At 64.9% G+C, this 113703-nt stretch carries 105 protein-coding genes and 2 tRNA genes (2 of these 107 cut by a window edge); 63 read left to right on the plus strand and 44 right to left on the minus strand.

The features are described 5' to 3' along the window. From AXYL_RS11060 to AXYL_RS11090, 7 genes are all read right to left on the minus strand, one after another. Positions 1 to 3488, minus strand: the 5' portion of a protein-coding gene (locus AXYL_RS11060) for a retention module-containing protein (protein ID WP_013392876.1). The gene continues 703 nt to the left of window position 1, outside the view; only the first 3488 of its 4191 coding nucleotides appear in the window; it begins with the start codon at positions 3486 to 3488; its stop codon lies off the left edge, out of view. A gap of 162 nt (positions 3489 to 3650) precedes the next feature. Next, a complete protein-coding gene (locus tag AXYL_RS11065) occupies positions 3651 to 9836 on the minus strand; it encodes a retention module-containing protein (protein WP_013392877.1) in 6186 nt (2061 codons plus the stop codon). 84 nt (positions 9837 to 9920) lie between these two features. Beyond that, positions 9921 to 10577, minus strand: coding sequence for a helix-turn-helix transcriptional regulator (locus tag AXYL_RS11070; protein WP_013392878.1), 657 nt, complete (start codon positions 10575 to 10577; stop codon positions 9921 to 9923). A gap of 19 nt (positions 10578 to 10596) precedes the next feature. Then, positions 10597 to 12018 carry an HlyD family type I secretion periplasmic adaptor subunit gene (locus tag AXYL_RS11075; protein WP_013392879.1) on the minus strand — a complete coding sequence of 474 codons (1422 nt, stop codon included), beginning with the start codon at positions 12016 to 12018 and terminating at the stop codon, positions 10597 to 10599. Between the two features lie 7 nt (positions 12019 to 12025). Further along, complete coding sequence (locus AXYL_RS11080) at positions 12026 to 14191, minus strand: type I secretion system permease/ATPase (RefSeq protein WP_013392880.1); 2166 nt, start codon at positions 14189 to 14191, stop codon at positions 12026 to 12028. Beyond that, complete coding sequence (locus AXYL_RS11085; protein WP_013392881.1) at positions 14175 to 14387, minus strand: hypothetical protein; 213 nt, start codon at positions 14385 to 14387, stop codon at positions 14175 to 14177. The genes AXYL_RS11080 and AXYL_RS11085 overlap by 17 nt, the downstream gene beginning before the upstream one ends. A 24-nt stretch (positions 14388 to 14411) precedes the next feature. Further along, the gene (locus AXYL_RS11090; protein ID WP_013392882.1) at positions 14412 to 15905 is read right to left on the minus strand and encodes a TolC family outer membrane protein; all 1494 of its coding nucleotides are present in this window, start codon (positions 15903 to 15905) and stop codon (positions 14412 to 14414) included. A gap of 525 nt (positions 15906 to 16430) precedes the next feature. Between AXYL_RS11090 and leuC the strand changes: the two genes are divergently transcribed. From leuC to AXYL_RS11140, 10 genes are all read left to right on the plus strand, one after another. Further along, positions 16431 to 17834, plus strand: coding sequence for a 3-isopropylmalate dehydratase large subunit (leuC, locus tag AXYL_RS11095; RefSeq protein WP_013392883.1), 1404 nt, complete (start codon positions 16431 to 16433; stop codon positions 17832 to 17834). Between the two features lie 25 nt (positions 17835 to 17859). After that, positions 17860 to 18510, plus strand: a complete 651-nt coding sequence (gene leuD, locus AXYL_RS11100; RefSeq protein ID WP_013392884.1) for a 3-isopropylmalate dehydratase small subunit — start codon at positions 17860 to 17862, stop codon at positions 18508 to 18510. 35 nt (positions 18511 to 18545) lie between these two features. Continuing rightward, positions 18546 to 19622, plus strand: coding sequence for a 3-isopropylmalate dehydrogenase (gene leuB / locus AXYL_RS11105; protein ID WP_013392885.1), 1077 nt, complete (start codon positions 18546 to 18548; stop codon positions 19620 to 19622). A gap of 237 nt (positions 19623 to 19859) precedes the next feature. Beyond that, a complete protein-coding gene (asd, locus tag AXYL_RS11110; protein WP_013392886.1) occupies positions 19860 to 20990 on the plus strand; it encodes an aspartate-semialdehyde dehydrogenase in 1131 nt (376 codons plus the stop codon). 342 nt (positions 20991 to 21332) lie between these two features. Next, on the plus strand, positions 21333 to 23087 hold the full coding sequence (locus tag AXYL_RS11115) for a FimV family protein (protein WP_237709995.1): 1755 nt from the start codon (positions 21333 to 21335) through the stop codon (positions 23085 to 23087). 3 nt (positions 23088 to 23090) lie between these two features. Further along, entirely contained in the window at positions 23091 to 23900 is an 810-nt protein-coding gene (gene truA / locus AXYL_RS11120; RefSeq protein WP_013392888.1) for a tRNA pseudouridine(38-40) synthase TruA, read from the plus strand. 52 nt (positions 23901 to 23952) lie between these two features. Beyond that, positions 23953 to 25164 (plus strand): TRAP transporter substrate-binding protein, encoded by a 1212-nt coding sequence (locus AXYL_RS11125; protein ID WP_013392889.1) that lies wholly within the window; start codon positions 23953 to 23955, stop codon positions 25162 to 25164. Between the two features lie 68 nt (positions 25165 to 25232). Continuing rightward, positions 25233 to 25895, plus strand: a complete 663-nt coding sequence (locus AXYL_RS11130; protein WP_013392890.1) for a phosphoribosylanthranilate isomerase — start codon at positions 25233 to 25235, stop codon at positions 25893 to 25895. 202 nt (positions 25896 to 26097) lie between these two features. Continuing rightward, positions 26098 to 26174, plus strand: a tRNA-Val gene (locus tag AXYL_RS11135). Between the two features lie 421 nt (positions 26175 to 26595). Continuing rightward, positions 26596 to 28191, plus strand: a complete 1596-nt coding sequence (locus tag AXYL_RS11140; protein ID WP_013392891.1) for a sensor domain-containing diguanylate cyclase — start codon at positions 26596 to 26598, stop codon at positions 28189 to 28191. 135 nt (positions 28192 to 28326) lie between these two features. On the opposite strand, the gene AXYL_RS11145 is transcribed toward AXYL_RS11140, so the two are convergent. Continuing rightward, the gene (locus tag AXYL_RS11145; RefSeq protein ID WP_041653246.1) at positions 28327 to 28965 is read right to left on the minus strand and encodes a LysE family translocator; all 639 of its coding nucleotides are present in this window, start codon (positions 28963 to 28965) and stop codon (positions 28327 to 28329) included. Between the two features lie 109 nt (positions 28966 to 29074). Further along, positions 29075 to 30571, minus strand: coding sequence for a methyl-accepting chemotaxis protein (locus AXYL_RS11150; protein ID WP_013392893.1), 1497 nt, complete (start codon positions 30569 to 30571; stop codon positions 29075 to 29077). Between the two features lie 208 nt (positions 30572 to 30779). Between AXYL_RS11150 and AXYL_RS11155 the strand changes: the two genes are divergently transcribed. After that, on the plus strand, positions 30780 to 31175 hold the full coding sequence (locus AXYL_RS11155) for a YbaN family protein (RefSeq protein ID WP_013392894.1): 396 nt from the start codon (positions 30780 to 30782) through the stop codon (positions 31173 to 31175). A gap of 9 nt (positions 31176 to 31184) precedes the next feature. On the opposite strand, the gene AXYL_RS11160 is transcribed toward AXYL_RS11155, so the two are convergent. Genes AXYL_RS11160 through AXYL_RS11175 form a run of 4 tightly spaced genes read right to left on the minus strand, consistent with a single transcriptional unit; the run spans position 31185 to position 35928 of the window. Next, positions 31185 to 32966 (minus strand): IlvD/Edd family dehydratase, encoded by a 1782-nt coding sequence (locus tag AXYL_RS11160; protein ID WP_013392895.1) that lies wholly within the window; start codon positions 32964 to 32966, stop codon positions 31185 to 31187. Positions 32967 to 33023: 57 nt separating this feature from the next. After that, on the minus strand, positions 33024 to 34040 hold the full coding sequence (locus tag AXYL_RS11165; protein ID WP_013392896.1) for a TRAP transporter substrate-binding protein: 1017 nt from the start codon (positions 34038 to 34040) through the stop codon (positions 33024 to 33026). Positions 34041 to 34062: 22 nt separating this feature from the next. Beyond that, positions 34063 to 35343, minus strand: a complete 1281-nt coding sequence (locus tag AXYL_RS11170) for a TRAP transporter large permease (protein WP_013392897.1) — start codon at positions 35341 to 35343, stop codon at positions 34063 to 34065. 42 nt (positions 35344 to 35385) lie between these two features. Next, positions 35386 to 35928: a TRAP transporter small permease gene (locus tag AXYL_RS11175; protein WP_013392898.1), complete on the minus strand. Its 543-nt coding sequence runs from the start codon at positions 35926 to 35928 to the stop codon at positions 35386 to 35388. Positions 35929 to 36060: 132 nt separating this feature from the next. On the opposite strand from AXYL_RS11175, the gene AXYL_RS11180 reads away from it, so the two are divergent. Then, complete coding sequence (locus tag AXYL_RS11180; protein ID WP_013392899.1) at positions 36061 to 37086, plus strand: LacI family DNA-binding transcriptional regulator; 1026 nt, start codon at positions 36061 to 36063, stop codon at positions 37084 to 37086. Between the two features lie 146 nt (positions 37087 to 37232). Here the strand turns inward: AXYL_RS11180 and AXYL_RS11185 are convergent, their stop codons facing one another. The 6 genes from AXYL_RS11185 to AXYL_RS11210 form a co-directional block, all read right to left on the minus strand. After that, positions 37233 to 37523, minus strand: a complete 291-nt coding sequence (locus AXYL_RS11185; RefSeq protein WP_013392900.1) for a cupin domain-containing protein — start codon at positions 37521 to 37523, stop codon at positions 37233 to 37235. 39 nt (positions 37524 to 37562) lie between these two features. Beyond that, positions 37563 to 39194: an ABC transporter ATP-binding protein gene (locus tag AXYL_RS11190; RefSeq protein ID WP_013392901.1), complete on the minus strand. Its 1632-nt coding sequence runs from the start codon at positions 39192 to 39194 to the stop codon at positions 37563 to 37565. 9 nt (positions 39195 to 39203) lie between these two features. Continuing rightward, the gene (locus tag AXYL_RS11195; protein ID WP_013392902.1) at positions 39204 to 40043 is read right to left on the minus strand and encodes an ABC transporter permease; all 840 of its coding nucleotides are present in this window, start codon (positions 40041 to 40043) and stop codon (positions 39204 to 39206) included. Further along, positions 40040 to 41047, minus strand: a complete 1008-nt coding sequence (locus tag AXYL_RS11200) for an ABC transporter permease (RefSeq protein ID WP_013392903.1) — start codon at positions 41045 to 41047, stop codon at positions 40040 to 40042. The genes AXYL_RS11195 and AXYL_RS11200 overlap by 4 nt, the downstream gene beginning before the upstream one ends. Positions 41048 to 41149: 102 nt before the next feature. Then, positions 41150 to 42724, minus strand: a complete 1575-nt coding sequence (locus AXYL_RS11205) for an ABC transporter substrate-binding protein (protein ID WP_013392904.1) — start codon at positions 42722 to 42724, stop codon at positions 41150 to 41152. Positions 42725 to 42864: 140 nt separating this feature from the next. Next, positions 42865 to 43602 (minus strand): FadR/GntR family transcriptional regulator, encoded by a 738-nt coding sequence (locus tag AXYL_RS11210; RefSeq protein WP_013392905.1) that lies wholly within the window; start codon positions 43600 to 43602, stop codon positions 42865 to 42867. Between the two features lie 287 nt (positions 43603 to 43889). Here AXYL_RS11210 and AXYL_RS11215 point away from each other — a divergent pair, with 287 nt between their 5' ends. Beyond that, entirely contained in the window at positions 43890 to 45377 is a 1488-nt protein-coding gene (locus tag AXYL_RS11215) for a glycosyltransferase family 39 protein (protein ID WP_013392906.1), read from the plus strand. Positions 45378 to 45383: 6 nt separating this feature from the next. Here the strand turns inward: AXYL_RS11215 and AXYL_RS11220 are convergent, their stop codons facing one another. Continuing rightward, complete coding sequence (locus AXYL_RS11220; protein WP_041653252.1) at positions 45384 to 45650, minus strand: hypothetical protein; 267 nt, start codon at positions 45648 to 45650, stop codon at positions 45384 to 45386. Positions 45651 to 45818: 168 nt separating this feature from the next. Between AXYL_RS11220 and hemN the strand changes: the two genes are divergently transcribed. Further along, positions 45819 to 47249 (plus strand): oxygen-independent coproporphyrinogen III oxidase, encoded by a 1431-nt coding sequence (gene hemN, locus AXYL_RS11225; protein ID WP_013392908.1) that lies wholly within the window; start codon positions 45819 to 45821, stop codon positions 47247 to 47249. Positions 47250 to 47286: 37 nt separating this feature from the next. Here hemN and AXYL_RS11230 read toward each other — a convergent pair whose 3' ends face one another. Beyond that, positions 47287 to 48027, minus strand: a complete 741-nt coding sequence (locus AXYL_RS11230; RefSeq protein ID WP_041653256.1) for a response regulator transcription factor — start codon at positions 48025 to 48027, stop codon at positions 47287 to 47289. 603 nt (positions 48028 to 48630) lie between these two features. On the opposite strand from AXYL_RS11230, the gene thrS reads away from it, so the two are divergent. The 6 genes from thrS to ptsP all read left to right on the plus strand — a co-directional run bounded on the left by thrS (position 48631) and on the right by ptsP (position 54896). Beyond that, positions 48631 to 50583, plus strand: coding sequence for a threonine--tRNA ligase (thrS, locus tag AXYL_RS11235; protein WP_013392910.1), 1953 nt, complete (start codon positions 48631 to 48633; stop codon positions 50581 to 50583). Positions 50584 to 50603: 20 nt separating this feature from the next. Beyond that, complete coding sequence (gene infC, locus AXYL_RS11240) at positions 50604 to 51155, plus strand: translation initiation factor IF-3 (RefSeq protein WP_080551054.1); 552 nt, start codon at positions 50604 to 50606, stop codon at positions 51153 to 51155. A gap of 154 nt (positions 51156 to 51309) precedes the next feature. Continuing rightward, positions 51310 to 52281, plus strand: a complete 972-nt coding sequence (gshB, locus tag AXYL_RS11245) for a glutathione synthase (RefSeq protein WP_013392911.1) — start codon at positions 51310 to 51312, stop codon at positions 52279 to 52281. Positions 52282 to 52299: 18 nt separating this feature from the next. Further along, a complete protein-coding gene (locus AXYL_RS11250) occupies positions 52300 to 52701 on the plus strand; it encodes a PTS sugar transporter subunit IIA (protein WP_013392912.1) in 402 nt (133 codons plus the stop codon). A gap of 109 nt (positions 52702 to 52810) precedes the next feature. After that, positions 52811 to 53080 (plus strand): HPr family phosphocarrier protein, encoded by a 270-nt coding sequence (locus AXYL_RS11255; protein ID WP_013392913.1) that lies wholly within the window; start codon positions 52811 to 52813, stop codon positions 53078 to 53080. A 157-nt stretch (positions 53081 to 53237) separates the two neighbouring features. Next, complete coding sequence (gene ptsP, locus AXYL_RS11260) at positions 53238 to 54896, plus strand: phosphoenolpyruvate--protein phosphotransferase (protein ID WP_237710023.1); 1659 nt, start codon at positions 53238 to 53240, stop codon at positions 54894 to 54896. 102 nt (positions 54897 to 54998) lie between these two features. Here the strand turns inward: ptsP and amt are convergent, their stop codons facing one another. Both amt and AXYL_RS11270 read right to left on the minus strand, forming a co-directional pair. Further along, complete coding sequence (amt, locus tag AXYL_RS11265) at positions 54999 to 56237, minus strand: ammonium transporter (RefSeq protein ID WP_013392915.1); 1239 nt, start codon at positions 56235 to 56237, stop codon at positions 54999 to 55001. 28 nt (positions 56238 to 56265) lie between these two features. Continuing rightward, positions 56266 to 56604, minus strand: a complete 339-nt coding sequence (locus AXYL_RS11270) for a P-II family nitrogen regulator (protein WP_006218735.1) — start codon at positions 56602 to 56604, stop codon at positions 56266 to 56268. A gap of 250 nt (positions 56605 to 56854) precedes the next feature. Between AXYL_RS11270 and AXYL_RS35295 the strand changes: the two genes are divergently transcribed. The 10 genes from AXYL_RS35295 to AXYL_RS11320 all read left to right on the plus strand — a co-directional run bounded on the left by AXYL_RS35295 (position 56855) and on the right by AXYL_RS11320 (position 65234). Further along, the gene (locus AXYL_RS35295) at positions 56855 to 57556 is read left to right on the plus strand and encodes a DUF5339 family protein (protein ID WP_237709996.1); all 702 of its coding nucleotides are present in this window, start codon (positions 56855 to 56857) and stop codon (positions 57554 to 57556) included. Between the two features lie 180 nt (positions 57557 to 57736). Then, entirely contained in the window at positions 57737 to 57988 is a 252-nt protein-coding gene (locus AXYL_RS11280; RefSeq protein ID WP_013392917.1) for an accessory factor UbiK family protein, read from the plus strand. A gap of 182 nt (positions 57989 to 58170) precedes the next feature. Further along, on the plus strand, positions 58171 to 59700 hold the full coding sequence (locus tag AXYL_RS11285; protein WP_013392918.1) for a YifB family Mg chelatase-like AAA ATPase: 1530 nt from the start codon (positions 58171 to 58173) through the stop codon (positions 59698 to 59700). Positions 59701 to 59990: 290 nt separating this feature from the next. After that, positions 59991 to 60188 (plus strand): 50S ribosomal protein L35, encoded by a 198-nt coding sequence (gene rpmI, locus AXYL_RS11290; RefSeq protein WP_006218740.1) that lies wholly within the window; start codon positions 59991 to 59993, stop codon positions 60186 to 60188. 17 nt (positions 60189 to 60205) lie between these two features. Beyond that, complete coding sequence (rplT, locus tag AXYL_RS11295) at positions 60206 to 60565, plus strand: 50S ribosomal protein L20 (RefSeq protein WP_006218741.1); 360 nt, start codon at positions 60206 to 60208, stop codon at positions 60563 to 60565. A 75-nt stretch (positions 60566 to 60640) separates the two neighbouring features. Beyond that, positions 60641 to 61663 (plus strand): phenylalanine--tRNA ligase subunit alpha, encoded by a 1023-nt coding sequence (pheS, locus tag AXYL_RS11300; RefSeq protein WP_013392919.1) that lies wholly within the window; start codon positions 60641 to 60643, stop codon positions 61661 to 61663. A gap of 13 nt (positions 61664 to 61676) precedes the next feature. Then, the gene (pheT, locus tag AXYL_RS11305; RefSeq protein WP_013392920.1) at positions 61677 to 64094 is read left to right on the plus strand and encodes a phenylalanine--tRNA ligase subunit beta; all 2418 of its coding nucleotides are present in this window, start codon (positions 61677 to 61679) and stop codon (positions 64092 to 64094) included. 3 nt (positions 64095 to 64097) lie between these two features. Then, complete coding sequence (locus tag AXYL_RS11310) at positions 64098 to 64448, plus strand: integration host factor subunit alpha (protein ID WP_041653270.1); 351 nt, start codon at positions 64098 to 64100, stop codon at positions 64446 to 64448. 57 nt (positions 64449 to 64505) lie between these two features. Then, a complete protein-coding gene (locus AXYL_RS11315; RefSeq protein ID WP_013392922.1) occupies positions 64506 to 64937 on the plus strand; it encodes a MerR family transcriptional regulator in 432 nt (143 codons plus the stop codon). A 220-nt stretch (positions 64938 to 65157) separates the two neighbouring features. Then, positions 65158 to 65234, plus strand: a tRNA-Pro gene (locus tag AXYL_RS11320). 144 nt (positions 65235 to 65378) lie between these two features. On the opposite strand, the gene AXYL_RS11325 is transcribed toward AXYL_RS11320, so the two are convergent. Then, positions 65379 to 65816: an acetyltransferase gene (locus AXYL_RS11325; protein ID WP_013392923.1), complete on the minus strand. Its 438-nt coding sequence runs from the start codon at positions 65814 to 65816 to the stop codon at positions 65379 to 65381. Positions 65817 to 65906: 90 nt separating this feature from the next. Between AXYL_RS11325 and AXYL_RS11330 the strand changes: the two genes are divergently transcribed. The 5 genes from AXYL_RS11330 to AXYL_RS11350 all read left to right on the plus strand — a co-directional run bounded on the left by AXYL_RS11330 (position 65907) and on the right by AXYL_RS11350 (position 69346). Further along, positions 65907 to 66344: a hypothetical protein gene (locus tag AXYL_RS11330; protein WP_013392924.1), complete on the plus strand. Its 438-nt coding sequence runs from the start codon at positions 65907 to 65909 to the stop codon at positions 66342 to 66344. Between the two features lie 36 nt (positions 66345 to 66380). Beyond that, the gene (locus AXYL_RS11335) at positions 66381 to 66569 is read left to right on the plus strand and encodes a hypothetical protein (RefSeq protein ID WP_013392925.1); all 189 of its coding nucleotides are present in this window, start codon (positions 66381 to 66383) and stop codon (positions 66567 to 66569) included. Between the two features lie 102 nt (positions 66570 to 66671). Then, positions 66672 to 67118, plus strand: a complete 447-nt coding sequence (locus AXYL_RS11340; protein ID WP_041653276.1) for a hypothetical protein — start codon at positions 66672 to 66674, stop codon at positions 67116 to 67118. Positions 67119 to 67278: 160 nt separating this feature from the next. Continuing rightward, positions 67279 to 68496: a rhomboid family intramembrane serine protease gene (locus tag AXYL_RS34040; RefSeq protein ID WP_158307664.1), complete on the plus strand. Its 1218-nt coding sequence runs from the start codon at positions 67279 to 67281 to the stop codon at positions 68494 to 68496. 97 nt (positions 68497 to 68593) lie between these two features. Next, positions 68594 to 69346, plus strand: a complete 753-nt coding sequence (locus AXYL_RS11350; RefSeq protein WP_013392928.1) for an SDR family oxidoreductase — start codon at positions 68594 to 68596, stop codon at positions 69344 to 69346. A gap of 39 nt (positions 69347 to 69385) precedes the next feature. Here the strand turns inward: AXYL_RS11350 and AXYL_RS11355 are convergent, their stop codons facing one another. Next, positions 69386 to 70252 carry a spermidine synthase gene (locus AXYL_RS11355; protein ID WP_013392929.1) on the minus strand — a complete coding sequence of 289 codons (867 nt, stop codon included), beginning with the start codon at positions 70250 to 70252 and terminating at the stop codon, positions 69386 to 69388. A 242-nt stretch (positions 70253 to 70494) separates the two neighbouring features. On the opposite strand from AXYL_RS11355, the gene AXYL_RS11360 reads away from it, so the two are divergent. The 4 genes from AXYL_RS11360 (at position 70495) to AXYL_RS11375 (ending at position 75665) form a co-directional block, all read left to right on the plus strand. After that, positions 70495 to 71427: an SMP-30/gluconolactonase/LRE family protein gene (locus tag AXYL_RS11360; RefSeq protein ID WP_013392930.1), complete on the plus strand. Its 933-nt coding sequence runs from the start codon at positions 70495 to 70497 to the stop codon at positions 71425 to 71427. Between the two features lie 36 nt (positions 71428 to 71463). Next, entirely contained in the window at positions 71464 to 72390 is a 927-nt protein-coding gene (locus tag AXYL_RS11365) for a 3-hydroxyacyl-CoA dehydrogenase family protein (RefSeq protein ID WP_013392931.1), read from the plus strand. A gap of 507 nt (positions 72391 to 72897) precedes the next feature. Then, positions 72898 to 73908: a Bug family tripartite tricarboxylate transporter substrate binding protein gene (locus AXYL_RS11370; protein WP_013392932.1), complete on the plus strand. Its 1011-nt coding sequence runs from the start codon at positions 72898 to 72900 to the stop codon at positions 73906 to 73908. Between the two features lie 20 nt (positions 73909 to 73928). Then, entirely contained in the window at positions 73929 to 75665 is a 1737-nt protein-coding gene (locus AXYL_RS11375; RefSeq protein WP_013392933.1) for an IlvD/Edd family dehydratase, read from the plus strand. Between the two features lie 2 nt (positions 75666 to 75667). On the opposite strand, the gene AXYL_RS11380 is transcribed toward AXYL_RS11375, so the two are convergent. After that, positions 75668 to 76561: a LysR family transcriptional regulator gene (locus tag AXYL_RS11380; protein WP_013392934.1), complete on the minus strand. Its 894-nt coding sequence runs from the start codon at positions 76559 to 76561 to the stop codon at positions 75668 to 75670. Positions 76562 to 76694: 133 nt separating this feature from the next. On the opposite strand from AXYL_RS11380, the gene AXYL_RS11385 reads away from it, so the two are divergent. Next, complete coding sequence (locus AXYL_RS11385; RefSeq protein ID WP_013392935.1) at positions 76695 to 77684, plus strand: 2-hydroxyacid dehydrogenase; 990 nt, start codon at positions 76695 to 76697, stop codon at positions 77682 to 77684. Here the strand turns inward: AXYL_RS11385 and AXYL_RS11390 are convergent. Next, on the minus strand, positions 77668 to 78096 hold the full coding sequence (locus AXYL_RS11390) for a DoxX family protein (RefSeq protein WP_013392936.1): 429 nt from the start codon (positions 78094 to 78096) through the stop codon (positions 77668 to 77670). The two genes, AXYL_RS11385 and AXYL_RS11390, sit on opposite strands and share 17 nt — an antisense overlap. Before the next feature lie 95 nt (positions 78097 to 78191). On the opposite strand from AXYL_RS11390, the gene AXYL_RS11395 reads away from it, so the two are divergent. Next, positions 78192 to 78599, plus strand: coding sequence for a winged helix-turn-helix transcriptional regulator (locus AXYL_RS11395; protein WP_013392937.1), 408 nt, complete (start codon positions 78192 to 78194; stop codon positions 78597 to 78599). A gap of 27 nt (positions 78600 to 78626) precedes the next feature. On the opposite strand, the gene AXYL_RS11400 is transcribed toward AXYL_RS11395, so the two are convergent. Then, on the minus strand, positions 78627 to 79265 hold the full coding sequence (locus tag AXYL_RS11400; protein WP_013392938.1) for a hypothetical protein: 639 nt from the start codon (positions 79263 to 79265) through the stop codon (positions 78627 to 78629). 87 nt (positions 79266 to 79352) lie between these two features. Continuing rightward, the gene (locus AXYL_RS11405) at positions 79353 to 79724 is read right to left on the minus strand and encodes a hypothetical protein (RefSeq protein ID WP_013392939.1); all 372 of its coding nucleotides are present in this window, start codon (positions 79722 to 79724) and stop codon (positions 79353 to 79355) included. Between the two features lie 208 nt (positions 79725 to 79932). Here AXYL_RS11405 and AXYL_RS11410 point away from each other — a divergent pair, with 208 nt between their 5' ends. Continuing rightward, positions 79933 to 80847 carry a PhzF family phenazine biosynthesis protein gene (locus AXYL_RS11410; protein ID WP_013392940.1) on the plus strand — a complete coding sequence of 305 codons (915 nt, stop codon included), beginning with the start codon at positions 79933 to 79935 and terminating at the stop codon, positions 80845 to 80847. 250 nt (positions 80848 to 81097) lie between these two features. Then, a complete protein-coding gene (locus tag AXYL_RS11415) occupies positions 81098 to 81532 on the plus strand; it encodes a GNAT family acetyltransferase (RefSeq protein WP_013392941.1) in 435 nt (144 codons plus the stop codon). Positions 81533 to 81563: 31 nt separating this feature from the next. Here AXYL_RS11415 and AXYL_RS11420 read toward each other — a convergent pair whose 3' ends face one another. Together AXYL_RS11420 and AXYL_RS11425 are read right to left on the minus strand one after the other, a co-directional pair. Continuing rightward, a complete protein-coding gene (locus AXYL_RS11420; RefSeq protein ID WP_013392942.1) occupies positions 81564 to 82517 on the minus strand; it encodes a succinylglutamate desuccinylase/aspartoacylase family protein in 954 nt (317 codons plus the stop codon). 11 nt (positions 82518 to 82528) lie between these two features. Further along, complete coding sequence (locus AXYL_RS11425) at positions 82529 to 83527, minus strand: Bug family tripartite tricarboxylate transporter substrate binding protein (RefSeq protein WP_013392943.1); 999 nt, start codon at positions 83525 to 83527, stop codon at positions 82529 to 82531. 117 nt (positions 83528 to 83644) lie between these two features. On the opposite strand from AXYL_RS11425, the gene AXYL_RS11430 reads away from it, so the two are divergent. From AXYL_RS11430 to AXYL_RS11440, 3 genes are all read left to right on the plus strand, one after another. Next, positions 83645 to 84508: a MurR/RpiR family transcriptional regulator gene (locus tag AXYL_RS11430; protein ID WP_013392944.1), complete on the plus strand. Its 864-nt coding sequence runs from the start codon at positions 83645 to 83647 to the stop codon at positions 84506 to 84508. 195 nt (positions 84509 to 84703) lie between these two features. Further along, entirely contained in the window at positions 84704 to 84958 is a 255-nt protein-coding gene (locus tag AXYL_RS11435) for a hypothetical protein (RefSeq protein WP_013392945.1), read from the plus strand. Positions 84959 to 85070: 112 nt separating this feature from the next. Next, positions 85071 to 85664 (plus strand): YSC84-related protein, encoded by a 594-nt coding sequence (locus AXYL_RS11440; protein WP_013392946.1) that lies wholly within the window; start codon positions 85071 to 85073, stop codon positions 85662 to 85664. Between the two features lie 69 nt (positions 85665 to 85733). Here the strand turns inward: AXYL_RS11440 and AXYL_RS11445 are convergent, their stop codons facing one another. Further along, on the minus strand, positions 85734 to 85967 hold the full coding sequence (locus tag AXYL_RS11445) for a hypothetical protein (RefSeq protein WP_013392947.1): 234 nt from the start codon (positions 85965 to 85967) through the stop codon (positions 85734 to 85736). 108 nt (positions 85968 to 86075) lie between these two features. Further along, positions 86076 to 86546: an Lrp/AsnC family transcriptional regulator gene (locus tag AXYL_RS11450; RefSeq protein WP_006226939.1), complete on the minus strand. Its 471-nt coding sequence runs from the start codon at positions 86544 to 86546 to the stop codon at positions 86076 to 86078. A gap of 160 nt (positions 86547 to 86706) precedes the next feature. Here AXYL_RS11450 and AXYL_RS11455 point away from each other — a divergent pair, with 160 nt between their 5' ends. From AXYL_RS11455 to AXYL_RS11480, 6 genes are all read left to right on the plus strand, one after another. Then, complete coding sequence (locus tag AXYL_RS11455; RefSeq protein ID WP_013392948.1) at positions 86707 to 87618, plus strand: DMT family transporter; 912 nt, start codon at positions 86707 to 86709, stop codon at positions 87616 to 87618. 106 nt (positions 87619 to 87724) lie between these two features. Continuing rightward, a complete protein-coding gene (locus AXYL_RS11460) occupies positions 87725 to 88471 on the plus strand; it encodes a sulfite exporter TauE/SafE family protein (protein WP_013392949.1) in 747 nt (248 codons plus the stop codon). Positions 88472 to 88541: 70 nt separating this feature from the next. Beyond that, entirely contained in the window at positions 88542 to 88766 is a 225-nt protein-coding gene (locus tag AXYL_RS11465; protein ID WP_013392950.1) for a hypothetical protein, read from the plus strand. A gap of 349 nt (positions 88767 to 89115) precedes the next feature. Beyond that, positions 89116 to 89328 carry a hypothetical protein gene (locus AXYL_RS11470; RefSeq protein ID WP_008159938.1) on the plus strand — a complete coding sequence of 71 codons (213 nt, stop codon included), beginning with the start codon at positions 89116 to 89118 and terminating at the stop codon, positions 89326 to 89328. Positions 89329 to 89476: 148 nt separating this feature from the next. Next, the gene (locus AXYL_RS11475; RefSeq protein ID WP_041655410.1) at positions 89477 to 90583 is read left to right on the plus strand and encodes an AGE family epimerase/isomerase; all 1107 of its coding nucleotides are present in this window, start codon (positions 89477 to 89479) and stop codon (positions 90581 to 90583) included. A gap of 103 nt (positions 90584 to 90686) precedes the next feature. Next, positions 90687 to 90902 carry a hypothetical protein gene (locus AXYL_RS11480; RefSeq protein ID WP_013392952.1) on the plus strand — a complete coding sequence of 72 codons (216 nt, stop codon included), beginning with the start codon at positions 90687 to 90689 and terminating at the stop codon, positions 90900 to 90902. Positions 90903 to 91008: 106 nt separating this feature from the next. On the opposite strand, the gene AXYL_RS11485 is transcribed toward AXYL_RS11480, so the two are convergent. Further along, positions 91009 to 91941: a LysR substrate-binding domain-containing protein gene (locus AXYL_RS11485; protein ID WP_013392953.1), complete on the minus strand. Its 933-nt coding sequence runs from the start codon at positions 91939 to 91941 to the stop codon at positions 91009 to 91011. A gap of 112 nt (positions 91942 to 92053) precedes the next feature. On the opposite strand from AXYL_RS11485, the gene AXYL_RS11490 reads away from it, so the two are divergent. From AXYL_RS11490 to AXYL_RS11520, 7 genes are all read left to right on the plus strand, one after another. Next, positions 92054 to 93043: a Bug family tripartite tricarboxylate transporter substrate binding protein gene (locus AXYL_RS11490; protein WP_013392954.1), complete on the plus strand. Its 990-nt coding sequence runs from the start codon at positions 92054 to 92056 to the stop codon at positions 93041 to 93043. A gap of 2 nt (positions 93044 to 93045) precedes the next feature. Further along, complete coding sequence (locus AXYL_RS11495) at positions 93046 to 93915, plus strand: N-formylglutamate amidohydrolase (RefSeq protein WP_013392955.1); 870 nt, start codon at positions 93046 to 93048, stop codon at positions 93913 to 93915. A 72-nt stretch (positions 93916 to 93987) separates the two neighbouring features. Continuing rightward, complete coding sequence (locus AXYL_RS11500; protein ID WP_013392956.1) at positions 93988 to 94329, plus strand: hypothetical protein; 342 nt, start codon at positions 93988 to 93990, stop codon at positions 94327 to 94329. Between the two features lie 130 nt (positions 94330 to 94459). Next, positions 94460 to 95491, plus strand: a complete 1032-nt coding sequence (locus AXYL_RS11505; protein ID WP_013392957.1) for an ABC transporter substrate-binding protein — start codon at positions 94460 to 94462, stop codon at positions 95489 to 95491. Further along, positions 95478 to 96494, plus strand: a complete 1017-nt coding sequence (locus AXYL_RS11510) for an ABC transporter permease (protein ID WP_013392958.1) — start codon at positions 95478 to 95480, stop codon at positions 96492 to 96494. The genes AXYL_RS11505 and AXYL_RS11510 overlap by 14 nt, the downstream gene beginning before the upstream one ends. Continuing rightward, entirely contained in the window at positions 96488 to 97279 is a 792-nt protein-coding gene (locus AXYL_RS11515; RefSeq protein WP_013392959.1) for an ABC transporter ATP-binding protein, read from the plus strand. Before AXYL_RS11510 ends, AXYL_RS11515 begins: the two co-directional genes overlap by 7 nt. Before the next feature lie 62 nt (positions 97280 to 97341). After that, positions 97342 to 98439 (plus strand): c-type cytochrome, encoded by a 1098-nt coding sequence (locus AXYL_RS11520; protein ID WP_013392960.1) that lies wholly within the window; start codon positions 97342 to 97344, stop codon positions 98437 to 98439. A 10-nt stretch (positions 98440 to 98449) separates the two neighbouring features. Here AXYL_RS11520 and AXYL_RS11525 read toward each other — a convergent pair whose 3' ends face one another. Continuing rightward, a complete protein-coding gene (locus tag AXYL_RS11525; RefSeq protein ID WP_013392961.1) occupies positions 98450 to 99292 on the minus strand; it encodes a LysR family transcriptional regulator in 843 nt (280 codons plus the stop codon). A gap of 108 nt (positions 99293 to 99400) precedes the next feature. Here AXYL_RS11525 and AXYL_RS11530 point away from each other — a divergent pair, with 108 nt between their 5' ends. Next, positions 99401 to 100384, plus strand: a complete 984-nt coding sequence (locus AXYL_RS11530) for a bile acid:sodium symporter family protein (protein ID WP_013392962.1) — start codon at positions 99401 to 99403, stop codon at positions 100382 to 100384. Positions 100385 to 100418: 34 nt separating this feature from the next. Here AXYL_RS11530 and AXYL_RS11535 read toward each other — a convergent pair whose 3' ends face one another. Together AXYL_RS11535 and AXYL_RS11540 are read right to left on the minus strand one after the other, a co-directional pair. After that, positions 100419 to 100808: a Rieske (2Fe-2S) protein gene (locus AXYL_RS11535; RefSeq protein WP_013392963.1), complete on the minus strand. Its 390-nt coding sequence runs from the start codon at positions 100806 to 100808 to the stop codon at positions 100419 to 100421. A gap of 52 nt (positions 100809 to 100860) precedes the next feature. Beyond that, positions 100861 to 102666: an ABCB family ABC transporter ATP-binding protein/permease gene (locus AXYL_RS11540; protein ID WP_013392964.1), complete on the minus strand. Its 1806-nt coding sequence runs from the start codon at positions 102664 to 102666 to the stop codon at positions 100861 to 100863. A 342-nt stretch (positions 102667 to 103008) separates the two neighbouring features. Here AXYL_RS11540 and AXYL_RS11545 point away from each other — a divergent pair, with 342 nt between their 5' ends. Further along, positions 103009 to 103836 carry an aldo/keto reductase gene (locus AXYL_RS11545; RefSeq protein WP_013392965.1) on the plus strand — a complete coding sequence of 276 codons (828 nt, stop codon included), beginning with the start codon at positions 103009 to 103011 and terminating at the stop codon, positions 103834 to 103836. 39 nt (positions 103837 to 103875) lie between these two features. On the opposite strand, the gene AXYL_RS11550 is transcribed toward AXYL_RS11545, so the two are convergent. Beyond that, positions 103876 to 104061 (minus strand): hypothetical protein, encoded by a 186-nt coding sequence (locus tag AXYL_RS11550; RefSeq protein ID WP_013392966.1) that lies wholly within the window; start codon positions 104059 to 104061, stop codon positions 103876 to 103878. After that, complete coding sequence (locus AXYL_RS11555) at positions 104058 to 105233, minus strand: PepSY-associated TM helix domain-containing protein (RefSeq protein ID WP_013392967.1); 1176 nt, start codon at positions 105231 to 105233, stop codon at positions 104058 to 104060. Before AXYL_RS11555 ends, AXYL_RS11550 begins: the two co-directional genes overlap by 4 nt. A gap of 173 nt (positions 105234 to 105406) precedes the next feature. On the opposite strand from AXYL_RS11555, the gene AXYL_RS11560 reads away from it, so the two are divergent. Then, a complete protein-coding gene (locus AXYL_RS11560; protein WP_013392968.1) occupies positions 105407 to 106120 on the plus strand; it encodes a metallophosphoesterase in 714 nt (237 codons plus the stop codon). Positions 106121 to 106156: 36 nt separating this feature from the next. On the opposite strand, the gene AXYL_RS11565 is transcribed toward AXYL_RS11560, so the two are convergent. Together AXYL_RS11565 and AXYL_RS11570 are read right to left on the minus strand one after the other, a co-directional pair. After that, positions 106157 to 108748: a penicillin-binding protein 1A gene (locus tag AXYL_RS11565; RefSeq protein WP_013392969.1), complete on the minus strand. Its 2592-nt coding sequence runs from the start codon at positions 108746 to 108748 to the stop codon at positions 106157 to 106159. A 247-nt stretch (positions 108749 to 108995) separates the two neighbouring features. Next, on the minus strand, positions 108996 to 109796 hold the full coding sequence (locus AXYL_RS11570; RefSeq protein WP_013392970.1) for an AraC family transcriptional regulator: 801 nt from the start codon (positions 109794 to 109796) through the stop codon (positions 108996 to 108998). A 170-nt stretch (positions 109797 to 109966) separates the two neighbouring features. On the opposite strand from AXYL_RS11570, the gene AXYL_RS11575 reads away from it, so the two are divergent. After that, positions 109967 to 111211 carry an MFS transporter gene (locus AXYL_RS11575; protein ID WP_013392971.1) on the plus strand — a complete coding sequence of 415 codons (1245 nt, stop codon included), beginning with the start codon at positions 109967 to 109969 and terminating at the stop codon, positions 111209 to 111211. 120 nt (positions 111212 to 111331) lie between these two features. Here AXYL_RS11575 and pgaD read toward each other — a convergent pair whose 3' ends face one another. The 3 genes in view from pgaD to pgaB are tightly spaced (each overlapping or abutting the next) and all read right to left on the minus strand, a layout consistent with a single transcriptional unit that may run on beyond the window. Continuing rightward, positions 111332 to 111778, minus strand: a complete 447-nt coding sequence (gene pgaD / locus AXYL_RS11580) for a poly-beta-1,6-N-acetyl-D-glucosamine biosynthesis protein PgaD (protein ID WP_013392972.1) — start codon at positions 111776 to 111778, stop codon at positions 111332 to 111334. Continuing rightward, complete coding sequence (gene pgaC / locus AXYL_RS11585; protein ID WP_013392973.1) at positions 111775 to 113115, minus strand: poly-beta-1,6-N-acetyl-D-glucosamine synthase; 1341 nt, start codon at positions 113113 to 113115, stop codon at positions 111775 to 111777. Before pgaC ends, pgaD begins: the two co-directional genes overlap by 4 nt. After that, positions 113112 to 113703, minus strand: partial view of a poly-beta-1,6-N-acetyl-D-glucosamine N-deacetylase PgaB gene (gene pgaB / locus AXYL_RS11590; protein ID WP_013392974.1) — the 3' portion only. The gene runs 1442 nt beyond the window's last position; only the last 592 of its 2034 coding nucleotides appear in the window; the start codon falls outside the window, past its right edge; its stop codon occupies positions 113112 to 113114. The genes pgaC and pgaB overlap by 4 nt, the downstream gene beginning before the upstream one ends.

A 113703-nucleotide genomic window follows, 5' to 3' on the forward strand; every position in this document is an offset into this window, starting at 1 on the left:
GCGGGGGCGCCATCGAGACCCCAGGGCAAACGATCCGTATTGATCGAATCGCCAAACAGGATGTCCGAACCGTCACCGGCATGGATCTTGTCGTCACCGACCGAGGCGGCTTCATTGCTCGACTGGTTGCCGGTTAGCGTTGCCGTGAGCTCTGCAGGATCCCGCACAATCTGTGAGCCGCCTCTGCGGTTCTCCGTGGATGTATAAATGCCTCCGATTTGTGCGTGGAGTTGATCGTCGGTTGGGCTATTGTCATTGAGCACAAATTGGAAGAGGTAATCGCCCGGCCCATAGTAGCTATCGGTCTGAGTGGCTGCCTCGGTGCCCGATTCAACCGCTACCCATTCAGAACCGCTCCATTTCAGCAGGATCCATTTGAACGTATCTACCGGACCCTTGTTGTAAAGCCACAAGTCAAATCTGAACGAGGCGCCGGTCGGATTGGTTATCGTAATTTTGTCGGCCACATTCATGGTTACGGTGAACGATTGGCCGTCCGCTGTTGTATCCGTGAGGGCCATCTTGCCTGATGTGAAGTGGCCCCAGCTGCCTCTGGAAGTGTAGGTCGGACGCTCGACAGTGCCATCGCCTTCACGCTGCCATCTGGTGGGGTCGTCGGCGCCCTCGACCCAGTCGCCGTCGAAGTTGATCTGCTTGATATGCCCGGAGCTATTCGTGAACCAACCGCCGGTGTTGTCGAAATTGTCGAGTCTGCCTTGAAAAATCCGCGAGCCGACGCCAATAGCATGCACGTCGCTGATTTCGGCAAGCTTGTTGAACTCGGCGTCGGCATCATAGTTCTTCTCGGGGGTTGGCTCGCCATCCGTCAGGAAGTAGGTGAGATTCTTGTACGGATTGCCGTGGTCATCCACCGTGGGCTGGCCATCAAACCATTTTTTGGTTTCATGCAGGGCGGCGCCATATGGCGTGTTTGGCCCGGTCTCCAGATGCAGAAGACTGCTCACTATTTCGTCGACATTGTCTGGTGTCAGGTCCGAGATCGACTTCTGTACCCTGATATCCTCGTCATTGAACGTGATCAGCGACACGTTGATGGTTCCCTCATGCGTCGCCAACTGACTTTCCAGCAAGTGCTTGAGCGCCTTCTTGGCGGCATCGAGCGCCGTATCCCCATCCGGGTTGGCACTATTCGCCCAGCCCATTGAGTACGACAGGTCCAGCAATAGTGCGATGTTGTAGCTGGTACCTGCAATCACGTTCTTCGCCATACCACCTTGATCGCCCAGCAGCACGTCGTTACCTGAGCCGCCAGATACCGTGTCGTTGCCGTTGTAGCTATCCAAAAATTGGTCGACGTGTACTTTGAATGTTTGTCGATCAGATCTGTCTTCTCCTCCATCGGTGCTGCCGCCGTTGTCCTTGACACGGAACTCGAGGGATGCGCCGGCGCTTGCGCCGGTATTGGATGTGTCGGGCTCGAACACCAGCTTCCCGCCGGCCAGATCCTCTGCGCTGATCTCCTGTCCCTGTACCACCGGCTTCCCGTCCAGGGACAGCGTGCCGCCGGTGGGCAGGGAGTCGATGATCACGGATAACATCGAATGGCCTTCCCCTGGGTCGGAGAACGGAAAGTCATTCATGCCAAACACGTAGCTATTGCCAGCCGCGACGTTGCCGGAACCGTCTAGCGTGACAGGTGCGTCGTTGACGGGCAGCACATGGATATCCAAGGTGGATGAGATCGTCGTTGTTCCGTCTGTCGCGGTGTAGGTGACCTGCGGGACATCTCCGTTCCAGTTCGAATCTGGCGTAAAGGTATAGCTGCCATCTGCGTTGACGAAAACCGAACCCATGCCAGCGAGGTATGCGGTATTGCCGGCGGCGTACGTTGAGCCGTTGATGGTGAATGTTGTGACGGTCAGCGCGTCGTTGTCGGCATCGACCGCGCCGGCGAGTACGTTGCCGAATGCTGTGTGGTCCTCCAATACCTGGTTGCTCTGCGTCCGGAGCGTCGGTGCGTCGTTGGTGCCGGTGATTTCAACAGTGAGGGTGGCCGTGGCCGTGCCACCCTCGCCATCGGAGACGGAATAGGTGATAGAGCTGTAGGCCTTTTCTCCGGCGGCGAGATGTTGGAAGGAAGAGCCAGGGTTGAAGGTGTAGGAGCCGTCGGCATTAAGCGTGAACATGCCGCCCTGAGTCCCGGCGATTGCCGCGCCCACACCGGCTGCGCTGCCGTTGACTTGCGAGACAGTCAGGGTGTCGCCGTCCGGATCGCTGTCGTTGGCCAGCACGCCATACCGGGTGCCGACGGTGAGGGGGGTGTCCTCATCCGTGGCGCCGGCATCGCCGGCTGCGGCAGGCGTCGCATTGGCGACGTTCCAGTGGAGTTCCTGGGAAGTCGTGGCGCCGGACGCGTCGGTTGCCGTGACAGTTGCGGTGTAACGCCCTTGGATACCGCCCTGCGAAGCAGAATGGCTGATATCGCCGCTGATGATCCCCGTGATTGGGTCGATGCTTAGCCCCGGCGGCAGGCCGGCCGCGGTGTATGTAAGCTGGTCACTGGCGTCTGGATCCGAGAAGTGGCCAGAGACGTCATAGCTTATGTCCGTCTGCGCATCCACGCTGGAGATGCTGGAAATGGCGGTGGATACCGGACCGTCGTTGGTGCCGGCGATCGTCACGACGACGGTTGCCGTGGAGGTGGCGCCGCCGGGATCGGCGATGGTGTATGACACGGTGCTGGTAGCGGCTTCACCCGCGGCCAGATGTTCATATTCATCACCAGGCTCGTAGACGTAGCTGCCGTCAGCCAGGACGGTGAATGTGCCGCCATTGCTTCCCGCCACCACAACGCCGTCCGAGGTCATGGACCGGCCGCCGACCGACGTTATCGCGAGCGGATCGCCGTCTGGGTCCGCGTCGTTGGCGAGCAGGTTGCCGCGTACCTGGCTGTTCTGATCGCCTAGACCCGCGTCATCCCGCGCGCCGGGCGCGGTGTTGACGCTGACTGGCGTGGGCGGTTCGTCGTCGTCGTTGCTGATGGTGCTAGCGCCGGACATGCGGGGCAAGACCACATCACTGCGGCTGGGATTCGAATAGGTCAGATCGAGCGGGCTGGTGGTTTCAAGAAGGCGAGCCAGGCGTACGAAGCTGCTGCCGCCGTCGCCACCGCCGCCAGCCAAGGCGGCGGCGGTGGGATCGAGTTCATCGAACAGGTCGCGGCTGTCGAGCAGGACAGCCAACAGACGATCGGAGTCGGTGCCCGAGGGCGGCGCCAATGCGGCTTCGGACGGGTCGTCCAATGTGGCGGTCATCTCGTTGGTCAACGCGACCACGCGGTCTTCGCCGATGACGATCGGCATGCCGTTTTCAACCTGAAGGGAAACCGTGGCGCCCGAGGCGGTGACGACGTCGCTGCCGGCGGGGACTTTGCTGCCTAGATGCAGTTCGGTCAGAGATCCATCGCCATGGCGCAACCACGCGCGACCGGAGATTTCGTTGACGATTGCGGGAGATGTATCGGCCATGTTGGTTCCCTTTCCAGGGTGTTATCCAAGATGGCCAGATACTAGATGGCGTTGCCAGAGCTCGATACTGGCAACACTGACAGTGCCAAGCAGCAACGTTGCTGCTTGGGATAAATCTGCCAAGCCGGGAAGGCCGTTGCGGGCCTTCCCGGGGCTTGCTGCTTAGTTGTGGTCGACGTTCAGCTTACCCTTCTGCAGCAGGTCGGTGATGATGGCCTGGTTGTCCATCTGACCATTGTGCGTCAGGTCGACGTTCTCCAGCACGATCTTCTGATCCGCGCCCTGGGTGCCAAGCTTGCCCTGAGTGTTGATCTCGACGAGGGTGTTGTTGGAGTTGGCCGGATCCTGCTTGAAGTTCAAGTACTGCGACAGGTTGCCGTCCTTCTCGCCCACGAGCAGGTCCTTCAGGTCCAGGATGTCGCCGCCATTGGCGATCGTGGCATCCGAGAAGTCCTTGATCGTATCCACGGCCGGAGCGCCTACCGTGCCCTGATCATTGAGTTCCCACTTGAACGTGTCGCTGCCCGCGCCGCCAACCAGGGTGTCATTGCCCTTGCCGCCGATCAGAACATCGTTGCCATTGCCGCCGTACAGCGTGTCGTTGCCTGTGCCACCGTACAGGATGTCGTTGCCGTCATCCCCGTACAAGGTGTCGTTTCCGCCCTGGCCATAGATGATGTCGTTGCCATTGCCGCCATGCAACTCGTCATTGCCGCCGCGTGTATCGCCCTGCACGTCGAACATCCCGTGGTTATCCGAGATGAACTTGTGCAGGTCGGCGTCCGTGGGTTGTACGCCGTTCTTCAGGAGCAGGAACTGCTTGAGTCCGTCCAGGCCGGACCCATCCAGGTAATCAGCGGGTTTGGCGGGATTGCCATTGACACCCCACGGCAACTGGTCCGTGTTGATCGTATCCCCGAACAGGACGTCATTGCCGTCGCCTCCGAAGATCTTGTCGTTGCCGACAGGTGCCAGCACGTTGCTCGAGCTGCCGCTGACCAGGGCAGATTCCAGTTCCGACGGGTCTTGCACGACCTGGGACGCACCCGTGCGGCCGGTCGTATAGGTCCGAATATCGTCGATATCAACGCGGAATTGCGAACCGCTGCTGGATCCAGAGCTGTTGTCGTTCACCACAAAAGCAAAGCGGTACTCACCTGGGCCGTAGATCTGGGTTGTGGTATCAGCCTGAGTACCCTTTTCGACAATCTTCCATTGGCCGTCGATCTTTTGCAACAGGCGCCATTCGAAGGTATCGCCCGCGTTCTGGTTCGCCAAAGTGGCCTTGAACGAGAATGATGCGCTCGTTCCCGTAGCGAGGACCATTTTGTGCGCTTCTTGCATGGTCACGGTGACGGGCTGGCCGTCCACACTGGTGTCGGTGATGCGCATCTTGTTGCTGCTATTCGTCACGGAGCCCGTGCCGGTCTTCAGCCAAGTCGTGGCATCGTTCGCGCCAGTGTTGCCACTAAAGTTGTACAGCACGGTACCGCCGCCGGAGAAGGTCGAGCCCGTGTTGTCGTACTTGTCCAACGTGGACACGGACACCCCGTCGCCGATACCGATGCCGTGCACGTCGCTGACGCCGGCCAGCTTGGAGAACTCTGTGTCCCGGTTGTACCAATACTCGCTGCTAGGCTCACCGTCCGTCAAGAAGAACGTCAGGTTCTTGTATGCGTTACCGTTAGCGTCCTCCGTGGGCTGGCCATCGAACCAGCTCTTGGTTTCATTGAAAGCCGCACCGTACGGAGTACCTCCCCCAGCCTTCAGGCCCAAGAGGATGTTGACCATGTCGTCGACATTGTCCGGCGTCAGACCCGAGATCGCCTTTTGCAGCTTGGAACTGCTGTCCGCAAACGTGATCAGCGATACGTTGATGGTGCCGTCATGGGTCGCCAGCTGGTTTTCCAGCAGAGACTTCAGGGCCTTCTTCGCGGTTTCAAGGCGCGTTTCCTGGTTGGAACCACTACCCCAGTAATAGTCCATCGAGCCGGACAGGTCCAGCACCAAAGCGATGTTGTAGCTAGCGCCCGGCGTCACGTTCTTCAGCATGCCGCCCTGGTCGCCCAACAGCACATCGTCGCCGGAGCCGCCCTTCACAGTTTCGTCTCCATTGTTGCCGGTCGTGAACTGGTCCACGTGCAGCGTGAATGTCTGCTCGCTGGACGTGTCCTGGCCGCCGTTGGTAGTGCCGCCGGTGTCCTTGACCTGGAACTGGAAGGACGCGCCGGCGTTTTCGCCGACGTTCGATGCGTTCGGCGTGTACACCAGCTTGCCACCCACCAAATCCGCTGCGCTGATCTCCTGGCCCTGCGTCACTTCCTGGCCGTTGAGGTACAGCTTGCCGCCGGAAGGCAGGGAGTCGATGATCACCGACTTCATCGAATGGCCCTCCACCGGATCGGAGAACGCGAAGTCCTTCGTGCCGAACACGTAGTTCTTGCCTTCGGTCACGTGACCGAAGCCATCCTGCGACACCGGAGCGTCGTTGACGGGCAGGACATTGATGTTCAGCGTTGAAGAAGTCTGGGCCGTGCCGTCCGACACGGTGTACGTGATTTCCGGGACCACGCCGTTCCAGTTGGCGTTTGGCGTAAAGACATAGCTGCCGTCGGCTTTGATGAAGATCGCGCCGATGCCAATGATGTTGGCCGTGGAGCCTGCCGTGTACTTCGTGCCGTTGATCGTGAATTCAGCGACGGTCAGCGTGTCGCCGTCCTTATCGGTCGCGCCGACAAGCACGTTACCGGATACCGACTGGTCTTCCAGGCCCTGGATGGTGTGAGCCTGGATCACCGGCAGGTCGTTGGTGCCGGTGATCGTGATGGTCAGCACTGCGTCGCTGGAATCGCCATCTGCGTCCGTAACGGTGTAGTGGATGGTTTCGGTCAGCAACTGGCCGGCCTTCAAGCCTTGAACCGCAGGCAGGCTGTTGTTGAGCTGATAGGACCAAGTGCCGTCGCCATTGTCCACGAGCGTGCCGTACTTGGCGTCGGCGGTTTTGATGACGGTTGTGACCGCGTCGGCGCCGAGCGTGTCGTTGGTCAGGACATTGCCGTTGATCGGAGCGATCGTGTCTTCGGTGATGCCAGCCGCGTCGTCCTCGGCCTTGGGGGCCGTGTCGATGATCTGGATGTCCAGGTTGTTGCTGGTGGACACGCCGGCCACGTCGGTGACGGTGACTTGGAAGAGGTCGCGGACCGAGTCGTCGCCGTTGGAGTGGTCGTCGGCGCCGCCGGTCTCCTGGTAGGAGTAGGTGATCTTGCCGGTGGCGGCATCGTAGCCGGTGACGGTCAGGATGCCCTTGTCGGTGGTGATGACGACCGGGGTGGTGCTGGCCTTGGTGACGTCCTGGCCGGCCACGGTGACGCCGGCGATGCCGGCCTCGGCGGAGACGGTGACGGAACCGGTGACGGTGGCGCCGCTGCCTTCGAGCACGCTGTTGTGTGCGTCGGTGACGTTGCCGTCGCCGTCTTCAGGCGTGACCACGGGCGGCGTGTCGGTCTGGCCATGGATGGTGATGGTCAGTTCGGCTTCGCTGGTGTCGCCATCGGCGTCGGTGATGGTGTAGCGGATGGTCTCGGTCAGGCTCTGGCCGTTGTTGAGGGCCTGGACAGCCGGCAGGCTGTTGTTGAGCTGATAGGACCAGGTGCCGTCGCCGTTGTCCACGAGCTTGCCGTACTTGGCATCGGCGGTGTTGATGACGGTCGTGACCGCATCGGCGCCGAGCGTGTCGTTGGTCAGCACGCTGCCGGTGACCGGGGCGGTCGCGTCTTCGGTGACGGAAGCGCTGTCGTCCTTGGCATCAGGCGCGGTGTCGATGATCTGGATGTCCAGATCGTTGCGCTGGGTCTGGCCAGCAAAGTCGGTGACGGCAACTTCGAAGAGGTCGCGGACCGAGTCGTCGCCGTTGGAGTGGTCGTCGGCGCCGCCGGTCTCCTGGTAGGAGTAGGTGATCTTGCCAGTGGCGGCGTCGTAACCCGTGATGGTCAAGACGCCCTTGTCGGTGGTGATGACAACCGGGGTGGTGCTGGCCTTGGTGACGTCTTGGCCGGCCACGGTGACGCCAGCGATGCCGGCTTCGGCAGAGACAGTCACGGAACCTGTGACGGTGTCGCCAGAGGCTTCGACCACGCTGTTATGGCCCGCAGTGACATCGCCGTCGCTATTCTCAGGCGTGATCACCGGAGGAGCGTCGGTCTGGCCGGTTACCGTAATGGTCAGGGTGGCCGTGCTGGTCGCGCCTTGCGCGTCGGACACGGTGTACGTGATCGACGTGGTCGCCGTCTGGCCGTCATTCAAGTACTGGAACGCGGTGCCGGGATTGAACGTGTACGTGCCGTCGGCGTTCAGTGTGAACGTGCCGCCATTCGAGCCGACGACAGGCTTGCCGACGTCGGCGTCGACGCCGTTGACCTGCGAGACGTGGATCTTGTCGCCGTCCGGATCGCTGTCGTTGCCCAGCACGCCTTCGGTGACGTGGTCAACGACCAGGGGCTTATCTTCACCGGTGGTGCCTTCGTCATTGGTCGCGACCGGGACGGGGTTGCCCACGGTCCAGACGAAGGTCTGGGAGACGGTCGCACCCGACTTGTCGGTGGCGGTCACGGTGATGAGGTACTCGCCCTTGACGCCCGTGTTGGTGTGGTCGGACGCCCAGTTGGCGAACTGGCCGGTAAAAGTGCCGGTGGTGGGGTCGAACTTCAGGCCGCCGGGGATATGGTCCACCGAGTAGACCAGGGAATCGCCGTCGTCGAGGTCGCTGAAGAAGCCGGACAGGTTGTAGTTGACGACATCACCATCCATGTTGTCCTGGTTCTGCAGGGCAACTGCGGTCGGCGCGTCGTTGGTGCCGGTGATTTCGACCGTCAGTGTGGCGGAGCTGGTGCCGCCTTGGCCGTCCGTGACGGTATAGGTGATCGAGCTGGTCGCCGTCTGGCCAACCGCCAGATGCTGGAAGGCGTTGCCGGGGTTGAACGAGTACGAGCCGTCGGGGTTCAGGGTGAACGTGCCGCCGTTGGAGCCGGCCGTCGGCGTGCCGACGTTGCCGGTAGCGCCGTTGACTTGCGAGACGGTCAGGGTATCGCCATCCGGATCAACGTCGTTGGCCAGGACGCCGTTTTGGGCGTCGACGTTGAGCGTGGTGTCCTCATCCGTGGTGCCGTTGTCGTTGGCTGCCGTCGGTGCGGGATTGGTGACGTCCCAGTTGAAGTCCTGGGAAGTCGTGGCGCCGGACGGGTCGGTGGCGGTCACCGTTACCGTGTAGACGCCGTTGTTGCCGCCTTGCGAGGCGGAGTGGTCGATGGTGCCGGTGATGATGCCGGTGTTCGGATCAATGGTGAGGCCGGGCGGCAGGCCGGTGGCCGTAAAGGTGAGCTTGTCGCTGGTGTCCGGGTCCGAGAAATGGCTGGAGACGTTGTAGCTCACACCCGTCTGGGCGTCGATGCCCGACGTGTCGGCAATGGCGGTGGAGACCGGGCCATCGTTGGTGCCGGTGATCGTCACGACGACGGTCGCCGTGGAGGTGGCGCCGCTGGGATCCGTGATGGTGTACGAAATGGTGCTGGTGGCAGTTTCGCCCACGGCCAGATGGCCGTACTCGTTACCCGGGGTGAAGACGTAGCTGCCGTCGGGCAGGACCGTGAAGGTGCCGCCGTTGCTGCCGTTGACCGTGATGCCGGCCGGGGACATGGGGCGGCCGCTGACCGAGACGATCGCCAGCGGGTCGCCGTCGGGGTCCGAGTCGTTCAGCAGCAGGTTGCCGCGCACCAGGCTGTTCTGGTCTCCGCTGGCAGCGTCGTTCAGCGCGTTGGGGGGAGTATTGACGGTGGCTGGGGTTGCATCATCGTCACCGCCGGCGCCGGCGCCGGTACCGGACAGGCGGGGCAGGATTTCCTGGCCGCGGCTGGGGTTCGGGTAAGCCAGGTCGAGCGGCGTGGTCGTTTCCAGAATGCGGGCCAAGCGCACGAAGCTGCTGCCGCCGTCAGGGCCGCCGCCGGTCAAAACGGCTGCGGTGGGATCCAGTTCGTCGAACGGATCGCGGCCGTCGCGCAGGGCGGCCAGGAGACGGTCGGAATCGGTGCCGGAGGGCGGGGCCACCGCCGCTTCGGACGGGTCGGCCAGCGGGCCGGTCATGTCGCCGGTTACCGCGACCTCGCGGCCTTCGCCGATGACGATAGGCATGCCGTTTTCAACCTGAAGCGAAACCGTGGCGCCCGAGGCAGTGACGACGTCGCTGCCGGCGGGGACCTTGCTGCCTTGATGCAGTTCGGTCAGAGAACCGTCGCTATTGCGTATCCACGCGCGACCGGAGATTTCGTTGACGACTGCGGGGGAGGTGTTGGCCATGTTGGTTCCGTTTCAGGGAGTTATCCAAGATGGCCAGATACTAGATTGCGCCGCCGGCGCGGGATATTGTCCTCAAGGACAGTATCAGGAAGTAATTTTGATTTTGACGTCGGCGGGGGCTGAAATGCCGTGAACGAGCAGGGCGAGCTGCAGGCGGTCGGTTACGCCCAGCTTTTCGAAAACGGCTGACAGGTGGGCCTTGACCGTGCGTTCGGTAATGCCCAGGGCTTCGGCGATCTGCGCATTGGCCTGGCCGCTGGAGGCATAGCGGGCGACGGTGATTTCACGTTCGGTCAGCACGCCGCCGTCCCAGGAGTGCGCATCCTGGGCGCGTTCGGCGACCAGTTTGAGCAGCCGCGACACCAGGGAACGGCCCATCCAGATGCCGCCGGAGGCGACGACTTCCAGCGCCTGGGACAGCGAAGCTGCCGACGCATAGCCGTGGCAGTAACCGTGGGCGCCTGCGCCCAGGACCCGGGTGCCTTGCTCGTCGTTCGGACTGGGGCTGGCGACAACCACGTGCATGTCTGCCAGGGTCGTGGCCCAGACGGGGTCCTGCCAGGACGGCAGGCGGGGCAGGTCCGCATCCAGGACCGCCAGCGTGCGGCCCTGTTCGCGCCAGCGCTGCAGGTCGGCCAGGCCGCGCCCGCGGGCCGTCAGCCAGCGGGCCGGGTTCAGGCCGCGCCAATGCTGCCACAACAGGTCGTCGTGCGTAATCAACAGAACAGGAACGGGTTTCATAAAGCCTTGCAGCCCTCCTTTAACGTTCGGTAAAGGCATTCGCCTTGGCGCGCAGTATGGGCTTGAGCAGGTACTGCAGCACCGTGCGCTTGCCAGTCAGGATATGAACCTCCGCCACCATCCCGGGGATGATGGGCAACAGTTTGTCGCCTACCGTGCTGCGGTCCGTGCGGACCCGCACTACATAGTAGGAATTGCCTTTCTCATCGGTCACGGTGTCCGCGCCGATCTGTTCCACCTTGCCTTCCAGGCCGCCGTAGATGGCGAAGTCGTACGCCGTGAATTTCACTTCCGCCTTCTGGTCGGCATGCAGGAAGCCGATGTCGCGCGGTTGGATGCGGACTTCGAGCAGCAGCGTGTCGTCCTTGGGCACGATTTCGATGATGTCCTTGCCGGGCTGGACCACGCCGCCGACCGTGTTGTTGAACAACGTCTTGACCGTGCCGCGCACCGGTGCGCGGACTTCGGCCAGTTTCACGCGGTCAGCCAGCGCCAGTTTGCCCTGGCGCAGGGTGGCCAGCTTGGTGTTGGTTTCAGACAGTTCGCTGCGGGCCTGGTTGCGGATGTTCAGCTCGGCTTCCTGCAGCTTGCTTTCCGCTTCCTTGATGGAAGCCTGGAAGCGGTCGATCTGGGCTTCGGCGCCTTTCTGTTCGCCGCAATAGCGGGCCACGTCGCGTTGCAGGCGCAGCAGATCCACTTCGGATACGGCCCCGCTCTTGAGCAGGGGACGGGTCACCTGCAGCTCGCGCGAGGTCAGGCTGCAGCTGGCTGCGGCCTGGTCACGCTTGGCGATGGTTTCGCGCAGGTCTTCCTGGCGCTGCTTGAGTTGCTCGCGGGCGACGTTGACCGTGGCGTTCAGCTCCGTGGTGCGGGCTTGCCAGACATTACGCTCCATTTCCACCAGTCCAGGCGCCTGTGTCAGTACTTCCTCGGGGGCCACGAAGGGCTCGCCGGTGGCCAGGGCCTGCAGTCGGGCGGCCTTGGCGAGCAGGGACATGTATTCCGCGTTATTTTCGCCCAGGGACGAAGCGAACCGGGTGGAGTCGATCTTCAGCAGGACTTCCCCAGCCTCGACTTCTTGCCCGGGACGCACCAGGATTTCCTCGACGATACCGCCGTCCAGGCTCTGGATGATCTGGACCTGGCGCGACGGCACGACCTTGCCTTCGCCCCGGACGACTTCGTCGATACTGCCGGTACCCGCCCACAGCAGCAGTCCGCCGGTGGCTAGCAGGCTGACCCACAGCAGGATGCGCGAGCCGCGCGCCTGGGATTCATGGATGACCCATTCCGCGTTGCCGACGTAGTCGGAGCGTTGTTGGGGTTTGCCTTTTTCGGCTCCGTCCAGCAGGCGGTCGAAGAAGAACACGAAGACGCCGCGCAGCATGCGCCACAAGCTTCCAAACAGGCCGTGCCGGGTTTCGCCGGGATTGTTCAGCATGGTTTCCTCAGCTTCCGCGTCCGACGCGTCCTTGACGCAGTGCTTCGACAACCTGTTCCTTGGGACCGTCGGCCACGATGTGACCGTTGTCGATCACGATCAGGCGGTCGACCAGGTCCAGCAGGGCAGTGCGGTGCGTGACCAGCAGGATCGTCTTGGTGGCGCTGGCTTCGCCCAGGCGCTTGCGCAGTTGCGCTTCGCTCTGGTGGTCCATGTTGCTGCTAGGCTCGTCCAGCAGCAGGATGGGCGGATCGTTGATCAGGGCACGTGCCACCGCCACCGACTGGCGCTGGCCGCCGGAGAGGGACTCGCCGCGTTCGCCGATGACCATGTCGAAGCCGTCGGGATGCAGGTTGGCGAAATCGGTGACGCCGGCCATATTGGCGGCCGCCAGGATGCTGGCGTCGTCGGCGTAGGGCGCGCCCATCGCGAGGTTGTGTTTCAGGCTGCCATAGAACAGCAGCGGGTCCTGCGGCACGTGGCCGATGGCGCGGCGCACGTCGGCGGGATCGATCTGGCGCACGTCTACGCCGTCCAGCAGCACGGCGCCCTCGGTGGGCTGATACAGCGCCAGCGCCAGTTTTTCCAGCGTGGTCTTGCCAGAACCGATGCGGCCGATGATGCCGACTTTTTCACCCGGCTGCAGTTTGAAGGACACCTTCTTCAGCACCGGCTGCTTGCTGCCGGGATAGCTGAAGGTAACGTCGCGGAATTCAATGCCGCCGTGGAAGACCGGACGATGCAGGAATTCGGCTTCTGCCGGACGTTCAATCGGCAGCTTCATATAGTTGTCGATCGAGCCGAGCGAGGTGCGCGCGTTCTGGTACTGCATGAGCAGCCCGGCGACCTGGCCGAGCGGGGCCAGGCAGCGGCCGGCGATCATGGAAGCGGCGATGATGCCGCCCATTGAGATGGCGGATTCCTGCGCCTGGTAGACACCGATAATGACGACGGAGATCGATACCAGTTGCTGGACGGCCTGTACGAAGCCGACCGTCGAAGACGAAATCAGCTTCAGCTTGCCGCCAGTCAGGGCGATAAATTCGGTGGCGCGTTCCCAGTTGCGCTGGATCGAGCCCTGGGCATTGAGAGCCTTGACAGACTCCAGGCCGGTCAGGGCCTCGACCAGGGTTGCATTGCGTTGCGACGAGGCCTGGAACGATGCCATGGTCAGCGATTCCATGCGGGCCTGCGCGGCCAGCGATACCAGCAGGATCAGCACGATCGCGACCAGGGGCGGAAGAATCATCCAGGGCGAGATCCAGGCCAGCGCCAACAGGAACAGCAGAATGAAGGGCAGGTCGACCAGGGTGGTGATGGTGGCCGACGCGATGAAGTCGCGGATGGATTCGAATGAACGCAGGTTGGCGGCGAAGGAACCCACCGATACCGGCCGGCCTTCCATGCGCAGGTCCAGCACCCGTTCCATGATCTGCGCCGACAGGCGCACATCGACCCGCTTGCTGGCGCTGTCCACCACATGGGAGCGGGCGGTGCTCAGGATCATGTTGAAGATCACGACCAGGGTGATGCCAATAGCCAGCACCCAGAGTGTCTCGACGGCGTTGTTTGGCACGACGCGGTCATACACGTTCATGGTGAACAGCGGCATCGCCATTGCGAAGATATTGATCAGCAGGGCGGCGATCAGCGCATCGCGGTACATGCGCCGGTTTTCCATGATGGCAGCCCAGAACCAATGGCGCTCGCGTACCTTGGCGACTTCGGGCGCGCGCGCGTCGAAGCGGAACTGCGGACGCACAAAGCACACCAGCCCGGTGTATTGCGCAGACAGTTCCGCAGCGCTCATTTCCATCGAGCTGCCACCTAATTCGGGGTGGCTGACAACATACTTATCGCCGTCCCTTTTCAGCAACAGGCAGGCGCGCTCGCCGTTGAGCAGCAGGATCGCGGGCAACAGGTCCTGCGAGATGCTGTCCAGCGTGCGTTTGACCACGCGGGCGGCGAGCTGCGCGCGCGCGGCAGCGCGCGGCAGCAATGCGGGAGTCAGCTTGTGTTCTTCCAGAGGCAGGCCCGCGGACAAAGCCTGTCCCGTCGCCGTCACGCCATGCAGCCGGGTGATTTCCACCAGGCAGTCCAGCAGAGGGTCGTCGTGCGCCGCGCGCGCGTCAGCGCGCCATTCCCGGGCCGCCGTTTCAGATAACTTGTCCATCTTCGTCATCCAGCAGGTCGAGGTGTTCGGAGAGGCGCGCGCGCTGTTGCTTGCGCTGGGTCAGCTTTTGTTGAGCCTGCACAGGCAGGTCGGTCATACGCAAGGTGCCATTGGCTATCAGCGCGTCGATCAGGTCTTCCAGGACGCGGACAAAATCCGCGTCCAGTTGTGAGAAGTCGTTGCCCTGTTTCTGCATATGGTCTCCTTGCGCTTGCTTCGCCTAGGGTTTGGCCTTGGGCGAGTTTACCGGGATGAACGTGGGCGGCAGATTGCCCTCGTTGTATTGCACGCGCACGGGCGCCAGGCGGGCCGAGTCGGGGATCGTCGAGTTGCAGAGCTTGATCACGTCGTCGGAGACTTCCAGCTTGCCGTTCTCCTCGGGCATTTCGTTGCGCGCGGGCTGCAGCGACAGCGCCGGCAGCAGCGCGTGCGACAGCGCCAGCCAGCGGTACTGCGCGATCTGCAGGTCGTACAGGGCGTTGGTCAGGGCGCGGCGCGATTCGAACAGTTCGTTTTCGGTGTCCAGCAAGTCCAGCAGCGAACGCTGGCCGATCTGGAACTGCTGGCGGTAGGCTTCGCGTACTTTCGTGGTGGCGACTTCGTGGTCGCGCAGGAAGGGCAGCTTCTGGTTCAGGCTGGCCACGTTGTTCCAGGCCACGGCCAGGTCCTGCTGCACGTTGCGGCAGGTGTAGTCGCGGATGTCGCGCGCGGCGTAGGACTGCGCGGAGGTCTGGCGCACGCGGGCGGAATCGGCGCCGCCGCGATACAGGTTGTAGCTCATGACAACCTGGACGCTGGAGTTCTGGATGTCGCGGTTTTGCGGCGTCGGGTCGTTCTGGTCGCGGCCGGTCGCTGCCACGAACTCGAACTTGGGCGAGAAGGCGCCCTTGGACGAGGCGACGCCGGCTTGCGCGGCCTGCAGCCCGGCCTGCTTGGACAGGAAGCTGGGGTTGCGGCGCAAGGACTCGTTGAAGTCGGCCGGCTTGACCGGCAGCTTGCCGCTGATGTCGGGCGTAGGTTGCAGCGAGTCAGGGGGCAGGGCGCCGGTAACACGCTGGAAGCGCTGCTGCACGTCCAGCAGGTTGGCGGTCTCGGTCATCAGGTTGGTCTGGGCCAGCGCCAGGCGCCCGCCGGCCTGTTCCAGGTCGACGCGGCGGCCCACGCCGGAGTCAGCGCGTTCGCCGATCTGCTTGAGCGTTTCTTCATGCAGGGTGTAGTTCTGGCGGGCCAGCAGTTCCATGTCGCGGTAGCGCTGCAAGTCGACGTAGGCCTGCACCGCGCTGAAGGCGGTGTTGTCGCTGGTGGCCAGCAGGTCATAGAAACGCGCCAGCTTGTCGAAGCCAGCTTGCTTGACGTCGTTGCTCGTGCGGAAGCCGTCGAAAATCAACTGGCGCAGTTCCACGCTGTAGCCGGGACGGTTCCAGCTTTGCGACCCGACTCCGGGCACGTTGTTGCGGTACTCGCGGCCTACATAGCCTTGCGCATTGATCTGCGGAAAGAAGGCGCCGCGAGCGACGGCCTGGCCCTCCAGCGAAGCCTGGAAGTCATGGTATTTAGCCTGGATTTCCGGGTTGCTGAGCAGGGTCTGTTCGACCACCTGGTTCAGCGTGACCCCAGCTTGCCCGGAGGCGGGAGCCGATGACTGTGCAAATGCCGCAGGAACGAATGCCAGGGCAAGGACCGAAGTCGTGCTTTTGAGCAAAAACGAAGCCATAGTGATTATTCGCGAGTCGAGTTAGGAATTAATGGCCGCCATATTGTGTGGAAATGTCAGTTTTGACGAGTCAATATTTGTTAATTCTTGACGAAGTTTTCCGGTCGGCAGTTTGAGTTTCTTCGCGCATCATCTCTTAATTAGCTTGAATTTTCACTAATTTCGCTATATTCCGGATTTGTGGTCCAGTTTAATGCAGGATAAATGCGGTTTATTGCGCTTTGTTTCGCAGTTTAGGCGTCCGCGCTGAACAACGATTATATCGGTTTGATAATTTTGTATCTGTTTTAAATACCCGAATTTGTATCTGTAACTGTTTGGTTGCGGAGCGGTTGGGGCATGGAAATAGGACAAAGTGACCCCCGTCATTTCCTAGCATGGTAGTGTTGATACTGGTATATAAGGTGCAATTGTACTAGGTTGAGACCCTGTGCATAATTCGTTCATGCCGCAGTGGCCGGCGCGCGGAGGTCGTTTTCAACCGCGTGCGGCACGAGCCGGACTGTCTACTTGCAGAGCGCATCCATGGCCCAAACTCTTTACGACAAACTCTGGGACGCCCACGTCGTCCACCAGGAATCAGACGGCACCTGTCTGCTCTATATCGACCGCCACCTGGTGCATGAAGTCACCAGCCCCCAGGCGTTCGAGGGCCTGGCGATGGCCGGCCGCAAGCCGTGGCGCACGGGCGCCAATCTGGCGGTCGCGGACCACAACGTGCCCACCTTGAATCGAGCCCAGGGTATCGACGACCCGATTTCCCGCTTGCAGGTGGATACGCTGGACGCCAACTGCGACAAGTACGGCATCACCGAATTCCGCATGAATGACCTGCGCCAGGGCATCGTGCACGTGATCGGCCCGGAACAGGGCGCGACCCTGCCCGGCATGACCGTGGTCTGCGGCGATTCGCACACCAGCACGCACGGCGCGGTGGGCGCGCTTGCCTTCGGCATCGGCACCTCCGAGGTCGAGCACGTCCTGGCGACCCAGACGCTGCTCATGAAGAAAGCCAAGAGCATGCTGATCAAGGTCGATGGCGAGCTGCCCTTCGGCTGTACGGCCAAGGACGTGGTCCTGCACATCATCGGCATCATCGGCACCGCGGGCGGCACCGGCTACGCGATCGAATTTGCCGGCAGCACGATGCGCGCCCTGTCCGTCGAAGGCCGCATGACCGTCTGCAACATGGCCATCGAAGCCGGCGCCCGTTCCGGCATGGTGGCGGTGGACGACAAGACCGTCGAGTATTTCCGCGGCCGTCCCTTTGCGCCCACCGGCGTGCTGTGGGACCAGGCGGTGGGTTACTGGCGCACTCTGCATACCGATGAGGGCGCCAAGTTCGACGCCGTGGTGGAAATCAACGCCCGCGACATCAAGCCGCAAGTCACCTGGGGCACGTCTCCTGAAATGGTGTTGCCGGTGGATTCCCGCGTGCCGGACCCCGACCGCGAAAAAGACGACGTGCGCCGCAGCGGCATGGAGCGCGCCCTGCAGTACATGGGCCTGAAGCCCAACACGCCGCTGACCGATATCCGTGTGGATCGCGTGTTCATCGGCTCGTGCACCAACTCGCGCATCGAAGACCTGCGCGCAGCCGCCGCTGTCGCGCGCGGCAAGCATGTGGCGTCCAATGTGCGTCAGGCCATGGTGGTGCCGGGTTCGGGCCTGGTCAAGCAACAAGCCGAGCGCGAAGGGCTGGACAAGATCTTCATCGAAGCCGGTTTTGAATGGCGCGAGCCGGGCTGCTCCATGTGCCTGGCCATGAACGCCGACCGTCTCGAACCTGGCGAACGTTGCGCTTCCACCTCGAACCGCAACTTCGAGGGCCGGCAAGGGCAGGGCGGACGCACCCATCTGGTCAGCCCCGCCATGGCCGCCGCCGCTGCCGTCGCCGGTCATTTCGTCGACGTCCGCACTTTCCGTTAAGCGTCAAGCACCGAGTACCGACATCATGCAAGCATTTACTACTCACGAAGGCCTGGTGGCTCCGCTCGATCGCGAAAACGTCGACACGGACCTCATCATCCCCAAGCAGTTCCTCAAGTCGATCAAGCGCACCGGCTTCGGCCCGAACCTGTTCGACGAGCTGCGCTATCTGGACCACGGCGAGCCCGGCATGGACAACAGCAAGCGTCCGTTGAATCCGGATTTCGTGCTGAACCAGCCGCGCTACCAGGGCGCCTCGGTGCTGCTGGCGCGCAAGAACTTCGGCTGCGGCTCCAGCCGCGAGCACGCGCCCTGGGCGCTGACGCAGTTCGGTTTCCGCGCCATCATCGCGCCGTCCTATGCCGATATTTTCTTTAACAACAGCTTCAAGAACGGCCTGCTGCCGATCATCCTCTCCGAATTGGAAGTCGCGCGCCTGTTCGACGAAGTGAAGGCCTTCCCGGGCTACAAGCTGCGTGTCGATCTTGAACGCCAGGTCGTGGTGGCGGCGGACGGGCGGGAGATGGGCTTCGATATTGAGCCCTTCCGCAAGTACTGTCTGTTCAATGGCTTCGACGATATCGGGCTGACCCTGCGCCAGTCGGACAAGATCCGCGCCTTCGAGGCCGAGCGCTTGGCCCGTCATCCGTGGCTGGAAAGCCGCCCGATCGCCTGACGCCACTCTTATTCTGATTACAGGATTGTTTTCGTATGACTCACAACATCGCAGTCTTGCCGGGTGACGGCATCGGCCCGGAAATCGTCGAGCAGGCCGTGCGCGTCCTGAAGGCGCTGGACGTTTCCTTTGAGATCAAGCAAGCGCCGGTGGGCGGCGCCGCCTTCGATGCGTTCGAGCATCCGCTGCCGCCGGCCACGCTGAACCTGGCCAAGGAATCGGACGCCGTGCTGTTCGGCGCCGTGGGCGACTGGAAGTACGACAGCCTGCCGCGCGAGTTCCGCCCCGAGCAGGCCATCCTGGGCCTGCGCAAGGCGCTCGGCCTGTTCGCCAACCTGCGTCCGGCCATTCTGTATCCGGAACTGGCCAGCGCGTCGTCGCTCAAGCCCGAGATCGTGTCCGGCCTGGACATCCTGATCATCCGCGAACTGACTGGCGACATCTATTTCGGCACGCCGCGCGGCGTGCGTTCGTCGCCCGACGGCGCCTTCACGGGCGAGCGCGAAGGCTACGACACCATGCGCTACGCGGAATCCGAAGTGCGCCGGATCGCGCGCATCGGCTTCGAATCGGCCCGCAAGCGCGGCAAGAAGCTGTGCAGCGTGGACAAGGCCAACGTGCTGGAGACCTCGCAGTTCTGGCGCGACATCGTCATCGAGATCGCGCGCGAGTATCCCGACGTGGAACTGTCGCACATGTATGTCGACAACGCCGCCATGCAGCTGGTGCGCAACCCGCGTCAGTTCGACGTCATCGTGACCGGCAACCTGTTCGGCGACATCCTGTCGGACGAAGCGGCCATGCTGACCGGCTCGATTGGCATGCTGCCCTCGGCTTCGCTGAACGCTGGCGGCCAAGGCTTGTACGAACCCAGCCACGGCTCCGCGCCCGATATCGCCGGCCAGGGCATCGCCAATCCGCTGGCGACCATCCTGTCCGCCGCCATGCTGCTGCGCTATTCGCTGAACCTGGCGCCGCAGGCCGACCGCATCGAGGCCGCCGTGCGCCGCGTGCTGGCCGAGGGCCTGCGCACGGCCGACATCTTCGAGCCGGGCACCACCAAGGTCGGCACGGCGCAGATGGGCGACGCGGTGTTGAAGGCGCTGGCCTGATCCTGCCGCCGGACGCCCGCGTCCGGCGACCGGGGCGGTACAAGACAAGGGGCGGTCCCGTCAGGCCGCCCCTTGTTTTGCTGTTGTGGCATCGCCTCGAAAGCACCTTGCATCCATTGCGGCCCCTATTTTTTATGGTTGCGCCGCAACATCAGGCCGTGCATTCTGATAAATTGTTGAATTGCACGGCTTTTTCCCCCTGGACCCTAGTCTCCACACCTTTAAAGAGCGATTGAAATGAATCAAGCAGTAGGCCTTGTCGGCTGGCGCGGTATGGTCGGCTCGGTGCTCATGCAACGCATGCGCGACGAGAACGACTTCGCACTGATCGAACCGGTGTTTTTCTCCACCAGCAACGCTGGCGGCGCCGCGCCCACTTGGGCCACTGGCGCAGGTCCGCTGCAAGACGCCTACAACATTGACGCTCTGAAAAAACTGCCGATCATCGTGACGGCGCAAGGCGGCGACTACACCTCCGAGGTCTACCCGAAGCTGCGCGGCGCGGGTTGGAACGGCATCTGGATCGATGCCGCCAGCACCCTGCGCATGGCTGAAGACGCCATCATCGTGCTGGATCCGGTCAACCGTCCGGTCATCGACGCGGCGCTCAAGCGCGGTGTGCGCAACTTCATCGGCGGCAATTGCACCGTCAGCTGCATGCTGATGGGCCTGGCCGGCCTGTTCAACAACGACCTGGTCGAGTGGATGACCTCCATGACCTACCAGGCCGCTTCCGGCGGCGGCGCGCAGCACATGCGCGAACTGCTGACCCAGTTCGGCGAAATCAACCAGTCGGTCAAGTCGCTGCTGGACGATCCGGCGTCGGCCATCCTGGAAATCGACCGCGGCGTGCTGGCCAAGCAAAAGGATCCGGCGCTGCCCCACGAGCACTTCGGCGTGCCGCTGGGCGGCAACCTGATTCCCTGGATCGACAAGGATCTGGGCGACGGCATGTCCAAGGAAGAGTGGAAGGGCGAAGTCGAGACCAATAAGATCCTGGGGCGCGGCGCCGCTTTCGGCACGCCCGCCACGCCGATCGACGGCCTGTGCGTGCGCATCGGCGCAATGCGCTGCCACAGCCAGGCGCTGACCATCAAGCTCAAGCGCGATGTGCCGCTGGACGAGATCGAGGCGCTGATCGCCGAAGGCACCCAATGGGCCAAGGTCGTGCCCAACACCAAGGAAGCCACGGTTTCCGCGCTGACCCCGGTTGCCGTCACCGGTACCCTGGATATTCCGGTGGGCCGTCTGCGCAAGCTGTCGATGGGCTCGCAGTATTTGGGCGCCTTCACCGTGGGCGACCAGTTGCTGTGGGGCGCCGCCGAGCCGCTGCGCCGCATGCTGCGTATCGCGCTGGCTGAAGCCTGATGCCCTTGCAGGCGGCGTTTGGCGCCACCTGATCAAGTACGCAAGGCAAGCAAGGGCACCTCAGGGTGCCCTTGTCGTTCGCGCGGCGTCTGCGTTGCGGCGCCAGACGGGCTCGCCAACAAATGCAGCCGGGCCTTTCAGGTTTGTGAAATGCGCATGATCCATTACACTTTTCCCGTGAATTGATGCCTGTTCTCACCTATATGGCGTGAGCCGGCTCCAGCCCGCAAGTCGACTACAAGAACGGAATTCCAGCTTATGACCCAGCGTTCGCGCCAAGTGAAGCATGCCCGCCGTTTAAAAGCCCTGCAGTGGGCGATTGCGCTGGCGATTGGCTCAAGCGTGTGTAGTACCGCCATGGCCATGCGCGTGGGGCATTCGCGGGTGGTTTCGGTGCCGGGCGCGCCGTTGCAGGCAGTGGTGGGATTGCAGGAACTGACGCCTGACGAGATCGCCTCGCTCAAAGTGTCGGTGGCGGACGAGGCCGCATGGCAACGTGCGGGTCTGAAGCCGCCGGTTCCGCTGGCAAGCATGGTGGTCCGGGTCGAAGACGGACTGGACGCGACACGCAAGAATCTCCGTGTGCGGGCCTCGCAGCCGCCGACTAGCGGCGCGGTGGACCTGCTGTTGGATATCAGCTCCAGTTCGGGGCAGCGCCAGGTGCAAGTCAGCATCCTGGTGCCTCTGCGCGGCACCAGCGCGGATGTGACGCCGGCAGCGGTGGGCACGCCGAGCCGCGCGGCCGGGTCGCGTTCGGTCAATGTGAAGTCGGGCGACAATCTTTTCGCCATCGCCCAACGCAATGCCGTGCCCAACGCATCGGTCTATCAGATGCTGGTGGCCTTGTGGCGCGCCAATCCCGAGGCGTTCATCCAGAGCAATATGAATCTGGTGAAGGCCGGTCAAAGACTGACGATTCCCGATGCGGCGACCGTGCGTGCCGTGGATCCGGCCGAGGCGCGCCGCATCTTCAACGAACATGCCGAGGCGTTCGCGAAGTATCGCGCGCGCATTGGCGCGGCTGCGGGCGCGAACCCGTCCGTGGTTCAGGGGCAGGGCGCGGCTTCGGGCAGCGTCGCTCCTCCCGCCGATGCCGGGGTGGCGAGCGCCTCGCAGCCGCAGGATCGCGTGCGCCTGTCCTCCGGACAGGCGCAAGACAGCGCGCCGGCGCAAGCCGAGGCGCAGGCCGACGCCCGGACGTCGACCGAGCGCGCCATGGCCGATGTCCAGGGGCGCGTGAGCCAGCTGCAAAGCAACGTCGATGATTTGAACAAGGCGGTGGGACAGCAGGGCGCTGCAGGCGGAGCGTCTGGCGCGGCGGGATCCCCGGGCGCGGCTGGAGCGCCAGGTGCGGCAGGCGCTTCGGGTGCGGCAGGCGCTTCGGGTGCGGCAGGGACTTCGGGTGCGGCAGGGACTTCGGGTGCGGCAGGGACTTCGGGTGCGGCAGGGACTTCGGGCCCGGCAGGCGCTTCGGGTGCAGCAGGCGCTTCGGGTGCAGCAGGCGCTTCGGGTGCGGCAGGCACTCCGGGCGCGGCAGGCACTCCGGGCGCGGCAGGCGCTTCGGGTGCAGCAGGCGCTTCGGGAGCGGCAGGGACTTCGGGCCCGGCAGGCGCTTCGGGCCCGGCAGGCGCTTCGGGCCCGGCAGGCGCTTCGGGTGCAGCAGGCGCTTCGGGTGCAGCAGGCACTCCGGGTGCGGCAGGCACTCCGGGCGCGGCAGGCACTCCGGGCGCGGCAGGCGCCGCGCCTGCCTCCGGCGCCGCCGGCACGCCTTCCGCCGCAGGCGCGTCGAGCGCGCCCTCGTCGGAGCAGGCCGCCGGCAAGCCGGCAGATAAGGATCTCACTTCGGACATGCCCGCGTGGCTGGCCGATAATCTGCTCGTCATTGTCACTGCGGTGCTGGCGCTGATCGCATTCGCCATCGCGTGGCTCTTGCGCCGGGCCGGCGCGCGGCGCGGGGACGATGACGAGGAAACCTATGAATTCAACGAGCCAGCGCTGGATACGGCGGCGCTGAACCGCAAGCTCGGCAGCATCAATCTCGACCTGGACGAACCGCCCACGGACGAACCGCACCGTGTCGGCGGGCCACGGGTTTGATACATGTCTAGAGTTGCATTGGGGCTGGCGTATGACGGCTCCGCCTGGCAGGGTTGGCAGACACAGCCGCACCGGCAAACGGTGCAGGACACGCTGGAGGCCGCCCTCGGCAGTTTTTGCGGTGTGAAAGGGCCGGTGGCGACGATCTGCGCCGGCCGCACGGATACCGGGGTGCACGGCGCGATGCAGGTGGTCCATCTGGACACCGAACTCGACCGGCGGATGGAATCCTGGGTGCGGGGGGTGAACGCCTTCCTGCCGTCCAGCATTTCTGTGCAGTGGGCGCAGCCGGTGTCTGACGAATTCCACGCACGGTTTTCCGCACGTGCCCGCACTTACGTCTATTTGCTGTGGCGCGGCCGGGTTCGGCCCGCGTTGTGGGCGGGCCGGGCGGGCTGGTGTTTCCAGCCGCTGGACGTCGATGCGATGCGGACCGCGGCGAACGCCTTGCTGGGAGAGCACGACTTTTCCAGCTTCCGTTCTTCGCAGTGTCAGGCCAAGCATCCCGTGCGCCATCTGTACCGGCTGGACATCGATGAGCGCGGGCCGTTCCTGGTGTTCACGCTGAAGGCCAATGCTTTCCTGCATCATATGGTGCGCAACATCATGGGCGCGCTGTTGCAGATCGGCCAGGGGCGCGAGCCGGTGGACTGGATGGCGCAATTGCTGTCCTGGCGCGACCGCAAGCTGGGCGCGCCGACATTCGCGCCCGATGGGCTGTACCTGTCCGCCATCGATTATCCGGAAGAGTTCGGACTGGATGAACTCGACGGGGGATCGCAGTTGCTGTCGCCGTTTACTCAAACCTATTAGGGATGCCGCCGGCAACGGCGACGCCTGCCCAAGTCCGATGGAGGCCTTTGCCATGCAACGCCGCGCGTTTTTGAAGCAGACCGCCCTGGGCGGCGCCGCTCTGGTCGCTCCGGCGTTCGCGCAGGAAGTCCCGCTGGCCGAGGAAAACGCCAGCCCAAACCCGCCAGTAACGCCAGCGGAAGTGCAAGAGGCTCCGGTCACCGCGCCGCAAGTCCCGGCCGCCGCGCCCGAAGCGCCGGCGGTGGTGGCCGCCCCTCCCAAAGTTGCATGGCGGCTGGCCTCCAGCTTTCCCAATGAGTCGCCGACCCTGTTCGCCGGCGCCGAGGATGTGGCGCGCTATGTGAGCGAGGTGACGGACGGGCGCTTCAGCATCGAGATTTTTCCGGCAGGCGACCTGGTGCAACCCGGCCAAGTGCTGGAAGCCGTGCAGCACCGTGTCGTCGATTGCGGCCATACCGCGTCGACCCGTTACTTCGATATCGACCCGGCGCTGTGCTTTGACGCCGGTGTGCCGTTCGGCCTGAATACGCGGCAGATGAACGCCTGGATGACGCAGGGCGAAGGACTGGCGCTTACGCGCGTGCTGTTCGACAAGTACAACATCCTGAACTTTCCCTGCGGCTATACCGGCGCGCAGATGGGGGGCTGGTTTCGCGGGGAAATCAAGACCGTGGACGATCTGCGCGGGTTGAAGGTGAAGGCTGGCGGCTTCGCGCGCCATGTGCTGGCGCGCATGGGCGCCACGCCCGTCGAGGTGCCGGTGGCCGAAACCTATGCTGCCCTGGAGCAGGGTGTCGTGGACGCCGTCGCCTGGATCGGTCCTTATGACGATGAAAACCTGGCGCTCTACAAGGTGGCCCGGAACTACTATTTCCCGGGCTGGTGGGCAGGCACGCTGCAATTGTCCCTGTATGTGAACCAGGACGCCTACGATGAATTGCCCAAGCAGTACCAGTCCGCCCTGGCGCTGGCATGCCGCATGGCCACGGGCAACATGATCGCCAAGTACGACGCCGGCAACCCGGACGCGCTGCGCCGCCTGGTGTCGCGCGGCGCGCAGTTGAAGGCGTTTCCCAAGCCGGTCCTGCAGGCGAGCTACGAGGCCTCGCTTGCCGCCTACCAGGAAATGAGCGCCAAGGACGCCATGTTCAAGAAGCTCTATGAAAGCATGACGGCGTTCCGCGACAAGGAGACCCCGTGGTTCCGCCTGGCCGAGGGCAGCTTCGACAATCTCGTGGCCACCTTGGGCCAGCCCGCCGGGTAGGCCGGTCTGCACGCCGGATATACTGACTTGATCGGCCGCGCAGGGCGGCCAGGCAAGCGAAGAGTTTCATGCGCACACGCATCAAGATCTGTGGATTGACCCGCGAACAGGACATCGACGCCGCCGTCTCGGCAGGCGTCGATGCGATCGGCTTTGTGTTCTACGCCAAGAGCAAGCGTTGCCTGACGCCGACCCGCGCGGCGCAGTTGCGGCGCATGGTGCCGGCCTTTGTCGACGTGGTGGCCTTGTTCGTGAATCCAGAAGAGGCCGAGGTGCAGGCTGTGCTGGACCAGGTCAAACCGGAGCTGCTGCAATTCCATGGCGATGAAACGCCGCAGGACTGCGCCCGCTATGGCCACCGTTTTCTACGCGCATTCCGCGCCGGCGCGCCCGGCCTGGATACCGCGGAAAACCTGGCCTCCACGTGCCGTGCCTACGGCGAGGCCGCGGGCTGGCTGTTCGACAGCTACAGCGCGGGCTACGGCGGCAGCGGCCACGGCTTCGACTACGCCTTGCTCGACGAGGTAAGGGCTGATCCGGTGTCCCGGCCTCTGATCCTGTCCGGCGGCTTGAATGCGGAAAACGTCGGCGAGGCGGTGCAATTGATCCGGCCTTGGGCAGTCGATGTGAGCAGCGGCGTGGAGCTTGAGCAAGGGATCAAAAGTTCTGATAGAATCTCGTTCTTCGTTGCTGCAGCGCAAGCCGCAGACGCGAAGCTGAAGGGAAATTAGTAGTGCAGTGCAGGCGGTTTGAAGCAGTGCGGCAAAGCTGAAAAGCTGCGCCACGGAGCTCTTCAAAATGCGTTGCGTGAGAAGTCTGAAGGCATATGCAAAAGCAAACGCCGCAAACTTCGAAACGCAATAAATAGTGCAAAAAATCTTCCGAGACGATTTGCATAGTTTAAAAAAGCACTATATAATTCTTCTTCTTTGCAGGCGGTTAGCTCAGCTGGTTAGAGCGCCACGTTGACATCGTGGAGGTCGTTGGTTCGATTCCAATACCGCCTACCAAATTCCTGCAAAGTGCTGTCAAGCACGGCAAAAGAAAAAGCCGCCAAGTCGATGACTTGGCGGCTTTTTTGTTTTCTGTTCCAAGCGTGGCTTGTTGCAAGCAACTTATCGTGTAGTGCTTGTGCACAGTACCCGAGGCAGGAAAAAACACTGATGCCTTGGCGGGAGCCGTCATCGGATGATGAGAAAGGATGCCGGGCCGTACCCAGTTTGGCGGCTCGAAAGCTGGAATCGGCAAAGTCCGTGCGTCTAGCGACCATACCTATGTTGAAATAGGCCGCACAGAATGGAAAGATAGCGGTTCACTCGGCGTGGCTGGCATTTGTTCAGCCACCTTCCGTTAACCAGCCCGATCGCCTCAAAAAGATAATAGACCAGGCTGATAATTGCCAAAGGAAGCTGATTTGGATCAGGTGACGGTGTGAGCGCGGAATCGCCATGGCAATATGGACGCGGACGACAAGGGCACTCCATCGTGCGCCGCGTGACGCTTGGGTTCGTTGTGGCGTGGGTTGTGTCGGTGGCGGTTCTTGCGCGCTGGATGTCTCAGGAGATCGAGACATCGCGGCTCGACAGCCTGACTGCCAGCGCTGAATACGAGTCCAGAATTACCGCGCGCGTCATGGGCCGGTTGTTCACTGAGATGGTAAGCGTGGCCAATATGGTTGCGCGCCAGGGCCAAGTGATCGAACTGGCTATTCGATACCGCACGGATCCTCCCGGCGTGGCCGAGCTGACCCGAGAGCAGCGAGCCGCCGTGTTTACGCGCGATCCGCTGGTGCGCAGAGTGGGGGACTTCATGAATGCGCTGGCTGGCGATCTGCAATACGCGCGCATTTACATGAACAATATGTCGGACGATACGGTGACCGCGAGCAACTGGGCGGAACCGGACAGCATTGTCGGCATGATTTACGCGGGCCGGGCTTATCTTGCCGATGCATTACGCGACGGCACCGGGAGTTATTTCGGTATTGCGCGACTAAACAAGAGTCCATCCTACTTCGTCGCGAGCCGTATCGAGGATACGAATGACGTGCCGCAGGGCTCGGTGACCGTAAAGTTCGACGCGCCCGACGTAGCGCTTTACCTGGCTGGCAGGCATATTGCGCTGATCGTGAATCGCCAGGGCCGGGTAACCACGGCTTCGTCCGCGCCATTCATGCTGCGTAACGTTGCCGCGCTATTGCCCCCTGGTTTGGTATTGCCTTCCGACGGCGATGAAGATCTGGGCGAACCCATGGAGATAAAGGCAATTGCCGGTACGCGCCATGCAGACCAGTGGCTCATTGACGGCAGGCCGTACCTGGCGCGGTTTCAGCCATTGCCGAATACCCAATACCAATTGATTACGCTGGCATCGCTCGATTATTTGGCGCCCATGCGTAAACAGCACGTATGGGCGGCAGTGGCGGTGGCAGTGCTCGGCCTGACCCTGATTCTTCTTTTTGGCCGAGTGGTCGGGCAAATGGTGAGACGACGCCAAGATGAACGGCATGCCGCCAACCATGACGCGCTGACCGGCTTGCCGAACCGGCGGGCCGTCATGGCCGAACTGGAGCGGTATTTCTCTTTGGCAAAACGGACGCAGCAATCCGTGCTGGTGGCATTTATCGATCTGGATGGATTCAAGACGATCAACGACACTTATGGCCACGACATCGGCGACAAATTCCTGGTCGAGGTAGGTCGACGCCTGTCGGCAGGTCTGCTCGTGGGAGACACCCTAGGTCGTTGGGGAGGCGATGAGTTCGTCGTGGTCGGATTGGGCGCGAGGTCGGGATCCGACACGGAAAACATCGTTGAATCGATGCGGATGCGGCTCGCCCCGCTGCTCAGCGGCACCTATACCTTCGAGGGATGCAGTTTCCACTATACAGGCGCCAGCTTTGGCATCGTGAGCGCAGATCCATCGGTCAGCGTTCTACAAGCCGTACTCAAGGAAGCAGACCAATTGATGTACGCGGACAAACAGGTGCGGCGCGAGATGCAGATGGCAAGCGCCCTGTCGGCCTGAGCGCGTTGCCCTATTTTTGCAGGCCAGTAGCGCCGCAATGCTCTGGTCACGGAACGGGCCGGCTTCGCGAATGCGTCGCGACCTATTGCGGCGCCATTTAACAGCGCAATCTGGTTGATACCGTGCCAGCTGTATTCAAAGTCCGCTCTTGGGCGCATTGAGAATAAGCCGCAAGCCTAGCGCCGCAATTACGCCAGCCGCGGCCCGGTCTATCCATTTCTTCGCCCGCAAATAGATCTCGCGGGGGCCCTTGGTGGAAAAACAGAGCGCCACGATTGCATACCAACCGAATTCGATCAGAAATACCAGGGGCGGCAGCGTGAAATAGGTCCATGCCGGCGGATGCTGGGGCAGCAGGGCGGCGAAGATGCTGCCATACCAGATGGCCGTCTTGGGGTTGCTCAACTGGGTCGTGAGACCGATCCAGAAGGAACGGCGTCCATTGCGCGAAGCCGGCGCGCCGCTGCCGGGCATGGCAAAAGGCTGCCTGGCGCTGCGCCAGATACCGACAGCCACGTAAAGCAGATAGGCGCCGCCGGCGATTTTCAACGCGATGTACAGCCATTCCACGCTTTGCAGCACCGAATACAAACCCGCCAGCGCCAGGCCGGCGAACAGCATGCCACCCACACCCATGCCGAAGGCCGAGGCCAGGCCGTCCCACCGGGACTGGCCGATGGCCTTGCGCGCGACGATGATGAAACTGGGCCCCGGCAGCATGGCGCCGAGCCACAGCGCACCAAGGATAGCGAGTATGGATGCAAAGGGAGTCATGGTTGTTGGGGGCGGGGCCATGGAAGGCTTTGATTCTTCCATGAAAAACTGGCCCTGCAAAGGACGGTGAAGCGCCCGCCGGCGGCAGGCGTTTCGCGCAGTTCCGGTCTCAGCCGCCCGCCAGCGCCAGCGGCGCGGCGCGCCTTGGAGCGACCACATTTGAGGCGGACTGGGTTTCCGGTTGCCGTTCATCCTGCAGGCGGAATACGCCCACGGCTTGCAGCAGTTCGGCCGCCTGCGTTTGCAAGGCCGTCGACGCGCCCGCGGCTTGCGCTACCCGGGCCGCATTCTGGCGGGTCAATTCGTCCATCTGGGTCACCGCCTGGTTGACCTCGTCGATGTCCGTGGCCTGCGCCCGCCCCGCATCGCCGATCTGGCTGACGAGGCCGGCCACGCGTTCGATGCTGGCCACCACGTCGCGGATCACGTTGGCGGCATGGTCGGCCTGGCGGAAGCCGTCGTCGGTTTTTTCCAGCGAACCGTCGATCAGGCCGCGGATTTCGCGCGCGGCGCTGGCGCTGCGTTGCGCCAGCGCGCGGACCTCGGTGGCCACGACCGCGAAGCCGCGTCCGCTTTCGCCGGCCCGGGCCGCTTCCACCGCGGCGTTCAATGCAAGGATGTTGGTCTGGAAGGCGATGCTGTCGATCAAGCCGGTGATCTCGGAGATCTTTCTGGACTCCTGCTGGATTTCTCCCATTACGGCGGCGACGCCTGCCACCGCCGTGCTGCCTGTATCCACGATGCGCCGCGTTTCGTCAGCCAGTTCCTGGGCGCGCAGCGCGTTGGTGGCGTTGTCGTGGACGTTTGCGGCCAGGTCGCGCATCGATGTGACTGTCCGCTCCAGCGAATCGGCCTGAGTCCGGGTGCGCTCCTCCAGTTGCTGGTTGTCCTGCATGATGTCGCGCGTTGCGGCCGACAGGGCGGTGGCCGTGGTCCGGACCCCGCTCATGGTCCGGTGCACGGCGTCCATCGTGGCCTTGAAGCTGCGGCCCAGGCTGCTGTCCAGGTCCAGGCCGGCAAAGCGCAGGTCGAACACGCCGGGCTCGCGGCCGATATGCGCGCTGAGCCGGGCCAGTTCCTCGGCCGCCACTGCGGCCCGTTCCATTTTCCAGGCCAGCCAGCCCAGGGCGGCAGCCTGCACCACGACATAGGCCGCATGCAGCAGCACCATGGGCAAGCTGGGCTCCGTGAAGCAAATCGTGCCGTAGCCCCATTGCTGCAGGAAATTGAAGGAGAGGTGATGCAGCGCGATGACTACGGCCGCGCACAGGATGGTGCGCCAGTCTCGATAAGCCAGCAGCAGTGAGAGCAGAACGAAGATGCCGAAATGGATTTCGGCCATGCCGGACATCAGATGGATATGGAGCGCGGCCAGCACCATCAGGCCACAGGCCACGGTCAGGCGGGTGCTCAGCCGGCCAGGCCGCCAGAGGATCAGTAGCGAGGGTATGCCTGCGCCGGCCAGGCCGACGCCGATGGCGGCGCCCCATCGTCCGTATTGAGGAGCCATGCACAGCCCGACCGCAAACAGCAGCCAGAGCAGAGGTAGCATCGCCCGGTCGGTCCGGCGGTACGAGTCTTCCAGCAAATCGCTTGCGTTGCGCATGGCATTTCCTTGCGACGGAAGCGCGGAACCCCGCGCACGCTCGATTTTTATTCAATAATTCCAATTTGTGAATATATATTCCAAATTATTCTTTCCTGTTGCTGCGACGCTACCAAGCGGTCCGTCCGGTGGCTGTGGACCTGGAAATGGGTGCTTGGCGCGGCGCGTTTGAAGCGACTGGAAAACCTGGGATATCCTGCTGCCCATCATGATGAGAGTACTGTGGCTCTGCCTGGGTTGCCTGATGCTGGCGTTGGGTGTGATTGGCGCGTTTCTGCCCGTCATGCCGACGACCATATTCCTGATCCTGGCGGTGGCCTGTTTTTCGCGCTCTTCGCCGCGGCTGGAAAAATGGCTGCTGGATAGTCCGACCTACGGTCCCGCGCTGCGTGCCTGGCGGGACCAGGGGGCCGTGTCGCGCAAGGGCAAGACCTATGCCTGCCTGGGCATGGCCGTCGGCTACGTGCTGTTCTGGTGGGGCGCGCACCCGTCGTGGCTGCTGGCCGCGGCCGTTGCCGTGTTTTTCGTGGCCAGCGCCGCCTATGTCGTCACGCGCCCGGCGCCGCAGGAGCCGGGCGCTGGCGATGGCCAAGCCTCCCGATAGCTGTCGCCGTCAATGCGAATGCCGGGGATCGCCCCGTGTTTCCACGACCTTCAGGTACAAGGTGGCGGGTTCCAGGCAGCCGCCGGTTGAAAGCTGGCCGACCAGCTGCCGGTACAGCTCCTGCCAGGGCGTCTGCGATTCGGGCGCCTGGTAAGGAGGCTCCAGCTTGCGGCGTTCCATTTCGGTTTGGTCCACCAGGGCGATGACCGAGCGCTGGTTCAGGTCGACGCGGATGCGGTCGCCCGTGCGTAGCAGCGCCAAGCCGCCGCCCACCGCCGCCTCCGGCGACATGTTCAGGATGGACGGGCTGGCCGAGGTTCCGCTCTGGCGGCCGTCGCCCAGGCAGGGCAGCGAGTCTATGCCGCGCTTGAGCAGGTGCGAGGGCGGCGCCATGTTGACTACTTCCGCGCTGCCCGGGTAGCCCACGGTGCCGGCGCCGCGGATCACCAGGATGCAATGCTCGTCGATGTTCAGGGTGGGGTCTTCGATGCGGGCATGGTAGTCCTCCGGACCTTCGAACACGATGGCGCGCGCCTCGAAGGCATTCTCCGATCCGGGCTCCGACAGATAGGCGCGGCGGAAGGCTTCGCCCACCACCGACATCTTGATGATCGCGCTGTCGAAGAAATTGCCCGACAGGACGATGAATCCCGCGCGGTGCTTGAGCGGCGCGTCGCAACTGCGGATGACGTCGGCGTTGTTGGTCTTGGCCGCGGCCGCGATCTCGCCGATGGTCTTGCCGGATACGGTGGCGCAGTCCATGTGCAGGCGGCCGGCTGCCGCCAGTTCATGCAGCACGGCAGGGACGCCGCCCGCGCGGTGGAAGCCTTCGCCCAGGTGTTCGCCCGCGGGCACGCAGTTGACCAGCAGCGGCACGTCTTCGCCCAAGCGCTGCCAGTCGTCCAGGCTCAGGTCGATGCCGGCATGGCGCGCCATGGCGATGAGGTGGGGCGGACAGTTGCTGGAGGCGCCTAGCGCCGAGGCCACCACGATGGCGTTTTCGAAGGCCTGCCGGGTCAGGACGTGCGACGGCCGCAAATCCTCGCGCACCATGTCGCAGATGCGCAGGCCGGTGGCGTAGGCCATCTGGCCGCGTTCGCGGTAGGGCGCGGGGATGCTGGCGCAGGTGGGCAGCGACATGCCCAGCGCCTCGGCCAGCGAGTTCATCGACAGCGCCGTGCCCATGGTGTTGCAGTGGCCGATGGATGGCGACGATGCCGTGGCCAGCGTCATGAAGCCTTCGTAGTCCAGCTTGCCCGCGGCCATCAGGTTGCGCGCATGCCAGATGACCGTGCCCGAGCCGACGCGTTGGCCGTCGTGCCAGCCGTCCAGCATCGGCCCGCCGGACAAGACGATGGCGGGGATATCGACGGTGGCCGCGGCCATGAGGCAGGCGGGCGTGGTCTTGTCGCAACCGGTGGTGAGCACCACGCCGTCCAGCGGATAGCCATGCAGGATCTCGACCAGGCCCAGGTAGGCCAGGTTGCGGTCCAGCGCGGCGGTGGGCCGCCGGCCCTGTTCGGCCAGCGGGTGCACGGGAAACTCCATGGGGATGCCGCCCGCGTCGCGAATGCCGGCCTTGATGCGCTCGGCCAGCGCCAGGTGATGCCGGTTGCAGGGCGCCAGGTCGCTGCCTGTCTGGGCGATGCCGATGATCGGCCGCCCCGATTGCAGTTCCTGGCGCGTCAGGCCGTAGTTGAGATAGCGCTCGACGTAGATGGCGGTCATGTCGGCGTGAGCCGGATCGTCGAACCACTTTTGGCTGCGCAGCTTGCGGGGAGTCTGTGACATGGGATTCTCGTTTACAGCGGTTGCGTGGCGGCCCGGCTCGGGTCCGGGCCGCGAAGGCTAGTTGCGCGCCTTCTGGATTTCGTCGTTGAGCTGTTTGACCAGCTCGGGGCCGAGTTCCTGGGTGTATTTGTCGACCACCGGTTGCACCTTCTGACGCATACGCGCGACCTCTTCAGGCGAGACGGTGTTGATCTTCATGCCGGCCTTCTCCAGCGTGGTCATGGCCTTTTGGGAATCGGCCCGGCTGTCCTGGCGTTCAAAGTCGCGCGAGGACGCGGCCGCCTGGCGGATGAGTTTCTGTTCTTCGGGCGACAGGGTGTCCCACCATTTCTTGGACGCCAGCACCACCCAGGGCGTATAGACGTGCCGGGTGATGGTCAGGTAGGGCTGCACTTCATAGAACTTGCTGCTCTGGATGGTGGTGATGGGGTTCTCCTGGCCGTCCACGGTGCGCGTTTCCAGCGCGGTGAACAACTCCGAGAACGGCATGGGCACGGCATTCGCGCCCAGCGTGTTGAAGACGCCTAGCGCGATCTGGTTCTGCATGACGCGCAGCTTGATGCCCTGCAGGTCTTCCGCGCGCGCGATGGGGCGCTTGGAGTTGGTCATGTTGCGAAAGCCGTTTTCCCAGTAGACCAGGCCGATGATGCCCTTGGCCTCCAGCTTCTTCAGCATGTCCTGGCCTACGGGTCCGTCCAGCACGGCGTCCGCTTCCTTTTCGCTGTTGAAGAGGAAGGGCAGGTCGAACACGCCGAATTCCTTGACCATGCCGGCCAGCGGCGCGGTGGAGCCCACCATCATTTCCTGCACGCCGCCCACCAGCGCGCTTTGCATCTGTTCGTCCGAGCCCAGGTTGGCCGAGCCGAAGGTCTTCATCTTGAGTTTGCCGCCGCTGATCTTTTCCAGCTCCTGCGCCAGATGGCGCGCGGCGCGGCCCTGGACGCTTTCCTCGTTCAGGCCGTAGCCGAAACGGATCAGGCGCGGTTTGACGTCGGCGGCGGACGCGACACCGGCGATGGCGCAGGACAGCGCCGTCGCCAGGACAAGAATGCGGGTTTTGAAACGGTTCATCATGGTGCTCCTCCTTGGGGTTTTTCTAATGCATCCAGCGTGCAGGTACGGTGATCAACTCGGGGAAGATCACCAGCAGGACCAGCAGCAGCGTGTAGGCGGCGACATAGCGCCACACGCCCCTGATGATGGTTTCCATATTGATGCGGGCGACGCCGCAGACCACGTTGAGCACGGTGCCCACCGGCGGCGTCAGCAGGCCCACGCAGCCCACCATGACGAACATCACGCCGAAGTAGACCGGGTCGATGCCGGCCTTGGTGACCACCGGCATCAGCACCGGCGCCAGGATCAGGATGGTCGGAGTCAGGTCCATCACCGTGCCCACCAGCGTCAGCAGGATCAGCAGGGCGAACATCAACAGCCTGGGCTGGTCCAGCACGGGCTCAAGCAGCGCGATCAGGTCCTGCGGCATGTCGGCCAGGGTGATCATGTAGGACGAGACCATGGCGGCGGCCACCAGGAACATGACGATGGCGGTGGTGCTGGCGGCGTTGATGAAGAGCGGCCCCAGGTCACGCACGCTGATTTCGCGGTAGACGAACAGGCTGACCAGCAGCGCGTAGACCGCGGCGACGACGGCCGCCTCGGTGGGCGTGAAGATGCCGCCGCGCAAGCCGCCGATGATGATGACCGGCAGCATCAGGGCCCACAGCGATTCGCGCAGCGCCTTCCAGCGCTTGCTCCAGGGCACGCGCGGCGAGGGCTTGATGCTGCCGTGCTTGCGCGCCACCCAGGTCCACACCGCGACCAGCGTCAGGCCCATCATCAGGCCCGGCGCGATGCCGGCGAAGAACAGCTTGGTGATCGACACATTGGTGGCGACGCCAAAAATGATGAATGAGATCGAGGGCGGGATGATGGGCGCGATGATGCCGCCGGCCGCGATCAGCCCGGAGGCCTGGCCCGCGTCGTAGCCTTTTTCGCGCAGCATGGGGATGAGCAGCGAGCCCAGCGCCGCCGCGTCGGCCACGGCGGAGCCGGATAGCGCCGCCAGCAGCACGCTGGCGAAGATGGCCACATAACCCAGGCCGCCCTGGATATGGCCCACGAAGGTGCTGGCCAGATTCACGATGCGGCGCGAGATGCCGCCGGCGTTCATCAGTTCGCCGGCCAGCATGAACAGCGGCACCGCCATGAGCGTGAAGCTGTTGGCGCCCGACAGCATGTTCTGCGCCAGGATCTGGGTATCGAAAAAGTCCAGCTGAAACATCATGGCGATCGCGCTGAGCAGCAGCGCGAAAGCGATAGGCATGCCCAGGGCGATCAGCCCCAGCAGCACGAGCAGGAAGACGGTCAGGATCATTGCGGGCGTCCGGGCGGGGGAAGGAAGTTGGGGGCGGAGCCGTCAGACCAGCGGGTCTTCGGGGCTGGATTCCGCCGGCAAGGGCCCGCCCGCAAGGACGCGCACCAGATCGATCAGTGTCAGGATGCCCATGGCGGCGGCCGCATACAGCGCCGCGGCATTGAACACCGCCAGCGACATGCCGGTGACGGGCAGCACGGTGTCCAGGCCGATGATGGTCTGCGTCCAGCTGCCTTCTGCCATCAGCCACAGCACCCACAGAATCAGCAACTGGCAGAACACGTGCGAGACGCGGCGGGCGGCCGGGCCGAAACGTTCGACCAGCATGGAGACGCCGATGTGCTGGTGCGAGCGCAGCGCAATCACCGAGCCCAGGAAGATCATCCAGACGAACGCCAGCCGGGAGATCTCGTCGGACACATTGATGCCGGAGTTGAACAGGTAGCGCAGCGCGACGTTGCCGAACAGCAGCACCACCATGACGGCCAGACAGGCCACCATCAGCCAGGTCTGCAGCGCAAAGCACCAATCGGCGGCGCGGGCCAGCGGCGTACCGCCGGGCCGCCCCGGTGGGGAAGCTTGCATGCTTGTCTCCTATCCGTTTCCCGGAATTTTTTAGGGTTATGCTGTGAGGAATGTTAGCGCTAACATTTTGCGTTTGGCAAGCCCCAGTTTTTTGCGTCAGACTACGCGCTCACCAACCCATGCCGAGGACCGATGTCCATCCGTAAACCCCGCAGTTCGCGCGCCGGCCGCGTCACCATGCAGGAGGTCGCGCGCCGCGTGGGCGTCAGCGCGATCACGGTATCGCGCGCACTGCGCACGCCGGACAAGGTGGCGGAGGAATTGCGCCAGCGCATCGCGCGGGTGTGCCAGGAACTGGGTTATGTGCCCAACCATGCTGCCAGCGCCTTGGCGTCGGCGCGCTCGCAGACCATCGTGGCGCTGATTCCGTCGCTGAGCAACGTGGTGTTCGTGGACATCATCGCGGGGATCAAGGAAGAGCTGGACCGTCACGGCTATCACATGCTGATCGGCGTGACCGGCTATTCGCCGGACGAGGAAGAAGCCCTGCTGCGAAAGTACCTGCAGCACGCCCCCGACGGCCTGATCCTGACGGGCGTCGATCACAATCCGGGCGTATGGGATTTGCTGGACACGCAGCGCATTCCGACCGTGCACACGATCGAGACGCTGGACGGCGGCGAACACATGAGCGTGGGGTTTTCGCAATTCGATTCCGGCTATGCCGCTGGCCGCCATCTGGTGGAGCGGGGCTACCGCCGCATCGGCATCGTGGGCGCGCAGCTGGATCCGCGTTCGCTGCGCCGCTGCGAGGGCTGCCGCCAGGCCTTGCGGGATGCGGGCCTGTACGATCCGGCCCTCGAAATCATGACGCCGGAGAAATCATCCATCGGCCTGGGGGCGTCCCTGCTGGAGCAGTTGCGCGCGCGCCATCCCGATTGCGACGCGCTTTTCTTCTGCAATGACGATTTGGCCCAGGGCGCGGTGTTCCAGTGTGGACGCCTGGGCGTGCCGGTACCCGAGCGCATGGCCATCATCGGCTTCCACGACGTGGCCGGCACGGCCTGGACCACGCCGCCGCTGTCGACGATCGCCACGCCGCGCTACCAGATCGGCGTATCGGCCGCGGGCCTGCTGATGCGGCACCTGGCGGGCGAGCCCGTCGCAGAACGCCATGTGGACCTGGGCTTCAAGCTGGTCCAGCGCGAAACCAGCTGAGGACCAGGTTCAGGCCCGGCGCTGCGCCAGGAACACGCCTGAGGCGATGATCAGCGCCATGCCCGCCAAGGCCAGCATGAATTGCCGTGGCGCATGCAGCAGATGCTCTTCCGATGAAATCGCCTTGGTGGCTGCCGTCGCTGGCGCTATGTGTGCTTGAGTTCGATTTCGACGAACACGAATTCGGTGTCGCTGGGATTGATGACGTTGTGCTCCACGCCCACGGGCCGGTAATAGGCCACGCCGGTGGTGAGCTGGCTGGTGATTTCGCCGTCGGGCGTATCGAGCAGCAGCGGGCCGGTGGTCTGCGGCACCACCACGTAATTCATGCCGTGGCGGTGCCATCCCGTTTCGGCGCCGGGCGGGAAGCGCCATTCGGTGACGGTGACCATGTCATTGTCGATCTGCACGGTCGGTATGGCGGCGGGGCGTTGCATGGGGTGTTCTCCTTGGGGGTATGAATATTCTTGTGCGCGTCAGGCCGCTTGCGCCTTGGTCGGGTCCCAATGCTGGCCGGGGACCGCGGCGATCAGCTGCCGCGTGTAGGCGTGCTGCGGGTTGTCGAAGATCTGCGCGGGCGAGCCGTATTCGACCACCTTGCCGCGATGCATGACCAGAACGGAATTGCAGATCTGGGCCGCTACGCGCAAGTCGTGGGTGATGAAGACCAGCGCAATCTTCAGACGTTGCTGCAAGTCATGCAATAGCTGCAGCACCTGAGCCTGGACGGACACGTCCAGCGCCGACACCGATTCGTCGGCCACCAGCACCTTGGGCTCCAGCGCCAGTGCGCGCGCGATGCCGATGCGTTGGCGTTGGCCGCCTGAAAACTGGTTGGGGTAGCGGTCGAAGGCGGACGGGTCCAGCCCGACCAGCGACAGCAGTTCCCGCACCCGAGCCTCGGCCTGGGCCCGCGGCACGCCGTTGGCGACAGGGCCGTCGCTGATGATGCGGCCCACGGTATGGCGTGGGTTCAGCGAGGCGAACGGATCCTGGAAGATCATCTGGATGTCGTGGCGCAGCGGCCGGAAGCGCGATTCCGGCATGGCGGCGATGTCCTGGCCGTTGAAGATCAGCTGGCCGCCATTGATGCCCACCAGCTTGAGCAGGCACTTGCCGATGGTGGACTTGCCGGAGCCCGACTCGCCCACGATGCCCAGGGTTTCGCCGCGCCGCACGCTGAAGCTGACGCCGTTCACGGCATGAACCTCGCGCTTGCCGCCCAGCCAGCCGCGCCCCACCACGTAGGTCTTCTTCAAGTCCCGCACGTCCAGCACGGGCGGGTCGTCCGCGGCGGCGGTGCGCTCCTCGCCGCGGCGGTGGGGCACCGCCGCGATCAGGCGCTGCGTGTAGGGATGGCGGGGGCGGTTCAGCACATCTTCGGCCGGCCCCTGTTCCACCAGGATGCCTTTTTCCATGACGGCGACCCGGTGCGCGATCTCGGCCACCACGCCGAAGTCATGCGTGACGAACATGACGCCCATGCCTTTCTCTTTCTGGATGCGGGCGATCAGCGCCAGGATCTGCGCCTGGGTGGTGACGTCCAGCGCGGTGGTGGGCTCATCGGCGATCAGGAGCGCGGGTTCCAGCGCCAGCGCCATGGCGATCATCACGCGCTGTCGCTGGCCGCCGGACAGGCGGAAAGGATAGACGTGGTAGAGCGTGGCGGGGTCGGGCAGGCCCACGAAAGCCAGCAGTTCCAGCGTGCGGGCCAGGCGCTGGGCGCCGGGATAGGCGTTGTGCACGCGCATGACTTCGCTGATCTGTTCGCCCACCGTCATCAGCGGATTCAGCGCCGACAGGGGCTCCTGGAAGATCATCGCCATGTCCTTGCCGCGCATGGCTTGCAGGGTGGCTTCGTCCTGCCGCAGCAGGTCCTGGCCGCGGAACAGGATGCGGCCCTGCTGCGGCGTCAGGTAATCGGGCAGGAGCCCCATGATGGCGTTGGCGCTCATGGACTTGCCCGAACCCGATTCGCCGACGATGCACAGGATTTCGCCGGCGCGGATGTCGTAGGACACGTCCTGCACGGCATAGGGGCGGTCGCCGCCCTTGGGCAGGGCGATGCTCAGGTTCTGGATGGACAGCAGGGGCGTGGATGCGTTCATGGCGTCCTCCTATTCGCCGCGCTTGCGCAGCTGCGGGTTGAGGGCGTCGTTCAAGCCTTCGCCGATCAGGTTGATGGCCAGCACGGTCAGCAGGATCGCCACGCCGGGCCAGACGCTCATCCACCAGGCCTCGCGGATCATGGTGCGCGCGGCGCCGATCATGAAGCCCCAGCTCATCAGGTTGCGGTCGCCCAATCCAAGGAACGACAGCGAGGATTCCGTCAGGATGGCGGTGGCGACCATGAAGGACGCCGACACGATGATGGGGGACATGGCATTGGGCAGGATTTGGGTGCCGACGATGCGGGCTGGCGTCTGTCCGATGACGATGGCGGCCTGCACGAACTCGCGCTGCTTGAGCGTCATGAACTCCGAACGCACCAGGCGCGCGGCCGGCGGCCAAGACACCACGGCAATGGCGCCCATGATGGAATAGACCGAGGGGCTCAGGATCGCCACCAGCACCACGGCCATGGCCAATTGCGGAATGGTCTGGAAGAACTCGGTGAAGCGCATCAGCGCATCGTCCACCCGGCCGCCGCAATAGCCCGCCACCGAGCCGACCACGATGCCGAAGACCAGCGCCACGGCGGTGGACAGGAGGCCGACCATCAGCGAAACCCGGGCGCCCCAGACCAGTCCGGCCGTGATGTCGCGGCCCAGCATGTCCGTGCCGAAGGGATAGTCGGCGTTGGTGAACGGCGGAATCAGGGGGTCGGCCACCATCATCCAGGGCGATTCTTCGTACAGCAGCGGCGCGGCCAGGGCCACCAGGACCACGATCAGCATGATGGCCAGTCCGGCCACCGCTCCGTAATTGCGCATGTAGCGCCGGGCAAAGGACTTCATGCGGCGGCTCCTTGCTGCGCGCCCGCGCCGATGCGCGGATCGATGAGTCGGTACAGCACGTCGGTCAGCAGGTTGAACACCACCACCATGATGGAGGTGACCAGGAAGATGCCCAGCAGCAGCTGGTAGTCGCGCTGCAGCAGCGCGTCGAACATCAGCCGGCCTATGCCGGGCCAGGCGAACACGGTTTCGGTCAGCACCGCGCCGCCCGCCATCTGCCCCAGCTGGATGCCGGCGAAGGTGATGACCGGCAGCAGCGCATTGCGCAGCACGTGGGCGCGGATCACGCGGCCGGGGCTTACGCCCTTGGCGCGCGCTGTCTTGACGAAATCCATGCCTATCACTTCCAGCATGGAGGCGCGCGTCAGCCGCACGTAGACCGCCATGAAGAAGCAGCCCAGCGTCACAGTGGGCAGGATCAGGTGCTGGGCGATGTCGCCCGCGCGCGCCCAACCGCTCAGGTTCGCTCCCACGGTCTCCATGCCGAAGGCCGGCAGCCACCCCAGCACCACCGAGAACAGCAGGATGCCCATCAGCGACAGCCAGAACAGCGGCGTGGCATACAGCACCAGGGCGCCCGTCATGACGGAACTATCGATCCAGCGGCGCTTGTTGCGGTAGCGGGCCTTGGCCGCCACCACGCCCAGGAAGACGCCCAGCACGATGGAGAACACGAATGCGCAGGACATCAGCAGAAAGGTGGCGGGCAGGCGTTCCAGGATCAGGTCCAGCACCGGAACGTGGTTGCGGTATGAGAACCCCAGGTCCAGCTGCACCACGCCCTTCAGGTACAGCATCAGCTGGGTCAGGATGGGCTTGTCCAGGCCGAAGGCCACGCGCAGTTGTTCGACGTAGGCGGCATCGCCCGCGCCGGCCTGGCCTGCCAGCACGGCGGCGGGGTCGCCAGGGGCCAGGCGGATCAGGAAGAAATTGATGATCACCACGCCCAGCACGACCACCAGGGCCTTGCCGATGCGGGAAACGAGGAAAGACAGGAATTTCATGCTCGGGGTCCTCTCTGGTCGGACGCGGGCTGCGATGGGCAGCCCTGGTCCGGCCGGCATCCGCCGCCGCGGCAGGCGTGTCGCGACGGCGTCCTGCGGCGCTTATTTCTCGATGTACACGTCGTCGAAGCTCTCGTTCAGGCCGATGGCGGTCTTGACCAGGTTCTTCACATTGCCGCGGTAGAGCGTGGGGAACTCCATGTCCACCAGGAAGCCGTTGGCAATCTCATTGACCAGCGTGGTCTGCAGCTTGGTGTAGATCTCCTGGCGCTTGGCGGGATCCACCTCGGATGCGGCGGTTTCCCACTGCTTGTCGGTCTCGGGATTGCTGTAGCCCTGCACATTGGCGAACGGCGATCCCTTGACGATGTTCGACGAGACATAGAGCCGCTGCACGCCCAGCGCGGGGTCGCCGTACTGGTAGGTGAAGGTGGTGGTCATGTCGAAGTCCCAGTTGCCCGTGCGGCTGGCCCAGCCGCCCGCGTCGGTGGCTTCCAGGTTGACCTTGAAGCCCAGCTGCTCCAGCGCCTGCTTGGTGTATTCGCCCAGGCGGTCCCAGGTGGAACCGTAGGGGAAGCTCAACTGGCGGATCGTGTAGTCCTCGGGCTTGATGCCGGATTCCTTGATCAGCGCGCGCGCCTTCTTCATGTCGAACGCCAGCGGCGGCATGTTCTTGTCGTAGAACATCTCGGTGGTGACGAAGGGGCTGGTGGAGACCTTGCCCAGGCCGAAGAAGATGTTGTTGACCACCATGTTGCGGTTGATGGCCGCCATCACCGCCTGACGCACCTTCAGGTTGTCGAAGGGCGGCTTGCGCATGTTGAAGATCAGGTAGGCCTGCGGCGAGAACATCTCCCAGCCGGCCGTGGTGTATTCGACCTTGGGCAGGGCGCGCAGGCGCTTGATGTCGACGTTGTCCACGTCGCCGCCGCGCAGCACGTCCACGCTGCCGCGCTCGAAGGCTACCGCGCGCGAGGCCGAATCGGGGATGACGTTGAACACCAGCTCATCCAGATAGGGCTTGCCCGGCTTCCAGTAGTCGGGGTTGCGGGTCAGCTTGATGTATTCGCCGCGCTTCCATTCCTTGAACATGAACGGGCCGGTGCCGACTGGCTTCTGGTTGGCCGGATTGGTCATGTAGTCGGTGCCCGCGTAAATGTGCTTGGGCATCATGGGCGCAAAACCCGGCTCGAACATCAGCATGAAGGCGGGGAAGGGGGTCTTCAGCTTGATGACCACCGTCTTGGCGTCCGGCGCCTGCACCGATTCCACGAACTTGTTGAGGATCACGCGGGCGCGCGCATGGGTCTTGGGCAGCATGTCCGCCAGCGAGAACACCACGTCCTCGGACGTGAAGGGCTTGCCGTCGTGCCACTTGACGTTGTCCTGCAGGTGGAAGGTGTAGGTGAGGCCGTCGGCCGAGGCGTGCCACGATTTCGCCAGGCCGGGCTGCGGCTTCAATTCGGTGGAGTAGGTCAGCAGGCTCTCGTAGATCTTGCCAGCGACGAATTGCGTGGGGCCCTGCTGGTTGATAGCCGTGACGATCACCGGCGGTTCGGGCTGGACGATCATGTTCAGCGTGCCGCCCTTGGTCTGGGCCAGGGCCTGCGTGGCGGGCAGCGCGGCCGCGAGGACCAGTGCGCCGATGCTTAGGGAGAACCATTTTTTCGATTTCACTGCGAGCCTCCGGGCTGGAAAGGATCTGACAGGTGTCCGCGTCGCGGATGCCGTGCTCTGGCAAGCAAACCTCATGCCACCTGTGTTTTCAGGGGTACTACGGGTGGAGCCGCTACAACAATGCTTCGTATGGGTGCTCTTCAGCGTGCCGCGCACCATTGCGGCGCGCCGTTGTCGTCGCCAAAGTCCTCTCGCAGGCGTGCCAGGATGCCCAGCAGATGCGCATGCATGGCGTGCCGCGCGCGGATCGGGTCGCGCGCCTGAATGGCAATCAGGATGCGCTGGTGCTCGGCATGGGCGATCGCCCAGACCTTGGTGTCGACGAAGTAATCCTCCATGCGGCTGTACACCGGGCTGGTCTGCGTCAATTCCCACAAATGAGCCACCGAGGCCGCGACCGCGGCGTTGCCGCAAGCGGCGGCGATGGCGTTGTGGAATTCGCGGTCGTGGCGGCCGGGCGAATTGCCTAGCGACATGCCCTCGTGAGCATCGCGGATGGCGGCGATCTGGGCGGGCGACCCATGCTGCGCGGCCATGCCGGCGCATTCGGGTTCGATCAGCATGCGCGCTTCCAGCAGGTCGAAGGGGCCGATGCCGTCCTGTCCAGGCGCGGAGTAGCCGGCGGCGGGCGTGGCCGCTTCCCGGGCGGCGGTGACGAAGACTCCCGTACCTACGCGCACCTCGACATAGCCTTCGATTTCCAGTGCGATCAGGGCTTCGCGGATCGACGCGCGGCTGACTTGCAGCTGTTCGGCCAGTTCCCGCTCAGAAGGCAGGCGCCCGCCGCGAGGGAATTCGCCGGCCCGGATCCGGCCGGCGATCTGGTCGGCGATGACGCGGTACAGGCGGGTGACGGCAGCGGCTTGGAAGGTGTTCATCGGCGCGTGAGGCGGGGACTTCGGCTCAAGTGGTCAGGCCACCAAATATAGGCATCTCATCCTTGAATAAGAAGGAGAATTTTCCATTTCAAGGGAAAACGATCACAGGGATTTCACCTCTTTATTTAGAGTGGTCAGGCCAGTTAGGAAGACCTTGCGCGCTTTACAGTTTCCCGACAAATCCCGAACAGAATCGCCTCTGTTGCGGGCAGGGGCCATCCCATACTCCGTCCCGCCCCATGAAGGGCATGAAGCAGCGCGCGGCGCCGGCAGCAAGGGAGAGGGAAGTGAAGGAAGTTGCGGAGCGGGCATCCGGGTCCGAGGGCTGGCGGATCGGCGCTGGCATGGCGGTGTTCGCGCTGGCATGGCTGACGCTGCTGGACCGGGCGGCCCTGGCGCCTCCCACCGACAACATCGAGCAGCTCACCTGGGTGCGCAGCCTGGAATGGGGTTACTACAAGCATCCGCCGTTGCCGACCTGGCTGCTGTGGCCCGCGGTGCGATTGCTGGGCTGGTCGGCCTGGACGAGCTACATCGTCGGCGCGCTCTGCACCCTGGGCGCCTTCGCGCTGCTGTGGCGCTGGCTGCGGGACATGCGTGGCAGCGGCTACGCGCGGGCGGCGTTGCTGGCGGGCCTGTGCGTCACCTTCTACAACGGCCGCCTGTATTTCTACAACCACGAGATCGTGTTGATCCCGCTGGCGGTGGGCTGCGCCGCCGCGTGCTGGAAGGCCTGGACCACGCGCCGGATCGGGTGGTGGATCGTGCTGGGCGTCTGCCTGGGCCTGGGAGCCTTGTCCAAGTACCAGAGCGCGGTGGCGGGCGCCGCCGTGCTGGTGTTCTGGTTGAGCCAGCGCGGCTGGCGCGACCCCATGCACCGCTTCGGCCTGCAGGTGGCGGCGCTGACGGCGTTGGCGGTCTTTGCCCCCCATCTGTGCTGGCTGGCCTACAACGATTTCGAGCCCCTGAATTACGCGATGGCCTCGTCGCTGGCCGCGGGTCTGCCTTGGAGCAGCCGCGCGGCGGAGGTGGCGCGATGGTGGGGCGACCAGTTGCTGAACCGCGCGATGCCGGCTTGGGTCCTGCTGGGTGTCTTGTGGTGGTTGTCACGCCGCGGCGCAGCCATGGCCAGCGTGGAAGCGGAGCCGCAACCGGGCGATGCGGGCCGCGCCATTCTGCTGTCGTTCGGCTTCACGCCGCTCGCCTTCGTCAGCGTCATGACGCTTGCCAGCGGCTCGCAGGTGCAATTGCACTGGGGCACGCCTTATCTGCTGTTCGTGGTGCCAGCGGCGATGGAACTGATGCGCGGCGGCGCTTGGGGGGCCGTGCGGCGGCGCGATGCCGTACTGGTCTTTGTGCTGGTCCAGGCGCTGTTGATGGCGCGGGTCGTGCTGACCTCGCCGGGCGGGGCAGGACTGGCGCGCAAGACGTCGGACTGGCGCTACTTCGATGCCCAGGCGCTGGCCGATGCCCTGCATGAACCCGCCAAGGTCGTGCTGGGCGGGCCGGTCAGGCTGATATCGGGGCCGCCCGACGAAGCAGGGGCGCTGGCGCTACGCCTGCCGGAGCAGCCTTTGGTGTTGATAGACGGGCAACTCCGTTTCAGTCCCTGGGTGCCGAAGGACATGGTGCAGGCATGCGGCGCGCTGGAACTGGAAGTGCAGGCGCCCGGTCCGGGATTCGTCGCCGTCGGACGGGACTTTCCTGGCCTGTACTGGCGCGCGACGCCGCCCACCGCGCCTTGCGGCATGGCGGCAGGCGCGCCGCCTGGCTAGGGCAGGCTACTGCGCCTCGCCGTCCGGCTCCGGCGTCTGCGTGAAGGCGCGCACCAGGCGCGCGATGCCGTCCAGCTCGTCTTGCGCTCCCACCACCCATTCCGCTTTCTCGAACGGGCTGTCCGAGGGTGTGCTGTCCATGCCCGCCTTCAGGTCATTGAGCAGTTCCAGCGCCATGTCGGTGGCCTGGGGGCTGCTGCGGGTCGAGAGGGCGATGGCGATCGCCAGCGCCTGGCGCATGGCGAGCAGGCGGCCGTCCAGTTCAGTGTCCATGGTGGTTTCCGTGTTGTGCATCTTTAACAAGGCCGCATTTTACGGGGGCGAGGCCGCGTGCGCGTTCCACGGGTTGATGCGGGACGTGGGGATTGGTCCGGCGGGAAGATCGCCGGGGTTTGCGCAAGATCAAGCCGCAGAGGCCGGCACAGGCGAATAATTCCAGGTATGCAAGCCGCCCTACGCCCATTACAAACTGAATCCCGCGAGCCCTCCGCCGCCAGCCCCTTGTTCCCGCCCCAATTGCTGGCGCGGCTGGACAAAAACGGCCCTCGCTACACCTCATATCCCACGGCGGACCGGTATCACGGCGGCTTCGGCGAGCAGGATTACCGGCAGGCGTTGCAGCAACGCCGCGCAGCGGCGCCTGCAGAACCTCTGTCGCTCTACGTGCACATCCCGTTCTGCGAGTCGGTCTGTTATTACTGCGCCTGTAACAAGGTGGTGACCCGCCATCACGGCCGCGCCGCCCGTTATCTGGACGCCCTGGCTGCCGAGATCGAGCTGCATGTGCGCGAGCTGGGCGAAGGCGTGCCTGTGTCGCAATTGCATTTCGGAGGCGGCACGCCGACCTTCCTGTCGGACGAGGAACTGTCGGGCCTGATGGCGAATCTGCGCCGCGCGTTCCGCTTCGAAACCGATGCGGAAATCTCGATCGAGGTGGACCCCCGCACCGCCACGCCCGAGCGCCTGGCCCACATGCGCGAACTGGGCTTCAACCGCCTGAGCTTCGGCGTGCAGGATTTCGATCCGCGGGTGCAGGCGGCGGTGCATCGCGTGCAATCATTCGAGGACGTGCGGGCGTTGATGCAGAGCGCGCGGGCATTGGGCTATGTCTCGGTCAACATGGACCTCATCTACGGCCTGCCGCTGCAGACCACGGAATCCTTTGCCCGCACCATCGCCCAGGTCATCGCGTTGCGGCCGGACCGCATCGCGCTCTATGCCTATGCGCATCTGCCGACCCGTTTCAAGCCGCAACGCCGCATCAACGAGGCGGACCTGCCCGACCGGGAAACGCGGGTGGGACTGCTCAGCGCCGCGATCGACGGTTTCCTGAAGCAGGGCTACGCCTACATTGGCATGGACCATTTCGCGCTGGAAGGCGATGCACTGGCGGTCGCCAAGCAGAAGGGGGAGTTGCACCGCAATTTCCAAGGCTACAGCACGCAGCCGGACCGCGATCTGGTTGCCCTGGGCGTGTCGGCGATCGGCCGCATCGGCAACACCTACAGCCAGAACGCCAAGGTTCTGGACGAGTACTACGCGGCGATCGAAGCAGGGCGCTTCGCCATCGAAAGAGGGCTGACGCTGAGCGCGGACGACCTGGTGCGGCGCGAGATCATCATGGACATCATGTGCCAGGGCCGTGTGGACTTTGGCCAGATCGAGGCGCGCCACGGTTTGAGGTTCGCCGACAGTTTTGGCCAGGAACTGCAGCAGATGGCGAATCTGGCCGAGCTGGGCCTGGTCAACCTGCGCGCGGGCGAGCTGCAGGTAACCGGCCTGGGCTGGTACTTCGTGCGGGCCGTCGCCATGGCGTTCGACGGCTACCTGCAGGCGCCAGGCACCGTGGCCAGTTACTCCCGGATCATTTGAGCCGCGGCTTTGGGTGGGGCCTGACGCCGGGCGGTGTTCATTCGGCGAACTTCTCGCGCAGGTAGAGCGCCAGCGACAGATCGTCGGACAGTTGCAACTTGCGCATGGCCCGGCGCTTGTGGGTGCTGATGGTCTTCTTGCTGCGCATCAGCCGCGCTGAAATCTGCGTGACGGACAGGCCCTGGCTGATATGGCGCAGTATTTCGACTTCCGAAGTCGTCAAGGCCGCGTGGGGGTGCGTCGGCTGTTGCGGGCGGATCTTGCCGTCCTGCACCGTGAGGAATTCCTCCCTGCCCGCCAGCACGCCACGGATCATTTCCGGCAGCAGCACCATGCCGCATTCCTTGGCGAAGTAGCCGTTCGCGCCCGCTCGGTACGCGGCGTACTGGGTTTCCTGGCGGCTGCCCGCCGAGAAGGTAATGAGCGCCATTGCGGGGTGATAGCGGCGCAGGCGGCGCAGGTAATTCACGCCGTCCCAGGGTTCCAGCGGCAGGTAGAAATCGACGAGGGCGACTTCGCAGGGGGAGTGGGACAGCTTTTCCAGCAAGGAGCGCGCCGAGGTTTCGCGGTGGACCACCCGGAAGCCCGGGCGGCTCTCCAGGTAGGCGCCCACGCCCACGGCCACCACGGGGTGGTCGTCCAGGATGGCCACCTTGATGAGGGGCGGCGGCCGGGACAGGAGCAGGTGCCGGCGTGTACCCGGGCGGTCGCCGGTTTCGGCGGGCTCGGGGCTGAGGTGTGGGGGCGCTTTGAGAGTGAGCGCTGAGACAGTTTTCATCGATGCTCCACATGCAGGATGGGGGAACGCCGGCGGTCGATTGCGCAGGTCGCGGATAGTCCTGAATTTGCGAAGGCAGATTACGTTTTCGCATGCCCTGCGGGACATGAATCTCGCCAAAATCAGACTGTTGCACCATCTACCTGTCATATATGCGAGAAGCACGCCCGGAACATTCTGGATTTAGGCCGTGACGACGGGTGAGGTTTTGGGTTATGGCGCAGTGGCGCGCAGCGCAGGTGCAACCGGCTGGAGCGGTCGGACGCGCTGTGGCGCTTTTGCCACGGAAAGAGCGCAAGTAGTGATACAATCGTGGACGATAAGCACAGCTTCTGTTGCGCAGTGCATTGTTTGCTGGTTTTGATCCATGCCGCTGCGGCGCGCACCAATAGGTCCAGACACCATGTTTTTCCCGCTGGCACGAACTACGACCCGGAACTTTCGCCCTATGTCGCGTTAAGTTTTCGTGCGTCGGGTTTCACCGTGTCAGGTCAGCGGTAGGACTCAGCAAGACAATCCAGGAAACGCGGCTCTCAGGCCGCGTTTTTCGTTTCCGTATTTTGTTTTTTTTAGTTCCCAGAACCCCCCCAGGAAGCACTCCCGATGGTACAGATCACATTGCCCGATGGTTCGCAGCGCCAATATCCGGGGCCGGTAACGGTTGCCGAAGTGGCGCAATCGATCGGTACGGGCCTGGCGAAGGCCGCCTTGGGCGGCCGCGTGACGTTCGAGGGCTCGGATTCCAAGCTGGTCGATACCAGCTTCCGCATCGAGGGCGACGCCCGTCTGGCCATCGTGACGGCCAAGGACGCCGACGGCCTGGACCTGATCCGCCACTCCACGGCGCACTTGCTGGCTTATGCCGTCAAGGAGCTGTTTCCGGACGCTCAAGTCACAATCGGTCCGGTGATCGACAACGGCTTCTACTACGACTTCTCGTACAAGCGCCCGTTCACGCCGGAAGACCTGGCCGCCATCGAGAAGAAGATGGCTGAACTTGCCAAGAAGGACGAAGTCGTCACGCGCGAGGAATGGTCGCGCGACGACGCGGTCGAATTCTTCAAGGGCATCGGCGAAAAGTACAAGGCCGAGATCATTGCCTCGATTCCGTCGAACGAACCGCTCAGCCTGTACCGCGAAGGCGACTTCATCGACCTGTGCCGCGGCCCTCACGTGCCGTCCACGGGCAAGCTGAAGGTCTTCAAGCTCATGAAGGTGGCCGGCGCCTACTGGCGCGGCGACAGCAAGAACGAGATGCTCCAGCGCATCTACGGCACTGCCTGGGCGACCAAGGAAGAGCAGGAAGCCTATCTGCACATGCTGGAAGAGGCCGAGCGCCGCGACCATCGCAAGATCGGCCGCGAACTGGAACTGTTCCATTTCCAGGACGAGGCTCCCGGGCTGATCTTCTGGCACCCCAAGGGTTGGGCGCTGTGGCAGCAGGTGGAGCAGTACATGCGCTCCGTCTACCGCGACAACGGCTACCAGGAAGTGAAGGCGCCGCAGATCCTGGACATTTCGCTCTGGAAGAAGACGGGCCACTGGGACAACTACCGTGAAAACATGTTCACCACGGAGTCCGAAAACCGCGTCTACGGCCTGAAGCCGATGAACTGCCCGGGCCACGTGCAGATATTCAATGCCGGCCTGCATTCCTATCGCGAACTGCCCCTGCGCTACGGCGAATTCGGCCAGTGCCACCGCAACGAACCCTCGGGTTCGCTGCATGGCATGATGCGCGTGCGCGGCTTTACGCAGGACGACGGCCACATCTTCTGTACCGAAGAACAGCTGCAGGACGAGTGCGCCGACTTCACGGCGCTGCTGCAAAAGGTTTACCGCGATTTCGGCTTCACCGAGGTGTTGTACAAGGTCGCCACGCGTCCTGAAAAGCGCATCGGCTCGGACGAAGTCTGGGATACGGCCGAAGCGGCCCTGATGGAGAGCCTGCGCCGCACCGGCTGCGAGTTCGAAGTGTCGCCGGGCGAGGGGGCCTTTTACGGTCCCAAGGTGGAATACACCCTGAAGGACGCCATCGGTCGCCACTGGCAGTGCGGCACGATCCAGGTCGACTTTTCCATGCCCGTGCGCCTGGGCGCCGAGTACGTGGACCAGAACGACCAGCGCCGCCCGCCGGTCATGCTGCACCGTGCAATCCTCGGTTCGCTGGAGCGTTTTATCGGCATGCTGATCGAAAACCACGCCGGCGCGATGCCTCCCTGGCTGGCTCCGGTGCAGGCTGTCGTATGCTGCATTTCCGAACCTTCAGCCGATTATGCGGCTGAAATCACGCAAAGCCTGAAAAAACAAGGCTTTAGAGTAGAGTCCGATTTGCGCGGTGAAAAAATCACTCGTAAAATTCGGGAGCACAGCCTGCAAAAGGTGCCGTACATCCTCGTCGTCGGCGACAAGGAAAAGCAAAACGGCACCGTAGCCGTACGCGGACTGGGCGGACTGGACCTCGGGGCCATCGCATACGACGAATTCGTCGCGCGCTTGTCCGAGGACGTGTCCACCCGTCGCGACGTCAACCAACCTGGTAGCAGCGCTGCTTAACATTTCTAGGAGCTTTCAACATCGCCACTGAAAAAGCCAATCGCATCAACGGTGAAATCCGCGTCCCCGAGGTGCGCCTGATAGGTCTGGACGGAGAACAGCTGGGCATCGTCAAGATCGCCGACGCGTTCCGTCTTTCCGAGCAAAGCGACGTGGATCTGGTGGAAATCGCGCCGAACGCCGAGCCGCCGGTCTGCCGTTTGATGGACTACGGCAAATTCAAGTACCAAGAGCAGAAGCGCCAAGCCGAAGCTCGTTCCAAGCAGAAGGTCATCCAGGTCAAGGAAGTCAAATTCCGTCCGGCCACCGACGAGGGCGACTACCAGGTCAAGCTGCGCAATCTGCGCCGCTTCCTCGAAGAAGGCGACAAGGCCAAGGTGACGCTGCGTTTCCGTGGCCGCGAAATGGCCCACCAGGAACTCGGTATGCGGGTGCTTGAACGTGTGCGCGACGATCTGCTGGAACTTGCCCAGGTCGAAGCCATGCCGAAGCTCGAAGGCCGTCAGATGGTCATGGTGCTGGCGCCGAAGAAAAAGGCCGTGCCTGCGGGCAAGCCTGAATCGGCTGCCTGAGCTCCTGCCGTAGCCTCTCCAGGGAGGCTACGCCGCTTTTGCAGCCCGCCGTCTGCTGTTGCGCCGGCGGGTTCGCTAATTGGGCGGCTCTGCGCTACGATGTCATAAAGCCGCCTTCCCGCGAGGGAAGGCGGCGTCCGTTCAGGGTGTCGCGATGCATGTATTGTTCGTTTTGGATCCCTTGCCGCTGCTTAAGGCGTACAAGGACAGCTCTGTCGCCATGATGCGTGCCTTGGTGGCGCGCGGCCATACGCTCAGCGTGGCCATGCAGGGCGATCTTTATATCGAGGCGGGCACGGTCAAGACCGCGGCTACCCCCATCGAACTGGTTGCGGATGCCGATCTGCATGGCCATGACTGGTGGCGCGAATCTTCCGCCCAGGATCTGCCGCTGGCGGAATTCGGCGCTGTGGTCATGCGCAAGGACCCGCCGTTCGACATGGAATACGTGTATTCCACGCATCTGCTGGAATACGCCGAGGCGCAGGGTGCCCGTGTGTTCAACACCGGCGCCGCGATCCGCAACCATCCCGAAAAGCTGGCCATCACCGAAATCAGCGAGTTCACCGCGCCCACGCTGGTGACCCGCAGCATGGCCCGCCTGAAGGCGTTCCACGACGAGCATCACGATGTCATCGTCAAGCCGCTGGACGGCATGGGCGGCACCGGCGTGTTCCGGCTGCAGCCCAAGGATCCCAACCTCAACGCCATCCTCGAAACGCTGACGGACAATGGCGCGCGCACCATCATGGCGCAGCGCTACATTCCCGACATCGTCAAGGGCGACAAGCGCATCCTGCTGATCGGCGGCGTGCCGGTGCCGTATTGCCTGGCCCGTATTCCGCTGGCCGGCGAAACTCGCGGCAATCTGGCGGCCGGCGGCCGCGGCGTGGCGCAGGAACTCTCCCCGCGCGACCGCGAGATCGCCGAGGCCGTGGCTCCCAAGCTCGCCGCCCGCGGCCTGCTGCTTGTCGGCCTGGACGTCATTGGCGATTACGTCACTGAGGTCAACGTCACCAGCCCCACCTGTTTCGTGGAAATCGCGGAGCAAACCGGTTTCGATGTCGCGGGCATGTTCGTCCAGGCGCTGGAAAAGGCCGTGGCGACCTCTGCCGCGGCAGCTTGACCCGCCGGGATTCCCGTCATGACCACAGGTATAGTCATCGTCGTGCACGCGCCCCTGGGCGCGGCGATACGCGATTGCGCCAGCCACGTCATGGGCAACCTGGACGGCATGTTGGCCATACACGACATCCAGCCTGAAGACCGCCCGGACGACCTGGCGCCGGAAGTCCTCAAGGACATTCTGGAGCAGGAGCACGGCGCAGGCGTACTGGTGCTGACCGACCTGATCGGCGCCACGCCTGCCAACATTGCCAAGCGCGCCGTCTCCGATGCCCAGGCCCAGGGCATCCAGTGCTGCGTGCTGGCCGGCTTGAACACGCCGATGCTGCTGCGGGCCCTGACCTATCGCAATCTGCCCTTGGCCGAAACCCGCGAGAAGGCGCTGGCCGGGGGGCTTCAGGGTGTCTTGCGTGTAGACTGACGGGCGGAAATTTGCCCTATTATGTCGGCTATCGATTCTGGCCGAAGGGCGGTTCGACGTTTTGCTGTGAACAACACTGCGGCGTCATGCCGCAGCCACCATATTTCCTATGCCTAATACAGACATCGTCATCAGCAATAAACTGGGCTTGCATGCCCGGGCGGCTGCCAAGCTGACGCAGCTGGCCAGCAAGTTTTCCAGCGAGATCTTTATCTCGCGCGGCGCGCAGCGCGTGAACGCCAAGAGCATCATGGGCGTCATGATGCTGGCGGCCGGGCTGGGCGTGACGGTTAAGCTGGAGGCCTCCGGCAACGACGCCGATCAGGCCCTTTCTGAAATTCAATCATTGTTCGACAGTAAATTCGGTGAGCAGGAATAGAATTTCTTCCGGATCCGCCGGCCTGAGCGCTGCTCGGGCCGGCTCGTCTACGACCCTCAATGATGCACCCAACAACGGGGCTGGCTTTGCCAGCCCCGTTGTGTGTCTGTACGGCAAAGGCGTCGCCAAGGGCTATGCGATTGGTCGCGCGGTCGTCATGGGCGCGGCGGCGCTGGAGGTCGCGCACTACCGCATTTCGCCCGAAGACGTGCCTGCGGAAAGCAGCCGGCTCACCGATGCGCTGGCTTCGGCGCAGCAGGAACTGCTGCAGCTGGCCGACACCTTGCCGGCAGATGCGCCGCGCGAGCTCGGCGCCATGCTCAACGTGCACAGCCTGCTGCTGGGCGATCCGCTACTGGCCGAACAGACCCTGGCGCTGATCGCCGAGCGTCACTACAACGCCGAATGGGCCTTGACGACGCAGGGGCAGATCCTGGGCCAGCAGTTCGACGCCATGGAAGACGAGTACCTGCGCGAGCGCGGGGCCGACGTGCGTCAGGTCATCGAACGGGTGCTGCATGTGCTGGCCGGCACCTCGGCCATCCTGCCCGACATGTCCCACATGGGCGGCGACGACGCGCTGGTGGTGGTGGCTCACGACATTTCGCCCGCCGACATGCTGCGTCTGCGCGGCGGCCGGTTCGCCGCCTTCGTGACGGACCTGGGCGGCCCCACTTCGCATACCGCCATCGTGGCGCGCAGCATGGCCGTGCCCGCCGTGGTGGCCATGGGCAATGTGCGCGAACTGGTCCGCGACGGCGACATGCTGATCATCGACGGCGCGGCCGGCGCGGTGATCGTCAACCCGTCCAACCGCATCCTCGAGGAATACCGGCGCCGCCAATCGGCCTATGCCGACGAGCGCGCCGAGTTGAGCCTGCTGCGCGACGAGCCCTCGGTCACGCTGGACGGCATCGACGTGGTGCTGCACGCCAATATCGAACTGCCGGAGGAAGCCGCGCTGGCGCTGGCGTCCGGCGCGCATGGCATCGGCTTGTTCCGCAGCGAGTTCCTCTTCATGGGACGTCCGGACTTGCCGGGCGAGGAAGAGCAGTACGAAGCCTACTCGTCGGTGGTCAGGGTGATGGCCGGCCGGCCCGTCACCATCCGCACGCTGGACATAGGCTCGGACAAGACGCTGGACGGCGAGGCCACCGTGGCCACCAATCCCGCGCTGGGGCAGCGCGCCATCCGCTATTGCCTGGCGCGCCCGGAGATGTTCGCGACGCAGCTGCGCGCCATTTTGCGGGCGTCGGCCCATGGGCCGGTACGCCTGCTGATTCCCATGATCGCCCATATGCACGAGGTGGTGGCGACCAAGGCAGCCATCGAATCCGCCCGCCGCGAGCTCGATGCGCGTGGCCAGGCCTACGCGCCCCATATGGAAGTGGGCGCGATGGTCGAGGTGCCCGCCATCGCCATCGCCATCGAACCTTTCGCGCAGGCGCTGGATTTCCTGTCCATCGGCACCAATGACCTGATCCAGTACACGCTGGCGATCGATCGCGGCGACCACGACGTGGCATCCCTGTACGATCCGTTGCATCCGGCGGTGCTGCGCCTGGTCGCACACACCATCAACGCCGGCGAGCGGGCCGGCAAACCTGTTGCGGTGTGCGGCGAGATGGCAGGGGATTCGCGCATGACCCGGCTGTTGCTGGGCCTGGGGCTGACCGAGTTCTCCATGCATCCGCAGCAATTGCTGGACGTCAAGCGCGAGGTCCGGCGCGCGCACTCCAACGCCTTGCGCGTGAAGGTGGCCAGCGCCTTGAACCGCGCCTTGCCGGTAGACCTGGATACGCTGGACCTGGCCTAGGCGGTTCGCCGCTACAAGAAAAATGGCGCCGGGGCGATACGCCCCGGCGCCATTTTTTCGTTCATGCCCGCCGCTGTCGTGCGGCGGGCATGAGACTCGCGTTTAGCTGTGGTAGGCGGATTCGCCGTGGCTGGTGACGTCCAGGCCTTCGCGCTCCTGGTCTTCCGGCACCCGCATGCCGCACAGGGCGTTGGCGATCTTGTAGGCGATCCAAGCCACTACGCCGGACCATACGATGGTCAGCAACACGCCTTCCAGCTGGACCCACAGTTGGTGGCCGATCATGCCGGGCTCGGCCAGGCCGGGTCCACCCAGGATCTGCGCGTTGAACACGCCCGTCAGCAGGGCGCCGACGATGCCGCCTACGCCGTGCACGCCGAATACGTCCAGCGCGTCATCGGCGCGCAGCAGGCGCTTCAGGCCGTTCACGCCCCAGACGCAGACGATGCCGGCGATGACACCGATGACCAGCGCGCCCACCGGACCCACCAGGCCGGCGGCCGGGGTGATACCGACCAGGCCGGCGACGGCGCCTGAAGCGGCGCCCAGCATCGAGGGCTTGCCCTTGACGGCCCACTCGGTGAACAGCCAGGACAGCACGGCGCCCGCGGTTGCGATCATCGTGTTGAAAAAGGCCAGCGTGGCATTTTCATTGGCGGCTAGCGCCGAACCGGCGTTGAACCCGAACCAGCCCACCCACAGCAGCGCCGCGCCAACGAAGGTCATGGGCAGATTGTGCGGCTGCATGGCTTCGCGGCCGTAGCCCACGCGCTTGCCCACCACATAGGCGCCCACCAAGCCAGCCACGCCGGCATTGATGTGCACCACGGTGCCGCCGGCGAAGTCCAGCGCGCCCTTGGCGTTGAGCAGGCCCGGCGCCGTTTCAGACGCGAACCAGACCATATGGGCGATCGGCACGTAGGCGAACGTGAACCAGATCACCGTGAACACCAGCACCGCCGAGAAGCGGGCGCGTTCGGCAAAGCTGCCGACGATCAGCGCGCAGGTAATGCCGGCGAAGGTGGCCTGGAACGAGGCGAACAGCAGTTCGGTCAGCGAGTTCGACATGGCGTACTTGCCGTCGGACGGGGTGAACATGCCGGAGAAGAAGGCGCGCGACAGGCCGCCGAAGAAGGCGTTGCCCTCGGTGAACGCGAGGGAATATCCATAGATGAACCAGAGCACCAGGCCCAGCACGAACGTGCACAGCACTTGCAGCAATACGGACAGCACGTTCTTGCTGCGCACCAGGCCGCCATAGAACATCGCCAGACCAGGTACGGCCATCATCAATACAAGCAGGGTAGAGACGAGCAACCAGGAAATATCCGCTTTATCCATTTTCAGGCTCCATTGAGTCTTTATTTATTTACAGCGCGGCTTCGCCGGCTTCACCCGTCCTGATGCGGATCACTTGTTCCAGCGGCGCGGCGAAGATCTTGCCGTCGCCGATCTTGCCGGTGCGGGCCGCCTGTTCGATTGCTTCGATGACCTGATCGACCAGGTGATCAGGCACCGCGGCCTCGACGCGCAGCTTGGGCAGGAAATCGACGGCGTACTCGGCGCCGCGATACAGCTCGGTATGGCCTTTCTGGCGGCCAAATCCCTTTACTTCGGTGACAGTCAGGCCCTGGACGCCGATCCCGGATAGAGCCACCCGCACTTCGTCGAGCTTGAAGGGCTTGATGATGGCGATGATGAGTTTCATGGCATTTCCTCTCATGGTTGCACGTTGGCTTCGTCTATCAAGCAAATTCCATGCCATGTCGGGGATCGCCACGCAGAGAAGGCGGGGGCGCTCAAGTTGTGCCGAGATGCACCAATCTGGTGCTTCGCGCACCGATGGACGGCTTCAAGTTGGTGCGCAGCGCCAGTCCTTGGGGCAAGCAACCAAATATGTTTTCAGCCCGATATTTGTAGCAAATTGATGCGAGTTTTATTGCGTTTTATGTTGGCATATGAATGATTTTGTCGGGCCGTCAGCGAGCCTGGCGCTCCCCGCAAAGCCATGCGGAGCGGGCCTCTGGCTCAAATTGGCGGAGGCATTGAAGCAATGCGGGAAGATGCCGGAATCGGCGAAATGGACGCAGGTTCGTGATACGAGGGTTTACACCGGCCAGCTTGTTGTCCAGGGGCGCCTGCAGAAGAATCAATATCAGTTCAAGCCTGTCCCCGAACAGGCTGTGCCGCAGGCGGAGTTCTGTATTGAAGGATCTCCCAAAAGAAAGCAGGAACGGGAAGGGGCAGTCATGAAGATCCACCGCAAGGCTTTCTACACTCTGGTCCTGGCCGCGTCGCTCGCCGCGCTGGCCGGCTGCAACAAGGAAGACAAGGCCGCCGCGCCGGCCGCCTCCGCTCCTGCGCCTGCTGCTACGACTCCTGCGGCGCCGCCTCCACCCGCGACCACACCTTCCACGGCTGCCCCCGCAGCGGGCGCTTCGGCGTCCATTCCGGCCGAGTGCGAGGCCTACATCGCCAAGGTCAATGCTTGCATGGACAAGCTGGGCAGCGGCAATCCGGCTGCCGCCGCGATCAAGGAACAGCTGGACGCAGCCAGGGCGCAATGGGGGGCGGTCAGCGACAAGACGCAGTTGGCGACGCAATGCAAGCAGTCGTCGGATACGTTCACGCAGTCGGCAAGCCAGATGGGTTGCCCGTAACGATGTTGGTAGGGGGTTGCCGCCATGGCAGCCCGGTTTTCTCCTGTGCTTTGAAGGGCGGTCACCGCATGCGGCCCGCCCTCTTTTTTTGGGGTGAGGGTGGCCCTTTTTTCGCCGCTGGCCCGGAAACCGTGCGCTGACGCACTACACTTCAGGTATCAAGAACACAGTGAGGCCGTCATGAACAATCGCACCCAGTGGATGGAAGACATCCAGAAGAATATCTCCGACCTGATCGCCCGCAGTCCGGCCGCGGATGTCGAACGCAACGTGCGCGCGATGATGACGCAGGCGTTCTCGAAGCTGGATCTTGTCACGCGCGAGGAATTCGACGTCCAATCCGATTTGCTGGCGCGCACTCGCGCCCGGGTGGATCAATTGGCTGCGCAGGTGCAGCAGCTGGAGTCGCGCCTGTCGGCACTGGACAAGTAAGCCCGCGGCGGCCGCGCCGCGGCCGGCCTGGATATTGCCCTCGAACGGCCGCGACTCCGCGGCCGTTTGCATTTTGGGCGTGGGCTTGAGGCAGGCTGGCAGGATGCTTTTGTCACGGCCGCCGCCGCGGCGGCCTCGCGTTTGCGGATACTGGCGGGTCCCGCCTTTTCTCGGAGACCGCCGTGACGCTAGCCGTTCTTGCCAGCCGGGCCCTGTGCGGCCTGGACGCCCATGCGGTGCGCGTGGAAACGCATCTGGGTCCGGGGCTGCCCAGTTTCAACGTGGTCGGCCTGCCGGACACCGAGGTGCGCGAAAGCCGCGAGCGCGTGCGCGCGGCCATTCTCAACAGTGGTTTCGAGTTTCCACCGGGCAGGATCACCGTCAATCTTTCGCCCGCCGACATCCCCAAGGAGTCCGGGCGCTTCGATCTGCCCATCGCCCTGGGGCTGCTGTTGGCCTCTGGCCAGTTGGCCGCGCCGGTCGATGCCCGCGACCCGGAATCACCCGTCCAGGAACCATCCCTGGCCGGCCTGGTGCTGGCCGGGGAGCTGTCCCTGACCGGCGCGCTGGTGCCTGTCGCGGCCCCGCTGGTCATCGCGCTGAGCGTTGCCCGGGAAGCGCCCGGCGCCACGCTCATCCTGCCCGCGGGTAGCGCCGAGGAGGCCGCCTGGGTGCCGGGCTTGCGGGCGCTGTCGGCTCGCACCCTGGCCGACGTGGCAGCGCACGCGACCGGCGCCTGCCTGCTGCCCGATGCCGTGCCCAGGCCCTGGCCGGCCACGGCACCCGGGCCGTGCCTGTCGGACGTCCGCGGGCAGCCGGGCGCGCGGCGGGCCTTGGAGGTGGCTGCGGCGGGCGGCCATAGCCTCTTGATGATAGGGCCGCCGGGGGCGGGCAAGAGCATGCTGGCTGCGCGCCTGCCGGGCTTGCTGCCGCCGCTGGCGCGCAGCCAGGCGCTGGAAGTGGCTGCGGTGGCTGCGCTGGCAGGCCTGTCGGACGTGCCGGCGGGGCAGCCGCCGTTCCGGGCGCCGCACCATTCCGCCACGGCGGCGGCCCTGGTGGGCGGGGGCAGCCGTCCGCGTCCGGGCGAGATCAGCCTGGCGCATCATGGCGTGCTGTTCCTGGATGAATTGCCGGAATTCAGCCGGCGCACGCTGGAGGCCCTGCGCGAGCCGCTGGAGACGGGCAGGGTGGTCATCGCGCGCGCCCTGCGGGCGGCGCAATTTCCCGCCCGCTTCCAGCTGGTGGCGGCCATGAACCCGTGCCCCTGCGGCTGGCGCGGGCATCCCGGGCGCGCCTGCGCCTGCACGCCGGACCAGGTGGCGCGTTACGCGGGCAAGATATCGGGCCCCTTGCTGGACCGCATCGATCTGCATGTGGCTTTGCCGCCATCCGACCCCGAGTGGATGGGCCAGCCGCCGGGGGAGGCGTCCGGCCCGGTCCGGGAGCGCGTGGCGCGCTGCCGCGAGCGCCAGTTGGCGCGCCAGGGCAAGCCCAATGCCGCGTTGGTGGGGGCGGAACTGGACGAGCATTGCCGTCTGGATAACGAGGGCCAGGCCTTGCTGCTGCAGGCAATGCGTCGTCTGGCCGGCTCGGCCCGGGCCATGCACCGGGCGCTGCGGGTGGCGCGCACGGTCGCCGACCTGGAGGGGGAGGACGCCCTCGGCGCCCGCCACATTGCCCAGGCGGTGCAGTACCGGCGGCCGGGCGTATGATTGCCGGCACCTATCCCATGTGGGCCAGGCGCACGCCATGCCGGGCGACTCGACAAAATACGGGAAATCACCATATAATCAAAGGCTTTCCTGGATCCGAGTCAGATTTGACCCCTCCAGGGGAGAAGCCGCCGGGCAGCAATGCTGGCGGGAAGTACCCAGGAAGTACCCCCCAGAAGTGGCAACAGGTCCCCAAGTTTTGCCGCCATGGAAGGCTACATCGGCCCTTCATGCGTCAAGCACCTGGCGTCATGTAAATCAACAATGAGTGTTTAGTTTAGGGAATCAACATGCCCAAGATGAAAACCAAGAAAAGCGCCTCCAAGCGCTTTAAGGTTCGCGGCAGCGGCTCCATCAAGCGTGGTCAGGCGTTCAAGCGTCACATCCTGACCAAGAAGACCACCAAGGCCAAGCGTCAACTGCGCGGCTCGACGGCGGTTCATGAATCCAACGTGGCCTCCGTCAAGGCCATGATGCCTTTCGCTTGATCTAAGGGAGATCTACTATGCCTCGCGTCAAACGCGGCGTAACTGCCCGCGCACGTCACAAGAAAGTCATTGCCGCCGCCAAGGGTTACCGTGGCCGCCGCGGTAATGTGTTCCGTATTGCCAAGCAAGCAGTCATGCGCGCTGGCCAATACGCCTACCGCGACCGTCGTAACAAGAAGCGCACGTTCCGTGCTCTGTGGATCACGCGTATCAACGCCGCCGTCCGCGAACATGGCGTCAGCTACAGCGTGTTCATCGCTGGCCTGAAGAAGGCTTCGATCGAACTCGACCGCAAGGTTCTGGCCGACCTGGCCGTGCGCGACAAGGCCGGCTTTGCCGCCATCGTGCAGCAAGCCAAGGCTGCCTTGGCTGCCTGATCGCGCTTTAACTCATCGCGCATCGCTGCAAACGGGGCTGTAATGGCCCCGTTTGCGTTTTGAAGGCTGGATTTCATGACTCAAACGGTTGACGACCTGGTCTCCCAGGCGCAAGAACGCTTCGCCGCCGCCACGGATGCTGCTGCGCTGGAAAATGCAAAGGCTCGGTTCCTGGGCAAGGAAGGCGCACTGACGGTGCTGCTCAAAGCCCTAGGCAAGCTCGAACCCGAGCAGAAGCGCGAGATGGGCGCCCGGATCAATCAGGCCAAGCAAAAGGTCGAAGAGCTTCTGAACCTGCGCCGCGCCGCGCTGGCACAGGCCGAACTGGACGCCCGCCTGGCATCCGAAACCATTGACGTCACCCTCCCGGGCCGCGGCCGCGCGCCGGGCGGCATCCATCCGGTGATCCGGACCTGGGAACGCGTGGAAGAGATTTTCCGTTCCATAGGCTTCGACGTGGCCGACGGCCCCGAAGTGGAAAACGACTGGACCAATTTCACCGCTTTGAACAGCCCGCTGGACCATCCCGCGCGTTCCATGCACGACACGTTCTACGTCGACATGAACGATGCCGACGGTCAGCCGCTGTTGCTGCGCACGCACACCAGCCCCATGCAGGTGCGTTACGCCCGCATGCACAAGCCGCCCATCAAGGTCATCGCGCCTGGGCGCACCTACCGCGTCGACAGCGACGCCACGCACTCGCCCATGTTCCACCAAGTGGAAGGGCTCTGGATTGCCGAGGACATCTCGTTCGCCGACCTGAAGGGCGTGTACACCGATTTCCTGCGCTGCTTCTTTGAAACCGACGACCTGGCCGTGCGTTTCCGCCCGTCGTTCTTCCCGTTCACGGAACCGTCCGCCGAAATCGACATGATGTTCACCTCGGGTCCGAACCGCGGCCGCTGGCTGGAGATCTCCGGCTCGGGCCAGGTGCACCCGCAAGTGGTGCGCAACTTCGGCCTCGATCCCGAGCGCTACATCGGCTTCGCCTTCGGTTCCGGGCTCGAGCGCCTGACCATGTTGCGCTACGGCGTCAACGATCTGCGCCAGTTCTACGAAGGCGATTTGCGCTTCCTGCGCCAGTTCAACGAATAACAGACGGCTGATCATGCAATTTCCCGAATCCTGGCTGCGTACGCTGGTCAACCCCGCGATCGCCACCGATGAACTCGCGCACCGGCTCACCATGGCCGGCCTGGAAGTCGAAGACACCGTGCCTGCCGCGCCCGCCTTCAGCGGCGTGGTCGTGGGCCACATCGTCGAAATCGCGCCGCACCCGGACGCCGACAAGCTGCGCGTCTGCAAGGTGGATGATGGCTCCGGCGAGCTGCTGCAGATCGTGTGCGGCGCGCCCAACGCTGCCGCCGGCCTGACGGTGCCGCTCGCGCGCGTCGGCGCCGAGCTGCCTGGCGGCATGAAGATCGGCGTGGCCAAGATGCGCGGCGTGCAATCGTCGGGCATGTTGTGCTCGGCCCGCGAACTGGGCCTGTCGCAGGATCACGCCGGCTTGCTGGAACTGCCCGCCGGCATGACGCCCGGCCAGTCGATCCGCGAAGTGCTGGACCTGGACGACACGCTCTTCACCCTGAAGATGACGCCCAACCGCGCCGACTGCCTGTCCATCCTGGGCGTGGCGCGCGAAGTGGCTGCCCTGACCGGCGCTCCGCTGTCCGTGCCGACGGCCGTTGCCGTGCCCGTCACGCTGGACGAGCGCCTGCCGGTCAAGGTCGAAGCGCCCGATCTGTGCGGCCGTTTCGGCGGCCGCGTGATTCGCGGCGTCAACGCTCGCGCCGCGACGCCCGAGTGGATGAAGACGCGTCTGGAGCGCGCCGGCCAACGCTCGGTATCGGCGCTGGTGGACATCTCCAACTACGTCATGCTCGAACTGGGCCGTCCGTCGCACGTGTTCGACCTGGACAAAATCCGCGGCGATCTCAGCGTGCGTTGGGCCCGCGAAGGCGAAACGCTCGAGCTGCTGAACGGCCAGACCGTCACGCTGGATTCCACGGTAGGCGTGGTGGTTGCGGGCGATCAGGTGGAAAGCCTGGCCGGCATCATGGGCGGCGAAGCGACCGCAGTCACGCTCGACACCCGCAACATCTATCTGGAAGCCGCATTCTGGTGGCCGCAGTCGCTCGCCGGCCGCGCGCGCCGCTACAAGTTCAGCTCGGAAGCCAGCCACCGCGGCGAGCGTGGCGTGGACTTCGCCACCATTCCCGAGCACATCGAATTCATCACGCGCCTGATCGTCGACATCTGCGGCGGCGAAGCCGGTCCGCTGGACGACCAGATCGTCAACTTGCCCAAGCGCGAACCCGTGCGCATGCGCCTGCCGCGCTGCCATCGCGTGCTGGGCGTGCCGGTCACTCAGGCCGAGGTCGCCAAGATCTTCGGCAGCCTGGGCCTGGACTTCAGGATCGAAGGCGATGACTTCATCGTCACGCCGCCTTCCTATCGCTTCGACCTGGAGCTTGAAGAAGACCTGATCGAAGAAGTGGCCCGCATCTACGGTTTCGAGAACATTCCCGTGGAGCCGCCCATGGCGCGCGCCAAGATGTTCTCGCAGCCGGAAATCCGCCGCGGCGCGCATGCGCTGCGCCGCCTGGCCGCTGCGCAGGACTACCAGGAAGTCGTGAACTACAGCTTCGTCGAAGCCGAGTGGGAACGCGACTACGCCGGCAACGAAACGCCCGTGCGTCTGGTCAACCCCATCGCCAGCCATTTGTCGGTGATGCGCTCCAGCCTGATCGCCAGCCTCGTCGCCAATATCCGTCACAACGCCAATCGCAAGCAGACGCGCGTGCGCCTGTTCGAATTGGGCCGCGTGTTCACGCGCGATGCGTCTGTTCAGGACGGTCCGCTGGAAGTGGCGGGCGTGCGCCAGCCCATGAAACTGGCGGGCGCGGCCTGGGGGCCGGCCGTGGAAGAGCAGTGGGGCGTGGCGACGCGCCAGGTGGACTTCTACGACGTGAAGATGGATGTCGAGGCGCTGTTCGGCGCGCGCGGCAGCCGTCTGCGTTTCGAGGCCGCGACGCATCCCGCACTGCATCCGGGCCGCGGCGCGCGCATCGAACTGGACGGCAAGCACGTAGGCTGGGTCGGTGAACTGCATCCGCGTTGGGCCCAGCAAGCCGACCTGGCGCATGCGCCGGTCGTGTTCGAACTGGACGCCGCAGCCTTGTCCGAAGGCGAACTGCCCCAAGTGCGCGAGCTCTCGCGCCAGCCCGTGGTGGTGCGCGACCTGGCGCTGTGGGTCGATGCCGACGTGTCTGCACAGTCGATGCTCGACACCGTCTTCGCGACCGTCAAGGCAGATCCTCAACTGGCCGTGGTGCAGGACGCGCGCCTGTTCGACGTGTGGCGCGAGAAGTCCCAAGGCAGCGAGCCCGTCACCGAGAAAAGCCTTGCTTTCCGATTCTGGCTACAGGACACTGAGGTCACTCTGGACGAAGCCCGCGTGGCCGATTGCCTGGCCCGCATCAAGGAAGCCTTGGTGGCTGCGCATGGCGCTCGCCAACGCGCATGAACCATGGGGAACAGTATGCTTGCTGCCGAGCCGCGCACGTTGACCAAGGCTGAACTGGCCGAACTGCTCTTCGAGCGGGTCGGCCTGAACAAGCGCGAAGCCAAGGACATCGTCGATACCTTCTTCGAGGAAATCCGCGACGCCCTGGCGCGCGGTGATTCCGTCAAGCTCTCCGGTTTTGGCAATTTCCAGGTGCGCGACAAACCGCCGCGCCCTGGCCGCAATCCCAAGACCGGCGAGACCATACCCATCGCCGCGCGCCGCGTGGTTACCTTCCATGCGAGCCAGAAGCTCAAGAGCGTGGTGGAGCAGGCAACGCCCGCAGCACCCGAAGCATCCGACGCCGAGGAGTGATACGCTTTGTCGGCAATTGTTATCGGCACCTGACGCATCGCGGCATAAAATCCCCTTATGACACGTACCGAATCCACCGTTACCTTACCGCCCATTCCCGCCAAGCGTTACTTCACCATCGGTGAAGTCAGCGACCTGTGTGGCGTCAAGCCCCATGTCTTGCGGTATTGGGAACAGGAATTCACGCAGCTCAAGCCGGTGAAGCGGCGCGGCAACCGCCGCTACTACCAGCATCACGAAGTGCTGCTGATCCGCCGCATCCGTTCCCTGCTGTATGAGCAAGGCTTTACGATCAGCGGCGCGCGCAATCGCCTGGGCGATGCGCGCGACGTGCCGCACGATCAGGACGCTGCAGTGCGCCTGTCGGGCGCGGAAATGCAAGCCTTGCGCAACGAGCTGGGCAACGTCTCGACGATGCTGGCCGAAGCCTTGGGCACGGCTGCAAACGTTGCCGGCGCAAGCGCCGGCAACGCAAGCCCTGCGGCTTGAACGCGGCGCATCGTCATTCCCCGCATTGTTTGAACGCAGTACCTGCAACGCGCGGCGTAAGCCGCGCGTTGCATTGAGCAGTACCTCGCGCCGCGCGCATCGATGCGCATGCGGTTGATGCAATCGATGAACGCAGCGCGAAAATTTTTTTGAGTATTCAGCACTTTTTCTGCACGAATGCGTGCAAACAAAATTTTGTTCTGCTATACTCTTTTTCTTTCGGGGCGTAGCGCAGCCTGGTAGCGCACTTGCATGGGGTGCAAGGGGTCGCGAGTTCGAATCCCGCCGTCCCGACCAGTAGTTCCAAAGGCCGTCAGTGAGAAATCACTGACGGCCTTTTCATTTTTGCTTGCCTGTTTTTCGATGAGCATGGCGCTAGTGCGTTGCATGTGCGCGGACAAAATAAAAAGCCACCTGAAAAGGTGGCTTTGCTGCTTTTATTCAGCTTCGATATTCCAGATGGATCAGCGGGTACGGCCTGCCTTGATCGTCTAGCGGCGAACGTCCCGTGCGCTTGAAGCCTATCTTTTCATAGAAGCCTACCGCCTGGCCATTTTGCTCATTGACGTCCGTGGTCATATTGGGATGGAGCGAGAGGCCGTGCCGCACCAGCGCGGCGCCTATGCCGGTTCCGCGGCAGGCGGAATCGACGAACAGCGCCTGCATGCGCCCGTTGTCGATCAGCATGAACGCCTGCGGATAGTCGTTGGCATCGACAGCCAGCCAGAGCGGCACTTGGGGGAGAAAACCGCACACCATCTCGTCGATGGCCTGGCGATCCTCGGGCGATAGAAAGCCGTGCGTGGCGTCCACCGCGTTGCGCCAGATTTCGACTACGCGTGCGCCTTCGTCGGGGCGGGAGGTTCTTATCTTCATCATCGGCGCAGCGTATTGGATTTCCTTTTGCGGCGTCAAATGGGGGCGCGCGAATGGGTACACTGGGACGCCGCTTTCTGACTAGGAGTGAAAATGGCGCGAGAGAATGCCGTGAAGAACCATGCGCGTCGCCGCCTGCCCGACGGCCGCCGCTTTTGGTTCATCAGCCTGCTAGGCATTATTGTGGCCACCAGCCCGGACATCCTGAACGCACTGCGCGGGCAATTCGAAGCGGCGCAACGGTTGGTGATACCGGCGCTGCTGCTGTATTGGCTGTATCGGGGCAGTGAATGGGCGCGCTGGATTCTGATGGTCATGCTGCTCGGCATAGGGGCAATGAATCTCTATCTGGTGACAAGCTTGCTCAAGTATTCCGTCAACCTGTGGCTGCATGCCTTTGTGGCCAGCGCTGCGATGGTTATGACCGGGCTCTATCTGGCATTGGCGAAGAAAGACTTCGCGCGCTATTGCAGCCATGTGACTGTGCGAAACGCCTGCAAGGCTGCGGCGCGGCAGGCGGAACCTCGTTGAACGTCAGATTGGATACTTGAGGCGGGAGGCGCACCGGTGCTGTACGTAGTCGTGTGGAGCGTGTTGGCGGTAGCTGCGTTCGCAAGCAGCCTGTTCGTTTTGTGGACGCGGCCGTTCCAGTTCAAGGACCAGGGCGCCGGGCCAGACTATCGGCCGTCCGCCGGTGTCGCGGGGGCCTTGATGACGATCGCCATTCTTGCGTTGGTGATTGCGCTGACGGTATGACGACGAACGGCACCACACCCGGATGGTATAAGTGCACGGTAGCGCACTGACGGAGCGCTTGGCGATCACTGATAACTCCAGGCGGCCTGTGGAATGAAAGTCATGAGAACACTTGCGGTGCTCCTATTGCTGACGCTACAGGCGATCGGGGCTGTCGCTGAAACGCAGGCAGAGGCGTCGACCACGCGCGTGGTACAGGGCGGCCGCTGGACCGAAGGCGCGGCCACGGGCGCGTACCGGATCGTCATGGAAGAGGTAGGGTTCGAGCACGTCAGCTGCCGCGTCCGGATTCAATGGGTCGCTTCCACGGCCGCTGGCCGTCCCGCCAAGCTCGTTGCGGAACAGGCCTTCGCGGAACTCTCGACCACCTTCTGGAGTTGCGGGCAGGGCAAGCAGAGCGTGGTTGTTGCCGGCAATGTGCTGACAGTGCAGGCCACGCACGCGTATTCCGGTGAGCCATGCACATTCACGGCCAAGCTCGGCAAGCCGGGCCAGTATCAATACGCAGGGTGCGGCAACGAGGAATCGGCGCCGAAGACCGGTGGCTGAAACGCTCGCTGCACCGAGGCATCGCGCGCGCACGTCGGGGTTCTGCAGGCTGGCGCGCGGCTTGGGTAAGATAAAGCCCACTCTTTGACATGCCTACCTGATGCCTCCATTCCAACGCACGTCCCTGCTCAAAAGAATATGCGCCAGCAAGATCACGCTGTTGCTGATCGCCTGCAATGTCGCGGTGTACTGCGCGGCGGGATTCCTGGACACGCGAGCGTTCGAAAGTCTGAGCCAAACCTCGTTCCTGATCGACTGGGGCGGAAACGTGCCAGCGTTGACCTTGTCCGGCGAGTACTGGCGCCTGTTCACCAGCATGTTCCTGCATGTCGGCTTCCTGCATCTGGCAATCAACATGCTGGCGCTGTGGTCGCTGGGAGTCATTCTCGAGGCGCGCATGCGTTCCTGGGTCTTCCTGGGCGTGTATCTGCTGTCGGGCCTGTGCGGCAGCCTGGTCACGGCGCTATGGCATCGCGACGAGTTTTTCCTGAGCTGCGGGGCTTCCGGCGCGATCCTGGGCATTTTCGGGGCGGCCATCGTCTACGGCCTGCATGACCGGCGCATGGGCCGGCCGCACATCCCGCCGGGCAATCTGCTGTTCAGCCTGGTGCTGACCTTCGGCGCGGGCTTTGCGTTCGACGTCGACAATGCGGCGCACCTGGGTGGCCTGCTTGCAGGGGCGCTGCTCGCGGGCGTCGCGCTGTGCGCCGAACGCTTGCGGCCCATGGCGGCAGCGGCGGTATTGGCGGGCACCGGCGTGATCAGCGCCGCGGCATTGGCCTTGGTAACGCTTGATAACCATGATCGCGAGATGCAGCAGCAGATCGCCGCTGCGCGCTTTGAGCGTACGCTGGGGAAGATGGGATTGCTGCAGCCGGCCGCAACGCCCGCGAGCGCGCTGATTCTCGATGAGTGCGTCGACCGCGCACTGTTCGAGGCTGCACAGGGCGGAGCCGCCGCGCCCGATCTGCGCCGCTGCATAAAGTCTGGCGACCGCGAGCAGGCCCTGCTGGCGCGGTTCATGCCGCAGTGGTTTCAAGATTGCCTGGCGCAAACCGTCGAGTTGCAACAGCTGTACCCGGATGCGGCTGCGCGCAAGGCATTGGCCGGGGCAGAGCAGTATTGCGCGATGCAGACCCGGATCTATGCCGCCATCTTTCAGGAACAGCCGGTCGAACTCGAGGTGGAGAAGGCCGTGCAGACGCGCCTCTTGATGAAATTCCTGGTGGATGGGGGCAGGAAGTTCCGGACCGAGTCAGCGCCATTGCAGGCACAGGCTGACGCCATGCAGGGGATCCTCCGGCGGCCGGGTGAACTGGCGTCGGCAATCATCAGCCGGTCTGGATGCCCCTACTGGAGTTGCGCACGGTCGCGCTAGCGATCGGGCGAGCCGCAGCAGGCAGCAATAAACGGGAGGACAAGGCGCGCCCGCGCTCGTAGCATGCAGGCATCATTCATGTCTGGAGCTGGCGCCGATGTCTATATCTCTTGCTGGAAAAGTGGCTTTGGTGACGGGGGCGTCCTCGGGCATCGGGCGCGCGGTGGCGTTGCGCCTGGCAGCCGAGGGCGCGGCGCTGGTGCTGACCGCGCGACGTCGCGACCTGCTGGAACAAGTGGCGGACGAGATCGGAAGCGCCGGCGGCCGGGCCTGCGTTGCGCCCGGAGACGTCGCGCTGCCTGAAACCCACAGACTAGCGGTGCAAGCTGCGCAACGCGAATTCGGCGGCCTGGATATCGCGGTAAACAATGCCGGCACCATCGGCCCTGTCAAGCCGCTGGCGGAAGTCGCCCTGGACGAGTGGGAGTGCACGTTGAGCGTCAATCTCACCGCGGCATTCCTGGGCGCGCGCCACCAGATCCCGGCCATGCTGGAGCGGGGTGGCGGCGCGCTGGTCTTCGTGTCCAGCTTTGTGGGGACTAGCGTGGGCTTGCCCGGGATGGCAGCATACGGGACGTCGAAAGCCGCGCTGATGGGATTGGTCAAGGGCATCACGGCAGACTACGGCGCACAAGGCATCCGGGCCAATGCGCTGTTGCCCGGCGGTGTGGACACGGAAATGGCCGGAAACCAGGAACAGAAAGACTGGGCTGCCAAGCTGCATGCCATGAAACGTATTGCGCGCGCTGATGAAATTGCTTCGGCTGCGCTGTTTCTGGCGAGTCCGATGGCAAGCTTCGTGACGGGATCCGCGCTTTACGCGGACGGCGGCAATTCGGCGGTGAAGTGAGCGCGCGGCCGACAGGCCGCGCCCCGGCGTCGGGTCCACTCAATCGCGCAGGACCGGCGCGTCGTCCGCAATATCTTCCCGACGCGAGAACAGGCCCAAGGCTTCCTTGAGATCGACGCCCAAAGGCCCGAGGCTGGCGTCCAACGCCGCGGCATTGCGCGCCAGTTCATCACGGCCGGGCAGCTCGCCATTGACCGCCATGATGACGCGATTGCCCGTCTGCAGATTGAAGAATGCTCCAAACACCGCCGCGTAGGTCGCCGACTCGCGCGCGTAAAGCTGGCTCTCGGTGAAGGTGTTGGCCACCGCCACGCCGCCCGGCGCGAGGATGCCGCGCACGTGTTGCAGGAACTCCAGCGTCATCAGGTGTTCGGGGATGTAGTCGACGTCGAAGGCATCCAGCATCACCATGTCGTACTGCAGACCTTCGCGATGGGCGCGTTCGATGTAGGCGCGGCCATCTTCCAGGTAGAGGCGCTGCCTGGGGCCCTGCTGGTAGCCGAAGTAGCGCGCCGCAACCTTGCCTACCGCCGGATCGATTTCCACGGTATCGATGACGGTATCGGGCAGCAGCGCGGCCAAGGTCTTTTGCAGCGTGGCGCCGCCCAATCCGACGATCAGTATGTTCCGCGGCTTGGGATTGATGTAGAGCGCGGTCATCATCATGCGCGTGTAGGAAAACACCAACTGCCCGGGATGCTCCAGGCTCATGCAGGTCTGGCGGCCGACGTCGTGCATGGAGTTGAAGTTCATGCAGCGCTCGCCGTTTTCCTCGAACACGAGCAGTTTGCCGAACTGCGAATCTTCGCTATGAATCAGTTGCGGGCCGCCGTTGCCACGTAGCAGCAGCAATGCCGAACCGGCAATGAGGAGTACGAGAACGGTGCGGATAGCAAGACGGAGCATGGAGCGGCAGCGGCAAGAGGGGACGCATCATCTTATCGTGCCTCTGAGCGGTCGCGCGGCTGCTCGACGTATGCGCGGGCCCGCAAGACCCATTAGTTCCTTGGGGACGGGAAAAATCAACTATCGTTTTTTTTGAAAATTTCGTTCGATATATTTCATTTCCTTAAATGCTCGGCTCTCCTTAGAATTTTGCTCGAAACGGGACGCATAGATTCCCGTCCAGAAAATCAGAGGAGACCCGCATGTTCTACGATCCCGTTCCCAGGATTCAGGCCAAGGTCCACGCCCGGCTGCCCGACGAGCTGAAGTGGCAAGGCCAGGACCTGAACGAGTGGGTCGCCGGCCAGCCGCAGGGCAATCCGCCGCGCTCGCTGCTGGAAGGGCCGTCCTTCGGGCCGGACGGTTTGCTGTATTGCGTGGACGTCATCAACGGCCGCGTCCTGCGCGTCGATGCGCGCGGCGAATTCGAGCCGCTGGTGCAATACGACGGCTGGCCCAACGGCCTCAAGTTCCACCGCGACGGCCGCATCTTCATCGCCGACTACAAGCACGGCATCATGCAGTTCGACCTCGAGCGCCGCGAGGTGCGTCCGGTGCTGGAGCGCTACAACATCGAGCGCTTCAAGGGCGTCAACGACCTGTTCTTCTCGGAGGCGGGAGATCTCTATTTCACCGACCAGGGCATGACCGGCTGGCAGGATCCGACCGGGCGCCTGTTCCGTTTGCGGCCGGACGGGCAGCTGGATTGCCTGCTCGACTGCATACCCAGCCCCAACGGCCTGGTCATGGATCTGCACGAGCACGCGCTGTATGTCGCGGCGACGCGGGCCAATGCCATCTGGAAGGTGCCGCTGTTGCGCAACGGCCAGGTCGGCAAGGTCGGCACCTTCATCCAGATGTCGGGCGGCGGCGGGCCGGACGGCCTGGCGCTGGATGCGCAGGGCGGCCTGTGCATCGCCCACGTGGGGCTGGGCACCGTCTGGTGCATGGATGCGCTGGGCCAGCCGGCTCTACGCATCCAGTCTCCCGAGGGGCTGCACACCACCAACCTGGCCTTCGGCGGACCCGCGGGCCGCACGCTCTACATCACCGAGTCCAGTTCGGCCAGCATCCTGCGCGTCGACCTCGACGTGGCGGGCAAGCCCATGTATCTGCCGGCGCCGCAGGCCCTCTGAGTAAGACATTCTCCAACTACCAAAAGGACAGAACAGATGGATCAGGCAATTGTGCTGGGCGCGGGCACCATGGGGGCCGACGTCGCCGCCGGTTTTCATGCGGCGGGCTGGCGCGTGTGGCTGGTGGAGCCCGATGCGGCCGCGCGCGCAGCCGCGACACAGCGCGTGAACGCGTCCAGCGAAATGATCGGCGGCCAGGCCGACGCCGAGCGCATCGCGACCAGCGCAACCATGGAGGAAATCGACTGGAGCGATACGCGCATCGTGGTCGAGTGCGTGCCGGAACTGCTGGCAACCAAGCGCGCGGTGTTCGCCCGGCTGGAACAGCTGGCGCCTGCCTCCATTCCCTTGACCAGCAATTCGTCGAGCTTTCCGATCAGTGCCATCGGCGAGGGCTTGCAGACCCGCGCGCGCATGGTGGGCCTGCACTACTTCATGCCCGCCCACCTGGTGCCCGCCGTGGAAGTGATACGCGGCGAGGCGACCGATGAGGCCATGGCCCAGGAAGTCAGCCGCATCATGCGCGATACCGGCAAGAAGCCGGTGCAGGTCAAGCGCGACGTGCCGGGATTCCTTGCCAACCGCATCCAGCACGCGCTGATGCGCGAGGCGATCGCGCTGGTCGAGGAAGGCTTCGCGTCCGCCGAGGACGTGGACACTGCCGTGCGTTACGGGTTCGGGTTCCGCTACATCGCGGCCGGCCCGCTGCTGCAGAAGGATCTGGCCGGCATCGACATCCATTGCGCGGCGGCCGCGACCATGTATCCGCACCTGCGTACGGACGACCGGCCCAGCGCTCTCATGCGCGAGCTGGTCGAGCAGGGCAACATAGGCGTCAAGTCGCCTTCCCTGAAGGGCTTCTATCAATGGACGCCGGACCGCGTCGCCCAGGAGCAGCGGCGCTACCAGGTCGCCTTGGGCAAGGCCATGCAGATCTTGAAGGATGAGGAAGCGCTGGCCTAATGCAGGCTGTCGCGGGTCTGAACTGACCACCGAAAGTTGGACGTGAATCCAGCTTTCGGGGGCACGTCATCATCAGCGGGGCGGCAGGGCTTCGAGCTTGCGGATGTTGGGGTTCTTTAGCCGCCGAGGCTGCCCTGCGCCATTCCGATGCTCGCCCCGGTGGGGCTGCGCTTCGGATGGCTCCGGGGTCCTCGGCTGGCAGTCGCCTAATGCGTTAGGTTTGGACCTCGTTCATGGGCAGATGCCGTGAGCCGGTGGCCGGGCGGAGGGGATCCGAAGCGCAGCCCCGACTGGGGCGAGCATCGGAATCCCGCAGTCCGGACGCCGGCGACTCAAGAACCCTACCTCACAAAATCGAAGTGCGGCCCGGATTTTCCTCATCCGGACGTCCTGGAACTCTCACGGATTTTTTTGACAGAACATAAATTTTTTTCTCTTTTCGCAGGCGAGAGTTTGCGAACATGCGTCTAGAGCTTTCAAGCCATAAGAACGCATCGGGAGACAAAAATGTTCTGTAAGCACGCCGCGCGCAAGCGCATCAACATCGTTGCGGCCGCCTTCGTCGCGGCCGCCGCGTTCGCCATTCCTGGCCATGCATCCGCGCAGGCTGCCGACAGCTATCCCAGCAAGCCCATCCGCCTGATCATTCCGTATCCGCCGGGAGGCGCGACCGACGTGATCGGGCGCATCGTGGGCCAGCGCCTGAGCGAAGAGATCGGCGGCCAGGTCGTGATCGAGAACCGGGGCGGAGCAGGCGGCAATATCGGCGCGGCCGAAGTGGCGCGCGCCCAGCCCGACGGCTATACCTTGCTGATGGGCGCTCTGACCTCGCATTCGGTCATGGCGACCTTGGAGAAGGACACCATCCCGTACGATCTGCGCAAGGACTTCGCGCCTGTCGGCGTGGTCGGCTTCGTGCCGCTGGTGGCCGTGGTCAATCCCAAGCTGCCGATCAAATCGCTGTCCGAGCTGGTGAGCTACGCGAAGGCGAATCCCGGCAAACTCAACTTCGCCTCGTCAGGCGCCGGCGCGCCCCAGCGCATGGCCATGGAACTGTTCAAGCAGATCGCGGGCGTCAAGATCGAGCACGTGGCCTACCGCGGCAGCGGCCCGGCGATGACGGACCTGGTCGGCGGCCAGGTCGAGACCATGACGGAGACGGTTCCCGCCGCGATCTCCTTCATCAAGTCCGGCCAGTTGCGTCCGCTGGCCGTGCTTACGCCCCAACGCGTCTCGATGCTGCCGGACATTCCCACCGCCGAGGAACAGGGTTTCAGCGGCTTTAACGTTAGTTCGCTCTTCGGCGTGATGGCGCCGGCGGGCACGCCGGCCCCCATCGTCGCCAAGCTCAACAAGGCGCTGACCACGGCGCTGGCCAAGGACGATGCCAAGGCCCAGCTGTTGCAGCAAGGCGTTTATGCCGACGCGCTCGATGTCGAAGCCTCCAAGGCACGCCTGAACGCGGAAATCGAACAGTGGGCCAAGGTCATCCGCGACGGCGGCATCACCGTAAATTAACTGGAAGCAGTTTGAACAAGATGAGCAAGAAGAATACCGGATCATCGCAGGACCAGGCCGGCGGCCTGCGCAAGGGTCTCACCAGCTATGGCGACAGCGGCTTCTCGCTGTTCCTGCGCAAGGCCTTCATCAAGGGCGCGGGCTATACGGACGGCGCGCTGGACCGGCCGGTGATCGGCATCGCCAACACCGGCAGCGCCTACAACCCCTGCCACGGCAATGCGCCGCAGCTGCTGGAGGCCGTCAAGCGCGGCATCATGTTCGCGGGCGGGCTGCCGATGGATTTCCCGACCATCTCCATCCACGAGAGCTTTTCCTTTCCCACCAGCATGTACCTGCGCAACCTCATGTCCATGGACACCGAGGAACTGATACGCGCGCAGCCCATGGACGCCGTGGTGCTCATCGGCGGATGCGACAAGACCGTGCCCGCCCAGCTCATGGGCGCCGCGTCGGCGGACATTCCGGCGATCCAGCTGGTGACCGGATCGATGCTGACGGGCTCGCACCGGTCCGAGCGGGTGGGGGCATGCACGGATTGCCGCAGGTACTGGGGCAAGTACCGCGCCGAGGAAATCGACGATCAGGAGATCGCCGACGTCAACAACCAGCTGGTTGCCAGCGTGGGCACCTGTTCGGTCATGGGCACGGCAAGCACCATGGCCTGTATCGCCGAAGCGCTGGGCATGACCGTGCCCGGCGGCGCCACGCCGCCTGCGGTCACGGCGGACCGGATGCGCATCGCCGAGCTCACCGGCGCGCAAGCGGTCGAAATCGCCAGACAACGCCTGTCCGTTTCCAAGATCCTGACCGCGGATTCCTTCGAGAACGCCATGCGCGTGCTGTTGGCCATCGGCGGGTCCACCAACGGCATCATCCATCTCACCGCCATCGCCGGCCGGCTGGGCCTGGACCTGGACTTGCAGGCGCTGGACCGCATGGGGCGCGAGACGCCCGTGCTGGTGGACCTGAAGCCGTCCGGCCAGCACTACATGGAAGACTTCCACAAGGCGGGCGGCATGGCCACGTTGCTGCGCGAACTCAAGCCGCTGTTGAAGCTGGACGCGCTGACCGTGACCGGCAGGACGCTGGGCGAGGAGATCGAGCGCTCGGGACCGGGCTTCGCGCAAAGCGTGGTCAGGACGCGGCAGAACCCGATCTATCCGCAGGGCGGCATTGCCGTGCTGTCCGGCAACCTGGCTCCCGAAGGCGCCATCATCAAGCAGTCGTCCGCCAACGCGGGGCTGATGGAGCATGAAGGGCGCGCGGTGGTGTTCGAGAACGCCGAGGACCTGGCGAGCCGCATCGATGCCGCCGATCTGGACGTCACGCCGCAGGACATCCTGGTGCTGAAGAACATTGGCCCCAAGGGCGCGCCCGGCATGCCGGAGGCGGGCTATATCCCGATCCCCAAGAAGCTGGCGTCGCAGGGCGTGAAGGACATCATCCGGATCTCGGACGGCCGCATGAGCGGCACCGCTTTCGGCACCATCGTGCTGCACGTCACGCCGGAAGCGGCCATAGGCGGGCCACTGGCCTATGTCAGGAACGGCGACCGCATACGTTTGAGCGTGAGCCAGCGGGAAATTTCGCTGCTGGTATCGGAGGAAGAACTGGAACGCCGCCGCCGCGAGCAGCCGGTCACGCCGCCCACGGCCGAGCGTGGCTACAAGAAACTGTTCCTCGATACGGTGACCCAGGCTGACAAGGGCGTCGACTTCGACTTCCTGCGCGGCGTGCCGGGCAAGTCCAAGTAAGGCTACGGCTTTGCCCGGCGTTCTTCCATGTTGCCGAAGATGGTCCGGGCATCCTGGGAAATCGACGCGGCCATCTTGGCATGATGGCCGCGGGTGTTCCAGATCAGGCCGTTCCTGCGCACGGGCGCGCGGTTGGGCAACGGAATGCGCGCCACGTCGAGCGACTTCCACATGGAGGACCAGTCCGGAATCAGCGCCACGCCCAGGCCCTCGTGCACCAGGGCGACGATGGCGAGCAGGCCGTCGATCTCCAGGCGCTGCTTGGGCCAGATCTGGTGGTCGCGCAGATAGCGGTCGGCCAGTTGGCCGCCGTATATGTTCCGGTCATAGCGTATGAAGGGTTGGGTCGACAGCAATGCGTGGGCGTCCTGGTCCGCAAGATGGGACGGCGCCACCACGACCAGCGGTTCTTCCATGAACGGCTGCCACAGACAGCTCTTGGGCACGGCGAACTGCGGCTCCACCACGATGGCGGCGTCGAGTTCGCCGTTGACCACCTTGCCGCACAGGTCGATGGAACCGCCTGGAGTGACGAACACCGATGCGTCCGGATGCCTGCGGTACAGGGACTTGAGGATAGGAGGCAGCACGTTCGTGAGCGCGGACACGAAACAGCCGATGCGGAACTCGCCCGGCTGGTCGCCGTCGATGGCCATGGCGCGCAGATCGCGGAGGTTGCGGATGGCCGCCTTGGTGCCTTCGAGGATGCGCATGCCGCTCTCGGTCGGCCTGACGGAACGCCCCGAGCGCTTTACCAGCGCCACGCCCAGATCCATTTCCAGCGCCTTGATGCGCGCGGCAATGGCAGCCGAGGTCAGATCGAGCTTGCGCGCGGCTTCGGCGAATGAACCGGCTTCGACGACCGCGACGAAGCTCTGCATGCACTTGATGTCCATGATGCGATGGGCTATTGCCCTGAAAGGAGAAACTTCAGATTGAAGATCGCACGAACTGCTACGAACCCGGCCGCGATGGTTGCAGGCTTATCGCGCCAATTCCCCGTATGTTATAGCGTCGAGGTTGAAATCCATGATGGAGCATGAACTGGCCGCAACGCGCCAGGCGGCAGCAATAAGCCCTGAGGATCGGGGCGCCCAGTTTCCCCTCTTGCTCAAGGTAGGGGTTTTTCCCGAGTCGGTGGAAGCGCAGTTCCGTTCGGTGTTCACCTTGATCGAGGAAGAGGCGCTGCAACACGATCCGGAGCTGCTTGCAGCGATAGGCGGCATCGTCACGCGTTCGAACTATCGGATTCCCGCCGAGCTCATGGATCGTCTGCCGGGCTTGCGCATCGTAGCCACCAACGGCGTCGGCTACGACGGCATCGCGCTGGATCACGCGCGTGCGAAGAACATCGTCGTGACCAACACGCCGGACGTGTTGAACAAGGCCGTGGCGGAGTTGGCGGTGGGGCTGTTGCTCGCTTTGCTGCGCCGCCTGCCCGCGGCCGATGGTTTTGTGCGCACCGGCGCGTGGCAGGCTTCGCCTTTTCCGCTGGGGGCGAGCCTGGCGGGCAAGCGGGTCGGCATCGTCGGCCTGGGGCGCATAGGCAAAGAGATCGTGCAACGGCTAGCGCCGTTTGAAGTGGACCTCAGCTATTTCGGCCGCAAGCGCCAGGACGTGCCATGGCGGCACTTCGATTCACTGCCGGCCATGGCCCGCGACGTGGACGTGCTGATCCTGTCGTGTCCCGGAGGCGAGGCTACGCGCCATCTCGTTGACGCGACCGTGCTGCGGGCGCTGGGACCCGATGGCCTGGTCGTCAACGTCGCCCGCGGCTCGGTCATCAAGGAGGCCGACCTGTGCCATGCGCTGGCCAACGGCATCATTCAGGGCGCCGCGCTCGACGTGTTCGAAAGCGAGCCGCTGGGCGAGAGTCCGCTGCGGCACATGCCCAATGTGATCCTGGCGCCCCATATCGGCAGCGCCACGCATGAGACGCGCCGCCAGATGGCGGAGCTGGCGATACGGAACCTGGTGTCGTTCTTCAAGACGGGGAGGGCGGTTACGCCGGTGGCATGACCGGCGACGGGCCGGTGCTTGTGGCTTGGCCGCCAGGACGATGCAGCCAGGCGATCGCAGCCGTGATGAGCAGCAGGATCAACGCCGGAACCGGGCTGCCCTCGATCACAAATGAATGGGCCAGCACGGCGCCGACCATGGTGGCGCTCAGCAGCAGTCCACCCAGGAAGGCTGCTGCGGGGATGAGGACCGCAGTCCCGCCGATCACTTCGACGATGCCGGTAACGATGCGGAACCACTGTCCAAGGCCGATGTGGTCGAAGGCCTGGACCATTTCCGGCGCACCCGACAGTTTGGCGCCGGCGGCCGCAAGGAACACGACGGCGGCCAGGATGCGCAGCCCCCAGGAAACGTACTTGAGGGTTCTGGGCTGGGTTTGCGGCTGGTCGGCGCTGCTGCGGAGTAGCTTCATTGCGGGTAGCCTCGGTATAAAATTGTGACTGAGGCTAGCAATGTAACCACGCTCCCGCTCGTGCACAATACGGCACATCAGGAGAACCCGGTATTATGAATGTGACTGAAAAGCTCCACGCTTTGCACGAGCATGACTGTCAAAAGATCAGTCAGGTGCTGGCGCGCATCGGTGAAAAATGGAGCGTGCTCATCATCATGATCCTGTCTGACGGTCCGCGTCGTTTCACCGAAATCAAGCGCACCATCAATGGCATCTCGCAGCGGATGCTGACGCTTTGCCTGCGTGGACTGGAACGTGACGGCCTCGTCAAGCGCACGGTCTATTCAGTGATGCCGCCGCATGTGGAATATGAGCTGACGCCGCTTGGGCGCTCGCTCACCGAACCCGTGACCGCGCTGGGATGCTGGGCCAGCAAACATATTGCCGACATCGACGTGGCCAGGGCGGCCTTCGATGCTCAGGCAGACGCGGCGAGCGAGGCGCCGCCCCGCCGTCGGTAGCGGACGCCGCGCCGGCATGGCTGCCCGCTAGACCCACACCGTCGCGATCAGCAGCGCACAGCCTGCCGTGGCCGTGGCGGCCATGATGGCCGCCAGGCGCAAGGCGATCTTGCGTTCCTTGCGGCCGACGTTGGGGTTGCCGTCATTGGCCGAGCGCAGTTGTTCCCAGGTGGATGCGGCGCCCGCCTCGCGGCTCTGCATGGCCGACGCGGTATTTGCCGTGGAACGGGAAATGCCGGTGAGCCGCAGCGCCGGATAGGCCAGCAGCAGCCCCGCCAGGAACAAGGCGCAGGCGCTCATCGCGCCTGCCGTGAAGGCTGAGCTGTCGCGTGCCGCAAACAGGATGATGGCTGCCGCCAGGCCGATGACATTCAAGCCAGCCAATGCTTTCAGCGCCTGGATTCCCCAGGGGCCGGTAGCTTCCTCGGTGAAGTCGCCGACCGAGCGCCAGTAAGCGGCGTCCTGGGTAGCGGCCTGGAAAAAAAAGGCGAGATCCCTGAGGAGCACGTCGCCTTGCCTGTTGTCAGGGCTGGTGTCCCGATGCCACTGGGTGGCGAATTTCCTGCTTCGCTCGGCGTCCGCGTGATGCGCGCGGGCCCAGTTTTCCGCCAGACCTACCGCTGCTTCGACGGTAAGCGCCCCTGCGGGGCTTGCACTGTCTTTCATTTTTGTCGTCCCCATATATGGGACATTGTACTAGGCCTGAGGGGCCGGTACTTTGAGGCAGGACAGGCTGGCGCGGCGCGGCGCAGATCAAGGCAAGGCGGTGCCGGGGCGGGGCGCGGTCCGCGAAAAACATACTTCGAGCAAGCTGTTGCTGCGCAGTTTGAGGGTGACGTCCGTGCGCCGCCTGCCCAGCGTGGTGGCGGCAAAGAGGCCAAGAGCCAGGCCGCCGAACCAGGCGGGAAGCAAACTCGCCAGATCCCACCCCGTGATGCCGCTGTTGTAGGGTTGCTTGAGTACCTGGACGCTCAGCCCGTGATCGTGGCAGAGCGTCTGCATTGCCGCCACGGTTTCTTCGATGTCGGGGATGTTCTCAAGAAAGAACGGCTCTTGGGCCTGCGTCAACCGGTCAAGTTCGCCAGCAGGCAGGCGGTCCTGGAAGTAGGTGCGTACCGTGGACATAGGGTGGGTTCCTGTTGTGCGCAAATCGTCGTGCGCCGGCTGCGGGGGGATGAACCGAAAAAAACGCCGGGCTGGGCCAGCGTAGTCTATGCCAAATCCGCCCGCTGTTATGGTCGGGATTCTCTGCCTCTGTGTCTGGCGGGCAGTCCATCGGCCCCGCACACTTCCCAGGTCGCCGCGCAGTCCGCGCGGCTTGAAAGGACGTTCCATGCGCTACCGCTATGTCACCGCCGATGTGTTCACCAGCCATGCGTATGGCGGCAATCCGCTGGCGGTCGTGTTCGACGCACAGGGGTTGAGCACGGCGCAGATGCAGCGCATCGCGCGCGAGTTCAACTATTCCGAAACCAGCTTTGTGCTGCCGCCGCGAGACCGCGCGCATACGGCCTGGGTCCGCATCTTTACGCCTGATCGCGAAGTGCCGTTCGCGGGGCATCCGAATGTAGGCACGGCCGTGGTGCTGGCGCGCGAAATGGCCGCCTCGGGCCTGACCGTGCCGGATGCCTTCGTGTTCGAAGAGGAGGCTGGACTGGTGCGCATTGCGCTGCGCGCGGGCGCAAGCGGCGTGGCCGGCGCCGAGCTGCTTGCCCCGCAACCGCTGTCGCGCGCCAGCGAGGCGCCAGCCGCCGCGGTCGCGCGGGCCTTGAGCCTGGAGCCCGCGGACATCGAGACCTCGGCGCATGCGCCGCAGGTGGCGTCGGTCGGCCTGACCTTCCTGGTGGTGCAGTTGGCCAGCCGCGAGGCCTTGCGCCGGGCCATGCCCGACCCGGCAGGCTACGCGGCCCTGCTGCCGCTAGGCGGCGCAAAGTCCATCTATGCCTATACCACCGACACGGGTGTGGACGCGGCGGCCGCACGCACCGACATCCAGGCCCGCATGTTTACCGGACGCATGACGGAAGACCCCGCGACCGGCAGCGCGACAGCGGCCATGACGGCGCTGCGCGCGGCCTTGCGCGGCGATGGCGTATTGCGCCTGCGGGTGGAGCAGGGCGTGGACATGGGGCGCGCCAGCGTGCTGCTGGCCCACGCCGAACCGCGCGCCGACGGCGTGTGGGCGGGCGTGGCGGGCGAGGCCGTGGTGGTCATGGAAGGCACCCTGGCGGCGCCTGATGCGTCTTGAAGTTGGCTGAGCTTCGGCGCCTCATGTATGCTTGCCTGCATGAACGCACCGCATTTCGCGCCGATGTCCGGCGCAACCTACCGACGAATCACTCGACGTCCATGTTGAGTGGCTAGTCACGTCCGGGCGCTGAACCATCGGCGCCAAAACCTGAAAGCCACGATACCTCTCGTGGCTTTTCTGTTTCTGGCTGGTCCCGCTATCGAGGCGTATCGCAAGGCTTTCGTTGCCATCCTTGAAGGAACGAAGCATGAGTGCGCAAGACCTCGCCATCCGGCCCTACCATTCGACCGACGAAGCCGCGATCATCCAGCTGTGGCATGACTGCGGCCTGACCCGCCCGTGGAACGATCCGCGCAAGGATATTGCGCGCAAGCTTGCGGTGCAGGCGGACTTGTTCCTGGTGGGGGAGGCAGACGGTGCGATCGTCGCGACGCTGATGGGCGGCTACGATGGCCATCGCGCATGGATCAACTATCTGGCGGTATCGCCGGCGCATCAGCGCCGCGGCCATGCGAGCGCGCTGATGCAGGCGGTCGAGCGCAAGCTGCTGGAAATGGGCTGCCCCAAGATCAATCTGCTGATCCGGTCGGGCAATGTTGCGGTGAAGGATTTCTACGCGACCCTGGGCTTTCAGCAGGACGAGGTCATCAGCCTGGGCAAGCGCCTGATTCCGGATCTTTGACGGATCCGGACCGGGCGCCGGCGGGCAGCGATCAGATCGCCACGGTCAGGTACACCGCTTCGCGGCCCACGATGGGCATGCGCGTGGGCATGAAGATGGTGCAGTCGTCACAGGGCGAACGGATCTCCTCGGTGCCATTCATGGCGATCAGCTCGCCCTTGGCAAAGGTTTCGAAGCCGATCACTGGACGCGTGAAGCTGAAGTCTTCGGATTTCACCATGTGCACTTCGAGCAGGCGGTAGCGCTGCGGCGCGGGCGGGGGCGGCATGCCGGCGGGCATGTCGATCAGGCCCGTGTGCGCCAGGAAGCGCAGCGTGACGTCCGTGGCCAGGTCGGCGGCGGATTGCGCGAAATGCTGGCCGCATTCGACCACCAGCGAGCCGTTGCTGTCGGAGCGCGGATCGCCATGGCGGCCGTAGCCCATGACGCCGGTGCCGGGGAAGAGGTCGGGCGGCATCACCAGGTGCACCTGTGGCGCGCCGACGGCGCTGGCCAGCGCTGTGTTGCGGTCCATTTCCGTGTAGACCCAGAAGGGCTGCACGGGGGCGCGCGTGGAGTGGATGTCCAGCACGAAGTCGGCGGCGTCGAGCACCGGGCGCAGTTCGCGCGCGCGGCGCAGTTCGGGGCTGTCTTCCGGACCGTCCAGCATGGCGGCCGACCAGATGCGGTTCAGGTTGTGGACGAGCTGGCGATTCTCGTAGGGGTTCTCGATATCGAAGGCTTCATAGGCTTCGACGTGGGCGAAGCTGACGGTGAGCGTGCCGATCTTGGGGCGCACGCCGCTGTCCAGCAGATGGGTCGCGGCCACCATGCCGCAGATCTCGTTGCCATGCGTGATGGCGTTGATCAGCACGTGCGGGCCGGGCCGGCCCGACTCGAAGCGGTGCACGTAGGGGATGCCGACATTGCCCTCGCGGTAGGCCGAGAGGTCGCGCGGCAGGACTTCCAGGGGAGCGGTGTCGGGTTCGAAAGCGGGGTTTTTCATGAGGGTCTGGCCTATTCAGGACGGATGCCGGCGCGGTCGATCAAGTCTTTGTACAACGCCAGGCGCTCGGACATCATGGCGGTGAACTGCTGCGGCGTCTGGTTCTCGGGCGGCAGCGCGCCGGCCTTTTCCAGGGATTGCGGCATGCCGTCCTCGGTGGCGGCGGTGCGCACGGCGGCCAGCAGCTTCTGCACGATGTCGGGCGGCGTGCCGGCGGGCGCGGCCAGGCCGATCCACGACATGGAGTTGAGCACGGGATAGCCGAGTTCCTCGAAGGTCGGCACGTCGGGCAGGGAGTCCAGGCGCTTGGGGGCGGCCACCGCCAGCGCGCGCATCTTGCCGACCTGGATGTGCGGCAGGAAGGGCGCGAGGTTATCCAGCGCGAACTGCGCCTGGTCGGAGAGCAGGGCGTTGATCAGCGGCGCGCCGCCACGGTAGGGCACGTGCACGGCCTGTAGCTGCAAGGTGTTCTTCAGCAGTTCGGCGTTGAGCTGGCCCATGCTGCCGATGCCCGCGGTGGCGTAGTGCAGCTGATCGGGGCGCGCCTTCAGCAGCGCGACGAACTCGGCCAGGTTGCGCGCTGGCACGGCGGCATTGGTCACCAGCACATTGGGTGTGCGCGACAGCTGCGAGATGGAAACGAAGTCCTTGATCGGGTCATAGCCGAGATCATTGCGCATCAACGGGTTGGCCAGATGCGAGCTTTGCGAGGACGCGACCAGCGTGTAGCCGTCAGGCGTGGCGCGCGCCACGCGCTTGCTGCCGATGGCGCCGCCGGCGCCGTCGCGGTTTTCGATGATGACGCTGGTACCGAGCGCCTTGCCCAGCGCGTCCGCGTACAGCCGGCCGATCAGGTCGACGGAGCCGCCCGCAGGAAAGGGGACGACCAGCGTGATGGGGCGCGACGGATAGGCGCTGGCGCGTGCGGCCAACGGCAGCAGGGTGGCGCCCAGGCCGGCCAGGACCAGGCTGCGGCGGGCCAAGGACGGCCCCTGGGGGTGATGCTTCATGGAATTCTCGGTGATGACTGCGGGTTTGGTCTAATTTGCAATGAAGATTGCAGGCTGCAATATAAGATGCAATGTGTGTTGTGAAATTTGGGGTTATCACCTAGGACCCGGGCAAGCATGAATCTGCATCAACGTATCGCCGGCTACGGCCGCAAGCTCAGCAAGAGCGAACAAGTGCTGGTCGAGGAAATGCAGGCGCGCTATCCGCAAAGCCTGCTGGAATCGGCGACGGCGCTGGCCAGGCAGGTCGGCACCAGCGCCTCCACCGTGGTGCGCTTGCTGGCCAAGCTGGGCTACGAAAGCTATGCGCAGGCGCAGATGGAGGCGCGCGCGGAAGTGACAGCGCGCCTGGCCTCGCCCGGCGAACGGGCGGACGCGGTGGGCGCCGACAAGCCTACGCCGCGCGCCTGCCTGCACAACGCCCTGCTGCACGACCAGCACAACCTGAAGGAGACCTACGCGTCGATCGACGTTGCGGCCTTCGAGGCGGCCGTGCGGCTGCTGACGCAGCGTAAGGGCCGGGTGCATGTGTTGGGACTGCGCCAGGCCGCGCCGCTGGCCAGCCATGTGGCGCTCTACCTGAACCTGTGCCTGCCGTCGGTGAAGCCCATGGTCGCCGCCGGCCCTCTGTTCCTGGAGGACCAACTGCTCTGGATCGACGAGGCCGATGTGCTGCTGGCGTTTACGTTCAGACGCTATTCAGTCGCCGCAGCCAAAGCGGTGCAGTACTTCCGGCAGCGCGGCGGCAAGGTAATCCTGGTCACCGACTCCGCGTCGGCGCCCGCTGCCGCCTCCGCTCACCATGTGCTGGTCGCGCGCAGTTCCAGCGCCTCGCCTTTCGATTCCTACACTGCGGCCTTCTCGGTTTGCAATGCCTTGCTCGCGGCGGTGGCGCAGCGCAGCAAACAGGCACTGGGCGCGGCGCTCGAGCGCGGCGAAGGCTTGTGGGACGCGCAATGGATACGTCCGCCGCGCGGCTGAAAACAGCAGTCCGCGCGATTGTGCAGGCCCGCTGCAAAGGCCTCGGAAAGGAGTGGCCGGCAGCCATTTCCGCGGACTTCAAGATGCGTTCGCACTACCCGTACTAGTGCACCATAACTCCTTGAAAACATTGCTTTTCAAGGCCAAATATTTTTGGCATATTGCGGCCGGGAAAACCTCTTTCAGGAGCGAGGAATGGGCGCGTGGCCACAGCGTCATATCGATGGGTTCGAAGTGGAATGCCAGGTCATCCGGCTGGACACAGGCGTGCTGGCGATCGAGGTTGCCGTGTGCCGGAAGGCGGAGGGCGAACTGGAGCGGCGCTGGTCGTTGCCGCGCTTCGTCACCTTCGAGGATCCGGGGATTGCGAGACGCCATGCCGAACTGGTGCTGTCCGGCATCGTGTCGGTGGACGAGTCCACCGGCGAACCGCGCTACGGGATCCTGTAGCAGGGGTTGGGCATGCAGGCAGGTTTTGTTTCTTTTCACACAATCGTGTGCTTTGCGCTGGCCGATTTGCCCGGTACAGTGGTAGAGGGTGACAACAAAAAAGGAGAGTTCCATGTTTGATACTTTTCCTGTCTTGCGTCGCGCCGGCCTGGCTGCCGCGGCGATCGGTGTGGCCGGCCTGATGTTCACGGGTTGCACCACTACCAGTCCCAAATCCTCCGCAACCGCCACTGAACAGCGCCAGTCCCTGAACAGCGCGGCCGAGGCCACGCTGGGCAAGCTTTATCAAGCCTCGCCCCAGTCCAGGGAACTGGTCGCGCGTGCCCGCGGCGTGCTGATCTTTCCCGACGTGTTGAGTGGCAGCTTCATCATCGGCGCCGAGCACGGCAAGGGCGTGCTGCACGTGGGCGGCTCCACCGCCGGCTACTACAGCACCACCGCGGGTTCGGTCGGCTTCCAGGCTGGCGCGCAGTCCAAGGCGATGGTGCTGCTGTTCATGACGGACGAGGCGCTGAGCAAGTTCCGCAATAGCAGCGGCTGGACCGTGGGCGCCGACGCCACGGTGGCCGTCGTCAATATCGGCGCCAACGGCCGCATCGACACGAATACGGCGCAGCAGCCCATCGTCGGTTTCGTAATGAACAACGGCGGCCTGATGGCGGGCGTATCCCTGGCCGGCACCAAGATCTCCAAGCTGGATCTTTGAGCCTGCCGGCAAGGCAAAACGCCGCGGATGTTTTCCGCGGCGTTTTTGTTTTTACGCGTCGTCAGCGTTTCAGCCCATCAGGGAGTCGCCGTTGTTGCGCACCGCGCTCTCGCGCTGCATCTCGGCAGCTTCGATGGCCGGGTCCAGGCCGCGCCAGCGCCTGATGGGGCCGCGGTCCTGCTCGGGCTCCCAGCCGAGCATGCCGTAGCGTGTGATTTCGGTTTCACCGGTTTCGAATTCCACTTCGAAGTAGCCCTGACGATCGGGTAGCGTGCCGCCGGGGAACCAGTCGGTTTCAGGCATGGTGTTCTCCTTGCTAGGCGATGGGAGGGGCGCTGGCGCGGGCGCGCAGCCCGCGCGGCGCCTTCATTGTGGAGGGGCGCCGGGGATCCTGCAAGTTGCTGCGGGGCTTCACGCCAGCGGGACCGCGGTGGTGTAGAGCACCTGCTTCAACGCAAAGCTGGAGCGGATGCTGGCCACGCCGGGGATGCGGGTGATGTGTTCGACGATCAGCCGCTCCAGTGCGTCCACGTCCGGCACCAGGGCGCGGATCAGGTAGTCGGCGTCGCCCGACATCAGGTAGCACTCCATGATTTCCGGCAGGACGGCGATCTCGCGTTCGAACACGTCCAGCGCCGCTTTGCGCTGCTTGTCCAGCGAGATCTGGATGAACACGTTGACCTTCAGGCCCAGCTTGCGGGCGTTCAACAGCGTGACGCGGCGGTCGATCAGGCCTTCGGTCTCGAGCCGGCGCACCCGCGCCAGACAGGGCGAGGCGGACAGGTTCACGCGCGCGGCGAGCTCGACATTAGTCAGCCGCGCATCGCGCTGGAGTTCGTTGAGGATACGGATGTCAGTGGCATCCAGGTTGATTTCCGGCATAAGTCACCCAGTTATGGTCATTCGGCAATCCATCCGTGCTGAGTATGACGGGTAATGCGATCGAATGCAGTTAAATATGCTGGGGTTTACCCTATAGACTATTCCCTCGTTTGGCAATTGGGCCAAAACACGGAATATTCAAGCGGTAGATTGGGCAGTAATGAGTCAGCAGAGCACGTGGGGCAGGTTTTTGCCGCTGGTCGGCGCGGTAGCCATCTGGGGAGGCAATTGGCCCGTCATGAAGCTGGGGCTGACGCACATGAGCCCGCTCTGGTTGGCCGCCAGCCGCTTCGGCTCGGCTGCGCTGATCAGCGCGCTGGTGCTGGGCATGCTGGGCCGTCTGCGTCTGCCCACGCGGCAGGAATGGCCGCTGGTGGCAGGCGTGGCGCTGTTGCAGATGGGCGCGTTCACCGCGCTGGCGCTGTGGGCCCTGCAATACGTGGCGCCGGGACGCGCGTCGGTCATCGCCTATGCCACTTCCATCTGGGTCATTCCGCTGTCCTCGCTGATCCTGAAGGAACGCCTGTCGCTGGCCCAATGGCTGGCGACGGCGCTCAGCTATGCCGGCATCGTCGTCATCGTCGCGCCCGCGTTCAGTCCCTGGCAGGCGCACACGGTGATCGGGCTGGCGATGCTGCTGGGCGCCTCCTTCGCCTGGGCCTGCAACATCATCCAACTGCGTGGCAACCGGCATATCCGCCTGGGCGCGGACATGATTCCTTGGCAGACCGCCATCGCGGCGCTGCCGCTGGCCGCGCTGGCGTGGCTGCGCGATGGCGCGCCTGTCTTTCTGGCCGAGCCGCAAGCATGGCCCGTGATCCTGTACACCGGCCCGCTGGCCACCGCGCTGACCTTCATCGTGGTGCTGGGCATGACGCAGAAGATGCCGCCGGTGGCGACGTCGATCGCCATGCTCTGCGTGCCGGTGATCGGGCTGATCGTGTCGTCGCTGGTGTTCCAGGAGCGCATCTCGGCCGATCTCGCGCTGGGACTGGCCCTGATCGGCGCCAGCGTGGCGGCCTCGGCCGCGGCGACGCGCCTGAAGCGGCCGCTGGCGCTGCGCCCCTCGTAGCCGTAGTCCATGCAGGCGCGCCCGGCCACGGGACGGAATAGCTGCGCGTTCTAGAATGTCGTGCGCCGGGACCGGTCCCGGCCTCTCTTGCAGGCGTGCGGCGGATATGGATTCCTTATATGTGCTGGTCGCGGCGGGCGCCATGGCCGCCGGTTTCGTGCAGGGCCTGTCGGGCTTCGGCTTCGGCATGGTGGCCATGTCGTTCTGGGCCTGGACGATAGATCCGAAGCTCGCCGCCGCCATGGTGGTGTTCGGCTCGCTGACCGGACAATTGCTGGCCGCGTTCAGCGTGCGCCGCGGTTTCGCAATGGCGCAACTGCTGCCCTTCGTGGCGGGCGGACTGCTGGGCATTCCGCTGGGCGTCAAACTGCTGCCGTACCTGGATCCGCTGATGTTCAAGGCGCTGGTCGGCGGACTGCTGGCGGTCTGGTGCCCCGTCATGCTGTTCGCGACGCGCTTGCCGCCCGTCACCGCAGGCGGACGATTCGCCGACGGCGTAGTGGGCGCGATGGGCGGCGTCATGGGCGGTATAGGCGGATTCACTGGCGTCATTCCGACCCTGTGGTGCACCTTGCGCCGCTTCGACCGCGACGTGCAGCGCGCGGTGATCCAGAACTTCAATCTGTCGATGCTGGTCGTGACGATGGCGAGCTACGTCTACACCGGCGTGGTCACGCGCGACATGCTGCCGCTGTTCGCGGTGATCTTGCCGGCGATGCTGGTGCCGACCTTATTGGGCACGCGCGTGTATGTGGGCATCAGCGACCTGGCGTTCCGCCGCATCGTGCTGGGCCTGCTCACCGTCTCGGGCGTGGCGCTGCTGGCGTCATCGCTGCCCGGCCTGCTGGCCTAGCGTTCTTTACCGGTCACCAGGACGGGCCTGGCGACATGCTATCGTTGGGTATTCAAGAGAGAATCACCGCATGGCATTGCACCGTTTCGAGAAAGGCGAGTTGGGACATTGGCTGCGCGTCGTGGCCGACAATGGCGAGCCCGGCGCTGCCCAGACTGAAGTGCCCGCGCACGTGGCGCAGGCGCTGGAGACGTTGCGTTGCATTGAAGCCGGCGCCGACGGCCGCTGGCTCATCACCGACAAGGGCAAGCTCTCCCTGCGCATGGAAGAGCCTGGCGCGATCCATTTGCGATAGCGCCGCGCAGTGCGCGCCGGCTGCAGAATCCGATAATGTCGACAGGCGCTGCGGCGCAGGCCCGCGTGCCGCGTTTCGCTGCGTCTTGATCGTTTGGCTTACGAAAATCCCACACAATTTGCGAATGTTTTCGCAGTATGTCGCAGCTTCGCGAGTATTCCGGGGGCGCTACGGGAATTTCCTGAGACGGAATGCGCGATTTGGCTGCTTTTCGACGTATCGCGGGCGTCGAGTCGCCAGTAAGATGAACTTGCGTGACGTTTGCAGGTCTATTCATTTGCGCGGGAATCCTGCTCCCGCAACGTCACGCGTGGTTCACGCGTTTAGGTAACCGACTGGGAGGTAGCACATGCAGCATCGTGACCAGGAAGTTCTGATCGACGTTTCCACAGCGGCCATGGATACCGGCGGATATGGCGTACTGCTGACGGTTACGGCCGAGGGCGGCACCGAAGTGGATGCCGCGTTTTCCCACTTGGGCAACTGCGCTTCGTTGGACGAAGCACGCGATCGCGCGGAAGTATTCGCGCAGAACTGGGTAGAGGAAAACATCTTCCGATAGGGCGCTACGCCCTGGACGGAGCTGATTGGCAGGACCGGTCTGTGTGCGCATGACGCTTCGGAGAATACTCAACGGTTTGCGGCGAAAATTTCGGTTATCGTTGCTGCTCCAAAATCTGGGGCCCTTATTGGGTATGCGCCGTTCCAAGATGACTGCCGCACAGACCAACTCTTCACTTGCGGAACACATCCGCGCATTACGCCACCATTTTGATTCCGTTGTCCTGCCCCTCTGGATGGGGCAGGGTTTCAATGGCGCGCTCGGTCTGCCTTTTGAATCGCTGGACGCGGCCACTGGCGCTGCGCTGCCGGTTGAGCGCTACCGCGCCATGGCTTGCGCGCGTCAGCTCTACGTATTTTCAGAAGCGCCGGGCGCCGCCGCTGGCGCGCATGCGGACCTGCTGTTCGAGTCGCTGCGGCGGGTGTTCCGCGACGAGGTCCATGGCGGTTGGCGCTACAGCGTGGATGCCGAGGCGCGTCCGCTGGACGAAACGCAGGACCTATACACCCACGCCTTTATCGTGCTGGCTTGCGCGGCCTATTTCCGCCGCAGCCGCAACGCGGATGCGCGCAAGCTCATGCTGGCCACGTCCTCGACCATCGAGGCGCGTTTCAAGACCGCCGATGGGCTGTATCACGCCGCGCTCAGCGCGGACCTGAGCCAGCCGCTGCGCGCGCCCGCGCAGAATCCCATGATGCATCTGACCGAGGCGTATCTGGCGGCAGCCCAGGTCGCGGAGCCGGCGCTGTACGCGCAGCGCCTGCGCGGCCTGGCGCAAGGCATCAGCCAATTCTTTGTACATGCGGCCTCGCAATGCATTTCGGAAGCGCGGCAAGGCACGGCCGGGAACCGGCTGGAGCCCGGGCATCAGTTCGAATGGCTGTCGCTGGTGCATGGCTCGGCCGAGGTGTTCGACGGCCTGGACCTGGCGGAATCACTGCCGCGCGCCGTGCGCTGGTCGCGCCGCCATGGCGTGGACGCGGGCGGAGTGGTGGCATCGCTGGACGAGTCTGGCGCCGTGATCGACGACACGCGCCGGATTTGGGCGCAGACCGAGTATCTGCGGGTACTCGGCGTGCTGGGCGACCTGCCCGCGCTGGAGGCCGGTTTGGCCCTGTTCCGAACGCGTTTCCTGCACGCGGGCGGTTGGTACGAATGTCTGGATGCGGAAGGAACGGTGGTGCGCGCGGACATGCCTTCGACCTCGCCGTACCACCTGGCGACCTGCCTGTCAGCCATGCCGACCGTTGTTTAATTGTGGCGTTAACAATTATTTTTGGATTTACCGTCACATATCGATAGAAAAGTATTGGTGAAATCCCTTACAATTTGGTTACTATGTTTGTAGGGAAGCATCAATGAGCGTTATGTGCCTGGCTTGCCAACGCATTAACCCGGGGCTTGCTGGCGTTGCGCCGCATGCCCATCTGGGGCATCAAGGCTTTACCAATCCGACGCAGAAGGGCCGTGAGGAAAGCCGTGAAGATCATTTCCGCTGCCTGAGTTGCGGCGCGAAATGGCTGCGCGAGACCGACAAGTGGGGCGTGGACCTGGGGTTCAAGCTCGCGCCTTGAGCATTCCGCCGCGTCATGTGAACGGGCTCCTCTGCAGGAGCCCGTTTTCGTTTGGTAATAGTTGATCGCCGCCGCGCGAAACCGCATGTTTCGCGCAGCCGGACTTTCAGCCCGGGCCGGCGGCCAACACGTCCGGGTCTCGCCCGGCGGTCTCCAGCAACCACTGGCGGAAGCAGGCCAGCGCGTAATGGTCGCGGCGCTGGGCCGGGGCGCACAAGTGGTAGCCGCGGGCGATGCGGATGGGCAGCTCGGGAAACGGAGCCGCCACGCGTCCGGCCTGCAGGTCGTCGCGGACCAGGCAACGCTGCAGGACGGCGATGCCCATGTCGGCCATGACGGCGCGGACCAGGATGGAAACCTGGTCAAAGCCATTGGCCAGCTGGACCGAGGCGCGCGGCACGCCGGCGGCGCTCAGCCATTGCACCCAGTTGTCCACGCCGTTCGAGTGATACAGCAACGGCTCCCCGAGCAGGCCCGCGGGCGTGTCCCAGAGCCCTTGCGCGCGTCGCGCCGCCAGCCGGCCGGGGTGGCATATCACGACCATTTCCCGTCCGATCACATAGTCCGCCTGCCAACCCGGCCATTGCTCCGGCATGCCCGACAGGATGCTGGCGTCGGGCGTCGCGCCCGAAAAATCCTCGTTGCGGCGATAGGCCGCGAAGCCTAGCTGGATATCGGGATGGCGCGCGTGAAAGTCGGACAGGCGTGGCACCAGCCAGGCGCTGGCCAGCGTCGGCACCGTGGACAGCGTCAGACGCAGGCGGCGGTCGTTGGCGCGCAATCCGGCGCTGAGCGCTTCGATTTCCTGCAATGGGCCCTGCGCGCCGTCGTACAGGCGGCGCCCGGTTTCGGTCAGGGTCAGGCCATGGGCGTTGCGATGCATCAGCGGTTGGCCGAAATGCGCTTCCAGGCGCGAGATGGCCCGACTGACGGCGCCCTGGGTGACACACAGGACCTCCGCGGCGCGGGTGAAGCTGCCCAGGCGTGCCGCCGTCACGAAGGCGTGCAGTTCGGACATGGAGGGCGAGTGCAGTCGCATCTAGCATGACCATTGGTAATGAAGCCGTGCAATATAGTCGTTTGAAAGGGGACCGTAAAGTTCGGACACTGGCGGCCTTGTCGTTTGACCTTCAACTTTCGGAGTCATCCCCATGTCCCGCCGTCTTCTGGGCCGGTCCGCGCGCTTCGCGCTCGCCGGCATGTTTGCCACGCTGACCTTCGCCGGCATCGCCCAAGCCGCCGACTATCCCGCCCGCCCCATCAAGCTGGTGGTGCCGTTCGCCGCCGGCGGTTCGACCGACATCGTGGCGCGCCTGGTGGCCGAGTACGCCGGCCGCGACCTGAAGCAGACCATCGTGGTCGAGAACAAGGCCGGCGCCGGCGGTTCCATGGGCATGGAGCAGGTGGCGCGCGCCACGCCCGACGGCTACACCATCGGCATGGCCACGATGAGCACGCACGGCTCGAACCCGGCCGTGTTCCGCAAGATGAACTACGACCCGGTGAAGGATTTCGTGCCGGTGGCCAATGTGGTCGCGGTGCCCAGCATCTTCGCGATCAACCCGGGCCTGCCGGCCAAGAACATGGCCGAATTCGTGGCTCTGGCCAAGAAGCAGCCGGAACGCTACAGCTTCGCCTCGCCGGGCGTGGGCTCGCTGGGCCACGTCAACATCGAGAACTTCATGATGCTGTCCGGCATCAAGCTGCTGCACGTGCCGTACCGCGGCGCGGGTCCGGCGCTCAATGACGTGATGGGCGGGCAGGTGGACGCGATCACCGACAACCTGTCCTCGACCCTGCCGCAGGTGCAGGGCGGCAAGCTGCGCGCGCTGGCCGTGCTGGGCGCCGAACGCTCCCCGCTGTTGCCCGACGTGCCGACCTACATCGAACTGGGCTACCCCGACATGGGCACGGGCGGCTGGTTCGGCCTGGTGGCGCCCGCTGGCACGCCGCCGGCCGTGATCGAACGCCTGAACAAGGCGGTGCGCGCCGCGCAGGATGATCCGGAATTCCGCAAGAAGGCCGAGGAAGTGGGTGGTACGCTGGTGCGCACCACGCCCCAGGAATTCGAGGCGCAGATCCAGCAGGCCCTGGCCCGTTACGCCAAGGTCGCCAAGACCGCCAACATTCAGGCTGATTGACGATGACCCACGCCGACTTCGACGCTGTTTCCGTACACGAGCCCACGGGCCCGGCCCTGCCGCTGGTCTGCGATTCGCCGCATAGCGGCGAGCGCTATCCGGACGATTTCGGCGCCGCGGCCACCCTGGCGCAGTTGCGCCAGGGCGAGGACACGCATGTGGACGCGTTGTGGTCGGCGGCGCCCGCCCTGGGCGCGACGCTGATCGCCGCGAACTTTCCGCGAGTCTACATCGACCCCAATCGCACGCTGCAGGATCTGGACCCCGAGCTGCTGGCGCAACCCTGGCCCGAACCGTTGGACCCGGGCGAAAAGACCCGCCTGGGCAAGGGCTTGATCTGGCGCAGGATGGACAGGTCCACGCCGATCTACGATCGCAAGCTGACGCTGGCCGAAGTGCGCCACCGCATACAGGCGTACTACGAGCCCTATCACGCGGCCCTGTCGCAGGCGATCCAGCAGGTGCGGCAGCGCTTTGGCGCGGTCTGGCACCTGAACCTGCACTCCATGCCCAACGATGCCTACGAGCGCCTGGGCCGACAGAGCGAGCATCCGCTGGCGGACTTCGTGCTGGGTGACCGCGATGGCACGACCTGCGAGCCCGAGTTCATCGCCCTGATCGAGGCGGCCTTGCGCGGCAAGGGCTATACCGTGGCGCGCAACGACCCGTACAAGGGCGTGCAGCTGATCGCGCAGATCGGCCAGCCGGCCTTGAACCGCCATAGCCTGCAGGTGGAAATCCGCCGTCCGTTGTACATGGACGAGGCTACGCGCGAGCGCAATGCGGGCTTCGCGCCGCTGCAGGCCGACCTGTCCGACGTGCTGGAGCAGGTGGCGGCGTACGTGCGCGCGCGCCAGGCCGCGCTGGCTTAAGTTTCCCCGCGGCGGGCCGTAGTCGGTAACAAGGAACCGCGCCTTTCTTGGACGCGGCCACACGGAACCGCAATGGCTGAGAAGATCATCAACGGATTTTCGGTGCTCGCGTACGCGACCCAACCCGAGGGGCGCGTGCCGCCGCGTGCTTTCATCGAAACGCGGCGGCTGCCGAAGAAGCAGAGCCAGGCCGAACGGGACGCGCAGGCCGCGGCCCAGGCGGACGCGCAAGCGCAAGCGGCTGACGCCGCGCCGGCAGACGTGCAGGACACCGAGCCGGACACCCAGGCCTTCGAGATCTTCATCAGCCGGCGCTTCCGCAGCACGGTCGAGGCCATGTCGGCCGCGCGCAACGCGCTGGACCGCGTCAAGCAGGTCGACGAGGACGGTGTTCCGGATCACTTGCCCGAGTAGTCCGGCTCCTGGGCGGCGATGCGCCGCCCATATTGTTATCCCGACTTTGTATTTGTCGAACCCCTGAGCGCAGGCCGATGATGCCGCATGGCAATCATCGCCATTCACAGTCTGCTCAAAAGGAAGGTTGATGAATACGAACGTCCATTCCCGCACCATCTCCACGCGGGGAATCTCGCGCCGCGCGCTGTTGCGAGCGGCAGGCGCCGCGGGCCTTGCCGCGCCGCTGGGCATGCTGGGCTCGCGCGTGCTGGCCTCCAATGCGGCGCCGCGCACTTTCAAGATTGCATGGAGCCAGACCGCGGTCTGCCAGTCGCCTGTGTCGGTGGCGCTGGAACGCGGATTCTTCGACAAATACAACCTCAAGGTCGAACGCATCAACTTCAGCGGCTCTACCGATCAGCTGCTGGAGGCGATCGCCACCGGCCACGCCGATGGCGGCATCGGCATGGCGCTGCGCTGGTTGAAGCCGCTGGAACAGGGCTTTGACGTGAAGCTGGCCGTGGGCACGCATGGCGGCTGCATGCGCTTGCTGACGGCGCAAGACTCGCCGATCAAGAGCGTCAACGATCTGAAGGGACGCCGCGTGGCGGTGTCTGACCAAGCCAGTCCGGTGAAGAACTTCTTCGCGATCCGCGTGGCGCAGCTGGGCATCGATCCGGAATCGGTGGACTGGCGCCAGTATCCGCAGGACCTGTTCGGCGAAGTCCTGCGCAAGGGTGAGGTCGACGCCATCGCGGGCGATGATCCGTTGATCTACACGCTGCGCGAGGACAGCAAGCTGCGCGAGATCGCCACCAACATCGAGGGCGACTACGAGAACCGCACCTGCTGCGTGCTGGGCCTGCGCGGCGACCTAGTGCGCAAGGATCCCGAGGCCGCGGCAGCCATTGCGCGCGCGGTGATCGACGCGCAGCGCTGGACGGCCTCCAACCCGGACGAGACGGCACGCATCTTCGCGCCCTATGTGCCCGGCAAGGTGCCGGCCGAACGCGTGGCCGCGATCCTGCGCAGCCATAGCCATGGCCATGCCTCGACGGGCGCCGCGTTGCGCGAAGAGATCGTGGGCTATGCCAAGGACCTGAAGACGATCAAGGTGCTGAGCGCGGGCCTGGACGTCAACAAGTACGCGCAAGTGGTGGTGCCCAATGTCCTCGGCTGACGTATTGCATGCCCCGGCCGCGGGCGCGAATCCGCCTGCGCGCGACCGGCGCTTGTGGAAGTCTGGCATCGTGGCCGCCATCCTGTGGGCGGGCGTGGGCGCTGTGACGCTGTCATGGCCGAATGTGGAAGTCGGCTTTTCGTCCTGGGGCTATACGCGCGAATTCGGCGCGGCGGCCTTGGCGTTGGCGTTGCTGCTGTTGCTGGCGGCGGCGCCGGGGGCGGGGCAGTTGCGTGCAGTGCGCGCCTTGCACCGCGCGGGCCCCTGGCTCGCGGCCCTGGCCGTGGCAGTGGGCGCCTGGGAGATCGCGACGGCCAAGCTGGCGCTCCTGCCCAGCCCGTTCTTCGCGCCGCCGCAGTCGCTGATCGAGGTCTACGCGACCGACTACAAACGGCTGGCCGACAGCCTGGCGAACTCGCTGTGGCTGCTGGCCAACGGCTTTCTGCTGGGCGCCGCCGCAGGCTTTCTGACCGGCGTGGCCATTGGCTGGTCGCGCGGCCTGGGCTACTGGGTGCATCCGGTGCTGCGTTTCCTGGGGCCGGTGCCGTCCACGGCCTTGCTGCCGATGGCGTTCTTCTTCTTTCCGTCGAGCTGGTCGGCAGCCGTCTTCCTGATCGCGCTGGCCACCTGGTTTCCAGTCACGGTGCTGACCTGGTCGGGCGTGGCCGGCGTGAACCGGGCCTACTACGACGTGGCGCGCACCATGGGCGCCAATGAATGGTTCCTGGTGCTGCGCGTGGCGATCCCGGCGGCCTTGCCGCAGGTATTCGTGGGTCTGTTCATGGGCCTGGGCGCGTCGTTCTCGGTGCTGGTGGCGGCCGAGATGATGGGCGTGAAGTCTGGACTGGGCTGGTACCTGTCGTGGGCCCAGGGATGGGCCTCCTACGCCAATATGTACGGCGCCCTGATCGTGATGGCGCTGGTGTTCTCGGGCCTCATCACCTTGCTGTTCCTGGGACGCGACCGCCTCCTGGCCTGGCAAAAGGGAGTGGTGAAATGGTAGCGGCGGCCGTGTCTGAACAACAGAAAGCATCCGGCGCCGCGCTGGCCGTGCGCGGCGTGAACCATCACTTCGACCTGGATGGTGCGGAGTTGCCAGTGCTGGACGGCATAGACCTGGACGTGAAGCCGGGTGAGTTCGTGGCTTTGCTGGGACCCAGCGGCTGTGGCAAGTCCACGCTGCTGCGCCTGGTCGCGGGCCTGGAGCCTCCGGCCGAAGGCGGCCTGCTGGCGGACGGCGAGCCCATCACGGGACCTTCGCCTTCGCGCATCGTGGTGTTCCAGGATCCGACGTTGTATCCCTGGCGCACGGTGTGGGACAACGTGGCCCTGGGGCTGCAGGCGCGCGGGCTGTTGAAGACGCAGCGCAGCCGGGTGGACGAGGCCTTGCAGCGCGTGGGTCTGAAGGCGTTCGGCCAGGCCTACCCGCACCAGCTGTCCGGCGGCATGGCGCAGCGCGCCGCGCTGGCGCGCGCGCTGGTCAACGATCCGCGCATCCTGATCCTGGACGAGCCGCTGGGCAAGCTCGACTCGCTGACCCGCATCGCCATGCAGTCCGAACTGGTGGACCTGTGGCAACGCGAAGGCTACACGGCCTTGCTGGTCACGCACGATGTGGAGGAGGCGCTGTTCATGGCCACGCGCATCGTAGTGCTGAGCGAGCGGCCGGCGCGGATCAAGGACGAGATCGTCAACGATCTGCCTTACCCCAGGCATCGCGGTGATCCGCGCCTGGCGGCCTTGCGTCATCGCGCGCTGGCCTTGCTGGGGCTGGACGCGACGTGGTGAGCATCGCGCGGCGTCAGCCGGCGGTCGCTTGTGCGGCTCGGCCGGCCCGGCGACGCGTTGCGGTGCTGCTGACGATCGGATTGGCCGCGTTGGCGCTGTTCCTGGCCGCAGCGATCTGGAGGTCGCTGGTCCAGGCTCCCGTACTGGCCTACTGGCCGTTCGCGTGGCGCTACGACCCGGACCTGCCCGTGAGTCCGCACACTTGGCGCCAGCTGTGGCTGGCGTTGGCGCAGTCGGCGGCGGCGCTGGCCTTGCTGTGCGGCGCGTTGTTCGCCAAGCGCCGGCGATTGGCATGGCTGGGCGCCGCCGCCGCGCTGGCGCTGCTGACCGACTGGCCGCGTCCGCAGATGTTGCTGACCGAGGCGCACAGTTCCTCCTATCAGCTTTCACCGCTGCCGTTTTCCGACGCCAACCTGCTGCAAGGCGGGCGGCTGTACCAGGCGCATTGCGCCGCATGCCATGGTGCGGCAGCCGATGGACGGGGCGAGCTCGCGGCCAGCCTGCCGGTGTGGCCCAGCGTGCTGGGACCGGCCCTGTTCCAGAACCGGTTGGAAGGGGAGCTGCACTGGCGCATCGCGCATGGCGGCCAGGAGCCTGCCGGCAAGCCCGTGATGCCCGCGTTCGGTGCAACGTTGAGTGCTGACGAGATTTGGCAGATGCTGGACTATCTGCGCTTGCGGGCCTATGGCGGCAGCGGCATGCCGGCAGTCGCTGCGCCGGTCGTCGATATCGTCTGCCGCGACGGTCGGGCGACCCGGCTCAGCGGCTTGCGCGGACTGCCCCTGCGGGTGATGGCGCAGGTACCGGACGCGTCCGACGAGCCGCAAGATCCGCGTCTGCTGACCGTGGCGCTGACGCGCGGCGAGACCCTGGACGTGGCTGCAGATTGCGTGGCTGCGGGCGTGGACGCCTGGAACGCCTACGCGCTGGCGGCGGGTGTGCTGCCCGGTGAACTGGCGGGCGCGCAGTTCATGGTCGACCGCCAGGGTTGGCTGCGCGCGCGCCGCCTGCCAGGCGCGGCGCCGGCCTGGACCAGCGCGGACGAGGTTTGCGGGCCGGGCGGGCGGATGGAGGGGGCGACGGCCCGAGGGCTGGGTGAGCTGCTGATGGCAATGGACCGTGCGCCCATTGCGATTCGAGATACGCGCCGCGAGCACTAGATGCCGCGCCTCAAGTCAGCGTGCTGCGCATCAAAATCTCGGTCAGTGCCCGCGTGGGCTTGTTGGGCGCGGGCGCCGAGATCACGATGAATTCCACCTGCGGCAGCGCCGGCAACTGCGCGGCGCCCGCCGGCGCGGCCAGCCCCGCGGTGGACAGATGCGAGGGCTGCACCGTGATGCCCAGGCCGGCGCGGGCGGCGGCCTGGCAGCCCGCGTAGCTGGTACTGGTGCACACGATCTGCCAACTACGGCCGGCGCGGGCCAGCGCGTCCAGCGTCAGGCTGCGCGTCACGCTGGGTTCGCGCAGCAGGATCAGCGGCAGCGGTTCGCCGGGCGCCACGCGCAGGCCTTCCTTGGCCTGCCACAGCAGGGCTTCCTTGTGCAGGGTCTGGCCGCGGCGGTCGCCCTTGCGGCGCTTGCCTATCATCACGTCCAGGCCGTTGTCGTCCAGCAGCTTGTAGAGCTCGCTGGTGACGCCGATGGTCAGGTCCAGTTCCACTTCGGGGTGGGCCAGCCGGAACGCGGCCAGCACGTCGGGCAGGGGACCCATCGCCAGGTCGTCCGAGGTGCCCAGGCGCACCCGCCCGCGCAGGCGGGGTGCGTCGAATAGGCGCTCGGCGCGTTCGTGCGCGTCCAGGATGATCTGGGCATGCACCAGCAGGCTGCGGCCGTCGCTGGTGAGCGCGAGCGAGTGCGTGTCGCGCTGGAAGAGGCGGCGGTTCAGGGCCTGCTCCAGCTGGCGGATGTGCTCGCTGACCGTAGGCTGGGTCAGGTCCAGCCGCCGGGCGGTTTCGGTGAAGCTGGGGGCGGCGGCGGCGGCCGTGAAGGTCTTGAGCCAGAGGGGATTGAGCATGGCGGCCTGGTCATAGAAGATTCCGATGACAGTTAAAGTACCTAGTGGTCTTCACGATGGCAAGAGGCGCGCCTATAGTTTTCCGCAACCTGTACGGAAACCTTTGCCATGCGCCGCTTCCTGCCCGACCAATTCACGCTCATCCTGATCGCCACGGTGGTCTTCGCCAGCTTCTTCCCGGCCGTGGGCCAGGGCGCGGCCTTCATGACAGTGGCCAGCAACATCGCCATTTCGCTGCTGTTCTTCCTGCATGGCGCGCGCCTGTCCACGGATGCCATCGTGGCGGGGGTGAAGGACGTGCGCCTGCATGCGCTGATCCTGGCCTGCACCTTCGTGCTCTTTCCGGCTCTGGGCCTGGGGCTGCGGGCGCTGTTTCCCAATCTGTTGACGCCGTCGCTGTGGCTGGGCGTGCTGTTCGTCTGCACCCTGTCTTCGACCGTGCAGTCGTCGATCGCCTTTACCTCCATGGCACGCGGTAACGTGCCGGGCGCGATCTGCGCGGCCACGGCGTCCAACCTGCTGGGCACCGTGCTGACGCCGCTGCTGGTGGCGGTGCTGCTGCACCGCCAGGGCGGCGGGCACGGGTTGGCCGATGCCGGCCGCATCCTGCTGCAGTTGCTGCTGCCGTTCGCGGTAGGCAGCCTGTTGCGGCCCTGGATCGGCGCCTGGGCCCAGCGCAACAACCGCACGCTGTCGAAAGTGGACCGCAGCTCCATCCTGCTGGCCGTCTACACCGCGTTCAGCGAGGCGGTGGCGCAGGGCATCTGGCACGCGTTCCCGCCGATCGACCTGGCCTCCATGGTGCTGGTCAACGCCTTGCTGCTGGGCACGGTGCTGCTGGTCACGACCTGGGGCAGCCGCAAGCTGGGGCTGTCGAAGGAAAACGAGATCACGCTGGTTTTCTGCGGCTCGAAGAAGTCGCTGGCATCGGGGATTCCGCTGGCCACCGTGCTGTTCGGCACCTCGCAGATGGGGGTGGTGGTGCTGCCGCTGATGATCTTCCACCAGATGCAACTGATGGTCTGCGCGGTGCTGGCGCGTCGCTACGCGGAACGGCAGGCGCCGGCTGAAGCCGCGGTGGCGCGGGCCTGAGGTCCGCGCAAGGGCTTTACCCGGGGGGACAGCCCTAGGCGGCCGCGTCTCCCAAAGGACGGATCTTGCCGGCCGGCTGCCAATAGACCGCGCCGTCGCGTTCTTCGACCGCCAGCACGGTCAGGCGGCCATTCTTACAGGGGCCGCCCACGCACAGGCCGGTGTCGGGCTGGTAGGTGGCGCCGTGGCGCGCGCACATGATCAGGTCGCCGGCGCGGGTGAAGAAGCTGCCTTCCCAATCCAGTTCCACGCCCACGTGGGCGCAGCGGTTCAGGTAACCATGCACGCGGTCCTGGTAGCGCACGAAGAACGCGGTGGTCCGGCCTGCGGCGTCGGACACGGGAATTTTCACGCCCAGGCCGCCGTTGGCGAGCTCAGCGGAGGCGCAGACGCGGACGGCGGGGGCGGGGGTCGGATCCTGCATGGGTGGCCTGGAATGCAAAAGGGTGCGATGTTCGGACAGGGCGTCGGGCTTGTCAATCCGGCGCGCCGGCCTGGGAGCTTTCCTGCTGGCGGGCCCACATGCCGGCGTAGACGCCGCCGTGCGCCAGCAGTTGCGGATGGCGGCCGCGTTCGACGATGCGGCCCTCGCCCAGCACGATGATCTCGTCCGCGTCCGCCACGGTGGACAGGCGGTGGGCGATGATGAGGGTGCTGCGGCCCTGGCTGACTTCGCGCAGATTGGCCTGGATCTCACGTTCGGTGTGGCTGTCCAGCGCGCTGGTGGCCTCGTCGAACAGGAAGATGGCGGGATTCTTCAGGATGGTGCGGGCGATCGCCACGCGCTGCTTTTCGCCGCCGGACAGCTTCAGCCCGCGTTCGCCGACCATGGTCTGGTAGCCGTCCGGCATGGCCATGATCAGGTCGTGGATGTGCGCCAGGCGCGCCGCCGCCTGGATCTCGCCCTCGGTGGCGCCGGGACGGCCGTAGCCGATGTTGTAGAGGATGGTGTCGTTGAACAGCACGGTGTCCTGCGGCACGACGCCGATCGCGGCCCGCAGGCTGGCTTGCGTCACTTCGCGCACGTCCTGACCGTCGATGAGGATGGCGCCGCCATCGGCGTCATAGAAGCGGAACAGCAGGCGCGCGATGGTCGATTTTCCGGCGCCCGAGGTGCCGACGACGGCCACGGTCCTGCCGGCCGGGATGGTGAAGCTGACGCCCTTCAGGATGGGCCGGCGCGTGTCGTAGCCGAAATGCACGTCGCGGAATTCCACCTCGCCGCCGGTCACGCGCAGCGGCTGGGCATCGGGCCGGTCGGCCACTTCGCGGTCTTGTCCCAGCAGTTCGAACATGCGCTCCATGTCGATGATGGCCTGCTTGATCTCGCGGTACACGAAGCCGAAGAAGCTCAGCGGCTGGTACAGCTGCAGCAGGTAGGTGTTGACCAGGACGAAATCGCCCAGCGTGTAGCGGCCCTCGGCGATGCCGGTGGCGGCCATCCACATGACCAGGGTCAGGCCCACCGAGATGATGGCGGCCTGGCCGACGTTGAGGACGGACAGGCTGACCTGGCTGCGCACGGCGGCGCGCTCGTAGCGGGTGAGCGAGGCGTCGTAGCGGCGGGCCTCATGCTCTTCGTTGCCGAAGTACTTGACCGTTTCGTAGTTCAGCAGGCTCTCGATGGCCTTGGTGTTGGCTTCGGAGTCGGTTTCGTTCATCTGGCGCCGGAACTTGGCGCGCCATTCCGTGACCAGCAGCGTATACGCCATGTACAGCGTGACGGTGGCGCCGGTGGCCAGCGCCAGCCAGATGTCGAACATCTTCCACAGCACGATACAGACCAGCCCGATTTCGAAGAAGGTCGGCAGAATGCTGAAGAGCAGGAACGACAGCAGGGTCTGGATGCCCTTGGTGCCGCGTTCGATGGCGCGGTTCAGGCCGCCGGTCTGGCGCGTCAGGTGAAAGCGCAGCGACAGTGCGTGCAGGTGGCGAAAGACCTGCAGCCCGACCGCGCGGATGGCGTGCTGCCCGACCCGGGCGAAGATGGCATCGCGCAGCTCCGAGAACAGCAGCGACAGCACCCGGGCGGTGCCATAGGCCAGGATCAGGCCCAGCGGCACCGTGACGGCCCCCGGCGCGCCCTTGCCCAATTCGTCGATGGCCTGCTTGTACAGCAGGGGGACATAGACCGTGGCCGCCTTGGCCGCGAACAGGCATAGCAGGGCTGCGACGACGCGCGCCTTCAGACCAGTTTCGCCGGGCGGCCAGAGATAGGGGAAAAGGGTGCGCAGGGTGGAGAAACCGCCGCGGCGCTCGGGCCGCGTGTCAGGAGCGTTCATGGTCAGGGCCGGGAGGGTTATGCATGGGCCGGCGGGCCGTCGGAAGCGCATTATCGGCTACGGGCGGCATTTCTGCCGTGGGGCCGCGCCAGGGGCGGGAATAGCTGCTTTGGCGGGGGGCATTCAAGGAATTGGCGGCCGTGGGGGTATTATCGGCCTCACGGCCCCTGGGATGTGTGCACCTCTCCCGGGGGTTTTCAATCCGGCACGGTGACTCGGGCGCAGCCTGGCGGGCCCGTTCTTTACTATCTCAACCAAGGACGAAGCCTGGCTGCCCCTTGGTTGCGCGACCCGGCGCATATTCGCCGCGCGGACGTCGCGTCGCAAGCTACGGAGGTTCTTATGGCGAAAGTACCCGCAGTGAAATTGAACGACGGCGGCAAGATTCCCCAGCTGGGCCTGGGCGTCTGGCAGGTGCCGAACGATCAGGCGGCCGCAAGCGTGAAAGAGGCGCTGGCGGCCGGCTACCGCTCGGTGGACACCGCGGCCATCTATGGCAACGAGGCTGGCGTGGGCGAGGGCCTGCGCGCGGCCGGCGTGGCCCGCAAGGATCTGTACGTCACGACCAAGCTCTGGAACGACAGGCACGGCTACGACGAGGCCCACAAAGCCATGGACGAGAGCCTGGAAAAACTGGGCCTGGCCTATGTGGACCTGTACCTGATCCATTGGCCCGTGGCTGGCAGCACCAAGTTCGTGGATGCCTGGAAGGCCATGATCGAAATGAAGGAAGACGGCCGCGCGCGTTCGATCGGCGTGTCCAATTTCACCCAGGCCAACCTGGAACGGTTGATCGACGCCTCCGGCGTGACGCCGGCGGTCAATCAGGTCGAACTGCACCCCGGCTTCACCCAGCGCGCGCTGCGGGACTTCCATGCCAGGCACGGCATCGCGACGGAGTCATGGAGCCCCCTGGCCCAGGGCGGCGTGGCGAAGGACAAGGTCATCCTGGACCTGGCGCAGAAGCACGGCAAGTCGCCCGCCCAGGTGACGCTGCGCTGGCACCTGCAGAACGATCTGATCGTGATTCCGAAGTCGGTGACGCCGGCCCGCATCCGCGAGAACATCGATGTCTTCGACTTCGAGCTGTCGGCGGCGGACATGGCCGCCATCGACGGTATCAAGGAAGGCGGACGCCTGGGGCCGGACCCGGAAGTGTTTGGCAAGTAGCCGTGTTGCGCGCGGGCGGCGCCTGGCGCGCCGCGCGCGCTACGGTTTCAGCGGAAACACCCAATAGCGTGCGATCACCGCCAGCAGGATGGCCAGGGAAGTCCAGGACGCCCAGTGCCAGCCTCCCGTGCCCAGCAGGGCGGCCAGCAAGCCGAACACGCTGAGCACGCCCAGCAGGATCGGGGCGCCCCAGACAAACATGAAACCACGGGCTGTCTTGCTCATGCGGGAGTCCTTTTGGGGATGGCGGCGGCTTGGTGTTTGCGCACGAGTTCGGCGATGCGCGCTTCGGTGGCGCGGCGGCGGGCCAGCCAGAGATAGAGGCCGCTGACCAGGACCACGATCGTGATGACGTCCAGCAGCGCCCAGATGATTTTCAAGGGCAGGCCGCCATAGTCGCCGAAGTGCAGCGGGCGCGAGACTTCCAGCGCGGTCAGGTACCAGGGCATCTTGGCCACGGTGGTCAGTTCGCCGGTCTTGCCGTCCACCAGCACGGGCGTGTTCAGCTTGGAGGTCAGCGGCGTGTCGCCGCGCATCCAGGTGATGTAGTGGTGGGGGCTGCCGAAGGCGTTGCCGGGGAAGGCGATGAAGGACACTTCGTTGCCGGGCAGGGCCTTGCGGGCCGTATCGGCGGCGGCATGGGCCGATGCCAGCTCGGTGGGCACGCTCTGGCCCTTGTAGGGTTCCAGGATGCGCACCAGTTCGGTCGACTGCCACAGGCGGAACAGCGGCGTGGACAGCTCATTGATCACGCCAGTGATGCCCACTACGAAGGCCCAGACCAGCGTCACGATACCCAGCAGATTATGCAGGTCCAGCCATTTCAGGCGGGTGGAGCGGGTGGCGCGCACGGTGCCGAATTCCAGCTTCTTCATGAAGGGGCCGTAGAGCACCACGCCGGAAACGATGGCCACGCAGAACAGCAGCCCCATGAAGCCCAGGAACAGCTCGCCGGGCAACCCCGCGAACAGGTCCACGTGCAGCGCCAGCATGATGCCCATGAAGGAAAACTTGTCCTGCGTGTAGAGCGGGCCGTCCAGCAGCACGTCGCCGGTGCGCGCGTCCATGCGCACGGCGTGGCCGGACACCTGGCCGTCGCCGGGCGTTTTCGCCATGCCCACATAGACTTGCGGCTCGTCGGGGTCGAAGAACAGGTAGTCGACGACTTCGCCCGGATACATGGCGCGGGCGCTGTCGACCAACTGGTCGAGGTTGGCGCGAGGGGTCGAGGCCGGCACGTCGGACAGCGGCTTGCCATCGTCGAGCCAGTGTTCGATCTCGTGGTGAAACACCAGAGGCAAACCGGTAAGACAGATGATGAGCAGGAAGATCGTGCAGACCAGGCTGGTCCATTTGTGGACCAGGTACCAGGTTTTGATGGTGGACGCGGCAGTCATGGGGGGCGGGCCCTTGCAGGCGCGGGTTGGAGAAAACTGGATATTATCGCGAATAATATCGATTCTCGTAACCAAATTTTGACCATGGCCTTGCTAGGGGGGGCAGCCGGGTGGGCTTGAAAGCGGGTTAAAAAGAGGGATCCAGCATCAACCCAGTGGCAGTCCTGATCATCATGGAGCAGCGTTTTCTCAAAGTCCCGCGCAACCAGCTAGGCCGCGATTTTGCGGTGGGCGACCTGCATGGGCATTTTTCCCGCCTGCAGGAAAGCCTGGACCAGTTGGGCTTCGATCCGTCCCGGGATCGATTGTTTTCCGTCGGCGACCTGGTGGACCGCGGTCCGGAAAGCGAGGCCGCGCTGGAATGGCTGGCCCGGCCCTGGTTCCACGCGGTCCAGGGCAATCACGAGGATTACGCGATCCGCCACGTACGCACCGGGCAGGTGGACGTGGACAACTGGCGCGGCTACGGCGGCGGCTGGTTCCTGGACCTGCCCTCGGATCGGCAGCAGGTGTTCGCCGAGGCCTTCGCGCAATTGCCTATCGCCATCGAGGTTGAAACGCTGGAAGGGGCAGTGGGGCTGCTGCATGCCGATTGTCCTGTGCTGTTCTGGCCGCGGCTGGAATCCGCCTTGCAGGACCGCTACCGGCGCACCAGCGCTGCATGCCAGTGGTCGCGCGACCGCCTGCGGCAGATGGACCGCACCGGCATCCGGGGCGTACGGGCGGTGGTGGCCGGGCACACGCCGGTGCCGGCGCCCTTGCTCTTGGGCAACGTCTATCACATCGACACCGAGGGCTGGAAATCCGGCTACTTCACCTTCCTGGACCTGGAATCCCTGCAGGCCTGGCCGCGCGAGGTCGTGACCGAACTCGCGGAGCAGGAATAGCAGGCTTGAATTCCCGGCGGCTGGCGCCGGGACCGGTTACAGCGGCCGGGCGGCCACCGGTCCGGCGCCGCTGACGGCGCTGGCGCGGGCAGGGGTGTCGGCGTCCACGCGCGGCACGGGGATGGGCGGGATGACAGGCACATTGCCGGCCGGCGCGCCGCCCGCGGGCGCCACGGGGACGGGCAGGGCCACGGGCGGTTGGCCAGGACTGCTCTGCGGCACGGCGCCGCTGGGTGGCAAGGGCTTGACCGAAGTGTCCACGCCGTCCGTCGAACGGTTGTTGTTCAGGAAATCGGTCAGCGCATCGCCCGAGGACAGGTCCAGCGAGGCCACGGCCTGGCCCGGCGGGAACTCCGCGAAATAGTATTCGCCGTTGTCCACGATGAGGCCGTCCGGGCGCGGCGCGGGTTTGGTTTCGGGCACGCCCTTCAAGGCCGGCTGCATGTAGTCCAGCCAGGTGCTCAGGGCCAGGCCGCTGCCGAATTCGTTGGTGCCCAGCGACTTGGGCTGATCAAAGCCCATCCAGACCGTGGTGGCCAGGCCGGACGTGAAGCCGGAGAACCAGACGTCCACGGCCTCGTTGGTGGTGCCGGTCTTGCCGCCGATGTCATTGCGTTTGAGCACCTGGTGCGCGCGGGCGGCGGTGCCGCTGACCGTCACGCCGCGCAGGATGTCGTCCATGACCCAGGCGGTGCGGGGATCGATGGCGCGCGCCTGCTCGTCGCCGGCGACCACCGGCTGCGCCTTCATCAACACGTTGCCCGACCGGTCCGTGACGTGGTCGACCAGGTAGGGGGTGACGCGGTAGCCGCCGTTGGCGAACACGCTGTAGCCGTTGACCACCTGCAGCGGCGTGGCGCCGCCCGCGCCCAGGGCCAGCGGCAGCACGGCCGGCCAGCGCGACTTGTCGAAGCCGAAGCGGGTCAGGTAGTCCTGGGCATACTGCGGCGAAATGGCCTGCAGGATGCGGATCGACACCATGTTCTTGGAACGCATGAGGCCCTGGCGCAAGGTCAGCATGGGTTCGTACTTGTTGCCGTCGTTCTTGGGCTGCCAGGCCTTGGAGCCGGTCTGCTCCGCGGTCAGCATGAAGGGCTGGTCGGAGATCTGCGTGGCCGGGGTCAGGCCGCGCTCCAGCGCCGCGGCGTAGACGAAGGGCTTGATGTTGGAGCCGGGCTGGCGCCAGGCCTGCGTTACGCGGTTGAAGCCGCCGCGGTTGTAGTCGAAGCCGCCGATCATGGCGCGAATGGCGCCGTCCTGGGGCACCATCGAGACCAGCGCCGCCTGCAACGTCGGCATGTTGATGATTTCCCAGCTGTCGCCGTTCTTGTGGATATAGACCACCGAACCGCGGCGCAGGCGCTGGCTGTCGCTGGCCTTGGGATTGAGCGCGCGGGCCACCACTGCCAGCGCCTTCTTGTCGCTGATGGTGATGATGTCGCGCGCGCTGCGCGCCAGTGTCACTTCGGTGGGGCTGGCGGCCAGCACCACGGCGGTCAGCAGGTCTTCGCTGTCAGGCGTCTTTTCCTGCACGCCGTCGAGGATCTCGTCCAGCGCGGCAGCGTCCTGCTCGACGCCGTCGGGCAGGTCGATCTGGTCTTCCGGGCCGGGATACACGGCGCGGCGGGTGTAGTCCATGACGCCGTCGCGCACGGCGCGGTAGGCGGCTTCCTGGTCCTTGGAATCGATGGTGGTGTAGACATCGATGCCCTTGGAGTAGGTCTGTTCCTGGAACACGCCGTACATCAGCTGGCGCGCCAGTTCGGCCGGGTAGTCGCCATGGATGGCGAAGCCGCGCGCGCTGGCGCCGTCCGCGCCGCGGATGGTGAGGCGCTGCTTGAGCGCTTCATCGGCCTGTTCGGGCGTGAGGTAGCCCAGCGTCTTCATGCGGCCCAGCACGTAGTGCTGGCGGATCTCGGCGCGCGGGAAATTGGTGATGGGGTTGAAGCGCGACGGCGCCTTGGGGATGCCGGCGAGCATCGCGGCCTCGGCCGGCGTCACTTCCGACAAGGGCTTGCCGAGATAGGTGCGCGAGGCGGCCGCGAAACCATAGGCGCGATGGCCCAGGTAGATCTGGTTCATGTAGAGCTCAAGGATCTGGTCCTTGGAAAGCTCGGATTCGATCTTGAAAGTGAGCAGCAGCTCGTAGAACTTGCGCGAATAGGTCTTTTCCGACGACAGGTAGAAGTTGCGCGCCACCTGCATCGTGATGGTGCTGCCGCCCTGGCTCTTGGAACCCTTGACGAGGTTGGTCAGCACCGCGCGCGCCACGCCCATCCAGTCGACGCCGCCATGGCTGTAGAAGCGGTCGTCCTCGGCCGCCAGCACCGCCTGGCGCATCACCGGCGGGATCTCGTCAAAGCGCAGTACGTTGCGGTGTTCTTCGCCGTATTCGCCGATCAGCACCTTGTCCGCCGTATAGATGCGCAGCGGCACCCGCGGGCGGTAGTCTGTCATGGCGTGCAGGTCGGGCAGGCTGGGCCAGGCCAGGGCCAGCGCCAGGCCGAGCGCGATGCCACCGCACACGGCGGCGCCGCCGGCGGCTACGCCAGCCTTGATCAGGATTCGTTTCCAGGGGAGGCCCGGTTTGCCGCCCGGGGTGGCGGAGGATTGCTGGGGGGTGCTCATTGCAGGCGATTCTAGGGCAGAACGCTATAGACCGCCCAGGGAGCAATAAGGTTTCGGTAACCAAACTTGCCCGGGGGGCGGAAGCAGCGCAAATGCCGGGGGAATTCAGGGACGGGTTCCAGCATACGCCCGGCGCGGCTTTGTCGCGGTGCTGCGCTGCGGGAACGCACTGAAATGTATTGCGGGCCGTGACAAACGGCAAGTCCGGTTGCACGCGTCAGCCGCTTTTTAGTTAGCCGTTCTTCAGTCAGCTGTTCTTCAGGTAACCCTGCGGCGGGGCGCCCAGCGCCCGGTGGAACATGGCCGAGAAGGCGCTGGCGCTGCGGTAGCCCAGGTCGGAGGCGATGCGCGCGACCGGCACGCCCTGCGATAGCCGGCACACCGCCTCGGCCAGCCGGACCTGCTGCACCCACTGCCGGTAGTTCAGCCCCAGTTCCGCCTGGAACAGGCGGATCAGCGTGCGTGCGCTGGCGCCGACTTCGTCGCCCCAGTCCTCGATGCCGCGTTGCAGCCCGGGATCGTCCAGGATCGCCGCGCAGATGGTCTGCAGGCGGCGGTCGCGCGGCCAGGGGATCTGCAGCGGCGCGACGCGCGCGGCGGCCAGCTCGGACAGGACCAGGGCGGCGATCTGCTCCGCCCGGCCGCCCAGCGGGTACTCGATGGGTTCGGCGGTCAGCGCCAGGATCAGTTCGCGCAGCAGGCCGCTGACCTCGACCACCTGGCATTGCGGCCAGTAGCCGCAGGCGGTCTCGGCTTCGAGGTAGAGCGAGCGCATGGACACCGCGCCCACCATGTCCACGCCATGCGGCACGCCCGCCGGCACCCATAGCGCGCGCAGCGGCGGCAGGGCCCAGAAGCCGCTGGGGGTGGTGACGCGCATCACGCCTTCGACCGCGTAGACCAGCTGGGCGCGCGGGTGGGAATGGGTGCCCGTCCGGGTGCCGGGCGGGAATTCCTTGGCCATGGCCGTCACCGCGCGCGGCCGGTGCTGGTAGTCCTGCGGATTGACGCTGCGGGTGGGATCGGTCAAAAGCAGTCGGGCGGGCATGCGTGTCACTTCCGGCGTAAGGATGAGAGAGTCGGCTCAAGTGCGGTTTCCGTATTTTGTCACTTAAACGACGAAAGTTGGCATATGGGATCCGGCCCGGATTCCTACACTGGCAGCAGGTCTCGGCACGGTGCCGGGCATGCCCATCCCCTTATTCGCGTCCGTCGCTCATGAATCCACCCCAGAACCCTGCCGCCGGCATCGCCGACGCCAACACGGCCCCCCCGTCAGCCGCCTCGTCGGATCCGTCCACCGCTTTCAAGGTGCTGGGCGCGATCAGCGTGGCGCACCTGATGAACGACATGATCCAGTCGATCCTGTTGGCCATCTATCCCATGCTGAAGGATTCATTCAGCCTGTCGTTCGCGCAGATCGGCCTGATCACGCTGGTCTACCAGCTTGCGGCCTCGCTGTTGCAGCCCTTCATCGGTTTCTACACGGACCGCAATCCCAAGCCGTATTCGCTGCCGGTGGGCATGGGCTTCACCCTGGTGGGGCTGCTGCTGCTGTCGATGGCGCCGTCGTTCGGCTGGCTGCTGGTGGCCGCGGTGCTGGTGGGCACGGGTTCGTCGGTGTTCCATCCGGAATCCTCGCGGGTGGCGCGCATGGCGTCCGGCGGGCGTCACGGCCTGGCGCAGTCGCTGTTCCAGGTGGGCGGCAACGTGGGTTCGGCGCTGGGGCCGCTGTTGGCCGCGCTCTTCATCATTCCGCACGGACAGCGCAGCGTGGCGTGGTTTTCGCTGGCGGCGCTGTTCGGCATTGTGGTGCTGACCGGCATCGGCCGCTGGTACAGCGCCAACCGCGTCCGGCTCAAACCGCGCGCGCGGCGCGAGGGGGCCGGTCACGGGCTGTCGCGCAATCAGGTGCTGGGCGCGCTCGTGGTGCTGGGCGTGCTGGTGTTCTCCAAGTATTTCTACCTGGCCAGCCTGAACAGTTACTTCACGTTCTACCTGATCGACAAGTTCGCGTTGTCGGTGCGCGAGGCGCAGCTCTACCTGTTCCTGTTCCTGGCCGCGGTGGCGGTGGGCACGGTGGTGGGCGGCCCGGTCGGCGACCGCATCGGCCGCAAGATCGTGATCTGGGTGTCGATCCTGGGCGTGGCGCCGTTCACGCTGCTTTTGCCCTACATGAACCTGTTCTGGACGGGCGTGCTGGTGGTGATAATCGGCATGGTGCTGGCCTCGGCTTTCTCGGCCATCGTGGTCTACGCGCAGGAGCTGGTGCCGGGCAAGGTGGGGATGATCGCCGGCCTGTTCTTCGGCTTCGCTTTCGGCATGGGCGGCGTGGGCGCCGCGGCGCTGGGCAAGCTGGCCGACGCGACCAGCATAGGCTACGTGTACCAGGTCTGCGCCTATCTGCCCTTGCTGGGCGTGGTGGCGATCCTGTTGCCGAATGTGGAGAAGGCGCGCCGCTGAGGGCGGGCGCCAAGTGTGGAGCAGGCGCGTCGCCGAGCACAAAGGGCGGGTGCGGCGCGGGCGCCAGACCGGGTAGCGGGAAGGCCGCGCGCGGCGCCCGCTATCCCGTAGAGGGGGAAGTCAGCCCGCCCGCAAGGCGCTCAGGTGAGGGCGGCCCATTTCGATGCTGGTGATGTCTCCGCCCGCGCCGTGATGGATGATGCAGGTGTGCGCCGACCGCACCTGCATCAGCTGGGCCGGGCTGATCGCGAAGCTGCTTGCCACGCGGCGGTCGCCCACCGGCTTGATCGGCTTGCGGCGGTCGCGGCCGGCGAACTTGCGGTGGTTGTAGACGGCCCAGGCCACCAGCACGCCGGCGTTGATCAGCGCCAGCAGGGCATAGCCCCACAGCGTGTGCACGGTGGGCAGGAACACCGGCCACAGCGAGACATCGGGGCCGCCCGCGGCGGCGCGCAGGATCGCCAGAATGCCGGCGCCGAACAGATACACGAAGGCGAACCAGCCGATGGCGGTCAGGACCAGGTCGAACAGATAGCCTGCGCGGGAACGTTGCGTGGTGATGATCATGACGTTGCGTCCGGTGATTTGATGCCCCGGTCCGGGCTGGTCCAGCGCGCGCGGCGGGCCTGCTTGCGGAGCATGACTTTGGGGAAGCTGACCAGGGTGGTGAACAGGCTCACCATCCAGAAGGCCAGCGGATACCAGATGACCCAGTACAACGAGCGGGCGAGGCCCGGCTCGTAGCGGCGGTCGATCAGGATGCTGACGACGAACTGCAGCAGGCAGACCACCGCCAGCATCATGCCGGTGAAGGCGGGCGGCATCAGGCTGGCGATCTGCATGTTGTTGGGCAGCGTGATCACCTGGCTGAGGGCCCACAGCAGCACCGACACGCCGAAGGCGAAGGCCCAGGCGGTGGACAGGCAGAACTCGGCCATCAGCGGCCACAGGCGGCGATGGCGCCAGACCCAGATGGAGCGCAGGTTTTTCAGGAAGACCTCGGCGCCGCCCTGGGCCCAACGCAGCCGCTGCTTCCACAGTCCGCGCAGGGTTTCGGGCATCAGGATCCAGCACAGGCCGCGCGGCTCGTAGAAGATCGACCAGTGGTCGCGTTGCAGCTTCCAGCTGATGTCGATGTCCTCGGTGATCATGTCCAGGCTCCAATAGCCCACGCGGTCCAGCGCCGCGCGCCGGAAGGCGGCAACCACGCCGGACACCGTGAACACCTGGCCGTAGACGCGCTGGGTGCGTTTGATCAGGCCGATGATGGACGAGAACTCGCCCACCTGGATGCGCCCGATCATGGTGGAGCGGGTGCGGATGCGCGGGTTGCCGGTTACCGCGCCCACGCGCGGATTGTCGATCAGCGGCGCCACCAGATAGGCGGCCGCGTCCGGGTCCAGCATGGCGTCGCCGTCGATGCAGACCAGGTATTCGCTGCGCGCGGCCATGGCGCCCATGCGCAGGGCCATGGCCTTGCCTTGGTTCTGCGCCAGATGCACCACGCGCAGCCGCGGATGGGCGGCGGCCATGCGGTCCAGCATCGCGGCGGTGCCGTCGCTGGAACCATCATTGATGGCGATGACCTCGATGTGCGGATAGTTCTGGCCCAACGCCGCCAACAGTGTCTCTTCGCCGTTGTCGGCCTCGTTGTAGCAGGGCACCAGGATGGACACCAGCGGATTGCCGGCCAGGGCCGGCGGCTGGCTGTCCTTGCCCCATTTCCAGTGCCGCTCCCAATGCCACCAGAAATAGATGCCGCCGGCCATCCACATGCCGGACATGAACAGCGGATAGAAGAACACGAAGCCCAGCAGCGCCTCGCCGGTCAGCATCAGGGTGAAGCCGAAGGGCGCGCCAAGCACCGCGCAGAGAATCAGCAGAGCAATCAGACGGTCTATCATCGGAGGGGGTACCAGGCTTCGGAAATGGCGGGCCGGATGCCTTGCAGCCGGGGCTGGTCTTGCGAGAAATCGTCGGGGTAGTAGCCGAAACTGCGCGAGCCGCGCAGCTGCAGCCGCTTCATCCAGCCGGCCAGCACGGCCGTGTCGACCGGCGTGGCCTCTGGGCGGCCGGGGCCGGTGCGCCAATCGCGCGCCTGCAGTTCGAACACGGTCTTGTCCAGCGCGCCGGGGCGCTGCGCGACGGTGTCGACCAACCGGTCGAGCCAGGCGTTTTCCTTGCCTGCCGGCACGTTCTCCATCAGCGGCATCGCCATCGGCGCGGTCCAGTCGTAGGCGCCGAGGAAATCGTCCAGGTTCTGCGCGAACCAGGTTTCGCTGTCGGGGTTCAGGATGGGTTCGGCGAAGATGTTGCGGGCGGTCTTGATCTGCGGACCGCGCACCGCGCGCACCCGCTGCGTCAGTTCCGCGGTGAAGTCCACCAGCGCGCGGCTCTTGTAGCGGGTCCAGCGTTGCAGGGTGTCGGGATCCGCGCGCAATTCGGCGATGCTGCCTGGCAGGCCCGCGGCCCGGTAGGCGGCCAGTGCGCCG

Origin of the sequence: Achromobacter xylosoxidans A8 (assembly GCF_000165835.1) — a bacterium.
In the GTDB taxonomy this organism is placed as follows: domain Bacteria; phylum Pseudomonadota; class Gammaproteobacteria; order Burkholderiales; family Burkholderiaceae_B; genus Achromobacter; species Achromobacter xylosoxidans_B.

Coding starts and splice junctions, on each gene's coding strand:
- AXYL_RS11065 (WP_013392877.1), bottom strand. CDS start 9,836: ATGGCCAACACCTCCCCCGCAGTCGTCAACGAAATCTCCGGTCGCGCG.
- AXYL_RS11070 (WP_013392878.1), bottom strand. CDS start 10,577: ATGAAACCCGTTCCTGTTCTGTTGATTACGCACGACGACCTGTTGTGG.
- AXYL_RS11075 (WP_013392879.1), bottom strand. CDS start 12,018: ATGCTGAACAATCCCGGCGAAACCCGGCACGGCCTGTTTGGAAGCTTG.
- AXYL_RS11080 (WP_013392880.1), bottom strand. CDS start 14,191: ATGGACAAGTTATCTGAAACGGCGGCCCGGGAATGGCGCGCTGACGCG.
- AXYL_RS11085 (WP_013392881.1), bottom strand. CDS start 14,387: ATGCAGAAACAGGGCAACGACTTCTCACAACTGGACGCGGATTTTGTC.
- AXYL_RS11090 (WP_013392882.1), bottom strand. CDS start 15,905: ATGGCTTCGTTTTTGCTCAAAAGCACGACTTCGGTCCTTGCCCTGGCA.
- leuC (WP_013392883.1), top strand. CDS start 16,431: ATGGCCCAAACTCTTTACGACAAACTCTGGGACGCCCACGTCGTCCAC.
- leuD (WP_013392884.1), top strand. CDS start 17,860: ATGCAAGCATTTACTACTCACGAAGGCCTGGTGGCTCCGCTCGATCGC.
- leuB (WP_013392885.1), top strand. CDS start 18,546: ATGACTCACAACATCGCAGTCTTGCCGGGTGACGGCATCGGCCCGGAA.
- asd (WP_013392886.1), top strand. CDS start 19,860: ATGAATCAAGCAGTAGGCCTTGTCGGCTGGCGCGGTATGGTCGGCTCG.
- truA (WP_013392888.1), top strand. CDS start 23,091: ATGTCTAGAGTTGCATTGGGGCTGGCGTATGACGGCTCCGCCTGGCAG.
- AXYL_RS11125 (WP_013392889.1), top strand. CDS start 23,953: ATGCAACGCCGCGCGTTTTTGAAGCAGACCGCCCTGGGCGGCGCCGCT.
- AXYL_RS11130 (WP_013392890.1), top strand. CDS start 25,233: ATGCGCACACGCATCAAGATCTGTGGATTGACCCGCGAACAGGACATC.
- AXYL_RS11145 (WP_041653246.1), bottom strand. CDS start 28,965: ATGACTCCCTTTGCATCCATACTCGCTATCCTTGGTGCGCTGTGGCTC.
- AXYL_RS11150 (WP_013392893.1), bottom strand. CDS start 30,571: ATGCGCAACGCAAGCGATTTGCTGGAAGACTCGTACCGCCGGACCGAC.
- AXYL_RS11155 (WP_013392894.1), top strand. CDS start 30,780: ATGATGAGAGTACTGTGGCTCTGCCTGGGTTGCCTGATGCTGGCGTTG.
- AXYL_RS11160 (WP_013392895.1), bottom strand. CDS start 32,966: ATGTCACAGACTCCCCGCAAGCTGCGCAGCCAAAAGTGGTTCGACGAT.
- AXYL_RS11165 (WP_013392896.1), bottom strand. CDS start 34,040: ATGATGAACCGTTTCAAAACCCGCATTCTTGTCCTGGCGACGGCGCTG.
- AXYL_RS11170 (WP_013392897.1), bottom strand. CDS start 35,343: ATGATCCTGACCGTCTTCCTGCTCGTGCTGCTGGGGCTGATCGCCCTG.
- AXYL_RS11175 (WP_013392898.1), bottom strand. CDS start 35,928: ATGCAAGCTTCCCCACCGGGGCGGCCCGGCGGTACGCCGCTGGCCCGC.
- AXYL_RS11180 (WP_013392899.1), top strand. CDS start 36,061: ATGTCCATCCGTAAACCCCGCAGTTCGCGCGCCGGCCGCGTCACCATG.
- AXYL_RS11185 (WP_013392900.1), bottom strand. CDS start 37,523: ATGCAACGCCCCGCCGCCATACCGACCGTGCAGATCGACAATGACATG.
- AXYL_RS11190 (WP_013392901.1), bottom strand. CDS start 39,194: ATGAACGCATCCACGCCCCTGCTGTCCATCCAGAACCTGAGCATCGCC.
- AXYL_RS11195 (WP_013392902.1), bottom strand. CDS start 40,043: ATGAAGTCCTTTGCCCGGCGCTACATGCGCAATTACGGAGCGGTGGCC.
- AXYL_RS11200 (WP_013392903.1), bottom strand. CDS start 41,047: ATGAAATTCCTGTCTTTCCTCGTTTCCCGCATCGGCAAGGCCCTGGTG.
- AXYL_RS11210 (WP_013392905.1), bottom strand. CDS start 43,602: ATGAACACCTTCCAAGCCGCTGCCGTCACCCGCCTGTACCGCGTCATC.
- AXYL_RS11220 (WP_041653252.1), bottom strand. CDS start 45,650: ATGGACACTGAACTGGACGGCCGCCTGCTCGCCATGCGCCAGGCGCTG.
- hemN (WP_013392908.1), top strand. CDS start 45,819: ATGCAAGCCGCCCTACGCCCATTACAAACTGAATCCCGCGAGCCCTCC.
- AXYL_RS11230 (WP_041653256.1), bottom strand. CDS start 48,027: ATGAAAACTGTCTCAGCGCTCACTCTCAAAGCGCCCCCACACCTCAGC.
- thrS (WP_013392910.1), top strand. CDS start 48,631: ATGGTACAGATCACATTGCCCGATGGTTCGCAGCGCCAATATCCGGGG.
- gshB (WP_013392911.1), top strand. CDS start 51,310: ATGCATGTATTGTTCGTTTTGGATCCCTTGCCGCTGCTTAAGGCGTAC.
- AXYL_RS11250 (WP_013392912.1), top strand. CDS start 52,300: ATGACCACAGGTATAGTCATCGTCGTGCACGCGCCCCTGGGCGCGGCG.
- AXYL_RS11255 (WP_013392913.1), top strand. CDS start 52,811: ATGCCTAATACAGACATCGTCATCAGCAATAAACTGGGCTTGCATGCC.
- ptsP (WP_237710023.1), top strand. CDS start 53,238: ATGGGCGCGGCGGCGCTGGAGGTCGCGCACTACCGCATTTCGCCCGAA.
- amt (WP_013392915.1), bottom strand. CDS start 56,237: ATGGATAAAGCGGATATTTCCTGGTTGCTCGTCTCTACCCTGCTTGTA.
- AXYL_RS11270 (WP_006218735.1), bottom strand. CDS start 56,604: ATGAAACTCATCATCGCCATCATCAAGCCCTTCAAGCTCGACGAAGTG.
- AXYL_RS35295 (WP_237709996.1), top strand. CDS start 56,855: ATGAATGATTTTGTCGGGCCGTCAGCGAGCCTGGCGCTCCCCGCAAAG.
- AXYL_RS11280 (WP_013392917.1), top strand. CDS start 57,737: ATGAACAATCGCACCCAGTGGATGGAAGACATCCAGAAGAATATCTCC.
- rpmI (WP_006218740.1), top strand. CDS start 59,991: ATGCCCAAGATGAAAACCAAGAAAAGCGCCTCCAAGCGCTTTAAGGTT.
- rplT (WP_006218741.1), top strand. CDS start 60,206: ATGCCTCGCGTCAAACGCGGCGTAACTGCCCGCGCACGTCACAAGAAA.
- pheS (WP_013392919.1), top strand. CDS start 60,641: ATGACTCAAACGGTTGACGACCTGGTCTCCCAGGCGCAAGAACGCTTC.
- pheT (WP_013392920.1), top strand. CDS start 61,677: ATGCAATTTCCCGAATCCTGGCTGCGTACGCTGGTCAACCCCGCGATC.
- AXYL_RS11310 (WP_041653270.1), top strand. CDS start 64,098: ATGGGGAACAGTATGCTTGCTGCCGAGCCGCGCACGTTGACCAAGGCT.
- AXYL_RS11315 (WP_013392922.1), top strand. CDS start 64,506: ATGACACGTACCGAATCCACCGTTACCTTACCGCCCATTCCCGCCAAG.
- AXYL_RS11325 (WP_013392923.1), bottom strand. CDS start 65,816: ATGATGAAGATAAGAACCTCCCGCCCCGACGAAGGCGCACGCGTAGTC.
- AXYL_RS11330 (WP_013392924.1), top strand. CDS start 65,907: ATGGCGCGAGAGAATGCCGTGAAGAACCATGCGCGTCGCCGCCTGCCC.
- AXYL_RS11340 (WP_041653276.1), top strand. CDS start 66,672: ATGAGAACACTTGCGGTGCTCCTATTGCTGACGCTACAGGCGATCGGG.
- AXYL_RS11350 (WP_013392928.1), top strand. CDS start 68,594: ATGTCTATATCTCTTGCTGGAAAAGTGGCTTTGGTGACGGGGGCGTCC.
- AXYL_RS11355 (WP_013392929.1), bottom strand. CDS start 70,252: ATGCTCCGTCTTGCTATCCGCACCGTTCTCGTACTCCTCATTGCCGGT.
- AXYL_RS11360 (WP_013392930.1), top strand. CDS start 70,495: ATGTTCTACGATCCCGTTCCCAGGATTCAGGCCAAGGTCCACGCCCGG.
- AXYL_RS11365 (WP_013392931.1), top strand. CDS start 71,464: ATGGATCAGGCAATTGTGCTGGGCGCGGGCACCATGGGGGCCGACGTC.
- AXYL_RS11370 (WP_013392932.1), top strand. CDS start 72,898: ATGTTCTGTAAGCACGCCGCGCGCAAGCGCATCAACATCGTTGCGGCC.
- AXYL_RS11375 (WP_013392933.1), top strand. CDS start 73,929: ATGAGCAAGAAGAATACCGGATCATCGCAGGACCAGGCCGGCGGCCTG.
- AXYL_RS11380 (WP_013392934.1), bottom strand. CDS start 76,561: ATGGACATCAAGTGCATGCAGAGCTTCGTCGCGGTCGTCGAAGCCGGT.
- AXYL_RS11385 (WP_013392935.1), top strand. CDS start 76,695: ATGATGGAGCATGAACTGGCCGCAACGCGCCAGGCGGCAGCAATAAGC.
- AXYL_RS11390 (WP_013392936.1), bottom strand. CDS start 78,096: ATGAAGCTACTCCGCAGCAGCGCCGACCAGCCGCAAACCCAGCCCAGA.
- AXYL_RS11395 (WP_013392937.1), top strand. CDS start 78,192: ATGAATGTGACTGAAAAGCTCCACGCTTTGCACGAGCATGACTGTCAA.
- AXYL_RS11400 (WP_013392938.1), bottom strand. CDS start 79,265: ATGAAAGACAGTGCAAGCCCCGCAGGGGCGCTTACCGTCGAAGCAGCG.
- AXYL_RS11405 (WP_013392939.1), bottom strand. CDS start 79,724: ATGTCCACGGTACGCACCTACTTCCAGGACCGCCTGCCTGCTGGCGAA.
- AXYL_RS11410 (WP_013392940.1), top strand. CDS start 79,933: ATGCGCTACCGCTATGTCACCGCCGATGTGTTCACCAGCCATGCGTAT.
- AXYL_RS11415 (WP_013392941.1), top strand. CDS start 81,098: ATGAGTGCGCAAGACCTCGCCATCCGGCCCTACCATTCGACCGACGAA.
- AXYL_RS11420 (WP_013392942.1), bottom strand. CDS start 82,517: ATGAAAAACCCCGCTTTCGAACCCGACACCGCTCCCCTGGAAGTCCTG.
- AXYL_RS11425 (WP_013392943.1), bottom strand. CDS start 83,527: ATGAAGCATCACCCCCAGGGGCCGTCCTTGGCCCGCCGCAGCCTGGTC.
- AXYL_RS11430 (WP_013392944.1), top strand. CDS start 83,645: ATGAATCTGCATCAACGTATCGCCGGCTACGGCCGCAAGCTCAGCAAG.
- AXYL_RS11435 (WP_013392945.1), top strand. CDS start 84,704: ATGGGCGCGTGGCCACAGCGTCATATCGATGGGTTCGAAGTGGAATGC.
- AXYL_RS11440 (WP_013392946.1), top strand. CDS start 85,071: ATGTTTGATACTTTTCCTGTCTTGCGTCGCGCCGGCCTGGCTGCCGCG.
- AXYL_RS11445 (WP_013392947.1), bottom strand. CDS start 85,967: ATGCCTGAAACCGACTGGTTCCCCGGCGGCACGCTACCCGATCGTCAG.
- AXYL_RS11450 (WP_006226939.1), bottom strand. CDS start 86,546: ATGCCGGAAATCAACCTGGATGCCACTGACATCCGTATCCTCAACGAA.
- AXYL_RS11455 (WP_013392948.1), top strand. CDS start 86,707: ATGAGTCAGCAGAGCACGTGGGGCAGGTTTTTGCCGCTGGTCGGCGCG.
- AXYL_RS11460 (WP_013392949.1), top strand. CDS start 87,725: ATGGATTCCTTATATGTGCTGGTCGCGGCGGGCGCCATGGCCGCCGGT.
- AXYL_RS11465 (WP_013392950.1), top strand. CDS start 88,542: ATGGCATTGCACCGTTTCGAGAAAGGCGAGTTGGGACATTGGCTGCGC.
- AXYL_RS11470 (WP_008159938.1), top strand. CDS start 89,116: ATGCAGCATCGTGACCAGGAAGTTCTGATCGACGTTTCCACAGCGGCC.
- AXYL_RS11475 (WP_041655410.1), top strand. CDS start 89,477: ATGACTGCCGCACAGACCAACTCTTCACTTGCGGAACACATCCGCGCA.
- AXYL_RS11480 (WP_013392952.1), top strand. CDS start 90,687: ATGAGCGTTATGTGCCTGGCTTGCCAACGCATTAACCCGGGGCTTGCT.
- AXYL_RS11485 (WP_013392953.1), bottom strand. CDS start 91,941: ATGCGACTGCACTCGCCCTCCATGTCCGAACTGCACGCCTTCGTGACG.
- AXYL_RS11490 (WP_013392954.1), top strand. CDS start 92,054: ATGTCCCGCCGTCTTCTGGGCCGGTCCGCGCGCTTCGCGCTCGCCGGC.
- AXYL_RS11495 (WP_013392955.1), top strand. CDS start 93,046: ATGACCCACGCCGACTTCGACGCTGTTTCCGTACACGAGCCCACGGGC.
- AXYL_RS11500 (WP_013392956.1), top strand. CDS start 93,988: ATGGCTGAGAAGATCATCAACGGATTTTCGGTGCTCGCGTACGCGACC.
- AXYL_RS11505 (WP_013392957.1), top strand. CDS start 94,460: ATGAATACGAACGTCCATTCCCGCACCATCTCCACGCGGGGAATCTCG.
- AXYL_RS11510 (WP_013392958.1), top strand. CDS start 95,478: ATGTCCTCGGCTGACGTATTGCATGCCCCGGCCGCGGGCGCGAATCCG.
- AXYL_RS11515 (WP_013392959.1), top strand. CDS start 96,488: ATGGTAGCGGCGGCCGTGTCTGAACAACAGAAAGCATCCGGCGCCGCG.
- AXYL_RS11525 (WP_013392961.1), bottom strand. CDS start 99,292: ATGCTCAATCCCCTCTGGCTCAAGACCTTCACGGCCGCCGCCGCCGCC.
- AXYL_RS11530 (WP_013392962.1), top strand. CDS start 99,401: ATGCGCCGCTTCCTGCCCGACCAATTCACGCTCATCCTGATCGCCACG.
- AXYL_RS11535 (WP_013392963.1), bottom strand. CDS start 100,808: ATGCAGGATCCGACCCCCGCCCCCGCCGTCCGCGTCTGCGCCTCCGCT.
- AXYL_RS11540 (WP_013392964.1), bottom strand. CDS start 102,666: ATGAACGCTCCTGACACGCGGCCCGAGCGCCGCGGCGGTTTCTCCACC.
- AXYL_RS11545 (WP_013392965.1), top strand. CDS start 103,009: ATGGCGAAAGTACCCGCAGTGAAATTGAACGACGGCGGCAAGATTCCC.
- AXYL_RS11550 (WP_013392966.1), bottom strand. CDS start 104,061: ATGAGCAAGACAGCCCGTGGTTTCATGTTTGTCTGGGGCGCCCCGATC.
- AXYL_RS11555 (WP_013392967.1), bottom strand. CDS start 105,233: ATGACTGCCGCGTCCACCATCAAAACCTGGTACCTGGTCCACAAATGG.
- AXYL_RS11560 (WP_013392968.1), top strand. CDS start 105,407: ATGGAGCAGCGTTTTCTCAAAGTCCCGCGCAACCAGCTAGGCCGCGAT.
- AXYL_RS11565 (WP_013392969.1), bottom strand. CDS start 108,748: ATGAGCACCCCCCAGCAATCCTCCGCCACCCCGGGCGGCAAACCGGGC.
- AXYL_RS11570 (WP_013392970.1), bottom strand. CDS start 109,796: ATGCCCGCCCGACTGCTTTTGACCGATCCCACCCGCAGCGTCAATCCG.
- AXYL_RS11575 (WP_013392971.1), top strand. CDS start 109,967: ATGAATCCACCCCAGAACCCTGCCGCCGGCATCGCCGACGCCAACACG.
- pgaD (WP_013392972.1), bottom strand. CDS start 111,778: ATGATCATCACCACGCAACGTTCCCGCGCAGGCTATCTGTTCGACCTG.
- pgaC (WP_013392973.1), bottom strand. CDS start 113,115: ATGATAGACCGTCTGATTGCTCTGCTGATTCTCTGCGCGGTGCTTGGC.